We start from the raw sequence: 115,343 nt of genomic DNA on the forward strand, positions 1-115,343 counted from the left end.
TCGGTTTAAGGAAAGACGGAGAGTTCTTGCTTGTGAATCATCTGGGGATGTCAGGTGCCTGGTTTTATGTAGGCAGCCTGATGTCTATTCCGGAAGAGAAGTTCCGTAAACATGTGCATGTCGTTTTGACGTTAAATGATGGCAACCTACTGGCTTATTCGGATATCCGCCGTTTTGGTGAAATGAGAGTGCTGAATGAAGAAGGGGATTATCCGCCGCTGCTGCTGATGGCTCCTGAACCTTTTGACGAATCCGCCTTGCAGCATTTTCTGGAGATGTCAGAAAGTCCGAAATATCGAAACAAACCGATCAAAGAAGTGATTATGGATGGACAGGTTATTTCCGGAGCGGGCAATATTTATGCAACGGAAGCTCTGTTTCGGATGAAGATTCATCCGAACCGTGCTGCACACCGAATCAGCAGAAAACGCAGAACTGAACTTTTTAAAGCAGTAGTGGAAATACTTTTGGAAAGCATCGAAGCGGGAGGAAGCACTATTTCCGATTACCGGAACATCAACGGAGAATCGGGAGGTATGCAAAACCGCTTCGCTATGTATGGAAAAAAACAATGCATGACTTGCGGCAGTGTAACGAAAACCCTGAAAATCGGGGGACGCACTTCTGTTTACTGTCCATCATGCCAAAAATGAGGGCTTAAGATGATTATTGGATTGACGGGAAGTATAGCCAGCGGGAAAAGCACCGTGTCAAAAATGTTGGAAGACTTAGGGTATCCGATTATTGATGCGGATTTGGTTGCAAGACAAGTGGTAGAACCTGGCAGTGGAACGCTCACCGAAGTCGAAGCTCTATTCGGTCCGGAAGTAATCCGTGAAGACGGGTCGATGAACCGGGAAAAAGTAGGGGCGCTTATATTTTCAGATCCTGTAAAAAGAAAACAACTGAACGATATCGTCCATCCTGCAATCCGCGCGGAAATGCTTCGGCAAAGAAGCGCGTTTTTGGCTGGAGGGCACAGCACGATTGTAATGGACATCCCTTTGCTTTTTGAAAGCAAGCTGCAGCATTTTGTCGACAAGGTACTAGTCGTCAGCGTGACTGAAGAAAATCAGCTGACCAGACTAATGGAGCGAAATGGTTTAAGCGAAAAAGACGCAAGGGCACGGATCAGCTCCCAGTTGCCGATGTCTGTAAAAGAAGAAGGTGCCGATGCCGTCATTTATAATAATGGAACTATAGAAGAAACCGCCCATCAGCTGACACGGATTTTGGAGAAATGGGGAGAAAGTTCACAAAGCTGAAATATTCGTCCGGTTTTGAGGTTCTCGAATCGGGATAATGTGTTATACTATATAACGAATTAAAAATATAAGTATAACTTAATTAATGGAGGACTTTTAAATGACAGTTTCTATTGCGATTAATGGATTTGGCCGTATTGGCCGCATGGTGTTCAGACAGGCAATTTTAATGGATGATATAACTATTTCAGCGGTAAACGCTAGTTATCCTGCCGAAACTTTGGCTCATTTAATAAAGTATGACACAAATCACGGCACCTTTGACGGAGAAGTAAGCGCCGAAGAAGGAGCTTTAATTGTCAATGGAAAACGGGTTGAATTGGTAAGCGAAAGAGATCCTTTGAAACTCCCATGGAAATCAATGGGCGTAGATATCGTTATCGAAGCGACTGGCAAATTCAATTCACGTGACAAAGCAGCCCTTCACCTTGAAGCTGGAGCGAAAAAAGTCATTTTGACTGCACCTGGCAAAAATGAAGATATCATGATTGTCATGGGTGTTAATGAAGATAAATTGGATATCAGCAAGCACGATATCATCTCCAATGCCAGCTGCACAACGAACTGCTTGGCACCTGTCGCGAAAGTTCTCAACGATTCGTTTGGCATCGACAATGGTTTGATGACAACTGTACACGCTTACACGAACGACCAAAAAAATCTTGATAATCCTCACAAAGATCTTCGCCGTGCGCGCGCTTGTGCCCAGTCGATCATCCCGACTTCGACAGGAGCAGCAAAAGCCTTGTCGCAAGTTCTTCCTGATCTGGAAGGGAAAATGCACGGATTGGCATTGCGCGTTCCAACACCGAACGTTTCTTTAGTCGACCTGGTGGTTGATGTTAATCGTGATGTAACGATTGAAGAAGTCAATCAGGCATTCATCGATGCGGCTAACGGTCCGATGAAAGGGATTTTAAATTTCACAATGGAACCGCTTGTATCGAAAGATTTCAACACAACTACGGACTCAGCCATTGTAGATGGTCTGACGACAATGGTTATTGCAGACCGGAAAGTAAAAGTCCTTGCGTGGTACGACAATGAATGGGGCTATTCCGCTCGAGTGATCGACCTGACAAAACGCGTCGCTTCCGCGATGAGTGTAATTTAATGACACAAACCACTTTTTCAATTACTATGAAAAAGTGGTTTTTAGTTTGTGCGAAAAACTCACGAAAAAAAGAAATTTTTATCAGATTTATTTGTTGCATTTCCATGGAATACATCATATACTATGATTCGTAGCAAAAAAGCTACTTTCCTCTGGCCGATTCCAAAGCTCAATGAGGAATCTCAAGGAGAAATTTTATTCACATGACTGCTTAAAGGGTTAGGACCTCTTTGGACTAACTTTCCCCCGTGGTAGTCAACTTTGAATATTTTGAGCACGAAACCAAAATGATATCAAAGGGGGAAACGAACCATGGAAACAATGGGACGTCACGTAATTGCAGAACTTTGGCAGTGTGATTTTGACAAATTAAACGATATGGATTATATCGAACAAACTTTTGTTGATGCAGCACTCAAATCAGGGGCAGAAGTCCGCGAGGTCGCTTTTCACAAATTTGCGCCACAAGGCGTAAGCGGCGTAGTAATCATTTCTGAATCACATTTGACAATCCACAGCTTTCCTGAACACGGCTATGCGAGTGTAGATGTTTACACTTGTGGTGATCTTGATCCGACTATTGCAGCGGATTATATCGCTAAGGCACTTGGCTCACAATCGAGCGAAGTAACAGAATTGCCACGTGGAATGGGTCCAGTCGGTGCTGGAAAAACCAAAGTTACAGTAACTGCATAATCCATTTAAACCAAGACATTAAAGCAGGGGAGCTGATCCCCTGCTTTTTCTATTTGTGTAGATATGTTAATAAACATGTTTAATATGCCGCTTCGTCGCTATGGACAAGGCAAAGATTATGCTCCTGCGCACAGCTCGTCGCAAAGGTGACGCCAACTTCGTATGGCTCACCTTTGCTCCCGCAATAAGCCGAGAAGAGCACTCGTCTTATTGCTCCGCTCCGTCCAGACGCGCTCCTTCGCTGGAACTGCTTCTGGACTTGAAAGGTGTTTAAGAGGACTTAGGAATTAGAGTCGTGCTGTAAACGACTCGGGCGATGGCCCGAGTTGGCAAGGTGTTCTCTAATTGTTTTAGATATTTTATATAAGGGGCTCCGTCGCTTCGGACTCAGCTCCCGCAATAAGCCGAGAAGAGCACTCGTCTTATTGCTCCGCTCCGTCCAGACGCGCTCCTTCGCTGGAATCACTTCTGGAAATGATATGAAATTAAGTGGACTTATTAACAAGAGTTTGGCTGTTAGACACTCGGGCGATGGCCCGAGTTAACTAAACGATTATATTTGTTTTCTCTAAAAAATATAACAAAATAATTTACAATGTATGGACTGATTCGTTTCTTAAAGAAATTTCTAAAGATATGGAGCAAAACAACGAAGACTCCCAAGTGAGCAAGCGAAGTGCTGAGATCCACTCGGGCGAAGTGGAACGAGCTCGAGTTAGCTCAGTACAAGCCACTAGGAAAGCGGAGTTGTTTTGCGGAATATCGATTACTAAATGTAATTTGTTTATATATATAGCTTGATTCCAAAATCAAATATTATAAACGCTGAAATTTTGTTATACTTATACCACAAGAAAGAGAATTTGGGGAGATGTCAATATGAAATGTCCGGCTTGTCAGCATAACGGTACCCGTGTCGTGGATTCGCGGCCAGTAGATGAATTGAAATCGATCAGAAGAAGAAGGGAATGCGAAGAATGCGGCTATCGGTTCACCACTTTTGAGAAAGTGGAAGAGATGCCGCTGATTGTCGTGAAAAAAGATGGTTCCCGCGAAGAGTTCAGCCGGGAGAAAGTGCTGCGCGGCTTGATCCGGGCATGCGAGAAACGTCCGGTTCCGCTGGAAACACTGGAAGAGCTTGTCTTTACTATTGAAAAGAATCTTCGCAGAATCGGCAATGCCGAAGTGAAATCTGAACAAGTTGGTGAAATGGTGATGGACAAGCTGGCGGCAATCGATGAAGTGGCCTACGTCCGTTTCGCTTCCGTCTATCGTCAATTCAAAGACATTAATGTATTCATAGATGAACTGAAGGATTTATTGAATAAGAATCCGGATGACAAGATATCCGAGTAAGGCGGTGAAATATGACTGCGTTCTATAAGGAGTTGCAGGCGGCCGATGCTTTTAAGATCCGTCTGCCTTATCCATTTTCAAATTACGACCGCCAATTACTGACGCTTCTTTATCAGCCTATGGTCGGTGCTGAAGCGATTTCACTTTACCTGACGCTTTGGGCGGAAGGAGAAGCGGAAAGAAATGAAACACCGCATTACACGCTGATGAACACGTTGGGCATGCCGATTGCCAAAATTTTCGAATCACGGCTCCAATTGGAAGCTATCGGTTTGCTGAAAACATATAAAAAAGGAACAGAATCACGTACGTTCCTTTACGAATTATGTCCGCCGCTTGATCCGAAAGACTTTTTTACAGATCCTTTATTGTCGATGTTCCTGTTCAGCAAGATCGGTGATATCGCGTACCGCAGAGTCCGGGACCGATTTATCCTGCCTGCGGAAGATATGGATTCATATGAAGAAGTTTCACGGACATTCACGGATATTTTTCAGCCGGTCCATGCAAAAGCCGGTTATCCCAACGATTCGCAAAAAATGCAGCAGCGCGCCAGAAAAGGCTATAAAGCGGAATACGATTTTGACTTCAGTCTGCTCCACCAGGGTCTTTCTGAACAGCTGGTGCCAAAACGCGTATTGACTGCACCGATCAAAGACATTATCAGCAAACTTGCTTTCCTGTACGGCTGGGATCCGCTTGAAATGCAAAAGGTGATCCTATTGGCCATTGAAGATGATTATCGTCTTACTATAGAAGGAATTAAAAAATCCGCATCCGATTATTATAAGATGACGGTATCCACAACTGCGCCGAAATTGGAACCGGTACTGGCGAAAACGCCTGAACCGGAAGCTGAGCCGAAGAACCGTCAGGAAGAATTGATCCTGTACCTGGAATCCGCGTCACCGATTGATGTGCTCCGGGACATTGCCGGCGGGAAAGAGCCCTTGTCCGCCGATGTCCAGCTTGCCAATAATCTGGTGATGCAGCACGGCATGGAGCCGGCGGTGGTGAATGTACTGCTGCAGTATGTTCTTCTGCGGACAGATATGAAATTGACCAAAGGCTATGTGGAAAAAATCGCATCGCACTGGATCCGTAAAAATGTATCCACTGCTGCGGAAGCGATGGAACTCGCGCGCACTGAACATGCGCAGTATGTGAAATGGAAGTCGGAAGGATCACCTGCTGCAGCTTCGAAATCGTCGTCCCGTTCTAACGGCAAGCCTGTACGTGAAGAGAAGCTGCCGGAATGGTTCTATACGAAGGACGAGCCGCAGACAGCAGCTCCGCAGAAAAATGAAAGCCTGGAAGTCGAGAAACAAAAACTTCTGGCGAAACTTGCTTTGAAAAAAGGGAAGGGTGATTAAATGGAACCGATACGGGAAACCTTAAAACGGGTTGTCAATGCACCGGCTTTTTCAGAGCGTTACAATGATATGCGCAAGGAAGTGCTGGAGAACCCTGGTGTCCAGAATTTTCTTGAGGAACATGCATCTGAAATCGATAAAAGCATCGTCGACCGCGGCATGCACAAATTATATGAGTACATCGACCAATCGCATGATTGCAATAAATGCCCTAACCTGGATGGCTGCATCAATCATCTGAAAGGCTTTGAACCGAATCTGGTTTTGGAGCGCAATACGATCGGCATCGCTTATACGCCATGTAAGTCAAAAAATGCCTATGACAATAAACGCCGCGCAAGCTCTCTGATCCACAGCATGTACATGCCGAAAGAAGTTATGCAGGCGACACTGTCCGATTTCGAAGCGGACGACAGCCGGATGGAAGCATTCCGGGCAGTCGGCGCATTTCTGGATCAGGCAACAGGACCGGATAATCTGCCGGAAAAAGGTTTGTTTTTCCACGGCAAATTCGGAGTGGGAAAATCCTATCTTCTAAGTGCGGTAGCAAATGAGCTGGCGGAAATTAACGTCAAATCGGTTTTGGTATTCGTACCCGAATTCATGCGTGAAATGAAGCAGGCGATCGGCGACCAGACCCTGCAGGAAAAAGTGGACTATGTCAAAAAGGCGGATGTTCTGATGCTCGATGATATCGGAGCGGAAGCGATGTCGAGCTGGACGCGGGATGAAGTGCTGGGCACCATCCTTCATTACCGTATGGCAGAAAAGCTGCCGACATTCATGACTTCGAATTTCAGCTACTCTGAACTTCAGCATCACCTGACATATTCTCAGCGTGGTGAAAAAGAAGATTTAAAAGCGGCACGCGTTATGGAACGGATTCGTGCACTGACGAACCCTGTGAAAATGGACGGCCGCAATTGGCGGAATTAAACAATGTGTGAGCCCATTTTAAATGCATTTTATTTACAGTGATTGCATTTTAAATGCTTTCGGTTTATAGTAAATCTAATCGAAATATGATTTTAAATGCGACGACGAGGACAATAACGGATTGCACGACTTCCAGAGAGAGAAGCCCAGGCTGAAAGCTTCTTAAGAAACGGCAATCCATTTACCGCCTCCGAGCAGCAGTTGTGAACCTTTTGGAGTAGCAGCTGCCGGCAACCGGCCCGTTAGCCGATGCAGAGCTTCGTTCCATTCTTTTTATTGATTGGAACAGAAGAAGGGTGGAACCACGAACTAAGCTTCGTCCCTTTGGGATGGGGCTTTTTTGCGTTGAAAAGCGGAAAGAGCCGTTCTGCTTCGACAGGCATAAGACGATTTGGCGAAGCGGCATATTTTCAGCCGCACAGCCTCGAAAAGCGAAAGTGCCTGTTTAGCTCTGACAGGTATAAGACGAACCAGCGTAGTGGCGCTCTCTGCCGCGCAGCTGGTTTGACTTATATCCCGAAGAGCTAGGCACTGGAGACTGGACACGAAGTGGCTTATGTCCCGAGAAGCAGGCTCTTGGAGCTGGATCTAAAAAAGAGCGCCAGTTCAGACCCTGTGAAACTGGTAAACTAATAAAACATCAAAAGGAGAGATTGCTATGTCAGACATGATCAATTTAAAATTTCCGGATGGAGCCGTAAAGGAGTTTCCGCAAGGAACTTCCACTGAAGATGTGGCGGGGTCAATCAGCCCAGGTCTTCGCAAAAAAGCGTTGGCTGGAAAAATCGGTGACCGCCTTGTTGATTTGAAAGCACCACTGAACGAAGATGGAGACATTGCGATCATTACAGCGGAATCGGATGAAGCACTCGAAATTCTGCGCCACAGTACAGCGCATTTATTGGCACAGGCGGTTAAACGTATTTACCCGGATGCGAAACTTGGCGTTGGCCCAGTGATTGAAAATGGTTTCTACTATGATATCGATACAGAATCGGCAATCACTTCTGAAGACCTTCCGAAAATCGAGAAAGAAATGAAGAAGATCATTGGTGAAAACCTTGAAATCGTCTGTCAGAGTGTTTCCCGTGCAGAAGCACAGGACCGTTTTGCGGCAATTGAAGATCCGTATAAACTGGAACTTCTTGAAGCAATTCCGGAAGACGAACAGGTTACAATTTATGAACAAGGCGAATTTTTCGACCTTTGCCGCGGCATCCACGTTCCGGCAACAGGCAAGCTGAAAGAATTCAAATTGCTGAGTGTTGCCGGCGCATATTGGAGAGGCGACAGCGACAATAAAATGTTGCAGCGTATTTACGGTACTGCATTCTTCAAAAAAGAAGACCTGAAAGCGCATCTTGAAATGCTGGAAGAAGCAAAAGAACGCGATCACCGTAAAATCGGCAAGGAACTGAACTTGTTCATGAACTCACAAAAAGTCGGCCAGGGGCTGCCGATGTGGCTACCGAAAGGCGCGACAATCCGCCGCATCATCGAGCGTTACATCGTTGATAAAGAAGAACGTCTGGGCTATGACCACGTTTACACTCCGGTGCTGGGCAGCGTTGACCTTTATAAGACAAGCGGACACTGGGATCATTACCAGGACGATATGTTCCCGGTTATGAGTATGGACAATGAAGATTTGGTTCTTCGTCCGATGAACTGCCCGCATCACATGATGATTTTCAAACAGGGCATTCATTCCTACCGCCAGATGCCAGTCCGCATCGCGGAACTTGGCACAATGCACCGCTATGAAATGTCCGGCGCATTATCAGGCTTGCAGCGCGTCCGCGGCATGACTTTGAACGATGCACATCTATTCGTAAGACCAGATCAGATCAAAGACGAATTCAAACGCGTGGTCAATTTGGTGGTGGAAGTCTATAAAGATTTCGACATCAAGGATTATTCATTCCGCGTATCCTATCGTGATCCTGAAGACAAAGAAAAATACTTCGATGACGATGCCATGTGGGAACGCGCACAATCCATGCTGAAGGAAGCGATGGATGAAATGGGATTGGATTATGTGGAAGCGGAAGGGGAAGCGGCATTCTACGGCCCGAAATTGGATGTACAGGTGAAAACTGCGCTTGGTAAAGAAGAGACTCTTTCTACTGTACAGCTTGATTTCCTGTTGCCTGAGCGTTTCGACCTTTCCTATATCGGAGAAGACGGCAAACAGCATCGTCCGGTTGTCATCCACCGCGGAGTCGTTTCAACAATGGAACGTTTTGTCGCATTCCTGATCGAAGAATATAAAGGTGCTTTCCCGACATGGCTGGCGCCAGTCCAAGTGGAAATCATTCCGGTCTCGCTTGATGTCCACAGCGATTATGCCTATGAAGTGCAGGGAAAATTGCAATCGCATAAACTGCGTGTCGATATAGATGGACGCGATGAAAAATTGGGCTACAAGATCCGCGAAGCACAAATGCAAAAAGTTCCTTATATGCTCGTCCTTGGTGATAAAGAGCTGGAAGACGGCTCAGTGAATGTCCGTAAATACGGTGAGCAGAAGTCGGAAAGCATGCCGTTTGAAGACTTCCTGTCGATGATCCAAGGGGAACTTCGATAAGTTTGGATTAGAGAAATACCATATATACCGCGCCGGCGCTGAGAGAAACATCTAGAGATATGGAGCAAAACAGCGAAGACGCCTTGGGGAGTAAGCGAAGTGCTGAAATCCACTCGGGCGAAGTGCAACGAGACCGAGTTAGTTCAGCGCGAGCCCCCGGCAAGCGAAGCTGTTTTGCGGAATATCGACTACGTTGGCTTATTACTTTGAGTTATATCGATAAGTTGGTTGACACGTCTATATGCGCGTGGTATTATAAATAAGGTTATAGAATACTTATATGTGCAAGCAGGAGCACCCGCTTCTCACCTGATCGACCAAATGTTGGCAGGTAGACACGATTTGACTATTTCACGCTGAGGCGTGCTGTCATAAATTGCGGGTGGGCCGAACGAGGTCCATCCGCTTTTTCTTTGGATCGGAACCTGTAAGCCGACTTGGTCGGTTACGCATTTTAAGCTATTCGCAACACTATCCGGAGGTGGATTATTATTAGCAAAGACAGTAATGTAAACGAAGGCATTCGTGCACGGGAATTACGGGTTATTGATCAGAATGGTGAACAGCTCGGCATTAAAACGCGCAACGAAGCCCTAGAAATTGCAGGTCGTGTCAACTTGGATCTGGTTCTTGTGGCTCCTCAAGCTAAGCCGCCGGTTGCCCGCATCATGGACCATGGTAAGTTCAAGTTTGAGCAGCAGAAGAAGGAACGTGAGATTCGCAAGAATCAAAAAGTCATCGTAGTGAAAGAGGTTCGTTTGAGCCCTGGAATCGACGACCACGACTTCAACACGAAGCTTCGGAACGCAATCAAGTTCCTTGAAAAAGGCGACAAAGTCAAAGCTTCAATCCGTTTTAAAGGCCGTGCGATTACGCACAAGGAAATCGGACAGCGCGTACTTGAACGCTTCGCAGAAGCATGTAAAGAAGTCGCGACGGTTGAACAGCGCCCTAAAATGGACGGACGCAGCATGTTCTTGATGCTGGCTCCAGTCAACGAAAAAGAATAACAGTACAATTGTTTAGGAGGAACTCGAAATGCCGAAAATGAAAAGCCATAGCGGTGCGTCAAAACGTTTCAAGAAAACTGGAACTGGTAAAGTAAAACGCAATCGTTCACACACAAGCCACTTATTTGCAAACAAATCGACTAAGCAAAAGCGTAAACTCCGTAAAGGGAAACTCGTATCTTCAGGCGATTTGAAACGCATTAAATCTTTGATCTACAACATGAAATAAAAACGAAAAGCGAAAACGGCCGTTCAGCTCCGGCAGACTTAAGATGAACTTCCGAAGCGGCGTTTTTTGCCGCACAGGAAGGGCAGCTTAAGACCGAGGAGTTGGCCCGTTGGAGTCTGGACAAGACCGAACAAAAAATCGAATTTTTTATATTCAAGCAGGAGGTAATGTATTATGCCACGCGTAAAAGGTGGAACAGTGACGCGCCAGCGTCGTAAAAAGGTCATTAAATTAGCAAAAGGTTATTATGGTGCGAAGCACATCCTTTTCAAAGTAGCAAACCAACAGGTGATGAAGTCAGGTAACTATGCTTACCGTGACCGTCGCAACAAAAAACGTGACTTCCGTAGATTGTGGATCACTCGTATCAACGCAGCAGCTCGTTTGAACGACATCTCTTACAGCCGTCTAATGAACGGTTTGAAAGTTGCCGGCATCGACATCAACCGCAAAATGCTAGCTGAAATCGCTGTATCTGATGCAGCTGCATTCACAGCACTAGCTGACCAAGCTAAAAAAGCATTGAACAAATAAGATAATGCACAAAAAAGACTGGCGATCATTCGCCAGTCTTTTTTATTGGAGGAATAGTAAATGTTTATTGTGATTTCCGCTTATATCGCTATTATATCCCTGATGGCATTAATAATGATGAAAATCGATAAACGGCAGGCGCAGAAGCGGGGCCAGCGGATTCCAGAGAAAAATCTTTGGAGAGTCGCTTTGTTCGGCGGCGGCATCGGCGCCTATATCGGCATGATGGCGTTCCGCCACAAAACCAAGCACACGAATTTCCGGATCGGTTTCCTTATGCTGGCGTTGCTTCAGGCAGCCTTGCTTGTTTGGCTTTATACGGAAGTGGGACTTGGTTAAGCGCCGGTTTCGCTTTTCATCAATTGTTCAATCGGATTTTTCCAGTTGATTGTAGCATTAGGGTAGTTCATGTGAATTTCCTTTTCGAGAAAATGAAAATCCTCTTTCGTGAAACCTTGCAGCATCGCAGGATCTTCTGCCCAAACGAAAATTGAAACCACTTCAAACGCGTCGTCGGTCGTGCCCAGGTATTTTTCACCTTCAAAAATAGCACCGCGCAATGTAATGAAAAAGTTCTTGCGCACATTCTGGACATCGTCAAAAAAATAATAGGATTTACTTTCGACTGCAGCATCGAATTTTCGTTTCGGGTCGAATACATAGCGCAATAAACGATAGAATAGATATATAATTAATGCAATTACAATGAAACGGATAATGATGGCCATGCAAAATACCCCCTTGGAAAAGTGGCTGTCATGTATAATACGGACATAAAGAATTATGGTTTCAAGATTTATTGAAAAAAAGGAGGATTCTTATGAATTTAGAGAAATTATTCACTATGCAGGAAGAATTGGACCGTTATATCCAAACAAACAATTCGGTAGAGGGGGATCTGTTCGAGAAAAAAGGACTTGCACTCATCGTTGAACTTGCTGAATTGGCGAACGAAACCCGTGCCTTCAAATTCTGGAGCAGCAAAGGACCGTCGGATCGCGAAGTGATTCTGGAGGAATATGTGGATTCCATCCATTTTTTATTGTCGCTCGGAATTGAAAAGGATTTGAATATGATGAAGCAATGGCCGGATCCGTTAAGTGGAGAGGATCTGACCGCAATCTTTCTGAAAACGAATAAAAGCATACTGGAATTTCTCGAGAAGCATTCGATGTCGACTTACCAGACGGTGTGGAGCTGTTACGGTACGATTGCCGACATTCTGGGATTCAGCTACGAGGAAGTACTCGAAGCGTATATTGCGAAAAACCAAAAGAATTACGACCGCCAAAAGGATGGTTATTAATCTATTTAGATGAATTTTTTGAAAATAGGCGCAGGTTCATTTATAATGGAGAGGTGAGACTATTTAGGAGGTCGAAATAAATGGTAAAATTAGACGAAACGCTCCAAATGTTAAAAGACTTGACTGATGCAAACGGTATTCCAGGCAATGAACGCCAATCGCGCGAAGTCATGAAGAAATACATAGCGCCTTTTGCTGATTCAATTGAAACGGACGGGCTGGGAAGCCTGATCGCTAAAAAAGAAGGGCTGGCTGACGGACCGAAAATCATGGTTGCAGGCCACCTTGATGAAGTAGGCTTCATGATTTCCCAGGTTGACGATAAAGGATTCCTTAAATTCCAGACTGTCGGCGGATGGTGGAACCAGGTTATGCTGGCACAGCGCGTAACCATCACTACACGCAGCGGCAAGGAAATCACAGGCGTAATCGGTTCTAAACCACCGCATATCCTGTCACCTGAAGCACGTAAAAAACCTGTTGAAATCAAAGACATGTTCATCGATATCGGTGCGTCTTCACGCGACGAAGTAAAAGAGTGGGGCGTAACACCAGGCGATATGGTGACACCTTATTTCGAATTCCAGGCTATGACAAACGAAAAATTCCTATTGGCGAAAGCCTGGGACAACCGTATCGGCTGCGCAATTGCAATCGATGTATTGAAAGGCCTTAAAGGCCAAGACCATCCGAACGTCGTTTACGGCGTAGGAACAGTCCAGGAAGAAGTTGGACTTCGCGGCGCGAAAACAGCGACAGCGAAAATCCAGCCGGATATCGGATTTGCAGTGGACGTGGGCATCGCCGGCGACACTCCTGGCATCACAGCTCAGGAATCCAACAGCAAAATGGGCGACGGACCACAAATCCTGCTATTTGACGCTTCCATGGTATCTCACCGCGGCTTGCGTGAACTCGTTGTTGATACAGCGGAAGAAGCGGGCATCCCATACCAATTCGAAACGATTGCAGGCGGCGGAACTGACGCTGGCTCGATCCACTTGACGGCGAACGGCGTTCCAGCCCTGTCGATTGGCGTAGCAACTCGCTACATCCACTCACACGCAGGCATCCTTCACCGCGACGACTACGAGAACGCAGTAAAACTGATCATCGAAGTCATCAAGAAATTAGACAAAGACACAGTAGCGAAAATTACATTCGAATAAATATTGCGACCCTCTCGCTTCGGCGAGGGGGTTTTTGTTGTTTTTTTTGCGGGTTTTGGCGATGAGTGATCATAGAATCAAATAAGTGATCATAGAATCCTGTGAGTGATCATAGAATCAAATAAGTGATCATAGAACCTTGTGAGTGATCATAGAACCCCGATAAGTGATCATAGAAAATAAAACGAGCCGATCTTGTCGCTTTTCGCCTGCGAAAAGCATGCATTCAATGGTTTTGAAGTGAGAAAAATATATGAAATGAAGAAATTTGCCAAAAAGCAGTATAAAAACATGTATTCTCAGTTCTCAATACTAAATACTTATTGCTGCTCGGCGGGGGATAGCTCTTCTCCCTTTCAAAAAGCACAGGTAAAATAAATTAACTATTCAATCAGCCAAATGCTATAATTCGAGTAAACAGAAAGGGGAGAATCAAGATACTTACTAAAGTTGATATGTTAAGAAGAGCTATCCGGCGACTAAAGGAGAATACACCGGAACGCGAGTTATTAGAGAGGGAATTATTCCTTGCGGAAGCAGGCATCCGTGGAGAGAAGCGGCTTCAAAAAAAGTTTGTGGAATTTTATTCATCTGAACCTTTTGAAATTCTTTGGAATACTAGCCTCACTCTTGGCAACTGGCCAGTTCAGATCGACGGATTGCTGCTGACACAAAAAGTTGCGGTAATTCTCGAATCGAAAAACATCAGCGGTGAGTTGCATTTTGAAAATAGTACTGGCGAGTTCTTCCGTAATGATGCAAATGGTGTGAAAACAATTATGGATAACCCGGCAGTTCAAGTTGAAAAACATATGCGTTTTATAAGAATGTGGTTTGCTGAAAACAAAATCCCCCTCCCGGTAGACGGCATGCTCGTTTTTACTGCTTTAAAAGCTGAATTATGTTCACTTCCGCAAAATACTCGCACCTGCAGACACCACCACATGATTGAACTTCTTTTTAAAACCATCGAAGACTATCCATCCAGCACTCAACAAAACCGTCATGCCCTTAAAAAATACAGAAAAACCATTGAAAAACAACTTACACCATATATTCAAAAACCGATCGCAGTTCAGTATTCCGTGGATCCGCGTCTATTTAAACGTGGGATTTATTGTGAAGCATGCAAAACGTTTAATATTTCCCGAGAGCGTCGACGCTGGCAATGTGACGCATGCGAAAAAACTTCCTTAACTGCAGGTGAAGAAGCAGTGTTGGATTACTTTGCAATATTTGGTTTTCAGGCAAACAATGAAAAACTTCGGACCTTTTTAAATGTAGATGATCGACATATTGTGAAGCGTCTGTTGTCACAAGAAATTTTGACGAAAGACGGAAGCAGAAGACACAGCAAATACTCGTTGAATGAAGTAAAAACTTTGCAGGAGTGACATAAAATTTGCTGAATGATCATAGAATCAAATAAGTGATCATAGAACTTGCTGAATGATCATAGAATTAAATAAGTGATCATAGAATCCTGTGAGTGATCATAGAACTCCAAAAAGTGATCATAGAAATAAAACCGCACGATTTTTGTCGCTTTTCGCCCGCGAAAAGCATCAAATCAGTCGTTTTGAAGTGAGAGAAACATATGAAATGACGAATTTCAGCCGGAATCGGAAAGAAAAGTGGTTCCACACCTTAAAAATTGATATTCAAACGCCAAACCCAAACCCAAACCCAAACCCAAACCCAAACCCAAACCCAAACCCAAACCCAAACCCAAACCCAAACCAAAACCCAAACCCCAAAGGCATGCGCCAACCCCGCGCATGCCTTTTAATATGCTCGGATCGCTTTCAGCGCTCCAATAAAAAAAAGTTAATAATACTTTACTTAATGTTAAGTATAGTGTACATTATGTTATAAATACCGAACATCTTTAACGAAAGGATGACCAGGATGCTGAAAAATCGGGTGAAGGAAATGCGTGCCCGCCATAGCTTGACGCAAAGTGATTTAGGAAAGCAGGTTGATGTTACACGGCAAACTGTTGCGTTTATTGAAAAAGGGGAATTTTCGCCATCGATAACATTGGCGCTAAAGTTAGCTAAGGCGCTGCAAGTAGACGTCAATGAATTATTTTGGCTGGAAGGGGAGAAGGAAGATGAAAAGTGATTTTCGATTGACTTATCCGTTATGGATGATGGGGTTCATAGCTTTGCTGGGAGTTCTTGCATACGGCATCAATTCGCCAAAAACGGAATTTGTAGATAATGGTACAGAAGCAAGTCTTACAGTTCAAATTGGTCCATTTGAAGGTTTACTAATTTTCGGTGCGATACTCGTGTATTTGATTCTTTTAACTATTTTCCTTTCCAAAGTTAAACAGTACAACAAGAACAATCCACAACAGAAAATATCGATGTTTTCCATCCGCCCCCCTGAGTATTTGGAAGCGGATGAAGGGATGACCTATATAACGAGGCGAGCTGTCCAGAAAGTTTATACTTTCTATTCGCTCGCACTCCCGGCACTTGCGACGGTTGTGATTATTTTGCCGATTCCTAGACTGCTGATCATCTATGCGATTCTCGGCTTAGCATTCTTTCAATACTGGATCTACTACGCAGAAGTCCGCAAACATTTTAAGGAGGAGACCGAATGATTTACGAATATGCTCTGGTATTTATTGGAGCCGCCATTCCGTGGTTTGAAATCGCCTTGGTCATCCCGCTCGGAATCGTTTGGGGGCTGTCGCCGTTCTGGGTCATGCTGTTGGCGTTTGTCGGCAATATGGTGACGGTGCTGGCGCTGATCATCGGCTTCGACCGTTTCAAGGATTGGTACAATAAACGCCAGGAAGCGAAAGGCAAAACGCAAAATAAAAAAAGTGAACGCGCTAAACGGATCTGGAATAAATATGGATTGCCGGGACTGGCATTGCTTGGACCGATTTTAATTGGCACGCATATCGCCGCCTTCATCGGAATGACACTTGGTGCAACGAAAAAGAATACGACAATCTGGCTGACAATCAGCATTGCCGTTTGGACATTAACTTTTGGCATACTGACAGCACTTGGCTTTGATTTCTTCACACGGGAACTCTAAAGAAGCGGCAACGGTGTGCTATACTAAAGCTATTCTGACTTAAAGGCGTGAACAATTATGAAACGAATCGAATCACTTCAAAATTCATTAGTAAAGCATTGGAAAAAGCTTGGCACCACTCGCAAGGAGCGCGATAAATTTTCGGAATTTCTTGTGGAAGGATTTCATTTAACAGAAGAATCCTTGAAAAAGAAAGATCTTGTTAAAGGATTGATCGTCCGTGAAGGCGTGGATATTCCGGACGCTTGGGACATTGAAAACGTGCCGCTCTACTCAGTTACGGCTGCGGTAGCGAAGGAAATCTCGGAGACGGAGCATTCGCAGGGGATTTTTGCCCATTGCGCGCAGCCCGAGTTCACTGATGCGGATCAGCAGAACTGGACACGTCTGTTATTGATCGATGCAGTGCAGGATCCGGGCAATATCGGCACAATGATCCGGACAGCATCAGCTGCTGGTATCGACGCTGTCATTCTTGGCAAAGGCTGCGCAGATCCATTCAATCCGAAAACGGTCCGATCTGCACAAGGTTCACATTTTCAGATTCCAGTCGTCCGCGGAGAGCTGGGAGAATGGGTGCCGCAGCTGAAAAATGCGGGCATTCCAGTTTTCGGCACCGCTCTGCAAAGAGCCATTCCGGTACACGAAGCTGAAACGAAAGAGCAATTCGCGCTGATTGTCGGCAACGAAGGAAGCGGAGTTTCGCCAGAGTTGCTCGTACAGACGGAACAGAATCTGATGGTGCCGTTATACGGCAGCGCGGAGTCGCTGAATGTCGCAGTGGCGACAGGGATTTTATTGTACAGCCTCGTTCCGAAGAACTAAGGTTGATAATGCAGTGGAACTTTCGTATAATTAACAGGTAAATAAAACACAAAAGCGTTGACCGGGAAAAGTACGGAGCCCATTTGCATCAACAGGAAATTTGCGCCATGACTGAAAGCGCGGATATGCAAACGTTTCGGAAGTTCACCCCGCGAGCTGCCGCCGGGACCAGCATGTTGCTGTAAAGGTGGGCCGGTGAAGAGCCGTTACGTAAATGAGTGATTGCCTCCGGGCGATAACTAGGGTGGTACCGCGAATAATGCCTCGTCCCTTTTCAGGGACGGGGCTTTTTTATGTTTAGAGGAGGAGAAAAAATGGAAGCACAATTGAATGAGTTGAAAACACAGGCGCTGGAAAAGATTGCTGCGGCATCGGACGTAAAAGAACTGAACGCTGTTCGCGTTGCATATTTAGGGAAGAAAGGTCCGATTACGGATCTGCTTAAAGGCATGGGCAAACTGCCAGCTGAAGAACGTCCGAAGATGGGTGCGCTTGTCAACGTGGTAAGAGAAGAAGTGACGGCGCGTCTTGAAGAGCGCATGGCGATTCTTGAGGAACAGGCGATCAATGCAAAATTGCAAAGTGAAACAATCGACATTACGCTGCCAGGACGTCCGGTGAAATCGGGCAACGCCCATCCGTTGACGCGTGTTATCGAAGAAATTGAAGATCTTTTCATTTCCATGGGCTATGAAATTGAAGAAGGCCCGGAAGTGGAGAAAGATTACTATAATTTCGAAGCGTTGAATTTGCCGAAAGGCCATCCGGCGCGTGATATGCAGGATTCCTTCTATATATCTGAAGATATTCTTTTGCGCACGCATACATCACCTGTGCAGGCGCGTACGATGGAAGCGAAAGGCGGAGAGCCGATCAAAATCATCTGCCCGGGGAAAGTGTACCGCCGGGATAATGATGACGCGACGCATTCGCACCAGTTCACGCAAATTGAAGGCTTGGTCATCGGCGAAGATATACGTATGAGTGACCTGAAAGGGACGCTTTCTGTATTCGCTAAGAAAATGTTCGGAGAAGATCGTGAAATCCGTCTTCGCCCAAGTTTCTTCCCATTCACGGAACCATCTGTTGAAATGGATATCTCCTGCTTCAAATGCGGCGGTGAAGGCTGCAACGTCTGCAAGAAAACCGGCTGGATCGAAATTCTGGGAGCGGGTATGGTGCATCCGAACGTATTGGAGATGGCAGGCTATGATTCGAAGCGCCTGACTGGATTCGCTTTCGGTATGGGACCTGAACGTATTGCGATGCTGAAATATGGCATAGAAGACATCCGTCATTTCTATACAAACGACGTCCGCTTTTTATCCCAATTTCAACGCACGGAAGTTTAAGGAGGAAATGACATGTTAGTATCGATAAAATGGTTGAAGGATTATGTAAATACACAGGATTTGCCGCCGGCTGAACTTGGCGAAAAAATCACGCGTGCCGGAATTGAAGTGGACGCAGTGATCGACCGTTCGGAAGGTCTTTCGAATATCGTCGTCGGCTATGTGGAATCATGCGTAAAACATCCGGAAGCGGATAAATTAAATATATGCCAGGTGAACGTCGGGGAAGAAACGACTCAAATCATCTGCGGAGCATCGAATATCGCAGCTGGCCAGAACGTGATTGTTGCCCGTCCGGGTGCACGTTTGCCGGGTGGTATGAAAATCAAGAAAGCGAAACTGCGCGGCGAAGAATCGAATGGTATGATTTGTTCCCTGCAGGAGCTTGGCATCGAAGGCAAATTGGTTCCGAAAGCTTATGCTGAAGGAATTTATGTATTGCCGGAAAATGCGGAAGTTGGTTCAGACGTCATCACGAACTTTGATCTGGATGATACGGTATTAGAACTTGGCCTGACGCCAAACCGCGCAGATGCGATGAGCATGCTGGGAGTCGCTTACGAAGTCGGTGCGATTCTGGAAGAAGAAGTGAAGCTGCCGGAAATCACTTATAAAGAAGCGGAGGACAAAGCGTCGTCCATGCTGACATTGAACATCGATTCACCGGAAGCCAATCCTTTATACGTGGCAAAAGTGGTGCGGGGTATCGAAGTGAAGGAATCTCCGATGTGGCTTCAGCAGCGCTTGATGGCAGCGGGAGTCCGTCCGCATAATAACGTAGTGGATGTGACGAACTATGTCTTGATGGAATACGGCCAGCCGTTGCATGCATTCGACTATGACTTGCTGGAAACCGGCAACATCACGGTTCGCCATGCCAAGACAGATGAACTGATTACGACACTTGATGGCAATGAACGCAAGCTGTCCCTGAATAACCTGGTGATTACAAATGGTGAAAAACCAGTGGCCCTGGCAGGAGTAATGGGCGGGGCAAATTCAGAAGTAAGTAAAAATACGAAAACGGTCGTCATTGAATCGGCTTATTTTGAATCCGGCTCGATCCGCCAAACATCGAAAGAACATAACCTGCGCAGTGACGCGAGTTCACGTTATGAAAAAGGTGTGGATCCCAACCGCGTGATTCCAGCTGCAGAACGTGCAGCACAATTACTGTCGGAACTTGCAGGTGGAGAAGTCCTTGCCGGTTCGGTCATTTTCGACAAATTGCAGCGTGAAGAAAAAGTCGTACATGTGTCCCCGGATTTCATTAACAGCCGACTTGGCATGAAAATCCGTTTCGATGATATGCTGGACATTTTAAACCGCCTGCAATTCAAGACGGAAGCGATGAACAATCAATTGATGATTTCTGTGCCAACACGCAGACAGGACATCCAAATTGAAGAAGACATTGTAGAGGAAATCGCCCGCCTTTACGGCTACGACGAAATTCCATCGACATTGCCGGAAACAGCGACCACACCGGGAGGCTTGTCGCCGTATCAGCAGAAACGCCGCATTGTCCGTAATTATATGGAAGGTGCAGGTTTGCTGCAAGCGACAACGTATTCACTGACATCTGAGAAGTCAGCAACTCAATTTGCAATGAAACAAACAGAATTGACACGATTATTGATGCCAATGAGCGAAGAGCGCAGCACCATGCGCCAAAGCATTCTGCCGCATCTGCTTGAATCCGTTTCTTATAATACTGCAAGACGCATGGATTCAGTTGCACTTTATGAAACAGGATCTGTCTTCCTTAAAGGGCAGGATGAACTGTTGAATGAAGAAGAGCATTTGGCTGCTGCAATCACCGGTTTGTGGCTCGACAACAGCTGGCAAGGCGAGAAGAAAGCCGTTGATTTCTTTGTCTTGAAAGGAATCGTTGAAGGGTTGGCTGCGAAGCTCGATGTAGTATTGGAGTTTGAACGCGGGGAAATGGATGGCTTGCATCCAGGCAGAACTGCCTTTATCACACTTGATGGCCGCCGCATCGGCATCATCGGCCAATTGCATCCAAACGAGCAGAAGACACGTGACCTGAAAACGACAATTGTCATGGAATTGAACCTGGCAGAGCTGTTCAAAGAACAAACGGAGTCTTTGGTCTATACACAAGTGCCGCGTTATCCATCAATTACGCGTGACGTTGCGTTGGTACTCTCTAAAATCGTCGAAGCCGGCACGATTGAGAAACTGATTCGATCTGCAGGCGGTAAGCTATTGAAAGATGTTCGTGTATTCGACCTTTACGAAGGCGATAATCTGGAAGCCGGCAAAAAATCAGTGGCATTCTCACTGACTTATTTCGATCCGGAGAAGACACTGACAGATGAAGAAGTAACTGCTGTTCACGAGAAGGTAGTTGCAGCATTGAAAGAGTCAGGCGCTGAACTGCGCAGCTGATTAAATAACAAGCAAAAAACCGGAATCCTTGGATTCCGGTTTTTTGTTATTTCTTTCTTAAAGTTTGAAAAAATAAGTTTAAGAATGGATAGAAATGACTAGTAAAAAAGAAATGCTGTGGTAAAATTAATTTGATTAACATATAAAAAAGTTAAATAATGTAAATTAATTAAGGTATTCAGCTATGGAGGTAGAAGATGAAAAAGGCATTATTTAAAGAAAACGGCATGACTCTGGTGGAGTTGTTGGCTGCAATTGCTCTATTGGGGATAGTTTTATTTACTTTCATGTCTATTTTTACCCAGTCAGCTAAATTTTCAGCGCATAATCAGGAGACTTTGACGGCTGTTCAGGTAGCGGAAGATATTGTAGCAGAAGTAAGAACAGGTAATTATCCCATTTCTGAAGATTTCACAAGACATGGATACGATATAGAGATAGTTGTCTCAGAGGGACCAAAAAATTTGCAACTTGCAACTATTACTGTGAAATCTCCTGATGGTGCTGGCATTAACAATCCGAACTTTACAACTCAGATGTACTTTAAGGTAAGTTCTCCATGAAAAATGAAAAAGGAATTACTCTAATCGAATTGATTGCTGTTTTAGCAATTGCAGGTATTATAGTCGCTTTAATCGCAAGTATGCTTTCCAGTGGAACTAACGCTTCTCAAAGAACCAATCTTAACCAGCAACTGCAGCAAGAAGGCAATATAATAGTAGAAAAAATCCGTGCTCAATATTTATTGAATCAGAAAGAAGACGCAGTTTTTGATACATTTGAAATTGTTGTGGAGAATGAGAAATTAATATACAAGGATGATACAGGCGCAAATACGGTTATTTCAGAAGGATTTCAATATGATTTAGATCCAGCTTCAGCAGATGCTTCTTCACCGACAAAGAAAATAGTTGTTTTGGATAGGACACAAAAATCAGTATTCAATCTATTGATCCGTGGAAAAACCAATGGAAATTCGCCCGACCAGGAATATAAAATCAACACATCATTCAGCAAGTTAAATTAGGAGGATCACATGAAGACTTTCAAAAATGAAAAGGGATACGCATTGTTGATGGTGTTAATGCTGATTCTTCTATTTACCGTATTGGGCATGGGGCTAATGGCGACGAATATGAATTCGGCAAAACAGTTCAGTACGAAGGAAAATCAGGTGCAGGCTAGGCATCAGGCTGAGATGGGCGTGTTGCATTATGTAGCACAAGCTGAAGAGCTTTTAGAAGAAAGAAATCAGGCAATTGCTAATTCAACAGCAGACGTTACAATTGAGAATTTTAAATTTTGTTCTTCCCTTAATGAAACTGTAAAAAATACAGAAGAAATGTATCAAGTAAATATTATTAGTTCGTTAAGCGGTGACTGTCTTGATGGGGATATTCTAGAGATAAAAATAAATAGCGTTGGGAAAGCAGAACATGGGGGCTCGAATGCTGAACCGCTATTTAAAGAAGTCATAGCAGACTTAAAAATTAACAAACAAATTCCGGCGGAATCGGGTCAAGACTCTCCTTCAGATAATGAAAATGAAGAGGAACCAAACAATTCAGTAATTGATTATGAAATTATTACAGGTGGATCCTTTATTAAAAATAGTGATGACCTGACTTCAAAAAGAAGCTTACATTATAAAGAGTTTTTAATTACTGAAAACGGTAATAATAGTGACGGAGCTACGATAGTAATAAAAGAAAACTTAAAAGTAGACGGTAAATTTGAAATGGGGACAAAGGGTTGTTTAGCTGTAGGTAACGACTTGATTCTTGCGGAGGAGGATCCGGTTCCCCGGGTTAAAAATGATTTTTACATTTTTGTTTATGGAAATTTATATTCAAAAGTTCATTTGAATACCAATGGTAAAAAGCAAGTTTATGTTAATGGCAGTGTTTATATTAATGGTAATAAAATGGAAGATTCTGCTAAAACAGCCTACTATCCAACCTTTACAGAAGATATCTCTAATGGAAAGCAACATAGTGGTTGCGCACTACCTTGGTTTGAAAAACCAGATTACAGAGTTCCGCTATGGGATTTCGATGACGAAATAAATGCAATCTACAAATAATCAAGTTGAGAAAAGACTGCATCACAGGAAGAGAAACTCCTGTGATGTAGTCTTTTAGTTTTTAATTCAACTCCGTCTTTTCCCAGCCAATACCTTCGCCTTGCCAGTATTCGCAAAATGCCACTTCGTCAAACTCTTTAAATACTCCTCACCATGTTTTAAAATTATTTTCGCAGCCGCTTCATCCACAACCTTGCCGGCACCTTTTGGAAGCGTGACGCCGGCTTCCGCGCTCATGCGGTCCATTTCTTCAAGGAAAGCTACGCGTGCAATAATCGAAGCACACGCAACGGAAACATGGAGTCCTTCCGCTTTCGTCGAGAACAGGACGTTCTCGCGGATAATTTCTTTTTCGCCTTTAATATGATTATAGTAAATACCGCGCTCGGCAAACTGGTCAATGAGAATGGCATCCGGTTTCATCGGATTCATTTTCGCCAGTACATGTTTCAGCGCCTGGTTGTGGAGAAGGGCTTTTATTTTCCCTTGAGACCAGCCTTGTGCCTGAACTTTATTGTATTTTTCATTTTTCAAAGTGAGGACCTTGTGTACGAATGCCTCTCGCAGATCCGGCGCGATCTTGCGCATCCAATCATCATTCAGCAATTTCGAATCTTTGACGCCCAGCTCGTGGGCAAGGTCGACTTTGTCAGCCGGCACAAAACAAGCGGCAACTGTAATGGGCCCGAAAAAATCCCCTGTGCCGGTTTCATCCGATCCCAAAACAGAAAGCTTTGCAAAATTTTCAGGAAGCGTGTCGCCTTTAGCCCCCGAAACTTTCACTGGATTTTTATCTGCTTGACCCCATTTTCCGGCTTCGCGTTCAGCTCCAGCACCTTGGAACATGACTTTCCCTGAATTGTAGACAGTCACAACGGTATCTGTCAGCTTCGCGGTAAAACGGACATATTGCGCTTTGGCGGGCGTTTTTTTATTTTCATAATGCTTGATGATTTGGAGGAGACTTTCCTCTGGAAGTTTTAATACGACATTGGACATAGGACAGTCTCCTTTCTAATGATTCACAAGTTGCTTGTGTTCATGTTATGATTATGTACAGAAATATAATGCGTTGGCTGGAATTGGCCAATGCTGTTATGCCGAGGCATAATTGATTGGGGGATGGAACATTGTCGGATCAGCAAAGAATTCGCACATCAGTTGAGATCTACGGCCATACTTACAAGATGGTAGGCACTGAAACCTCTGGCCACATGCGTTTGGTGGCGTCTACAGTGGACGAGAAGATGCGTGAGATTCATGCGATGAATCCATCTCTCGACAGTTCGCGCCTTGCAGTTTTGACTGCTGTAAATGCGGTACATGATAATCTTAAACTGAAAGAGCGCATTGAACAATTGGAAACTGAATTGAAAAAACTGAAGGGCTGAAGTAGATGCTAGATATAATATTATTCCTGTTGCTAATTGCCGGCATCATTGTTGGTGCAAAACGGGGCCTTGTGGTCCAATTAATACATATGGTAGGGTTCATCATCGCGCTTGTCGTGGCATATCTCTATTATAAACCTTTATCCGAATACTTCGTCCTGTGGATTCCATATCCTGCAGTAACTGATGAATCCAGGTTTACGCTTGCGATCGAGCAATTGGATCTTGACCAGACCTTCTATCAATTATTCGCATTCGCACTTATTTTCTTTGTCGTTAAATTTGGTCTGCAGCTGATTGCATCCATGTTCGACTTCCTGAAATATTTGCCGGTTCTCGGATTCCTCAGCAAGATCCTCGGTGCAATCCTTGGATTTATCGAAATGTTGATCCTGCTATTTTTCTTCATCTATGTTTTCGCATTGCTGCCATTGGACATCATCCAGAACCAGCTCGAAAACTCTGGAATTGCCCAGGCAATCCTGGAAAACACGCCTTATTTCTCTGAGAAAGTGAAAGAATGGTGGTATATTTATATGTAAGCACTGACTTCTCTCATTGCGGGAGAAGTTTTTTTGGAGTTTAGGGTTTATTTTAATTGAAGTAATATATGAATTCAATAAGGGATATTCCGCAAAACAGTTTCGCTTTCCATAACCGTGCTCCTGCATCGCTGCGCTAGCTTCGTCGCAAAACCTTGCCCTTGCAGACAAGGGCAATTGATTGGCTCCCGCCCAATCCTCCTCGTTCGCTACGCTCCCTGCGGTGTATCGGTCGTGTCGCTAAGCCGCAGGAAAAGTTTGACCGAACATCATTCGGTCGAACTTTTGCGACGAAGCGCATAGCGCTGCAGGAGCAGTAAGGTTTTCTTCACTGTTTTGCTCCATATCTATAGAGTCATCTCTCAGTACTGTATAGTCGATAATAGGCATTTTTTAGTTTATTTTATATAGCTTGAGAATTTTTATATTGTGATTAAACCTAAAACTGAATGAAGCAATAGGCGGTGACTCCTGCGGGAATAGAGTGAGACTGAGACCCCGCAAGAGCGAAGCGATGAGGAGGCTCAGGCCACTCCCGCGGAAAGCGTCCGCCTATAGCGCAATGATAATAAAAATCGGTATTTTTTATTTACTTTCACTTACAGGAGGTCTCCCAATGAATAAAAAAGTCATCATCAGAACACTTGAAAAGATAGCTTTATATATGGAATTGAAAGGGGAAAACCCGTTTAAAGTGTCCGCTTTCCGTAAAGCGGCACAAGCACTCGAGCTCGATCAGCGTTCACTGTCGGAAATAGAAGACGTCACGAAGCTGAAAGGCATCGGCAAAGGTACAGGGGACGTTATACTCGAGTTGATGGACAGCGGTAAATCGACGGTTTTAGAAGAACTGCAGGAAGAAGTGCCGAAAGGACTCATTCCGCTTATGAAATTGCAGGGACTCGGCGGCAAGAAAATCGCCAAACTGTATAAGGAACTTGGGATTGATTCGGCTGAAGCTTTGAAACAGGCATGCATCGATCACAATATTCAGAAGTTGCCTGGCTTCGGTCCGAAATCAGAAGACAAGATTTTGAAGGAATTGATGGAGTTCGATTCGAAACCTGGCCGCCATCCGATCTGGAAAACGGCTGAAGCTGTAGCCACCATCAATGAGATATTGGAAGGTATTAAAGAAGTCAGCGAGTTTTCAGTTGCAGGAAGCTATCGGCGGACAAAGGAGACGAGCAAGGACTTGGATTTCATCGTAGCGACAGGGCAGCCTGCCGTCGTCAAAGAGCAATTGCTTGCAGCGCTGCCGGTGCAGGAAACGATTGCTTCCGGTGACACAAAAGTATCGGTGACGGTTGAATTCCAGGATCCGATTGACATCGATTTCCGTTTGGTTGCGCCGGAGGAATTTGTAACGGCTCTGCACCATTTCACTGGATCAAAAGACCATAATGTGAAGATGCGCCAGCTGGCAAAATCACAAAATAAGAAAATCAGTGAATACGGAGTCGAGCAGGAAGACGGTTCTATCCAAACCTTCAAATTGGAAGAAGACTTTTTCGCGCATTTCGGATTGCCTTTCATTCCGCCGTCTGTACGTGAAGACGGTCGCGAAACGGATCGCATTGAAGAATTGCCGGAGCTTGTCACTGTTGAGGACATCAAAAGCGACCTGCATATGCATACGGTCTGGTCTGACGGTGCGCATTCATTGAAAGAGATGATTGACGCCTGCCGAGGCCGCAATTACGAGTATATGGTCATCACGGACCATTCACAGTATTTGAAAGTGGCAAACGGATTGACGCCTGAGCGTTTATTGGAACAGAATGGCCAAATCCGTGAACTGAATAAAGAATACAGTGATATCGAAGTGCTGTCCGGAACAGAGATGGATATCCTGCCGGATGCGTCACTCGATTTTGATGATGAAGTATTGAAACAATTGGATTTCGTCATTGCAAGTATCCATTCCAGTTTCCAGCAGCCGCAGGAGCAGATCATGGAACGGATCCATACTGCGATGAAAAATCCGTATGTCCATATGATTGCCCATCCTACCGGCCGTATTGTCGGCCAGCGGAGCGGCTATGATCCAGATGTGGAACAGCTTCTGGACTGGGCAAGTGAGTATGGTAAAATCGTGGAATTGAACGCCAGTCCTTACCGGCTTGACTTGGCGGTGGAATTCCTTGAAATGGCTCAGGAAAAAGGTGTGCCGGTGGCCATCAATACAGATGCCCACGCTATTGACCAACTTGAAGTGATGGCAATTGGTGTTCGCCACGCACAAAAAGCCTGGCTGAAACGTGACAATGTGGTCAATACATGGCCGCTGAAGAAATTTAAAGCATATCTGAAAAAATAGGAGGTGTCGCGAATGATCGCGGAGCGCGCATTAAAGACACTCGAATTTTATAAAATCCGTGATGAAGTGGCGCGATATTGCACCTCTTCTCTCGGTAAAAATCATATAGATAAATTGGTGCCATCTGTAGAAATCCGGGAAGTGGAGCAGCTGCTTGCGGAAATGGATGAGGCGGCGCAAGTGCTGCGGGTTAAGAATAATGTGCCGATGGGCGGGATTTTTGACGTCCGGATGCATGCAAGAAGAGCGCAAATCGGGGGAGCGTTAAGTCCGGTCGAATTGATGGAAGTATCATCAACCATTCGCGCCAGCCGAATCCTGCGCCAATTTTTTGAAACGATCCGTGAAGAAGGGGATATTCAAATCCCTCTATTTCTTGAGAAAAAGGAATCGATGCCGATTCTGACGCAGCTTGAACACGACATCAATGCGTGCATCGATGACAACGGCGGCGTGCTGGATTCAGCCAGTCCTGCACTGCGCTCCATCCGCCAGCAGCTGCGTTCACAGGAGAGCCGTGTACGCGAGCGGCTTGAAAGTTTGGTACGCGGAAAGAATGCGTCGAAAATGCTGTCGGATTCCATCGTCACCATCCGCAATGACCGATTTGTTATTCCTGTAAAACAGGAATACCGCAGCCATTACGGCGGCATTATTCACGACCAGTCTTCATCCGGCCAGACGCTTTTCATCGAACCGGATGCGGTGGTGCAGGCAAATAATGAAGTACGCCGTCTGAAAATGAAAGAAAAAGAAGAAATCGACCGTATTCTTCAAATGCTTTCTGCTCAAGTGCAGGAAGTGGCACATGACATTTTCGTCATGGTCGAAGTGCTGGGTGAAATCGATATGATTTTCGCCAAAGCGAAATATGGTTCAGCCAATAAATGCTCAAAACCCGCTATGAATACAGAGGGCTATATTAATCTTAAAAAAGCCCGCCATCCTTTGATTCCAAAAGATGAAGTGGTCGCAAATGATATCGAATTCGGGCGTGATATTACGGCGATCGTCATCACCGGTCCCAATACGGGCGGTAAAACTGTTACGCTGAAAACGGTCGGCCTTTGCACCTTAATGGCGCAAGCTGGTTTGCCGGTTCCAGCGCTCGATGGTTCTGAACTTGCCGTATTCGACCAAATTTTCGCTGATATCGGTGATGAGCAATCCATTGAACAGAGTCTGAGTACGTTTTCTTCCCATATGGTCAACATCGTGGACATCCTGACGAAATTCGATGAAAATTCACTGGTCATCTTTGATGAACTGGGAGCAGGGACAGATCCGCAGGAAGGTGCCGCGCTCGCGATTTCATTGTTGGATGAAGTCCACGGCAGAGGTGCGCGCGTTATTGCGACGACACATTATCCTGAACTGAAAGCATACGGCTATAACCGTCCGGGAGTGGCGAATGCCAGTGTGGAATTCAATGTGGAAACATTGAGCCCGACATACCGTCTTCTGATCGGCGTACCCGGCCGAAGCAACGCATTTGAAATTTCGAAGCGTCTCGGGTTGCCGGAACATATCATTACACATGCCCAGAGCTTTACCGGTACCGACAGCCGCCAGGTAGATTCAATGATAGCGTCGCTGGAAAAAAGCCGCAGGGAATCCGAACAGGATGCCGAACGCTCGAGTGAAGTACTGAAGGAATCCGAGAAATTAAAAGAAGAACTGGCTGCCCAATTAAAGCAGTATGAACAGAAAAAAGAGCAGCTTGAAGAAAAAGCGCGTGAAAAAGCACGCAAGATTGTGGACCAGGCCCGTGCAGAAGCGGACGAAGTCATTTCCGACTTGCGGAAGATGCAGCTGAACCAGCAAGGATCCATCAAAGAACATCAATTGATCGAAGCGAAAAAACGTCTTGAAGGTGCCGCACCTGAAAATCGCATATTGAAGAAAGCGGCTAAAGACAAACAGCGCGAAGTGAAATTGAAACCGAATGATGAAGTCAAAGTGATTTCATTCGGACAAAAAGGTACATTGGTTGAAAAAGTTTCCGACAAGGAATGGATCGTCCAGATCGGCATCTTGAAAATGAAGCTGCCGGAATCCGATCTTTCTTATACAAAACCGGAGAAGGAAAAAGAGACGCGAACGATGGCTACCCTAAAAGACCGGGACAGCCATGTGAAGCTGGAGCTCGACTTGAGAGGTGAACGCTATGAAGATGCGTTGGCCCGTGTTGAAAAATACCTTGATGATGCGTTATTATCGAATTACCATCAAGTTTCCATTATCCATGGAAAAGGGACAGGCGCGCTTCGCCAAGGCGTCCAGCAATATCTAAAAAAACATCCGCGGGTGAAAAGCTATCGCTTTGGTGAAGCGGGTGAAGGCGGTTCTGGTGTGACTGTCGCAGAATTGAAGTAGGAGTATAGGGGAGAATGAGCAATGTCAGAGACTGGGTTTTGGACGCATCCGCTTGTCGAAACGGCGGGTTATTTCAGTGTAGTAGTTTTATGTTTGATCGTGGCGATGGTGATTTTCGAAGTCATCACCAAGTATAAAAACTGGGAAGAAATCAAAAGAGGCAACTTATCAGTGGCAATGGCGACTGGCGGGAAGATTTTTGGTGTAACGAATATTTTCCGTTATTCCATCGAACAGCACAATACGCTGCCGGAAATGATCGGCTGGGGCGTCTATGGATTTGGTCTCTTGATCTTCGCTTATATCCTGTTTGAATTTTTGACGCCAAAATTCAAAGTGGACGATGAAATTGAGAATGACAACCGTTCCGTCGGTTTGATTTCCATGATGATTTCGGTCGGACTGTCGTTTGTAATCGGTGCAAGTATTTCATAGGAGTTGTGACATTTGGAAAATCTTATAAAGATCCTGATCGTTTGCTGTGTGTTGTTCGTGCTCGTTGGGATTGTTTATCTTTTCATGATTTAAAAACAGGAACCGCCAGCGAAAACTGCTGGCGGTTTTTCTTATTGCTTATTTATGCGAAAATAAAGTTTGTAAGCGCTGACATATTTCTCTATAATTAAAAATAGGAATATTCACACGATTCTTATAATACAAAAGGAGGAAATTAGAATGACAGAAAAACCATGGCTCGCGCATTATCCGCCGGAAATTCCTCAGACACTGGATTATGAAAGCAAACCGGTGCAGGATTATTTGACGCATACGTATGAAACCTCTCCGGAAAAAACGGCGATTCATTTCATGGGCAAAGATATGAATTATAAGGAATTATATGATTCCGCCATGAAATTCGCCAGCTACCTTCAAGGCTTAGGCATCAAAAAAGGTGACCGTGTAGCGATTATGCTTCCGAACTCCCCGCAGGCTGTTATCGGATTTTACGGTATACTTTATGCCGGCGGTGTAGTGGTCATGACCAACCCATTGTATACAGAGCGTGAAATTGCGTATCAGATGAAGAATTCTGGTGCCAAAGCGATTTTGGCGATGGACATCCTCTATCCAAGAGTTTCGAAAGTATTAAAGGATACGGATCTTGAAAATGTTATTATTACAGGTATCAAGGAATATCTTCCGTTCCCGAAAAACGTGCTTTATCCTTTCGTACAGAAAAAACAATATGGCATTACCGTAAAAGTGGAGCATAGAGGATCGAATCATTTATTCTCTGAAATCATGAAAACCGCGTCAACCGATGTCGCAAAAACAGAGTTCGATTTTGAAAAAGATTTGGCTCTACTGCAATATACAGGAGGAACCACGGGATCTCCAAAAGGGGTCATGCTGTCCCATAAAAACCTGATTTCAAATGCGACAATGTGTGATTCATGGCTCTACAAGACTAAACATGGTGAAGAAACGGTTCTCGGCATCATCCCGTTATTCCACGTGTACGGCTTGACGACTGTGCTGATCCTATCCGTCATGCAGGGCAATAAAATGGTGCTTCTGCCGAAATTTGATCCTGAGACGGCTTTGAAGACGATCAATAAGCAGAAACCGACTTTATTCCCAGGAGCTCCTACGCTGTATATCGGATTAATGAACCACCCGGATATCAAGAAATACGACCTTTCTTCAATCAGTGCATGTTTGAGCGGTTCTGCTCCGCTGCCGGTAGAAGTTCAGGAGAAATTCGAGAACATCACGGGCGGACGTCTAGTAGAAGGCTACGGTTTGACTGAAACTTCACCGGTAACACACTCGAATCTGGTATGGGGAGACAGAGTCAAAGGCTCCATCGGATTGCCATATCCAGACACGGACTGCAAAGTGTTCCAGCCAGGAACGACTGAAGAAGTTCCACACGGTGAAATTGGTGAAATCGGCATCAAAGGGCCTCAGGTCATGCAAGGTTATTGGAATAACCCGGAAGCTACGGCTGCGACGATTGTTGATGGCTGGCTGATGACCGGGGACCTCGGATATATGGATGAAGATGGCCACTTCTTCGTAGTTGACCGCAAGAAAGATATGATCATTGCCGGTGGATTTAATATCTATCCACGTGAAATCGAAGAAATCCTTTATGAGAATGAAGCCATTCAGGAATGTGTTGTAGCTGGCATCCCGGATCCATACCGCGGCGAAACAGTGAAGGCATATATCGTCCTGAAAGAAGGCAAGTCGATTACAGAAGAAGAACTGGATGCTTATTGCAGAGAACATCTGGCGGCATTCAAAGTACCGCGCATCTATGAATTCCGGACTGAATTACCGAAAACGGCAGTCGGCAAGATTTTGAGACGCTCTCTCATTGATGAAGAGAAGCAAAAGCTCAGTGAAGCCGTTCCTTCATAAAGCTTGACACAATAAGCAGTAAACTATAATATGAAAATATGAATGAATCGCCATTCATATTTTCATATTTTTTTGGGTGGTGAGGAATTGGTTAAAAAAGATAAACCGAAATATAAGCAAATAATTGATGCGGCGGTCATCGTTATCGCCGAAAATGGCTACCATCAAGCCCAGGTTTCGAAAATCGCTAAACAAGCCGGGGTGGCGGATGGTACAATTTATTTGTATTTCAAAAACAAAGAAGACATTCTTATATCTGTCTTTCAGGAAAAGATGGCTGTTTTCGTGAGTAAATTGGAACAGATTCTTGAAAAAGATCATTCAGCTGCTGAAAAATTGAAGCATATGATTGAGAGCCATTTCAATCTATTGGCAAATGATATCCATTTAGCGATTGTCACCCAACTTGAACTCAGGCAGTCGAATACCGAGATCAGGCTGAAAATCAACAGCGTTCTTCGTGAGTATCTTCTGCTGTTGGACCAGATCCTGATCAGCGGCATGGAAACGAATGAGTTTGATAAGGATATGGATATCCGCCTTGCCAGACAGATGGTCTTCGGTACGATGGATGAAACCATAACGACCTGGGTCATGAATGAGCATAAATATGACTTGGTCGAATTGGCTCCGAAAGTCCATCATTTATTGATGAAGGGCATGCGTGCCTAAGAGAGGGGTTTATCAGAATGGAATTTATCAGTTATCGTGTAGAAGACGGGGTTGCGATTGCAACGATCAACCGTCCGCCGGCAAATGCTTTGTCGCGCGCTTTGATTATGGAAGTTGATGAATTGCTAAATGCAGTCCAAAACGATGACGCTGTCCGCGCAATCGTATTGCACGGAGAGGGCAGATTCTTCTCAGCCGGAGCGGACATCAAGGAATTCACGCAAGTCACTTCAGGTGAAGAATTCTCCAAACTGGCAGCCAGTGGACAAAAAGTTTTTGAACGGGTGGAAACATTCCATAAGCCTGTTATCGCCGCAATCCACGGAGCCGCTCTTGGAGGCGGTCTGGAGCTTGCGATGAGTTGTCAAATGCGTTTTGTTTCAGAAAATGCTAAGCTAGGATTGCCGGAACTTCAGCTTGGACTTATTCCTGGTTTTGCGGGAACACAAAGATTGCCGAGATATGTCGGCGTTGCGAAAGCAGCCGAAATGCTATTGACTTCCGACCCGATCAGCGGAACGGAAGCAGCGCAATTGGGACTTGCAAACAGAGCTTATCCGGAAGAAGAACTTCTTCCGCAAACGCTTTCAATCGCTAAGAAGATTGCGAGAAAGAGCCCGGTTTCAGTTAAAGCCGCGATTGATATGCTCCAGTATGCGAAGCATGCAGGTTATCATGAAGGTGTGGAAGCGGAAGCGAATTCTTTCGGCACCGTTTTTGTGTCCGAAGATGCAAAAGAAGGAATCCAGGCGTTTCTGGAAAAACGCGAAGCACAATTTAAAGGGAAATAATACTTGGGAGGTCTACGTTAATGAACATTTATGTATTAGTTAAACGTACATTCGACACAGAAGAGAAATTAGTCATTTCTGGCGGGAAGATTCAGGAAGACGGCGCAGAATTCATCATCAATCCTTACGATGAATACGCGATCGAAGAAGCGATCAATGTCCGCGATGAGCACGGCGGTGAAGTCACTGTCATCACTATGGGTGGAGAAGACGCTGAGAAGCAGCTTCGTACAGCACTTGCTATGGGTGCAGACAAAGCGGTTCTTATCAACACTGAAGACGATGTAGAAGAAATGGACCAATTCACTTCAGCTTACATATTGGCTGAATATCTGAAAGATAAAGAAGCTGACCTTATCCTTGCAGGCAACGTTGCAATCGACGGCGGTTCAGGACAAGTCGGACCACGCGTTGCAGACTTGTTGGACATCAACTATGTGACTACAATCACTAGCCTTAAAATCGAAGGCGAAAAAGTAACGATCGTCCGCGATATCGAAGGAGACGCAGAAGAGCTTGAAACTTCATTGCCATTGCTGGTAACTGCTCAGCAAGGTTTGAACGAGCCGCGCTATCCTTCACTTCCAGGAATCATGAAAGCGAAGAAAAAACCGCTTGAAGAACTTGAACTGGATGATCTTGATATCGACGAAGACGACGTTGAAGCGAAAACAGAAACAATCGAAATCTACTTGCCGCCAGCTAAAGCTGCTGGGCGCATTCTTGAAGGCGACATTTCAAACCAGGTAACTGAACTTGTCGGCTTGCTGAAGAATGAAGCGAAAGTAATATAAAACAGAAAAGAGACGGCGCCCGCTAAGCTCTGAAGGCATAAGACAGACCAGCGAAGACAGTTGGATTGCTACTGCAAGGGGTCAATATAAAACCATGCTCATGTCTCTGCATCGCTAGCGCTAGCTTCGAGACATGAAAGTGCGTTGCATCGCTTCGCTGCTTCGTCACAAAGACTTAGCCTTGCAAGCGTCGGCTAATGTCTTCGCAGCTAGGCGGACTTATGACCCGAAGTGCTGGGGCGCCGGAGTATGGACAAAGAAATGCGGAAACGGCCGTTGTGAAAACTGGCCATCCCATTTTGACCAGATAGAATGATTCGAGTTTTTACATCTACTTAGGAGGTAAACGGACTATGTCGAAAAAAGTACTAGTATTAGGCGAAACGCGCGAAGGCTCTTTGCGTAACGTTTCATTTGAAGCAATTGCTGCAGCTAAAAAAATCTCCGGCGGCGGAGAAGTAGTAAGTGTATTAATCGGTGATTCAGTTGCTGAATTCGGTGCTGAATTGGTGAACTATGGTGCTGACCGTGTCATCACTGTTGAACATCCGCACTTGAAATCTTATACTTCTGATGGCTACAGCCAGGCTATGATGGCTGTCATCGACCAGGAGCAGCCGGAAGCTTTGGTCTTCGGCCACACAGCTGTCGGTAAAGATCTGTCACCAAAAATCGCTTCTAAATTGCAAACCGGTTTGATCTCTGACGTTACAGATATCGAAGGAGAAGGCGATGATGCAGTATACATCCGTCCGATCTTTTCTGGTAAAGCATTCGAAAAAGTGAAAAATAAAGGCGGAATCGACTTCATCACAGTCCGTCCAAACAATATTGCGCCTCTTGAAAGAGAAGAGCGTTCTGGAGATGTCAGCTCATTATCAGTGGACATCACAAACTTGCGCACAATCATCCAAAACGTTGTCCGCAAATCTGCTGAAGGTGTTGACCTTTCAGAAGCGAAAGTCATCATTGCAGGCGGACGCGGCGTGAAGAGTGCAGACGGTTTCGGACCATTGCAGGAACTTGCTGACCTTCTTGGCGGAGCAGTTGGCGCATCCCGCGGTGCATGTGACGCGGATTACGTGGATTACTCACTTCAAATCGGCCAGACTGGTAAAGTCGTAACACCTGACCTTTACATCGCTGCTGGTATTTCCGGCGCGATCCAGCATTTGGCTGGTATGTCCAACTCTAAAGTGATCGTGGCGATCAACAAAGATCCAGAAGCGAACATTTTCAAAGTTGCTGACTACGGTATCGTGGGAGACTTGTTTGAAGTCATTCCGATGCTGACTGAAGAATTCAAGAAAATTATGTAATTTATCTATGGAAGGCCTGCAAATTGCAGGTCTTTTTCTTCTGTTTATTCAGCGTCTAACGGGGTAAAGCAGGAGTAGGCAAATAAATAGCTAGTGAAAAATACGCGTGCTATAATCGGTTTAGAGTTTGGTAAAACTAAGGAGGAATTATTCATGGCAATTGTACACGGAACAGATCAGAACTTTTCACAGGAAGTATCAGAAGGACTAGTACTTGTTGACTTTTGGGCAACTTGGTGCGGACCTTGTAAAATGATTGCTCCTGTATTGGAAGAGCTTGACGCTGAAATGAGCGACAAAGTGAAAATTGTAAAAGTGGACGTTGATGAAAACCAGGAAACAGCTGGACAATACGGCATCATGTCAATTCCGACCCTTCTATTGATGAAAGACGGAGAAACAGTTGATAAAGTTGTCGGCTTCCGACCAAAAGAAGCATTGGCTGATTTGGTTAACCAACACGCATAATTCTTAACCGGGTCCATGGCGGCCCGGTTTTTTAATAGGGTGAGAATATGGCAAACGAATTGATTCAACATAAATTGGCAGTACTGCCCGACCAGCCTGGCTGCTACCTCATGAAGGACCGTCAGGACACAATCATCTATGTGGGCAAAGCGAAGGTGCTGAAAAATCGTGTGCGTTCCTATTTTACAGGCAGCCACGATGCCAAGACGCAGCGCCTGGTCAATGAAATCGAGGATTTCGAATACATCGTGACGTCTTCGGACAAGGAAGCGCTGATTCTGGAATTAAACCTCATCAAAAAATACGATCCGAAATACAATATCATGCTGAAAGACGATAAATCCTATCCTTATTTGAAAATCACGGGTGAGCGTCATCCGAAACTGATCATTACAAGACAGGTGAAAAAAGATAAAGGGAAGTATTTCGGCCCTTATCCGAATGCCTACTCGGCGAGCGAAACGAAAAAATTGCTCGACCGTTTGTATCCGTTGCGGAAATGCCATCAGATGCCGGACCGTGCCTGCCTTTATTATCATATGGGCCAATGTTTGGCGCCGTGCATCAAACCGGTTGAAAAACAGACATATGCGGAAATGATCGACGAGATTTCGAAGTTCCTGAATGGCGGTTTCCGTGAAGTCAAACAGGACCTGGTCGAAAAAATGTCGGAGGCATCTGAAAACCTGGAGTTCGAACGGGCCAAGGAATACCGCGACCAGATCAGCCATATTGAAAACGTCATGGAAAAACAGAAAATGGCGATGAACGATTTTACCAATCGCGATGTTTTTGGCTATGCCGTCGACAAAGGCTGGATGTGTGTGCAGGTCTTTTTCGTGCGCCAAGGTAAACTGATCGAACGCGACGTCTCCCTGTTTCCGCTTTACCGCGACCCGCAGGAAGAATTCATGACCTATCTTGGGCAATTCTATGAGAAATCAAATCATGTGAAACCGAACGAGATTTTATTGCCGGAGGGTGAAGATGCGGAGCTGGTCAAGGATTGGCTCGGTGTTCGTACGCTTGTGCCGCAGCGTGGCAAGAAAAAAGATTTGGTGCTGCTGGCGAAGAAAAATGCTGAAATCTCGATTAAAGAGAAGTTCCAGCTGCTTGAACGTCAGGAAGAACGGACGATCGGTGCTTGCCAGGAACTTGGCGAGGCGATGAATATCGAGACGCCGCTTCGTATTGAAGCGTTCGATAACTCGCATATCCAAGGGGCGGATGCAGTATCGGCGATGATTACATTCATCGACGGCAAACCTTCTAAAAAGGATTACCGCAAGTACAAGACGCGCACGGGATCGAAACCCGATGATTATGCGGCAATGCGGGAAGTCATACGGCGCCGTTATTCACGCGTGCTGAAAGATGGATTGCCGCTGCCTGATTTGATTGTCATTGACGGTGGTAAAGGGCAGATGTCATCAGCCCGCGAAATTCTGGAAGATGAACTCGGATTGTCGATTCCGATTGCTGGCCTGGCGAAAGATGCCAAGCACCAGACATCGCAATTATTGTACGGTGATCCGGTTGAAGTCGTGCCGTTGAAGCGGACGAGCGAGGCATTTTATCTCATGCAGCGCATACAGGATGAAGTCCACCGATTCGTCATCACATTCCACCGCCAGCTGCGCGGCAAGAACTCAATCAGTTCTGCGCTCGACGGACTGGAAGGCGTTGGTCCGAAGCGCCGGCAGCAATTGCTCAAGCATTTTGGATCTGTCAAACGAATCAAAGAAGCGGACGCAGCTCAGTTGATGGAAGCGGGCATGCCAGAAAAATTGGCGGAATCCATTCATCTGCATTTTGCTGAACAAACATTGTCATCTGAATGAGTTCGTGTTATTGTAATAAGCATAAATTGAATCACTTGTAAAAGTGGTGATAGAGGCGCGGGCGTCAAAAGTAGCCATCCGGAGATTTGCAGAATCTGTGAAGGATGAGGAAAGGGACGACCGCCGAAGTGTGTGAAGGCTGCAGCCGAACATGCTGGTTCTGCATTTAAGAGATGCAGGGCTGTCAGAGTAATACTCTGGAGGGCTATCTCACATGGACGTTTTTCGTACATGATAAATGAGGTAGTTTGCCGGATCGACGGCAAGCTGCCTTTTTTTATGTCTGGTACTGGTGTCCACTCCAATGGACGCCTGCACTTTTCATGCTGAGGGCCACATACTGATGTGGGAGTGGATTAGATATGGAAACGGTAGTTATGAAATTTGGCGGGACGTCAGTGGCGACGCCAGAAAAGATTGTTGGCGTAGCGAAAAAGGTGATTGCCGAGAAAGAGAAAGGGAAGCGTGTCGTGATCGTCGTGTCGGCAATGGGCAAGACGACTGACACTTTGCTCGGACTGGCATCAGAAATTTCTGCCGAACCGCCGAAACGCGAGATGGACATGCTGCTTGCGACAGGCGAACAGGTAACGATTTCATTGCTTGCAATGGCCTTTAAACAACTTGGGCACGAAGCGGTATCATTCACCGGGTGGCAAGCGGGCATCGAAACCGAGTCAGTTCCGCGCAATGCGCGCATTGAACAGATTCATACGGAGCGGCTCGAAGCGGTTCTGGATAACGGATTTTTCGCTGTAGTGGCTGGCTTCCAGGGGGTCGACCGCATCGGCAACATCACGACGCTCGGCCGCGGCGGTTCCGACACAACTGCTGTCGCGCTGGCTGCTGCTTTGCAAGCTGAGAAATGCGATATCTATACGGATGTCGACGGCGTTTATACGTCGGATCCCCGTTTTGTGAACGGCGCGCGCAAGCTGGAGCAGATTTCCTACGATGAAATGCTTGAACTCGCCAATCTCGGTGCCGGCGTTTTACACCCGCGCGCTGTCGAATTCGCCAAAAACAATAACGTCCCTTTAACCGTCCGGGCGAGCTATTCCGACGAACCGGGAACTATCATACAAGAGGTGGTCACTGTGGAAAAAAATCTTATCGTCCGTGGCGTAGCATTCGAGCCCGGCATTGCCCGCGTAACCGTTGCATACAATAAACCCTTCAACGGTTCACTCGCAAACATTTTCATGACGCTGGCTGAAAACCATATCGATGTCGACATCATCGTCCAAAGTATTTCAGAAGAATTCCAGCCCTCCGTTTCATTTTCAATAAAAGAGGACAGCCTGGAAGAAGTGCGCCGTGTGCTCGATGACAATAAAGAAGCGATCGGCTTCAAATCGACAGACTTTGAAGTCGGCCTGGCAAAAGTCTCAATCGTCGGCTCCGGCATGGTATCCAATCCGGGTGTCGCGGCCCGCATGTTCGACATCCTGCGCATGTCAGAAATCCCGGTCAAAATGGTCAGCACTTCGGAGATCAAGATTTCTGTAGTTGTGCCAGGGGGCGACATGGAGAAATCTGCGAATACGCTGCATGAGGCGTATGGATTGGGATGAGTTTGGAATTGAATAAGTGATGTGTGGGCCCGGCGGTTGCCGGGTTTTTTGTGTTTTAAATGATAAAACCGACATTATTATGCCTAAGAGCAAGAGCGGATTTTTCGCCTTGGCGGAAAAATCCAATGTCTGAATGTCTGGAGGAAATCTTCGCCTGTGCGAAGATTTTTTCTAAATAGGTTCTATAGGGGTCAATATATTTTTTTAGTACAGTATTCAGGATTGTATAAATTTCATAATTCAGATAATTATAAAGGGGAGGCGGCGGTTGTCGGGTTTTTAATGGAATGAAAAAGTAATTACCCAGATAGAAAGTGCAAACCACGAAATTGTAAGTGAACTTCGAAAGGTGAACGCCTCAAACTTTTTGCTCCACCCTTAACCTAGTGATAAACCCATTATTACCCAAGATCGGGCGGGGCGGGCCCCGCCCACTGGGCAGTCCGCGGACGCGGACTGCTTTCAAATCAGGGTTTGAATTTTATATCGGGAAGTAGCAAAACGAAACATCTTTCTTCTATATAGTAGTGTTATAATTCAGATAACTTGATGGAGAGGCGGCGATTTGGATAGGGGAGGAACGGTTGGAGATATGGGAATGCGTGCGGCTGCTGATGGAGCGATTGCCGGACAGGCATCCCGAGCAGGAGTATTTGAAAAAGGAGTTTCATCGTTACGAAGCGGGTTGGCAAGGTGAGAAGCGTCTGCATGCAAAAATGGTCGAGTTTCATTGGCACGAACCATATGAACTCTTGTGGGATGTGGGTTTGCGGCTCGGTGACTGGAAAGTGCAGATTGACGGCCTGCTGATTACGCCGCGTTGCCTCATTGTTATCAGTTCAAAAAATATCAGCGGAAAAATCCATTTTAACGGGACGACAAGTGAATTTTACCGGTTCAACAACGAAGGTGAAAAATTGGTCCTGGACGACCCGTTGGTGCAGCTCGCCAAGCACACCGGTTTTCTCGAGCTATGGCTGGAAAAAAGAAAAGTAATGCACCCGCCGATTGATGGAGTAGTCGTTTTTACCCCGAGGCATTGCGAATTTATTGCGAAGCCGGTTGGGCCTAATATTTGCAAGACGTACCAGGCGGTTGAAATGGTTTATGGGATTCTTAAGAATCGTGCTGCATTGGCTGACTCCCCTAAGCCGAGCAGGATCAGGCGCCTTATTGAAGCAAACCTTTGCCCGTATGAGCGGCCGCCTTTATGTGAATATTACCGGATTGATCCGCGTGAGTTGAAGGTGGGTGTCAAATGCGTTGTGTGCCGGGAATGTACAATGGAGCGACTATATAAAATTTGGAATTGTAAAGCTTGCGGCCACCAAGATACAAATGCTCACGAGTTGGTATTACAGGAATATTTCGTTCTGGTCAGTCAGCAAATTGACAGTAGGGAATTTCGCCGGTTCAGTGGCATAGAGTCGAGACATGCAGTTTTTCGTATACTATCTGCCGCCAACCTTATAACGACAGGCGGTAAGAGAAATCGAAGATATCTCGTAAAAAAATAATCCTGTTCCCTAAAACATCTTCTTCGGAAGATGTTTTAGTTGTTAAAATAAGAGATTATTATTAAGTTGAGCACAAATGCTGTTCTCCCGCGCACAACGACGGCACTCCCGCGCACAACGACGGCACTCCCGCGCACAACCAGCCTTCTCCCGCCCACAAACCCCACCACCCCCAATCCAACCCACAAAAAAAACCGCCCCACACCCGTGAGACGGCCAAACTGCATCATATTCCACTCAAACTTGCTCTCGCAGATCCGTTTTGAGCGTAATCCGCACCGATTTCTTCTTCGGCAGCACTTCATCGTACGCTTCGGTCAAAAAGCCGCTGATTTTCTGCTGTTGCTGAGCCAGGAAGCCGGCTTCGAGCTTGAAGCAGCGGTTATCGAGTTTAAAAGGGCGCAAAACGAAGACGATTTCGTCTTTGCCGGATTTTTCTGTCACCAATTCGCCAAATCCTGCTTGCTCGAAAAAGTCGCCGGCTTCGTCCAAAGAGAAGAGAGGGAACTTCCGGGCGAGTGATTTGCCGGCCCAGTAGAGGACGTCGTTTTCGTGTTTGCCCAGTATATCGGATAATACATAGTCGCGAATAATTTCATAACCAAAATGCTCGTTGGTTTCAGGTTCTTTTGCAGTCATCGTAAACCCACTTTCAATATGTAGAAACCTTGCAGGGAATCTTCTGAATTAAGACAAGTTGCCTTGACGCTCCTAATAGAGCGGAGTACAATAAATATGTCATATTATTGTATCATGATGTTCCATGCAGTCAATGGATGCTTTCGTAAAATATCGATTGCGCCGTTAACTGCCTTATTAATGTTTTGAGGAGGGTAAAAGTTTTGGATAATCGTGAATTTTTATTGCGCAGGTTGCATTCATTGCTAGGAATCATTCCTATCGGTATATTCCTTACACAGCATTTGATCGTTAACCACTTCGCAACACAAGGTGTCGAGGCATTTAATACCGCATCCCACTTCCTTGCGAACCTTCCGTTCGTAATTTTCCTGGAGATTTTCGTTATTTATCTGCCAATTATGTATCATGCCTTCTATGGTGTATACATAGCATTCACTTCGAAGAACAATCCTGGCCACTACAGCTATTTGCGCAATCTTTTGTTTGTTGCTCAGCGATATACAGGAGTCTTCCTTGTAGTCTTCATCGCATGGCATGTATTTGAAACACGCTTCCAGGTAGCAATCGGAAATGCGGCAGAAGCTGATTTCAACATGATGGCCAACATCTTGGATAATCCTTGGATGTTTGCATTCTATGTTGTCGGTGTTCTGACAGCTGTTTTCCACTTAGCGAACGGCCTATGGTCTTTCCTAGTAACTTGGGGCATTACTCAATCAGAAAAAGCTCAGCGATATACGACATACTTCACACTTCTAGTGTTCGTAGTGCTGTCGACTATCGGTATCCGCGCTTTATTGGCATTCGTTTAATACGAATTCGATCATTGGTGAATTAAAAGAGGAGTGAATACCAAAATGGCGAAAGGCAAACTTATTATTGTCGGTGGCGGGCTTGCTGGTTTAATGGCGGCTGTAAAAGGCGCAGAAGCTGGCGCGGCAATCGATTTATTTTCAATCGTTCCGGTTAAACGATCTCACTCTGTGTGTGCGCAGGGCGGTATCAACGGAGCGGTAAATACAAAAGGTGAAGGCGATTCACCGGATATTCACTTTGACGACACGGTATACGGCGGGGATTTCCTTGCGAACCAGCGTCCAGTCAAAGCGATGACAGATGCGGCGCCAGCGATTATCCGCTTGCTTGACCGCATGGGCGTTATGTTCAACCGTACGCCTGAAGGTTTATTGGACTTCCGCCGTTTCGGTGGGACGATGCACCACAGAACAGCTTTTGCCGGCGCGACTACTGGCCAGCAATTGCTTTATGCACTTGATGAGCAAGTGCGCCGCCACGAAGTAAGCGGTCTTGTACAGAAATACGAAGGATGGGAATTCCTTGGTTTGATTCTTGATGAAAACGGCGTGAGCCGCGGAATCACTGCTCAGAACATGACGACTATGGAAATCAAAGCGTTCCGCGGAGATGCTGTCATCATGGCAACTGGCGGACCTGGAATCATCTTCGGAAAATCGACGAACTCTGTTATCAACACAGGTTCAGCGGCTTCCATCGTTTATCAGCAAGGCGCGTATTACGCAAACGGCGAATTTATCCAGATTCACCCGACTGCGATTCCGGGAGACGACAAGCTTCGCTTGATGTCTGAATCGGCACGTGGTGAAGGTGGCCGTATCTGGACTTATAAAGACGGAAAACCTTGGTATTTCCTCGAAGAAAAATATCCTGCTTACGGAAACTTGGTTCCTCGTGATATCGCTACACGCGAAATCTTCGATGTCTGCGTTAACCAGAAGCTGGGCATTAACGGTGAAAACATGGTTTACCTGGATCTTTCACACAAAGATCCGAAAGAATTGGATATCAAACTTGGCGGAATCATCGAGATCTATGAGAAATTCACAGGTGATGACCCACGCAAAGTTCCAATGAAAATCTTCCCGGCAGTCCATTATTCAATGGGCGGATTATGGGTCGATGATCACCAGATGACAAGCATCCCTGGCGTTTTAGCTGCGGGTGAATGTGATTACTCTCAGCACGGTGCAAACCGTTTGGGCGCAAACTCACTCCTGTCAGCTATCTACGGTGGTATGGTTGCAGGACCGAACGCACTTGATTACATCAAAGGCCTTGAGGTTCTTGCGGAAGACATGCCATCAGACATCTTTGACCAGGCAGTTGCTGAAGAGCAGCGCAAATGGGATGAGATTCTTTCACTTAATGGAACAGAGAACGCATATGTTCTTCACAAAGAGCTTGGCGAATGGATGACGGATAATGTAACAGTCGTTCGTTATAACGACCGTCTTCAGAAAACGGACGAGAAAATCCAGGAATTGCTTGAGCGTTTCAATAATATCAACATCACGGATACACAACTTTGGAGCAATCAAGGCGCAATGTTCACACGTCAGCTGAAAAATATGCTACATTTAGCACGAGTGATCACACTTGGAGCGTTGAACCGCAATGAGAGCCGCGGAGCTCACTACAAACCTGATTTCCCGGAACGTAACGATGAAGAATTCTTGAAAACGACTATGGCGAAATTCAATGGCTATGACGCACCAATCTTCCATTATGAAGATGTGGATACAGGATTGATTCCGCCGCGCAAGCGTGATTATTCAGCCAAAGCATAAGTTAACGAGTCAAAGAAGGGAGATAGAATTACTATGGGTGAAGCAGCAAAAACGGTAATTTTTGAAATCGAACGCCGTGATTCCACTGAAAAAGAATCCTATTTCGAGAAATTCGAATTACCATACCGCGCGAACATGAATGTCATTTCGGCATTGATGGAAATCCGCCGTAACCCTGTCAATATGGAAGGGAAGAAAACGACACCTGTAAACTGGGACATGAACTGCCTTGAGGAAGTTTGTGGAGCATGTTCAATGGTCATCAACGGTAAAGCACGCCAGTCGTGTACAGCTCTTGTCGATCAATTGGAACAGCCGATCCGTTTACAGCCGATGAAAACATTCCCTGTTGTCCGCGACCTTGTCGTTGACCGCAGCCGCATGTTCGATTCATTGAAAAAAGTCAAAGCTTGGGTTCCAATCGATGGAACTCATGATCTAGGCGAAGGTCCACGTATGCCTGAGCGTAAACGCCAATGGGCTTACGAACTTTCAAAATGTATGACTTGCGGTGTTTGCCTTGAGGCATGCCCGAACGTCAACGAAAAATCCGATTTCATCGGAGCTGCGCCACTTTCACAAGTTCGCTTGATGAACGCGCATCCAACTGGCGCTATGAACCGTGATGAGCGTTTGAACGCTATCATGGGCGAAGGCGGCCTTGCAAGCTGCGGTAACTCACAAAACTGTGTTGAATCTTGCCCTAAAGGTATTCCTTTGACAACTTCAATCGCAGCGTTGAACCGTGAAACTACAGTTCAAATGTTCCGCAACTTCTTCGGAAGCGACCACGCAGTCTGATTTACACAGAGAACCTTCACTTCGGTGAAGGTTTTTTTGTTTGGTTTCCATATCAAAAAAATAGCAAAATCGATCCTCCGGAAATGAAAATTGGAGCCTCACAAACTTGTTTTTGTTATACTGATAAAATAGTAAAGGAACTATTATTGGAGGCAATCAAATGAAAGCTAATTACATTACAGATTTTGAACAGTGGAAACAGGAATTCAGTTTTTCCGCGCCGGTGCAAGTCCGCTTTTCTGAAACGGATATGTTCGGCCATGTCAATAACACGGTGCCGATCGCTTATTTCGAATTTGCGCGCATCGAATACATGAAAGAACTTGGGCTGATGCAACGCTGGCTGAAAGGCAACGGTGATTTATTCCCAGTCATCGCGGATATGCAAGTCGATTACACACAACAGGTTTATTTTGATGAAATGCTCGACGTCTACGTCAAAATCGCTTCAATCGGCAGGTCTTCGATTGACGTCCATTACTGGGTGGTAAACGCAAAAGGGGAAACCTGCTTTACGGGCAGGGGCGCGATGGTTCAGATTTCGAAAGCCACTGGCAAAGGACATCCATGGACTGAAGAAGAAAAAGTGCTTTTTGAGAATAAGCAGTTAATTTCATCAGAAAATTAAGTCAGTTCTTGCTAAATTAGAAAAAAACCTTCACTATATATAGTAATAGTTGTATTCAAGGAGTGGACATGAATGATGAATGAAAACAAAAATGAAATTCCGCACGATAAAGAACGCGTCGCTTTTATGGAAAAAGAACTGCGTTATATCTCCGGAATCATCAAGCAGAAAGGCCGGGAAATCCTGAATTCCTATACGATTACACCGCCGCAGTTCATCGCTCTGCAATGGCTTTTCGAACATGGTGATATGACGATCGGCGATTTGTCGAATAAGATGTATCTCGCGTTCAGCACGACAACGGATTTGGTTGACCGCATGGAAAAGAATGAACTGGTCGTAAGGATTCGTGAGGAACAAGATCGCCGCGTTGTGCGTATCAAGCTTTTGAAAGAAGGCGAGCGCATCATCGAAGAAGTGATTGAGAAACGCCAGGATTATTTACAGAACGTCCTGACTGAATTCAGCGAAGAAGAAGTGGAGCAATTTTCATTCTTATTGGAGAAATTGCACACGAACATGAAATAGGGGCGGAAACATGCAAGCGAATGCGCCAATCGGAGTAATCGATTCAGGAGTCGGCGGCTTGACTGTCGCGAAAGAAATCATGCGGCTTTTGCCGAACGAGCAAGTGCTGTACATCGGAGACAATGCAAGGTGTCCGTATGGGCCTCGTCCACAAGCGGAAGTCAGAAAATATACTTGGCAAATGGCGCGTGCGCTAATGGATAAGAATATCAAGCTGCTGGTCATCGCGTGTAATACGGCGACCGCTGCAACGCTTGATTCGTTGCAGAAAAAATTGCCGATTCCGGTCATCGGTGTCATTTTTCCAGGTGCACGGGCAGCGATGAAAGTTTCGGCCACGAAAGAAATCGCTGTGCTTGGCACAATCGGCACAGTAAAAAGCGGCGCATACGAAAATGCTTTAAAATCGTTGATGTCGTCATGCCATATCGTCCAGCTGGCATGCCCTAAATTTGTGCCATTGGTGGAAAGTGATGAGTACGAAGGTGAATTTGCCAGAAAAATGGTAAGGGAGACGCTTGCACAATTGGACCGCAAGCATTTTGATACCGCCATACTGGGCTGCACGCATTATCCGCTTTTGCAGGAATTCATCCAGGAGAAGTTCGGACCATCTGTGACGGTATTGTCATCCGCTTCTGAAACCGCCAAGGATGTAGAAAATCACCTGCGTTTTCAGGGCATGCTGGCTCCAGCTGGTAAACGGCGAGTGCATAAATTCTACACATCAGGTTCCACTTCGATTTTTGAAACGATCATCAAAAAATGGCTGGAGATTGAAAAACCGGTCATTCACTCAATTAAATTCTCTCAAACCTGATGGCGCTGCTGTCAGGTTTTTGTCGGTCCCTATAAAATATGGTACGCTAATCGAGTAAATATAAGGAGGATATCCATGACAAGAGCAGATGAAAGAAAAGCGGATGAATTGCGTCCGGTCAATATGCAGGCAGAATATCTGATCCACCCGGAAGGATCCGTATTGATTACGGTGGGGCAGACGAAGGTGATCTGTACAGCGACAATAGAAGAAAAAGTTCCAGGTTTCCTGCGCGGGCAAGGGAAAGGCTGGATTACAGCTGAGTATGCCATGCTGCCGCGTGCGACAGGCAGCCGTAATCGCCGTGAAGCGTCAGCGGGTAAAATTGGCGGCCGTACGATGGAAATCCAACGTTTGATCGGCCGTGCATTGCGTGCTGTCGTGGATCTTGAAAAACTGGGCGAACGCACCTTGTGGCTTGATTGCGATGTCATTCAGGCAGACGGCGGCACGCGGACAGCTTCTATCACGGGAGCATACGTGGCGATGGTCATGGCCATCAGCAAACTTGATCTGACGGCTTTCCCTGTAACGGATTTTCTGGCAGCCACAAGTGTCGGCATCACAAAAGAGAATGGCGCTATCCTTGATTTGGATTACAGCGAAGATTCAACAGCAGAAGTTGATATGAACCTGGTAATGACCGGCAAAGGCCATTTTGTCGAGCTGCAGGGAACGGGTGAAGAATCCACCTTTACACGTGCTCAATTAAATGAAATGCTGGATCTCGGTGAAGCCGGAATCCGTCAATTAATTGAAAAGCAGAAAGAAATTTTAGGTGAAACCGCACTCCGGATCGGAGAAGAAACGAGGTCGGAATTATGAAAGAGATAATCATTGCGACGAAAAACAAGGGCAAGGCCAAGGATTTCGAACAATTGCTTGAACCAATGGGCTATAAAGTACTGACTTTGCATGATGTGGCTCCGCACATGGATGTCGAAGAAACCGGCGAGACCTTCGAAGCGAATGCTATCCTGAAAGCGGAAGCGATTGCCCAGGAACTGCAGGCGACCGTAATCGCTGATGACAGCGGTCTGGAAATCGATGCGCTTGACGGCGAACCGGGTGTCTATTCTGCCCGCTATTCAGGCGATGAAAGAAACGATGAATCCAATATTGATAAAGTTTTGCAGAAAATGGTCCAGGTACCGGATGACGAAAAGACAGCGCGTTTCCGCTGTGTTTTAGCTTTGGCATCCCCAGGCCAGGAAACTCTTCTTTTTGAAGGAACCTGTGAAGGTTTGATCATTGATGAGAGAAAAGGCGAAAACGGATTCGGGTATGATCCGATCTTTTATGTGCCTGCTCTTGAAAAAACGATGGCCGAAATGAAACCTTCTGAAAAAGCATCAGTTTCCCACCGTGGAAATGCTATTCGTGAACTAGGGAAAGCAATGCCTGGCTTGTCCGGCAACTGAGCTGCCATCGATTTTAACGATTTTGAAATGTTTTTTTAAAATAGCGTTGACATTTTCATAAAAGATTTCTATAATTAAAATTGTCTTTCGAAATAGAATGCAAAACAAGCTGTTCATCAGTTAAGTTTGCATTGAGCAGAAAGCCATGTCCCAGTAGCTCAGCTGGATAGAGCAACGCCCTTCTAAGGCGTCGGTCGGGCGTTCGAATCGCTCCTGGGACGTACAGTCTGATTATAGACATCCTAATGAAAAGGAAAAAAGCCCGAAATCGTTGAAGTCCAACGGTTTCGGGCTTTTTTCTGTTTGCGTCGAATCCCGGAGTGTAAATGGTTATAATGGTTAATAGATATCAATTTCAAATCAGTATATAAATTAATTAAAACTACTCAAGTAAATCTGTGAGGGGGCCAACCTTGAAAACTTTATCCTATACATTAGTGGACGTATTTACTGATATTCCTTTTGGCGGTAATCAACTGGCAGTGGTCGAGGGTAGAACCGATCTATCAACTGAAACGATGCAGAAGATTGCCAGGGAGCTGAATCTTTCCGAAACAGTTTTTATTTATCCGCCGCATAAAAGTACGAATACGAGAAAGTTGAGGATCTTCACGCCGCAAATGGAATTGCCAATGGCTGGCCACCCGACAATCGGAGCTGCTTATGTTTTAGCTTCTAATGGTCTAGTGCCGACTACAGACGGTTGGAATGAGTTTGTCTTTGAGGAAGAAGTCGGCGAAATACGGGTTGCGGTTCTGAAAGAGCAGGGGCGAGTCGTGAAAGTTGAAATGAAGCAGCCAATGCCTTCTTTCGATGAAAGTTTCGGCAATAGAGAACTGGCAGCTGACCTTCTTTCTTTAACTGATGCGGACCTCGTTTCAGATCTTCCTATACAAATGGTATCCTCAGGGGTCCCTTTTCTGTTTGTCCCGATCCGTTCTCTCGAAGCTATTCGCAGAATCCAATTCCGACTCGATGTTTGGGAGCAGCATTTCAAAGGCCAACCGAACTATCAGCATATCTTTGCTTTTAGTTCAGAAACGGAAAACAAAGAATCCTCGGTTCATGGAAGGATGTTCGCTCCGGCAATGGGGATTTCGGAAGATCCCGCCACCGGTGCTGCAAGTGGCCCAATGGGTGCTTATTTAGTTAAACATCGAGTTTTGCCGATTGCTGAAAATGGCATTTATACGATTACAAGTGAACAAGGATTTGAAATGGGGCGTCCAAGTTTCATCAATATCACTATCAATGGAACTGCGGAAGATATAGAAGAAGTGAAAATCGGCGGCAACTCGGTCACATTTGGCAAAGGCGAGCTGTTCATCTAAGAGCATAGGATTATCGTTAAATCTTAAGTTCATGGATATTTTGTGAAGCGGCTGAATAAAGTGAAAATATTTTCTACGAAACTCTTCCAATCGCACAGCCGGATTTGCTAAACTGTTCTGAGGTAATAGATGAATAACAGAAAGTAGGATGAACTGGAAATTGCTGACGAAACTGCCGGTTAAAATATTTTTTGCTGCTTTAGTATTGCTTGTTGGATTCAGCGGAACTGCCGCTTATGATATATGGACTTACGCACAAACTTCCGAGCTCGTGAAGGCGGACGCAGCCATCGTTTTGGGAACTGCAGTATGGGGAGATGAACCATCACCCGTGCTTCGTGAACGCATCAACCATTCCATTTGGCTGTATGAAAATGATTACGTCGATAAAATCATCTTTACCGGCGGCAAGACCAATGGTTCGGAACTCGCCGAGGCTGCCGTTTCAAAAAATTATGCGATAGCGCATGATATTCCTGAAGAAGATATTTATATAGAAGATCGTTCGATGGTGACGATTGAAAATTTCCGCTTCGTTTCTGAAATCGCCGAACTGCATGAGCTGTCGAATTTTCTGGTGGTGAGCGACCCGCTGCACATGAAACGCGCACTCCAGATGGCGGAAGATACCGGCTTCGAAGCTTTCACTTCACCGACTACGACTTCCGAATACAACTCGCTGACAACGATCGTGCCATTCTTCTTCCGTGAAGTCGGCGCTTACGTGGCCTACTCATTGTCTATCGGCGATTAATCGCAAAAGATCTCTTCCTTTCTGGAAGGGATTTTTATTTTATTCCATTCATAAATAGATAAAGTAAGTGGTATAGTAAAATAAATGCGGAAACCGCCGCACCATGCCTGATAAAGAAAAGGTTTAAGTTTCTTTAAATAGGAAATGTTCTAGGGTATAGACGATAATTGCGCGATGGAGGTGATAAGATGCGTAAAAAATACAGGGAATTGAAGCGTAAAGGCAATGTCGTCGTGTTTCCGACGACGATTGAACGGCTGCTGACAGAAGGAATGACATTGCTGAAGCAGGAGCGTTATGAGGAAGCGAGGGACGGCCTTTATCAGGTGCTGACCTATGAACCGGAGCATCCGGCTGCGCTCGGGGCTTATTCCTACTGCCTTTATGAGCTGGGAGATTACGAAGAAGCACTTGAAGTGTGTCGTGAATTACTGAAAGTGGGACCGATTCACTACCTTGAAACGATGGAATTATACATAAGCATATTAATGCAGGTGCGTGAATTTGAAGAGGCTGAGCGGGTAATCGAAGCGCTCATAGATGAAAAGGTTTTGCCGGAAGAGCGTTTGGAACAATTCCATTTGCTGCGGGACCTCAATGAACGGATTGCGTCGAAATCGATCGAGAAGATTGATGCCGACCAGTTTACGCCGGAAGTATTTCTGAAATTGAATCCTTACGAGCAGGAACGCAAAGTGATGGAATTGCCGCCGTCATCGTTCAAGCCGCTGAAAGACAAGATGGTTGCACTCGTTGAACATCCGGAGATTGATTTATTGGCGAAGACATACATATTATTCATCATGCACCAGGAAAAAATAATGGCTAAGGTCAACATACATAAGTTTCATTATATCGGCGAGTTCAATATCACAGACCTTACTGACCCTCAAGAAAGTCCGCGCGTCCATGAAATCAAAGCGATTTTCGCCGAACAATTGGCGAAAGATCCGACACGCCTCGAAATGGCGAATGAACTTTTTGAACGGCACGTCTATCTGTTCTATCCTTTCTTAATGGATGAGTATGACGCAAAAGAAGTGGCGGAAGCCTATATGTCCTATCTGGATTTATTGTTCACAGGGGAAGCGGACGAGACGAGTGATGAAGACCTGCAAAATCTTCTGATGCAGGCGGAAATGTGGTTTGAAATGCGCAATGGATAGAAATAGTTGAACCTCGTATCATGTGTGATATAATATTGAAGTTGTCAAAATTCGTATAAACGTATGAATGACTTTTGTAAAAAATGTTTGGAGGGCTTATATATGTCAGCAAAATGGGAAAAACAAGAAGGTAACACAGGAACACTTACAGTTGAAGTTCCAGCAGAAGAAGTAAATGCCGGACTGGACAAAGCGTTCAAGAAAGTCGTAAAAGAAATCAACGTACCAGGATTCCGCAAAGGGAAAATGCCGCGCCAAATGTTCGAGAAACGTTTCGGTGTAGAATCTCTTTACCAGGATGCTTTGGACTTCATCTTGCCGGATGCTTATGCAAACGCAGTTGAAGAAGCGGGAATCAACCCAGTTGACCGCCCTGAAATCGATATTGAAACAATCGAAAAAGGCCAGCCGCTTGTATTCACTGCCAAAGTGACGGTTAAACCGGAAGTTGAGCTTGGTGAATATAAAGGACTTGAAGTTTCAAAACCTGAAACTGAAGTGACTGACGAAGAAATCGAAGAAAAATTGAAAGAGAACCAAGAGCGTTTCGCTGAACTTGCTGTTAAAGAAGACGAAGCAATCGTTGAAGGCGATACTGCAGTTATCGATTTCGAAGGATTCGTTGACGGCGAAGCTTTTGAAGGCGGAGCAGGAAACGACTACTCTCTAGAAATCGGATCGAATTCATTCATCCCGGGCTTTGAAGAGCAATTGGTAGGCGTGAAATCAGGAGAAGAAAAAGAAGTTGAAGTGACTTTCCCTGAAGAATACCACGCTGCTGAACTTGCAGGAAAAGCTGCAACGTTCAAAGTGAAAGTGAATGAAGTGAAAGCTAAAGAGCTTCCAGAATTGAACGATGAGTTCGCTAAAGAAATCGATGCTGAAGTTTCAAGCCTTGATGAACTTCGCACAAAAATGAAAGAAGCGGCTGCAGCTGAAAAAGCTTCAAACGCTGATGCGTCTGTACGCGACGAATTGGTACAAAAAGCTGCTGAAAACGCAACAATCGATATCCCGCAAGCCATGATCGATTCAGAAATGGACCGCATGATGCAGGACTTCGAACAGCGCTTGACGCAACAAGGTATGAACCTTGAGCTTTACTTCCAGTTCTCTGGACAGGACGAAGCAGCTCTTCGCGAACAGATGAAAGGCGACGCAGAAACTCGCGTACGTGTATCATTGACGCTTGAAGCGATTGCAAAAGCTGAAAACATGGAAGTCACTTCTGAAGATATCGACAAAGAACTTGAGAAGATGTCTGGCCAGTTCAACATGGATATTGAGCAAATCAAAGCTGCACTAGGCGGCACTGAAATGCTTGAAAACGATATCCGCATGCAGAACACTGTTGAATTCCTTGTGGAAAACGCTAAAATCAACTAATATTGCATAACACATAAGTTTTAATAAGAACAAGGCGCGGAGACGCGCCTTGTTTTCTCTACATAGAAGATAATTGTTTGCACATAGGCTTTGCGCAGCGGCATGAATCTAATTAGTTGCTCAAAGCTATAGAATCTTGTAAGATTATGGCTTGAATAGGGGTGAATACATTGTTAAAATTTAATGACGAAAAAGACCATCTAAAATGTTCATTCTGTGGCAAACCACAAGAGCAGGTTCGTAAACTGGTTGCAGGACCGGGTGTATATATTTGTGACGAATGTATTGAGCTTTGTACGGAAATCGTAGAAGAAGAGCTTGGTACGGAAGAGGCAGTGGAATTCAAGGAAGTGCCTAAACCGAAGGAAATCATGGATATCCTCGGCGGCTATGTAATCGGCCAGGACAAAGCGAAAAAATCGCTTGCCGTCGCTGTTTACAACCACTACAAACGTGTCAATTCGCAAAGCAAGATCGATGATGTCGAGCTTTCCAAGTCGAACATCGTTTTGATCGGACCAACAGGAAGCGGTAAAACTTTATTGGCCCAAACTTTGGCCCGTATCCTGAATGTTCCTTTCGCTATTGCGGACGCAACATCTCTGACTGAAGCCGGCTATGTCGGTGAAGACGTCGAGAACATCCTGCTGAAACTGATCCAGGCAGCGGACTATGATGTCGAACGCGCTGAAAAAGGCATCATCTATATCGATGAAATCGATAAAGTGGCCCGTAAATCCGAGAACCCGTCGATTACACGCGATGTATCGGGTGAAGGTGTTCAGCAGGCATTGCTGAAAATTCTTGAAGGTACGACTGCAAGCGTTCCACCGCAAGGCGGACGCAAGCATCCTCATCAGGAATTTATCCAGATCGACACGACGAATGTATTGTTCATCGTGGGCGGAGCCTTTGACGGTGTAGATCAGATCATCAAACGCCGTCTTGGCAATAAAGTCATCGGTTTCGGTGCGGATCCAAACAAAGAAGAGCTTGACGACAAATCATTGCTCAGCCAATTGATTCCTGAAGACTTGCTTAAGTTTGGTCTGATTCCTGAGTTCATCGGCCGTCTGCCGGTATTGGCAAGCCTTGAACAATTGGATGAAAAAGCATTGGTGCAGATCTTGACTGAACCGAAAAATGCTTTGATCAAGCAATACCAGAAAATGATGGAGCTTGATGGCGTTGAATTGACGTTCGAAGACGAAGCACTGGTTGAAATCGCCAAACTTGCGATTGAACGCAAAACAGGTGCCCGCGGACTTCGTTCGATCATCGAGAACGTCATGCTTGATGTTATGTTCGACTTGCCTTCACGCGAAGACATCGTTGAATGTGTCATCACAAAAGAGACAATTACCGATAAAGTTCAGCCAAAACTCATCTTGGAAGATGGCTCTGAATACATTGCAGATAATAATGAGAAAACATCCGCATAATTTAGGATGATATGGGCTGACTCAGATTGTGCACATCCGCGCGGTCTGAGGCAGTCCATTTTTTTGGTTTTAATTTGGGTAGGGTTAATAACCGATATTCCGCAAAACAGCTTGCTTGCCTGGGGCTCGCGCTGAGCTAACTCGGTCTCTTTTCACTTCGCCCGAGTAGATCTCAGCACTTCGCTTGGTCCCCTGGGTGTCTGCGCTGTTTTGCTCCATATCTAAGTGACTTACTTTGAAATGAATGAGCGCAAGGCAGCGACTCCTGCGGGAAATAGAGCGTGTCCTGAGACCCCGCAGAGAGCGAAGCGAACGAGGAGGCTCAGGCCGCTCCCCGCGGAAAGCGTCTGCCTGAAGCGAATTCATCTGACCCACTCTTATTTATAATATTTTAGTTAGACAATCCCGGAGGTGGCTTATAGATGGCTAAGAAGAAAGTTACAAAACGAGTGCCTTTATTGCCGCTGCGCGGACTTCTTGTTTTCCCGACTATGGTTTTGCATATAGATGTCGGACGCGAGCGTTCGGTGGCTGCACTGGAACAGGCTTTATTGGAAGATAATATTGTATTCCTTGCGACACAAAAAGATATCAGTGTTGAGCAGCCTGAAAAAGAGGATCTGCAGAAAATCGGTACGTTGGCATATGTGAAACAGATGCTGAAATTGCCGAATGGCACAATCCGTGTGCTGGTTGAAGGACTGGAACGCGGTCAGTGGAAGTCTTATGAAGAAGAAGAAAACTTCGCAGTGGTGGAAGTGACTTCATTCCCTGATGAAACAGAGCGGGATGCTGAGCAGGACGCATTGATGCGTTTACTGGTTGAGCATTTCGAGAAGTACACGAAAGCGTCGAAAAAGGTAACGAATGAAACCTATAAAACAGTAGCGGATATTGAAGAGCCAGGCCGCCTGGCGGATATGGTTGCTTCACATCTGCCGCTGAAAATGGCCGGCAAGCAGGAAGTCCTTGAGACTTTTGATATCAGCAAGCGTCTAGAAATGCTGATTGGGCGTCTGCACAATGAGCACGAAGTCATCGATTTGGAGAAGCGCATCAATCAGCGCGTCAAAAAAGCGATGGAGCAGACGCAGAAAGAGTTTTATTTGCGCGAGCAGATGAAAGCAATTCAGCAGGAACTTGGCGATAAAGATGGCAAAACGGGTGAAATTTCCGACTTGAAAAAGCGGATTGACGCAGCCGGTATGCCGGAGTCGACGAAAAAGACGGCGCTTAAAGAGCTGGACCGTTATGAGAAATTGCCTTCTGCGGCAGCAGAAAGCGGAATCATCCGTAATTACATCGAATGGCTTGTGACGATTCCCTGGTCTGAGAAAACAGAAGACCGTCTGGATATCAAATACGCGGAAGAAGTTTTGAACCGTGACCACGACGGATTAGAGAGCGTCAAAGAACGCGTTCTCGAATATTTGGCTGTACAGCAGATGACGAAATCACTGCGCGGCCCGATTCTTTGTCTTGTCGGACCACCGGGTGTCGGTAAAACGTCATTGGCGAAATCGATCGCTGAATCGCTCGACCGGAAGTTCGTCCGCATTTCTTTAGGCGGCGTCCGCGACGAATCGGAAATCCGCGGCCATCGCCGTACGTATGTCGGCGCAATGCCAGGTCGGATTATCCAAGGAATGAAGAAAGCGGGTACGGTCAATCCGGTATTCCTGCTTGATGAAATCGAGAAAATGTCGAATGATTTCAGAGGAGATCCTTCTTCAGCAATGCTGGAAGTGTTGGATCCGGAACAGAATAATTCATTCAGTGACCATTATATTGAAGAGACGTATGATCTTTCGAATGTGCTTTTCATTGCGACAGCGAATGATCTCAGCTCAATCCCTGGACCGCTGCGCGACCGTATGGAAGTGATTTCGATTGCCGGCTATACGGAAGCGGAGAAAACAGAGATCGCGAAAAACCATTTAGCGCCGAAGCAATTGGAAGAGCATGGTTTGACTGCGGAACAATTGCAGTTTACAGACGAGGCTTTATTGTCCATCGTCCGTTATTACACGCGTGAAGCGGGAGTCCGTGGACTTGAACGCCAGCTGGCGGCGATTTGCCGTAAAGTAACGAAGCAGATTGTATCGAAAGAGAAAGAATCTGTGGAAGTTACGGATAAAGAGGTCGAAGAGTATCTTGGCAAACGTAAATTCCGTTATGGCATGGCTGAAACGGAAAACCAGATTGGTGTCGCAACAGGACTTGCCTATACGACGGTCGGCGGCGATACGCTGCAGATCGAAGTATCGCTGTCACCGGGTAAAGGGAAGTTGCAATTGACCGGTAAACTTGGCGATGTCATGAAAGAATCAGCACAGACAGCTCTGTCGTTTGTGCGTTCAAGAGCCGAATCGCTTGGCCTTGATCCGAATTTCCATGAATCCCAGGATATCCACATCCACGTTCCGGAAGGCGCTGTTCCAAAAGATGGCCCATCTGCGGGTGTGGCGATTGCGACTGCATTGGTGTCTTCATTGTCAAAACGTCCAATCCGTCGTGAAGTCGGGATGACAGGAGAAATCACATTGCGAGGCCGCGTCCTGCCAATCGGCGGCGTGAAGGAAAAAACATTGAGCGCACATCGTGCTGGACTCACTACTATCATTTTGCCGAAGGACAACGAACGTGACATCGAAGATATTCCGGAAACAGTCCGCGAACAATTGACGTTCAAATTTGTATCCGAGGCAGACGAAGCGCTTGAAATCGCTTTAGAAGGAGTAAACAAATGAAAGTTAATAACGTAGAACTTGTAATCAGTGCCGTCCGTCCGGATCAGTATCCGGAAGACGGCCTGCCGGAATTCGCTTTAGCGGGGCGTTCGAATGTCGGTAAATCTTCATTCATCAATAAAATGATCGGACGCAAAAGCATGGCGCGTATTTCCTCGAAACCCGGCAAGACGCAGACCCTGAATTTCTATAAGATAGAAGAAAAACTATTTTATGTGGATGTTCCCGGCTACGGCTATGCTAAAGTTTCAAAAGGCGAACGCGAAGCATGGGGCAAGATGATCGAACGCTATATCACGGACCGTGAACCACTTCGTGCTGTGATTCAGATTGTCGATCTTCGCCATCCGCCGAGCCGCGATGATATCGCGATGTATGATTTCATGAAGCATTATGATATCCCGTGCATTATCATCGCAACGAAAGCGGATAAGATTCCAAAAGGCAAATGGGACAAGCATAAGAAAATTGTCCGCGACACGCTGGAGATGGAAAAGACCGATCCGTTGATCGTCTTTTCTTCTGAGACAGGACTCGGCAAAGACGAAGCCTGGAAAGAAATCGAAAGCAGAATGTAAGAAGGGGAGCGCAGCTGAGGCTGCGCTTTTTTTTATGGAGAAAGATATGTAAGTAACCGATATTCCGCAAAACAGCTTCGAAGACATTAGCCGAAGCGTGCAAGGCTAAGTCTTTGCGACGAAGCAGCGCAGCGATGCAGGAGCACAATGGTTGTGCCTCGGGGCTTGCGCTGAGCTAACTCGTGCTCGTTGCACATCGCCCGAGTGGATCTTGCACTTCGTCGGCATTCGCCCGCTCACCTGGGAGTCTTCGCTGTTTTGTTGCATATCTCAGAATCTCTTTCAGTAATGAAAAAAGTGAAAAAACGGTTCCGTTGAAAAAACAGATACTCAGTTTTTCCAAAGATTTAAAATGTAGCAGCAGGCGGCGACTCCTGCAGGATGCAGAGCTAGTCCTGAGACCCCGCAGATAGCGCAAGCTATCGAGGAGGCTCAGGCAGCTCCCTGCGGAACGCGTCCGCCGGCAGCGAAATGATTGAAGTAAATGATGTTTCTCGACATAAAAAAAGAATGGCTAAGTTCGGGCGGGGTGCGCCCCGCCCACTGGGCAGTCCGCGGATGCGGACTGCTTTCAAATCTGTTTTCTTTTCTTTTGATGATAATGATTGTGGTGGATGAGCCGGCTGATCCGGTCAAATTTCGGCCGAGTGATCATAGAATCGTTTGAGTGATCATAGAATCGTCTGAGTGATCATAGAATCGTTTGAGTGATCATAGAATCAAATAAGTGATCATAGAACCCCAAAAAGTGCTCATAGAACCGGCGAACCCACCCACGCACCACTAAAAAACCGCCCCCAGCCCCATTTCAGCCCCTAAGTAAACTGACAAATTCGAATACGAGCGTTATCCTTGTCCTACAATATTCCCAATGCTAGAATTAGTTTATAATCATTATAAAGAGAAACTTCATTCTGTAAGAAGCTTGCTCTCCACTGAATGTTAGTTGATCCAATCGGGTATTTACGGTCAGTTGACTGCCACTCAGAGAGAGGGTAGGCATACTGACCGTTAATACGGGATAAATAAACATATCTTCATTGCTTGTTCACAATTTCAAAGGCTTAGATTCCTTTGTTGGTGGTATACTTATATATATGAAATATGGAACGTGAAAGGTGTTTTGAACCCATGCATACATTAGTAGTCGGGGTGAACTACCGATCTGCACCCGTGGAGATCCGGGAAAAACTGTCGTTTATCGAAAACGAACTTCCACAGGCGATGCAGGCCTTGAATAAACAAAAAAGCATATTGGAGAACGTCATCGTTTCAACGTGCAACCGCACGGAGATCTACGCGGTGGTCGACCAGCTCCATACGGGCAAATACTATGTGAAGCAATTCCTGGCGGATTATTTTGATATTCCGCAGGAGTCGTTTTCACAGTATTTATTTGTCCATGAAAAAGATGAGGCTGTCGAGCACCTTTTCCGTGTAACTGCGGGAATTGATTCGATGGTTCTTGGTGAAACGCAGATTCTTGGACAGGTGAAGGGAAGTTTCCTTGCCGGCCAGGAAATCGGCACGACGGGTACGGTTTTCAACCAATTATTCAAGCAGGCAGTGACGCTTGCTAAACGGGCGCATTCAGAAACGGCGATCGGCGAAAATGCCGTATCGGTTTCGTATGCGGCAGTTGAACTTGGCAAAAAGATTTTTGGCACGCTTAAAAATAAGCATGTTGTGATCCTAGGCGCCGGCAAAATGGGCGAACTGGCGATTAAAAATCTTCAGGGCAGCGGAGCGGACCGTATTACGGTCATCAACCGCACATTCGAAAAAGCGGAAGTTCTGGCTGACAAATTCGGCGGCAAAGCGAAGCCGCTTAATGAACTGCAATGTGCGCTATTGGATGCAGACATTTTGATTTCGTCTACAGGCGCGCAAGACTTCGTTATCGATTTAGAACTTATGCAATTCGTGGAGAAATTGCGCAAAGGCAAGCCTTTATTCCTAGTGGATATTGCAGTGCCGCGTGATATGGATCCACGCATCGGTGATTTGCCGAATGTATTCCTTTACGATATCGATGATATGCAAGGCATCGTCAACGCCAACTTGGCGGAGCGTGAACGTGCTGCGACACAGATCGTTTCCATGATTGATAAGGAAGCTCATCAATTCAATGACTGGTTGACGACTCTTGGCGTGGTTCCGGTGATTTCCGCATTGCGTGAAAAAGCACTTGGCATCCAGGCGGAAACGATGGCGAGCATCGAGAACAAGATGCCTGACCTGACAGACCGTGAGAAAAAAATCTTGAACAAACATACAAAATCAATCATCAATCAATTGCTGAAAGAGCCGATCCTTCAAGCGAAGGAAATGGCCGGTTCACCGAAATCACGCGAACAGCTTGATTTGTTCCAGCAGATTTTCGGAATTGAAGATGAAGTGCAAGGACAGATTGAGCAGCAGTCAAAAGCGGCAATGGTCAAAGCTGAAAGAGCTGCCGAAGATAAACAAAAGCAACAGCAAAAACAGGAATCACCCGGATATTCATTTTAATCGGTTGGAAAGAGGCGTTTTCGGATCTATATGTTAAAATGTAGAGACGAAGCGCCTTTAACTATGGAAATGAAGGGGAATGGGATGGCTGATATAACAATGGCAAGGCTGCACGAAGCTATGGTTATTCTATATGCTGTCAGCCTTGTTTTTTATTTTTTGGATTATGTATATAAAGAGAAGAAAGCGGCGAGGATCGCCATGTCGCTGCTTGGCGGGGTATGGCTGCTTCAGACGGTGTTCCTGATATTTTATATAATAGAAACACAAAGATTTCCGGTATTGACCCTTTTTGAAGGCATCTATTTCTATGCCTGGCTTCTGGTCACGCTATCGCTTGTACTCCGGATATTCTACCGCTTCGATTTTGCGGTTTTTCTGATCAACATCATCGGATTCATCTTCATGACAATCCACACATTCGCACCGGTCCAGATTGAGCGGTCGCCGGTCGGGGAATCATTGATCTCCGAGTTGCTGCTGATTCACATCAGTTTTGCGATTCTCTCCTATGCAGCGTTTTCACTGTCCTTTGTTTTTTCCCTGCTCAATGTCCTGCAATACCGGTTATTGAAGCGGAAAAAGTGGACAAAACAATGGAACAGCCTGCCATCGCTTGGCCAGACTGAAAACGGGATGTCGATTTCAATCGGCGTCGGTATTTCGCTGCTGTTCGTATCGCTGGTTCTCGGCCTGCAATGGGCGTACATAGCGCTCTTTGATTTCTCGATTTTCGATTTGAAAATCGTCGGTTCGTTTATACTCGTGGTCGTCTACAGTGTAATCCTGTGGCGCCACCAGAAAGGCACATTGAACGGCATGTCCTATTCAATGGCCCATATATACGCGTTTTTAGTGCTGCTGATTAATTTCTTCCTTGGCAGCCGTTTATCGGAATTTCATTTTTGGTATTAAGGAAAGGTAGGATTCATTTGAGAAAAATTATTGTAGGATCTAGAAGAAGCAAGCTTGCATTGACGCAGACAAATCAGTTCATCGATAAATTGAAGGCGGCAGGAGCTCCTTTTGAATTTGAAATAAAAGAAATCGTCACTAAAGGCGACCGCATTGTGGACGTAATGTTGTCAAAAGTCGGAGGCAAAGGCTTATTCGTAAAAGAAATCGAACAGGCGCTTTTTAACAAAGAAATCGATTTCGCTGTCCACAGCATGAAAGATATGCCTTCGGTTCTTCCTGAAGGATTCGTCATCGGCTGTGTGCCGGAACGTGAAGATCCACGCGACGCTTTTATTGCCAATGGACACGTGAAATTTATGGATCTGCCAGTCGGCGCTAAAGTGGGAACAAGCAGCCTGCGCCGCAGTTCGCAATTATTGTTGATGCGTCCGGACCTTGATATCCAGTGGATCCGCGGCAATATCGACACGCGTCTTGGAAAATTGGAATCAGGCGAATTCGACGCCATCATTTTGGCGGCTGCCGGCTTGAAACGCATGGGCTGGAAAGACGATATTGTTACTGAATTCCTTAGCATTGAAGAATGTCTGCCGGCGATCGGCCAAGGCGCTTTGGGGATCGAATGCCGTGAAGATGACGCGGAATTATTAGCTGAACTTGCGAAAATCAACGATGAAGAAACGATGCTAGCGGTTAACGCGGAACGTAAATTCCTGAAAGACATGAACGGCAGCTGCCAGGTTCCGATTGCGGGTTACGCGACTGTTGAAAATGGTGATGTCACGTTTACAGGACTGATTTCTTCTCCTGAAGCTGATCAAGTTTATAAAGAAACGGCAACAAGTAAAGATCCGGTTGAAGCAGGGCGCATCGTGGCTGAAAAAATCAGCGGACAAGGCGGCTATGACCTGATTCAGCGTGTGATTGCTGAGAGCAATGTGTAAAAACGAAAGATCGCTGGAAGGCAAAACAATCGTTTTTACAGGTTCAAACTTTCCTGAAGAAGCCGCAGAGAAAGTCGAAGAACTGGGCGGCGAGGCACTCTACCTGCCGCTTATTGAAACTTCGATCCGGCAAACGGAAAAACCTGATTTCACCGCATACGGCTGGCTCATTTTCACAAGCCGTACGAGCGCGGAAGCTTTCTGCCAGCTTCATGTAGACGAGACGCCGAATATTGCGGCTGTCGGTGAAAAGACGGCGGAAGTTCTCGCGAACAACGGCTATCGTGTTGATTTTATTCCGACTGTCTACAGTGCCGATCGATTTGTCGAGGAGTTTCCTGCTGTGGCGGAAGGCCAGAAATGCTTATTCATCAAAGGTGCATTGGCGAAGAATACGATTTCGACTATGCCGTTGCCTGTCGATGAATGGATTATCTATGACACGAATCTGAAGCTTGATAACGCAAAAGCTTTATCCCAAATGAAACACCAAACCATTATTTTTGCAAGCCCCTCAGCTGTTTCGGCTTACCGGAAAGCGGGAGGAGACTGGAAAGATATTGAGGTTGCGGCTATCGGCCATGTAACCGAAAAGGCGATCAAAGATGCAGGCGGGCATATTGATTTTATTCCCGCGAACTATACGTATTTGGACGTCGTCAATGAAATAGCGAAAGGAAGATGTAACGAATGAAAGACTTGAAATTCAACCGCCACCGGAGATTGCGCGGATCTGCAAATATTCGTGCCATGGTGCGTGAAACTGGACTTTATAAAGAAGATTTCATCTACCCGATTTTCGTCGTCGAAGGCGAAAACATCAAACAGGAGATTTCGTCCATGCCGGGCGTTTTCCATTTTTCAATGGACCGCCTTGGCGAAGAATTGGATGAAGTCGTCGATTTGGGGATTCCTTCAGTCATCTTGTTCGGCGTGCCGAATGACAAAGATGCTGTAGGTTCTGAAGCTTATCATGACCACGCCATCACACAGGAAGCGATCCGTTTCGCAAAAGAACGCCACCCGGAATTGGTTGTCATCGCTGACACATGCCTTTGCCAGTACACAGACCACGGCCATTGCGGCGTCATCGAAGACGGCGTCATTTTAAATGACGAGTCGCTCGATCTATTGGCGCGTACAGCTGTGTCACAGGCAAAAGCGGGAGCGGACATCATCGCGCCATCGAATATGATGGACGGTTTTGTTGCAGCGATCCGCTACGGACTTGACCAGGCTGGATTCCAGCACATTCCGATCATGAGCTATGCAGTGAAATACGCGTCTGCTTATTACGGCCCATTCCGCGAAGCTGCTCACTCAACACCGCAATTCGGTGACCGCAAAACCTACCAGATGGATCCTGCCAACCGCCTCGAAGCGCTTCGTGAAGCCGCTTCCGATGTGGAAGAAGGAGCCGATTACCTGATGGTCAAACCGGCATTATCGTATTTGGACGTTGTCCGCGAAGTGCGCGATAACTTCGACTTGCCGATCGTCGCCTATAACGTTTCCGGCGAATACGCCATGGTCAAAGCCGCGGCTTTGAACGGCTGGGTCGACGAAGAGAAGATTGTCCTTGAAACATTGCTCAGCATGAAGCGTGCTGGAGCGGATATTATCTTGACGTATCACGCGAAAGATGCGGTACGCTGGCTGGAGGGGAAATAAATGACATACGAAAAATCGACAGCAGCATTTGATGAAGCAAAAAAATTGATGCCAGGCGGCGTTAACTCACCGGTCCGCGCATTCAAATCCGTCAATATGGATCCGATTTTCATGGCTTCCGGAAGCGGCGCCACAATCACGGATATCGACGGCAACACATACATCGACTATGTCCTTTCTTGGGGACCGCTTATTTTGGGGCACGCACAACCGGACGTAGTTGCAGCGATCAAAGAAACGGCAGAACTCGGCACTTCATTTGGAGCTCCGACTGTCCTTGAAAATGAAATGGCGAAGCTTGTCATGGAACGTGTTCCTTCCATCGAAATGGTGCGCATGGTTTCTTCCGGTACGGAAGCGACGATGAGCGCATTGCGTGTGGCACGCGGATTTACTGGACGCAATAAAATCCTGAAATTCGAAGGATGCTATCACGGCCACGGCGACAGCCTATTGATCAAAGCAGGTTCCGGCGTTGCGACTCTGGGTCTTCCGGATTCACCGGGAGTGCCGGCGTCAATCGCGCAGAATACGATCACTGTTCCTTATAACGATCTGGAAAGTGTACGCCACGCATTCAAGGAATTCGGCGAAGATCTTGCAGCGGTAATCGTTGAACCGGTTGCCGGCAATATGGGCGTTGTTCCACCAAATGAAGGCTTCCTTCAGGAACTTCGCAACCTGACGACTGAAAATGGTACGGTTCTTATCTTTGATGAAGTCATGAGTGGTTTCCGTGTCGGCTATAACAGTGCACAGGGCTATTACGGCGTGACGCCTGACATGACGTGCCTCGGCAAAGTCATCGGCGGCGGACTTCCAGTCGGCGCATTCGGCGGACGCCGTGAAATCATGCAGCAAGTCGCACCAAGCGGTTCCATCTACCAGGCAGGGACGCTGTCTGGTAACCCGCTTGCGATGCGCGCAGGCTACGAAACATTGTCGCGTCTGTCGGAAGACAGCTACACGACATTCATCGAACGCGGCGACCAGCTTGAAAAAGGTTTCCGCGAAGCCGCAGAAAAATACAATATTCCGCACACAGTAAACCGTGCGGGTTCGATGATCGGTTTCTTCTTCACGAACGAAGATGTGGTCGATTTCGACTCAGCGAAAACGTCCGATCTGGACCTGTTCGCGGATTATTATAAATTGATGGCGGAAGAAGGCATCTTCCTGCCGCCGTCCCAGTTTGAAGGCATGTTCCTGTCGACAGCTCATACCGAAGAGCATATCGCTAAAACAGTGGAAGCGTTCCACACCGTCTTTGCTAAACTGGCACGCTAATAAAGATGAGAGACAGCCGGAGAACGTTTTCCGGCTGTTTTTTGATTGGGAAAAGATTTGGAGGGAGCAGCCGGTGGATCTGGCTGCTCTTTTTAATGAATTGGGGAGAAAAAAGTCGCGAATGATCATAGAATCGTTTGAATGATCATAGAATCGTTTGAGTGATCATAGAATCATCTGAATGATCATAGAATCGTTTGAGTGATCATAGAATCGTTTGAGTGATCATAGAATCCCCAAAACCGCTGATAAAATATTTCGAAGCGATTTTTAAGTCTGCACTTTCGCTTTTCGCTTGCGAAAAGCATGCAATCAGGGTTTTCAACTGCGGGTGAAGGGGAGATGAGATTGCTCCGGGGAAGATAATGATGGATATGCAGCCGAAACAGCCCGGCTGCACTTTAAAACTTTAGAAATGGACGAAGGGCGTCCATTTCCGCTGGCATTGGAGTTGAAAGGAAGCACATTATTGAGAATTTCGATTTATACCCATGTTTGAGATGGATATGCCTAACTTGTTATAGTGCACATCTTAAAGCCGACCCAGCGCACATTTTCTGATACGATAGATTACATAGATTCATATGAGAAGAAAGTTGGGACCGTTTTGAAATTATTACGCACTGCGCTGGTCGCGATTGCGGCCGGCTTTATTTTTCAGCAGATCGGCATGTTTTTGCCGTGGCTTCTTGGGCCAATGCTGGCACTTTTACTGCTCAGGCAGTTTACAGAAATTGAGTTTTATTGGCCGCGTATCTTTCGTACAATCGGCCTCATCCTCCTTGGTGTCATGATCGGCGCATCGTTTACGCGTGAGTCGGTGCTGCTGATGTGGGTGGATTTGCCGTACATGCTATTTATGACGGTGTCGGTTATCATCGCCGCATTATTATTCGGGCTCCTGTTCAGCAAGATGGCCAACGAATCGCTGCAGACGAGTCTGCTCGGGTCGATGCCGGGTGGCTTGTCACAGATGGTGCTGATTTCGGAAGAAGTCAATAACGCTAATGTCACCGTTGTGTCAGTGATGCAGACGTTCCGGATTTTCCTGGTGGTGACGATTGTGCCACTGCTGACAACATTCTTTGTCGGCAGGGAAACGACAACCGCAGCCACTCAGGCAAACAATTTCTCATTTTCGCCGCTGGCATTTTTACCGGCAATCGCACTTGGCATTTTCATTTACCTGCTCATGAAAAAGTTTTCATTCCCGGCGAAGGAATTACTGGCACCCGTACTTGTCATGGCGATTGTGCAATCGTTCACCGGCAACACGCTCATCGAAATGCCGCCGCTTCTCACTATCCTAGCCCAGCTGCTCGTCGGCGCGCATCTCGGCCTGCAGATGGAGAAACTGCGGGAGAATATGAGCATGCGGCTGGCGTTTGCGATTGTGGTCAACAACGTTTTGCTCATCGCGTTCACAGTATTGATTGCTTTTATTCTGGCCGATTGGCTCCCGGAATACCTGTTTCTCGATTTCTTCCTGAGCGCGGCACCCGGCGGCATGGCCGAAATGGGGATTACGGCGCTCGCTTCGGGTGCGGACGTTGCGCTCATCACGAGTTTCCATCTGTTCCGACTGTTCTTTATTTTATTGCTTGCGGCGCCTGCAGTGGCGTATGTGCTGAAAAAACTTGACGCTAAAACAGGAAATTGAGTACAATGGATTTAATCAGATACTGATGCGTTGAAGAGGATAGTAGAATGTGCGTGCATTTCAGAGAGGAAACCGAGTGGTGAGAGGTTTTCATGGACCAGCATTTGAATGTCACCTCCGAGCAGATTCCGTGAACACGAGTAGCGGAACCCGGATGCGAATCCGTTATCGAACTTGAGAGCCAGGCTTTTTTTCGCCTGTGTATAAAGGTGGTACCGCGAAAACTCCTTCGTCCTTTAAGTAGAGACGACAGGAGTTTTTTTGTACCCTTTTTTAAGCTCAGGAAGATGCTTCAACCCATCAAAACCAAGCGCTATGGGAAAAAAGAGAAACTTCATTCAGTGGGGTTCTTGCCCACTGAATGTTAGTTGATCCATTCGGGTTTTTATGGTCAGTTGATCTCCCGTTCGAAGAACTGGGAGTCATACTGACCGTTAAAACGGGATAAAACCCGCAGCGACTAGACGAGGAGGAATCTCTATGACAGAACAGATGTCGACCAAGTATGATCCGCAATCGATTGAAAAAGGGCGTTATGATTGGTGGATCGACAACAAGTATTTCGAAGCTAAACCCGAAAGCGGCAAGACGCCGTATACCATCGTGATTCCGCCGCCGAACGTAACAGGCAAGCTGCACCTGGGCCACGCCTGGGATACGACGCTGCAGGATATTCTGACGCGTATGAAGCGTATGCAGGGATACGACGCGCTATGGCTGCCGGGCATGGACCACGCCGGCATCGCGACGCAGGCGAAAGTTGAAGGCAAGCTGAAGGAAGAAGGCAAGTCTCGCTATGACCTTGGACGCGCAGCTTTCCTTGAAGAATCATGGAAATGGAAAGAGGAATATGCAGGGCATATCCGCCAGCAATGGTCGAAACTGGGCCTTGGACTCGATTACTCACGTGAGCGCTTTACACTGGATGAAGGCTTGTCGAAAGCGGTTCGTGAAGTATTTGTTAAGCTATACGAGAAAAAATTGATCTACCGCGGTAAATACATCATCAACTGGGATCCGGCGACGAAAACCGCGATTTCGGATATTGAAGTTATCTACAAAGATGTGCAAGGCGCGTTCTATCATATGCGTTACCCGTTGACAGACGGCAGCGGCCACATCGAAATCGCAACGACGCGTCCGGAGACGATGCTCGGCGATACAGCGGTTGCGGTTCACCCGAAAGATGAGCGCTACAAGCACTTGATCGGTAAAACTGTGACGCTTCCAATTATTGGACGTGAAATGGAAATTGTAGCGGATGATTATGTCGACATGGAATTCGGAAGCGGTGCGGTGAAGATCACGCCGGCGCATGACCCGAATGACTTTGAAATCGGCAATCGCCATAACCTCGAACGTGTATTGATCATGCACGAAGACGGCACAATGAATGAAAATGCGGGCAAATACGAAGGCATGGACCGCTTCGAATGCCGCAAGCAGATTGTCAAAGACCTGCAGGACATGGATGTTTTATTCAAAATTGAAGAGCATCTGCATTCCGTTGGTCGTTCAGAACGCAGCGGGGCAGTAGTTGAGCCTTATCTGTCGACGCAATGGTTCGTCGATATGAAGCCATTGGCGCAAAAATCGGTGGATCTGCAGAAAGGCGAAAACGGCGTCAATTTCGTGCCGGAACGTTTTGAGAAAACCTACCTTCACTGGATGGAAAACATCCGCGACTGGTGTATTTCACGCCAATTATGGTGGGGCCATCAGATTCCTGCCTGGTATCATAACGAAACGAACGAAATATACGTAGGGCACGAGGCGCCGGCAGACGCTGAAAACTGGACGCAGGACGAAGACGTACTGGATACGTGGTTCTCGTCAGCATTGTGGCCGTTCTCGACGCTTGGCTGGCCGGAAGACAGCGATGAGCTGAAGAAATACTATCCGACTGACGTGCTGGTAACAGGCTATGACATCATCAACTTCTGGGTATCGCGCATGATTTTCCAAGCGCTGGAATTCACGGAAGAAAAACCGTTTGATGATGTATTGATCCACGGCCTTGTCCGTGATGCGGAAGGGCGCAAGATGTCGAAATCGCTCGGCAACGGCGTTGACCCGATGGATGTTATCGAGCAATACGGCGCCGATTCGCTGCGCTATTTCCTGGCAACCGCTTCATCGCCAGGCCAGGACCTTCGCTTCTCGATGGAAAAAGTGGAGAGCGTTTGGAACTTCGCCAATAAAATCTGGAATGCTTCCCGTTTTGCGTTGATGAACATGGAAGGCATGACGTATGAGGAAATCGATCTCAGCGGCAAGAAATCTGTAGCTGATTCATGGATCTTGACACGTCTCAATGAAACAATTGAACAAGTGACGTCGCTTGCTGAACGCTATGAATTTGGTGAAGTGGGCCGCCTGCTTTATAACTTCATCTGGGATGATTTCTGCGACTGGTACATCGAGATGGCGAAACTGCCATTATACGGGGAAGACGAAGATGCGAAGCGGATGACGCGTTCGGTTCTTGCTTACGTACTCGACAACACGATGCGTTTATTGCATCCGTTAATGCCGTTCATCACTGAAGAAATCTGGCAGAACCTGCCGACAAAAGGCGAGTCAATCACGATTGCCGAGTGGCCGAAAGTGGACCCGGCATTGACGGACCAAAGCCAGTCGTCGAGCATGAAGCTGTTGGTGGACGTGATCAAATCTGTACGGACGATCCGCGCGGAAGTTCAGTCGCCGATGAGCAAGAAAGTGCCGTTGACGATTTCGGCGAAAGACGCTGAAACGCACGCCGTGCTGGAAGCGAACTCCGCTTACATCGAACGTTTCTGCAACCCGGAAACGCTGACGATCGGACAGAATATCGAAGCGCCTGAAAAGTCGATGTCGGCAGTAGTATCCGGCGCGGAATTGTTCATGCCGTTGGAAGGCTTGATCGATATTGATGCAGAGCTTGCACGTTTGAATAAAGAGCTGGAGAAATGGGCGAAGGAAGTTAAGCTTGTTCAAGGGAAACTGTCGAACGAACGGTTTGTTTCAAAAGCGCCGGAAGCAGTTGTTGCAGAGGAACGCGCGAAAGAAGCGGACTATCTGGAAAAACACGCGACGGTTGAGAAGCGCATTGAGGAATTGAAGAATCTCTAAGATTTTTGGAAACAGATATTCCGCAAAACAGCTTGCTTTCGGGCCCACAGGAAGTGGGTGTCATGCAGTCGGCGCGACAGGACGTCGCGGTACCGACTGCCGGCTGCTCCCCAAGGCGTCTTCGCTGTTTTGCTCCATATCTTTGGGGATTTCTTTTTACTAAAATGATGCAATAAAAATAACCCCGATCAACTTCTATTTATCTAGAAGTTAATCGGGGTTTTCTTATAGGAATAAAATTTGAGAGAATATTAGATTGGAGAGTTAGTTCAGTGAATTTGCTAGCTGGAAATATTAACTAAAATTAATTGTAATTTCAATAGCGGCCAAATTAGAAAGTATTTCAGGCAAATTGGAAAGTATTTGAGGCAAAATGGAAAGTAAATTAGGTGAATTGGAAAGTAAGTCCAAATATTGGAAATTCAGTTTTAGAAAATGGCTCAAATTAGCGAATATGACTGCTCATTTTTACAAACTTTCCACTCAAAAAACGTAATGGACAGTAAAAGATGCTTAATGGACAGTAACCATGCTCTAACGGACAGTATTCAGCTGATAATGGACAGTAAACACACTCTAATGGACAGTATATCCAATTAACTGGAAATAACACTCGTATCTTACAATCCCAAACGACCCAATCAAACACAATACAAGGAAAAACCCGATCGGATCGGATGGTTTCCGCGCAGCGGGAACCATCCCAGGAACATTCGCCACGGCGAATGTTTTTCAAACCAAGCTCTTCACGCTCCAAGAAAGAAGAGTGATATTAGTCATACTTCTTCACTATATGCCTAACCAGCAATTCAGCAATATTCTCATCATGCGTCTGGTAGAAGGAGCGGGCGCCGACGGGGTCTTCGATTTCATTGAAGAGATGGCGTCCGTCTTCCAGCAGCAGAAAGTCGATGCCGATATAGTCGGCTTTTATAGCACGAGCTATTTTCAATATATGCAGTTCCTGAATAGAGTCTAATATGTATCGTTCAACTTGAGCACCCAGCGAAAAGTTTTTCTTGAAAGAAGTGTCCGAACTGCGTTTAACGGCACCAACCACTCTATCCTCAATGACATAAGCGCGTACGTCAGCTAGATGCGGGACGAGCGGTTGAAAGATAACGTCAGAAGCAAAAGCAGGTAATGATTCAGACGATTTCACAAACTCAACTTCCTGGCCACCGTGGCCGTCGACAGTCTTAGCGACACACGGAAATTCCTGCGGCTCACGGAAAGTGGGAATCGCAGGGACCCCGAGCATCTGAAACAGCTGATAAGACAGCCACTTATTATTGGCGATTCGGTTTGCTTCCGCGCGGTTCACAAGACGCGCGCCGCGGTCTTCCAGAAAACGCGCGGCTTCCGGGCGGCGGCAGCGAAACAGAACTGTTTGGGTTTTCAATTTCCCAACCAGGACATCCAATCCTTCTTCATCCCAATTGTCCCAGCAAAGCAATTCGAAATCAGCAAATCGCTGCAATTCCAGGATAAATGCTTCATTGCGCTTAGCGTCCGCGGTTTCGTACAATAGGATCATCGAACGTCCTCCAGTATATAAGCGATCATGGCGTCAGCGACATTGATGCCTGTGACATTAAGAATATTGCGGATATGGGCGGCGGCATTCACTTCACAGACAAGTGGCTGTTCATCGATATCGAACAGCAGATCCACTCCGGCGAATATAGCGCCTGTCGCACGAGCGGCCGTAATGGCGATGACTTTTTGCTCTTCTGTCAGTTCGATGGGGGAAGCTTCACCGCCGTTTGTGATGTTGGCGCGGAAATCGGTTTTGGATTCCCGGTACATGGCCGCTACGATTTCACCGCCTACGATGTTGACGCGGATATCGCGTCCACGACTCGATTCGACGAATTCCTGAAAGACGAAATCGATGCCGCGGAGCGCTTCCACTTTTTCGTAGAATTGATCTTCCGTTTCAATCAGATAGACTTTCATACCGAACGACCCGTGTCCTTCTTTGATGATCATCGGAAGGCCGAAACGTTCGAGCACTTTCTCGAAATAACCCGATTCCCGGATGGAGAAGGCGGAATAGACTTTCGGGGCAATAATGGTGGCAGGCATAGGCAGTCCCGCAGCTGCAAGCGCTATGTATTGCTTGGCTTTATTGTCACAGAGGTCGATGATTGCAGGATCGTTATAGACGGGAACGCCGCGGCTTTTCAGAAAATAGCCGAGGAGAATATCCTTGTCGAGCATGACTGCGAAGTCAGGCAGATCAACCTCAGTCGACAGATCCATCACGACATCATTATTTTTCATGACGCGGGTTTTGACACCCGCTCTTTCGGCGGCTTCCGCAACCAATTCCGCCTGGTCGATAAACTTTTCGGAGATTAAACTTCCATTATAAATGATCCAACATACGGCCATTTCCATTCCACCTTCATGCTATACTTATAGAAAAATTGTATCACGTTTACGGCTGGAAAAGAGGGGTTCAATGATTACAGGGCTGGATCATTATAAAAATAAATGGAATATTGCGTCTGATGCATCCATCAAACCTGGTTTGGATGCAATAAAACAGGCGCTTCAGGAACTGGGCAATCCACAGGACAATCAGAATTTCATACATATCGCCGGCACCAACGGCAAAGGTTCAACAGCGGCGTTCATCGCCGCTATACTTATGCAGCACGGAAAGTCAGTGGGGAATTTCTTTTCACCCGCCATTGAAAATGTGCACGATCAGATTCAAATCGACCGGGAGCCGGCAACTGAAGAGGATTTTGACAAAGCATTTGAACAGCTGTCGAAGATACAGACGCCATTAACCGATTTTGAACTGCTGACGGCGGCGGCTTTTCTTATATTTAATAGAAGAAAGCCGGATTTTGTCATCATTGAAGCTGGCATGGGTGGGCGATTTGACAGTACAAATGTCATCGATCCGCTGATTTCCGTCATACCGAGTATTTCGTTGGAACACACGAACTTCCTGGGCGGCACAATCGAGGAAATTGCCTGGCATAAAGCGGGAATCATCAAAAAAGGGAAACCGATAGCCATTGGCAGCTTGCCGGAAGAAGCTGAAAAGGTAATCAGCACCATAGCAGAAGAACTGGACTCGGAGATTATCAAGTCTAAAGACCTATTTCAAGGCGAATTAAAACTAAAAGGTGAGCATCAAAAAGCTAATGCCAATTTAGGGTTGATCACAACGAGGAAAATACTTAAAAACCAATTTAAAGAACATATGGGAATATTAGGGTTGGCGAATGCGGCACTTCCTTTCCGATTTGAAGAAGTGTTTCCAGATGTAATTTTTGATGGTGCCCATAACGAGGCAAGTGTAGAAGCGTTGGTCGAAACGGCGAGGAAAATCTATTCGGACCGCGAAATACATATAGTTATGGGGTTATTAAAGGATAAAGACCATGAAGTGATCCTGCGGAAACTGGAAACCATCAGTGACCATTTCACCTTCCTGGAGTTTGATAATGAGCGGGCTCTAGCTGCACAGATTTTATTTGCAAAAAGTAGTAGTAAAATAAAGACAATTCGAAATGATTATGATATATTACCTGTATCTAATAAAAATGAAGTGACAATAGTCACGGGTTCGCTTTACCTTTTAGCAATCCTGAGAAAACGAAATTATTCGATGTTTGAACATTACAGACCCGATTAATCAAAATTTCTTTGGCAATAGAGAGAACCTAGTAGGGGAGAAGTTGCTATGGATAATGTACAGAAAAGAAAAGTTGTTCTGTGGACGCTCTGGGCTCTCATTGTGCCGCCGGGACTCTACCTGATTTATCAATACTTCCCACCGCCCTCCATATCTCTGGTTGATGCCGCCGCTTATCTTGCATTCTTCATCTTAGCCTGTCTCCTGCCGATGAATATCAACGGGGTGCCGACTTATCTGGTGCAATGGCTGACAGTCGCCGTATTCCTGAAGTATGGACTTTTCGCTGAAGTAATTCTTTCGCAGATCACCATGCTGATCGTCATCTTGCGGCTGCGCACTTCCGAAAGCCTGAGCATCCGGATTCCTTTCAACTCCATGATGTTCTTTGCGATTTCCAGTTTGGCCGGTTTGTCATTCATCTTTGCGGGCGGCGAAATCGGATCGTTGGATCTTGGACATATCCTATTATATGGACTGCTGTTCCAAATGGTTTCAGTTATTTCGAATCAGATGATCCTCTATGTGTATGTCAGAATCCTCGGGGAGCATAAAGATTTCTTCTCGACTGATACCATTTGGGATTTCTCCATCACATTGCTGGTGTTCCCACTCGCTATCGCGTTATACATTTCCGAAACTTATATCGGTCTGACAGCGCTTTTGCTCCTCGGAATTCCGTTCTTCACGATGACCGCCATTATGCGCATGTATAATAACTCGGAAAAAGTGAACAGCGACTTGAAAAAAGCGGGCGAAATCGGCCATCAGCTGGCAGCGCGTCTGTCACCGGAAGAAGTGCTCGATCAGTTCGTCATTCAAGTAAACGATTTATTCCAGGCGGATTACGCCTATGTCATTGATTACCGGGACGGCAAGCTCTTGATGCTGCGGATGTTCGAAGACAATAAATTCCAATCTTTGGACGTCGAACCTGTTAAATACAATGAAGGCATTGCCGGCAACGCAATCGTCAACAATACATCTTATATCTATGACAATAAAGCGCAGTGGAAAGGAATCGCTAGCGGTTATATGCCAGCCGACACAGAAAGCCTGATGGCAACGCCGATTTCACGGAACAACCGAATCGAAGGCGTATTGGTTCTGGGGTCCAGAAGTAAACACGCATTTGTGCATCACCAATTGCAGATCCTGGATATCCTGAGTACGTACTTCGCGGTATCACTTGAAAAAGCGGGGCTGATCCAAAAAGCCATCGCGAAGAGCGAACGCTGCGGCCTGACGAAATTGTACAATTACCGCTATCTTGATGAAGCTCTTGAAAAGAGCATGGTCAAAGTCAATAACGGCGAACTGCGCAATCTGTCAGTGGTCATGATGGACATCGACCGTTTCAAAGGCATCAATGATAAGTACGGCCACCAAAGCGGCAATGAAATTCTAATTGCGCTTGCGAATCTGCTGACAGACATTGTCGGGAATGAGGGAACCGTCGCCCGTTACGGCGGAGAAGAGTTTGTAGTACTCCTTCCTAACTACAGTAAAGAACTCGCATTATTATTTGCGGAAAACATCCGTAAAGAAATTGAGAAGCGCGAATTCATGATCCAAAGCGATCTGGATGAAGACCGCAGCACGATTCCGATTAAGATCACCATGAGTATCGGAGTTTCTTCCGCACCCGACGACAGCGATGATGGAATGGCAATGATCCGCAACGCTGACCGTGCTCTCTATATCGGAGCCAAGCAGGCGGGAAGAAATAAAGTAGCAGCTTACACTAAATAAGACTGAAAGCCGGAGAGACGCCGGTTTTCAGTCTTTTTTACTATTCAAGAAAAATATTTGGTAAATATCTAAGAAATAAAGCAGAAAAATATGCAAAAAAATAGTGCAAGAAAAGAATTTAAGTGTAATAATGTTAGTAATTAGGATTTACATCATATGGTAGGCTTAATTTCCAATATTAGTATATTAACGATTAAATAGTCCATGGGGGGTTGGGAATGAGGAAATGCTCAGGCAACAATGAAAAAGGATTAACTCTGGTCGAAGTTCTGGCAGCGCTGGTTATTCTGGGTATCTTGTTTGTCGGCATCATGACGATTTTCCCGCAGATGACACTGTTTAATGAAAAGACGGAAGCGAAGTTGGACACCATGAACCTGGCGAGGCAGGAGATGGCTAAGATCAGTGATGGTTCCCTCTGGAAGAGGGAATATGACTCTTCTCTTGGAGAATTGCCAGAATTTTTATCTGAAATTCGTATTGAAAACGAAATGGCCAATTTAAATTATTTGGTAAATGCCAGTGATTTAGGGACTTCGGATTATAGACGTTTCTATAACAATAGCGGCGGTGATTATCTTTATATTGCTGATATATATACGATTTGCGAACCGTTTCAAAATCCTAATCCTGCCACACCACCTCCAAGCAGCACCAGTTGCGCGGAAGCGGACAAAATTAAATTATACAAAACCCATTTACAGGTGATGATTGAGACTCAACCGGGAAGTGGGACATATCGAGTCAGCAGTGAGACTTACTCATATATTCCATACAAGGAGACTGATATCAATTAGAGGGCTGGTGTAAGTTTATGAGCTTAAATCAAAAAGGTATAACGCTCGTTGAATTGATTGCAGCACTTGCACTGGTATCCATTATTGCAGTTGCTGCATGGACGACATTGAACATTGGCATGCAACACGGTGCAGCCGAAACGAGCAAAACAATGTTGCAGCAGGATGCAAATCTTATTGTCACTTCCCTATCAGCAGAACACAGAAAGAATGATGGGTACTTTCTTCGATTTATGAGTGGTCATTTGGAAATTAGTTCTTGTAAAGAAAATGATTTAACTGGCGCTTTAGATTGCGAATCTTTTAAAAGCATTACGAATAATTCTTATCAGTATTCCGGCAGTATCAACGGAACCGATTTTTCGGCCTGGAGCAGTACAACTTTGATCGAACCAAAAAAACAACATGTAGACTTCATCTTGAAAGTAGCAGATCCTATAAAAACTGCAAGGTCAGTTGAGTTAAAAACTACTTTTACCAGAATAATTACCGATTAATTATTTGAAGGGAGCAAAAAAGATGAAGTCTATAAAGAATCAGAGTGGTTATGCGTTATTGGTAGTCCTATTGATGGTCGTGTTGTTCATGGGGCTCGCTGCTACTTTTATGGCCGGGTCGTTAAGTAATGCAAAACAAGAGCAGACGATAGATACATCAAATCAGGCAGTAGCTTCTGCAGAAATGGGAGTTAAGTATTTCTCTACTGATTTCCAACATGAGATTGGAATTATAAAATCTCAAATAATTGAACTTACTCAAAATCGAATTAAAATTATTGTGGATTGTTTTAATGATGGTCTAGAGTCATGTGATGAGCAATCTGAACTGACAGCTTTAGAAGATCAAATTGATTTAGACATGAGAAATGAATATATAACAATGGTATTGGCTAAAGTTACCGATTTAGAAACTCTAATAGACATTCAGACAAAACCTTTTCCGAGTGAAGACGCACAATATGCTATCTCTGGAACGACTATAATAAAGCAGAATGCAGCAGAAGAAGATGTAGATCTAGCAAGTACTACAGATAAATTCATTAAATCATTGAGGGTGGAATTGGAACTGTCAGGAGAATCGAAAGGAACGAAAAAGTATCTAAAAGGAATTTTTACTGTCGAAGTACCTGTAACGTTCTTGTCAACAAGTGAAAGTCTGACGATTGAAACTCAAACAGTAGAAAATGCAGAATTAGACTATGAAGATATGTTCTTCGAATCTTGGCCAACGCAAACATGTGCTGCTTTAATGGCGGAAATGACTGCAAATCCATTAACAGTTGTAACAGAATGTCTTTTGGGACCAAATGACAAAGCTTCTGATTTTGTAGACTATCTTTTGGATAATGACCTTGATCCAAAAGACTTTAAAATTTTTACTAATAATTTTGAAGGCAATGTCTGTGAAAACAGTTGTAACAACATGTCATTAAGCGGAATCACTGTTGTAGTTGATTCATCAGCTTCTGGTCTCGTCAAAAACAGTGGAAATCTTAACTCTTTTTCAAGTATTAATTTAATAGTTGATGGCCATCTAGATCCTAAAAATATGAACAGTCTTGGTAAACATGGAGATTCTCAAACGATGGTATTTAGAGAATTGACTGTAACTGGAAATATTGAAGGTGGCGGTTTGACTAATGCAAACTTACTCATACTAGGTAATGAATATACGGAAGCTGAACTTGCTGCTACTGATTTCGAAGGGGATTCCAGAATGGATTTCCAAGGGAATTTAACTATCGGTGATAATGGAAGAATTTGTTTTGACTTAGACAGAATAGATCCTGATCATGTTAGCAAACTAGCTAGAATAGCAACATTTGCTCATGATAATACAACCGGCCAAATTATCTATTACACTTCGGATTTGACAGAAAATCGTTTCTTTTTAACAAATAGCACAGGCACAGTCGAAGATGTGGAAAGAACACAGAAGTATGTGAGTGGTTTTGATAAATACACGAGTTTCTTAAGCAGCTGTGGAATCGATGTTACGAATACGACTACCGAAATTACAGACGTGCCCTATCCATATATACTAGATCCTGGATTTGGACTTGACGTCGAATACTAAACAGAAAAAGCACCACCAACAAAGGGGGATTCACATATGATCCAAATTTTCATCACCATCATAGCAGCGGCGCTCATCCTGCCGCTTGCTTACTTCCAGTTTAAAGAGACTCCTCTTCCGAAGAGAATGCTGATTGCCGGCTCAATCGTCGCAGCAGCATTCGTTTCGGCTTTTCTTCAATTGCTCGAGTTCGCGTTCTATATCCCGTTATTGGCGATTGTCGCGATTTCCATGATCGGAGCAATCGTTTACGCGAAAATCGATGAAATGGAAAAAGCGGAGAAACGCCGCATCGCGGACGAGCGAAAAGAGAAACGCCAAAAGACCGTTCAGGTGGAAACAGGTTCTATAGAAGAAACTGCGCCTGCAGCGAAAACAGAACGCTCACTATACGATGAACCAGTACAAGAGAAGAAATCATTTGCCATGCAGACAATCGGTGTGGGCGGGGAGGAGCGTTAAGTTGGATAATCAAGTATTTGGAAAGACCTTATTGACGATCACTTCTTCCGCTCTTCTTGTGTTCGGTGTTGCCAACGCCGGCTCGTTTGCTGCAGATAAATGGCTGTTCCCGGCTCAGGAGTTCGGGAGCAATACATATATCGGTACAACGGATGTTTCGAACATGGAATTGACTGATGCCCGTCTCCTATTCACAGGGAAGGTGGAATCCTGGCGCTCAACTGCTGAATTGATGGTCACTTATCAGGATGTTACAGCATCTTATCCATTGGATAATGCAAAGATTTTATTAGACGAAACGGTTGCCAGCGCACAGACCGGCGCGCAGAATGATTTCGTCTTCGAGCTGTCGGAAGATTCAACGCGTACATTCCTGGAAAGACAATTTCCGGTAGCGGTTTTTTCAGCGGCCGATATTACAGCGATCAATGAAAAACTGGAAATCGCCTTGCAATCAGGCCAGGCGATGAGCCGTGTGACCATCAGTGATGACACTTTAGGCGTCAGCTATGAAACGGTCTCTGAAACTTCGTGGAGCCATTCCTTCACAAGCTCAGGTGCACAGGAAGTCGTCAAAGCTTTGAGCGATTACAAAATTGAAGCGGGCACCCAATTTTCTTTCCTTGATTTTATCACTGAAATGCAGCCGGCTGATGTTACGGACGAAGACCTTACAAAAATCGCTTCTGTAATTTACGCATCCGTATTAAAAACCAATTTCCTGGTCGACGAACGCAGCATTGGAGCGGCCGTGCCAACATCAATTCCGCTAGGGCAGGAAGCTGCCATCAACCGTACGCTTGGAATCGATTTGGTATTTACGAATGTGAATGCCAGTGCATTCAATCTGCAATTATCGGCAGATGGCACACGTTTAACATCTAAAATCGCAGGCATGCCGTTTGTGAATACGTATGAACTTCTTACAGGCAGTGCGCAGGAACTCGAGCCGCGCTTGATCCGCCAGTTCAGTGCATTTGTTAGTTCCGGCAGAGTAGTGGAAGAAGAAGGCCGTGATGGTGTGATTGTGGAAGTATCCCGCGCAGTCAAATCGGACGGCAAAGAACTGGAAGTGGAAGTCGTTTCTACAGATTTCTATCCGCCAGTCCATCGCATCGAAGTGTATCCGCTGACGAAAGCGGAAGCTCCAGCTCCAGTTGCGAATCCGGATGGAACGATCACGAATCCTGACGGAACGATCACACATCCTGATGGCACTATAAAAAATCCGGACGGCACAATCGTCATTCCGACACCAACGCCGACTACGCCGCCATCAACGGCTCCGGTTATCGACAGCGATCTGGACGGCATACCGGATGATGAAGAGAAAGATCCAGAATATGATAAAGGTGGAAATCAGATTGATCCTTAACCGTTATGAAGGGGGTGGGACTTTGGCAGTCAGAAGAAAGAAACTTGGCGATTTATTGATCGAACAAGGCCTATTGACCGAAGAAGAATTACTCAGCGTACTTGAGGGCAAGCAAAGCGACCAGAAAATCGGGGATGCTCTTTTGCAAAGAGGAATCATCACCGAACAGCAATTGATCGAAACACTGGAAGTGCAGCTTGGGATCCCACACGTTACGCTTTACCGTTATCCATTTGACCCAAAATTATTTAATATGGTGCCAAAAGAAGTCGCCAAGCGGAAAATGCTTGTTCCGCTGAAACGTGAAAACGACAAATTATATATCGCAATGACCGATCCGATGGATATCATCACTATCGATGATTTACGTCTTACGACTGGTTTCAACATCGAGCCGGCAATTGCGTCAAAAGACGATATTATGAAAACCATTGCGAAATACTATGATGAAGAATCCTACGATGACCTCTTAGACGAATTGCCGGAAGTGACGAAGGAGCAGCAGGAAGAACTGAATGACCTCGATGCACCAATCGTGCGTCTCGTGAACCAAATTCTTTCGAACGCCGTATCGCAAAAAGCAAGTGATGTCCATTTCGATCCACAGGAGAATAAAGTCTTAGTGCGCTATCGTATTGATGGGTCGCTCCGCACGGAACGCACTTTGCCGAAAACGATGCAGCAAATGGTCACAGCACGGATAAAGATTTTAGCGAACCTCGATATTACTGAAAACCGCATACCTCAAGATGGCCGGATCAAGACGAACGTCGACTTCCGACCTATAGATCTCCGTGTATCGTCGTTGCCGACCGTGTTCGGTGAAAAAATCGTTATGCGGATTCTGGATCTCAGTGCCAACTTGACTGATATCTCAAAGCTTGGCTTTAACGATACGAACATGGAACGCTTTATGCGGGAAATCGAAAAGCCGAACGGCATCGTATTGATCTCCGGCCCGACCGGTTCCGGTAAATCTTCGACGCTTTACGCGGCATTAAATAAACTCAATAGCGAAGAAGTGAATATCATCACCGTAGAAGATCCGGTTGAATATCAACTTGAAGGCATCAACCAGATCCAGGTGAACTCGAATGTCGGTCTGACATTTGCGGCAGGTCTTCGTTCCATCCTTCGTCAAGATCCCGACATCGTCATGGTAGGGGAAATCCGGGACAAGGAAACAGCGGATATTTCCATCCGTGCCTCGCTAACGGGCCACTTGGTTCTCAGCACGATTCACACGAACGATTCGATTGCTTCGATTACGCGTCTGATGGACATGGGCATCGAGCCATTCCTGGTAACAGCGTCACTCAATGCAGTAGTCGCACAGCGTCTGATTCGTAAAGTATGTCGGGATTGCCGCGCCATTGAACCAGCGACGGTGCGTGAGCAGGAGATTTTCGCCAAACGCGGCTTAACGATTGACGTAGTTGCACGCGGCAAAGGCTGTCCGCAATGCAATATGACCGGTTACCGTGGCCGGATGGCAATCCATGAAGTGCTGGTAGTTGATGAAGATATGAAGAACATCATCAACAGAAACGGTTCAGCTGCAGAAATCCGTGAAATTGCCGTGAAAAATAAAACCATCTTCCTGATCGACGACGGCTTATTAAAAGTGAAGGAGGGCATGACCAGCACGGAAGAAGTTCTCCGCGTTGCGATTGCAGAATAGACTATGCTGACTACAACTACGTTTATCGATAAAGTTTTAACTGCAGCCAAAGAATTGAATGTTTCCGATATCCATTTGACGACCGGCATCCCTCCGGTTTTCCGGATGCACGGCACATTGCGCCGTTACGGAGAAGAAATTATTACACCAGATCATTCAGAAGCAATCGGCAGAGCAATCATGCCAGAATCATTATGGGACACGTTCCTTGAAAAAGGGGAGATGGATTACTCCTACGCGATATCTGGAATCGGCCGTTATCGAGTGAACACTTTCCATCAACGTGGTTCGATTTCACACGCATTTCGTGCGATTCCAACAGTGGTGCCAACAGTCGATGATTTGAAAATGCCACAGATATTAAAGAAACTGGCTGAAATTCACCAAGGATTAATTTTGGTGACGGGTCCGACGGGTTCTGGTAAATCAACAACGCTTGCCGCTATGATTCGCCATATCAATGAAGAAATGACGAAGCATATCATTACACTGGAAGATCCGATTGAGTACCTGCACAGACATGGTACGTCCATCATCGACCAGCGCGAAGTCGGATTTGATACGAACAGTTTCGCAAACGGTTTGCGCGCAGCACTCCGTCAAGATCCTGACGTAATCCTGGTCGGTGAGATGCGTGACTTGGAAACCATCATGACTGCCATCACTGCCGCTGAAACAGGTCACTTGGTAATGGGCACACTGCATACATCGAGTGCCGCCACTACGATCGAGCGGATTATTGACGTGTTCCCGCCTGAACAGCAATCACAAGTTCGGACACAGCTTGGCGGTATTTTGAAAGCTGTTGTCGCTCAGCGATTATTGCCTACAGCCGATGGCAAGGGCCGAGTTGCCGCAACGGAGATCATGATATCTAATCCGGCCGTAGCCAACTTGATCCGTACCGAAAAAGTGCACCAGATTCCAAACGTCATCCTGACGAACCGTGCCGCTGGCATGCACATGATGTCAACATCAGTGCAAGAACTTTTGGCACAAGGCAAGATAACAAGACAAATCGCTCAACCTTTCCTGGAAGGAGAGGAGTAAGATGGCGCGTTTTAAATATGAAGGACGAGATAGAAAACGTGTTCGCGCGGGTGTAGTAGTTGCTGGCAACAGACGCGAAGCAGTAGAAAAATTGCGGGATGACGGAGTTCGAGTCATCGAAATTCGCGAAATTGCTGAAACGGCATTACAAAAAGATATTGTTTTAGGAAACCCGGTCAAACGTGATCAGTTCATCATGTTCCTTCGCCAGTTTTCAACTTTGATGCGAGCGGGTGTAACGATTGTCGACTCGGTAAAGATCCTTTCCCAGCAAGTAGAGTCAAAAGCGTTGCGTAAGACCTTAGTCAATATTGACGAAGATTTACGTAAGGGGAATTCGCTGTCGGATTCGCTCCGAAAGCATCCAAAGATTTTCGAACCGCTGACAATCAACTTGATTAAAGCGGGAGAATTATCGGGGAATATTGATGAGTCGTTGGATCGTCTTGCTACCTATTACGATAAGGCATATCAAACGAGGCAGAAAGTTAAATCTGCGATGTCTTATCCGTTGGTAGTTGGAGTACTAGCAATTGGCGTAGTTATTTTCCTCCTATCTTCTATTGTTCCGATGTTTGCTGAAATGTTTGAAGGCTTTGGCGGTGAATTGCCGATGCTGACGCAGATGGTTATGGCTGCCAGTGATTTGACAATTAAGTATTGGTATCTATTAGTAATGATTGGCTTGGGAATTGCAATGGCAATTTGGATGATGAAGCGAAACGCACAAGGAAAGATGATGCTTGATACATTATTGCTTCGTATGCCAATATTCGGCCGCATCATGAAAAAGTCTGCGTTAGCCCGATTAACTAGAACGTTGAGTTCTTTATTCTCCAGCTCAGTTCCGATTCTTCAGGCATTAACGATGGTCGAAAAAGTTGTGGGAAATGCAGTAATGTCGAAAGTTATATTGGCATCACGTGATAATTTGGAAAGAGGCGGATCTTTGACAGATCCAATGAAAAATCATTGGGCTTTTCCACCTTTGATTCCACACATGATTTTAATCGGGGAGCAGACGGGCTCACTGGACCATATGCTGGATAAAGTAGCCGATTTCTACGAAAAAGAAGTGGAAGCGGAGACAGATCGCCTTAAAGCTTTAATAGAACCGCTGATGATTGTCGTATTGGCAGCGTTAGTAGGGACTATTGTCATGTCTATTATGCTACCTATGTTTGAAATGTTTCAAAATATTGACAACATGTAGTTTAATTTTGACTATATTATTTAAAAATAATGTAAAAATATCTGAAAAATTTGTTGCGTATTTCATAAGTATTGATATACTAAAGATGTACTCATAAAGTACCAAAAAATTAGGTCAAAGGGAGGAAATGAAATGAAGAAATTTTTGAAAAAGAAATTGGGCAATGAAAAAGGTATGACGCTGATCGAGCTTTTGGCAGTAATCGTGATCTTGGCGATTATCGCAGCAATCGCTATTCCGGCGATTGGAAATATTATTGAGAATAGTCGTTATAATGCGGTGAAAAGCGATGCTTTAAATATTTTGAGTGCAGCTAACATATATGCTGCTGAGAGTGATGTAACTGGAGCTATTTCAAAAGCTGATTTAGATCCTTACTTAGAGACACAAGGTCAATTTGAAACTTTAACATCATACAGTATTGGTAGAAATGGTGACGGTGATCTAGCATTAACAGCAACTGCTGTGCCTACTGGCAACGGAACTCAAACTATCGGTTTTAAAGATGCTTCTGTAAAAACTATCAACGCTGACAGTCAAAAAGGTAGTACTGCAACACTTACAACTATAACCGGTACTGCTGTATCACCTTAATATCGATTAAAAAAGATTTCTAGGAGCTGATCAAATGGCCTTATCGTTTTTATCGAGAAAAACGCGCGTTGCGACCATTACAATAGAAGAAGATGCAATTCGCCATGTCGATTTGAAATCGGTCGATCCGCTTCAATTGAGCCTTGCCGAGGAGTATCCACTCCCTGCAGGTATCATTGAAGACGGCAAGATCACCAATTTCGAAGAGCTCGGCTCGGTACTCGATAAGGCTGTCAATCAGTGGGGTCTCACCAAAAAGTCAGTCCGATTCCTCGCCCCTGACGAATTTGTTATTATCCGCAAAGTACCCTACCCCGAAGACGTTGCACCCGATGAATTGAAAGGTCATTTCTTCATTGAAATCGGCTCGACGCTTTATCTACCTTTTGAAGATCCCGTTTTCGATGTGGTGCCATACCACCCGGAGTCGGAAAATCCCGAAGCGATCATCATCGCATCGAAAGAATCGGTCGTCCATGATTTTGAGCGAGCGTTCAGCGAATCAAAACTGGTGCCGGTTGTCGCGGATATTACGCCGCTTGCGTTATACCGTTTGGCTTATCTGCAGCATGACATCACTGAAGATGACCATATTATGATCATCGATGTGCAAGGTTCCAAAATGACAGTCTCCATCTTCCATGAACATTTTCCTTTATTCATGCGGCCGGTTGACCTGTCGGAATACAGCTCGTTTGCAGGTGATGCTTCCGCATTGATGGATGTCATCATTTCCGAGACTGAAAAACTTTCGAACTTTTATCGCTATAATATGAATGAAGGCGAAAGCGGCATCACGAAAATCATCTGTAATGGTGAATTTGAAGAATGGTATACATTCCAGGCCCGTTTTGAAGGGCGCTTTTCAATTCCGGTATCACCGATTGTTTTGAAACCCATCACTACCGAACATGGCGACGACGTCCCGGGACGTTTCAACCGTGCCATCGGTCTGGCGCTGAAAGAGGTGTGACCATATGTTAGTTGATATTAATCTATTGCCGCAGAAGGAGCGGGACCGTCCCGCCTTCCTCATTGCGGCGCTTTCTATTTTACTTCTTGGTCTGGTCGTATTCGCAGCGCTGTTCTTTATGGCAAAATCGGAGAATACCGAACAGGCGGTTCTGGCGGCGCAAAGCGCTGAACTTGCTACACAGCAAGCCGAAATTCGGGCACAGCTTGAAGCAACTGCCGGCATGAATGAAGAGCAGCAGCTGAAAGCGACTGTCGATTGGGCGGAAAGCTATCAATACGATACGATTCCTTTATTGGAAGAACTGGCAGCATTGCTTCCGGCGCGTGGCTTCTTTGATCAGATCACGTTTGCTGAACCGAATACAGCCACACTGGTTGTTCAATTCGATGCAACACGTGACGCGGCCTATTACCTGGCACAATTAAAAGGATCAGAACTTCTAGATTTCGCTTCATTGGATTCTGTTGAAAGCGAAGACAGTCTATTGACTGAAGACGAAGAAGGCGCAGTGAAAGACGAAGATGAACCGATTGAAACGCCGAGATATCTCGCTACATACACATTGGTATTTGTAGATGACCGTCTGCCGGTGCTTGACGCGGAAGGCAATATCATCGAAGAGCCGGTGGAAGAACCGCCAGCTGCTGAAACGGAAGAAAATGTGGAAGCGGATGTAGATGTGGAAGTCGAAGTTATCGAAGAAACCGAAACCACTCCAGAAGAAACGGAGGGGGATACAAATGAGTAGTTTGACGAAGAAACAGAAAGAAAATGGCTTGATTGCGATTGCCGTTTTATTCCTTTTAGCCATTTCAGCTTATGCCTATTTCATGGTTTATTCACCGGCTAAAGAAGCACGGATGATGGCGGAACAGACTTTCAAATCCGAACGCGAAGTCTTGATGGCCTTGCAGGAGCAAGTAAAAGCATTGCCGGAAGAAGAGCGCGTTTCAACTGCCGAACTGCAGCAGCGCGTATCGGTCGAGCCGTTATCGGAACTGATCGTACTTCAATTGGAGCAAGCGGAGTTGTTGTCGCGTTCCCAAGTAAAATCACTTCAGATCGCAGAATCGCCGCTTGAGTTATTGACGCCTGTTGAAGGCATTGAAAACGTACAAAAAATCCAGACGACCGTTGCTTTTGAAACGGACGACTATGCTGGAATTACGAAATTCATCAAAGAAATCGAGTCGATGAAACGCATCCTGATCATCGATGCCATCGACTTTGCTTCAAATGGTGAAGTGACAACTGTCGAAGCGGAAGATGATATACTGGAAGTGACATTGAGCTTTTCAGCATTCTACCGTCCGGACTTGATCGCTTTGGCAGATACATTGCCAAAAGTGGATGCACCGCCGCCAGCCAATAAAGTCGATCCGCTGCCGAAGAACGACGGCGTCGATTTGGCGAAGGCTGAAGACAAAGATGCTGATGTGGAAGTGGATGTCGATGTTACAGTCGATGGTGAAGCTTCAGCACAAACAAACGACCAGGTGGCTGGCACTCAGACCGCCAAAACGCATAAAGTGGTCAAAGGAGATACGCTGTTCAGCGTTTCCGAGAAATATTATGGAGACCGCAGCGGAGTCGAATTGATTAGAACAGCGAACAAAATGACTAATTATATTGTAAAAACCGGGACGACATTAATCATCCCTGAAAAACCTTGAAAGGAGAAATCAACATGATTTCTCCTTTTTCTAAATTTATAAAGTGATGAGGGTTATTATGACAATTACGTATACAGCATTCTTCTATTTATTCGGTCTTGTTTTCGGCTCATTTTTTAACGTTGTCGGGTTGCGTGTACCGAAAAAGGAATCGATTGCGTTTCCGCCTTCCCATTGCACATCGTGCGACCGTCGACTCACGGCGCTGGACTTGGTTCCTGTTTTTTCTTTCCTATTCTTGAAAGGGAAATGCCGCGGATGCGGTGAGAAAATCCATTGGGTGTATCCGTTAATGGAATTTATTGCGGCTGGCTTGTTCGCTCTATCGTTTTGGCATTTTGGCTTTACGCCTGAACTGATCATCGCAATTTTATTCGTATCGATGCTTGTCATCATTACGGTGTCGGACATCGCTTATATGCTTATCCCGGATAAGGTGCTTCTGCCGTTTGGTATTGCTTTGCTCGCCTTGCGGTTCTTTATTCCGCTCGATCCATGTTGGGACAGTTTGCTCGGTGCGGCAACTGGTTTCTTGATTCTTTTGCTCATTTCGATTGTATCGAAAGGCGGAATGGGTGGCGGTGACATCAAATTATTCTTCGTCATCGGGCTGGTTCTCGGCACTGGCGGAACATTGATGACGCTGTTCTTCGCTTCATTGATCGGAGCGATTGTCGGCATCATCGTCTTGCGCGTCACTAAGCAGGGACGCAAAACACCGATTCCGTTCGGCCCATCGATTGCGGCCGGAGCTGTGATAGTTTATTTTTACGGAGAACCGCTTCTTAGTTGGTATATGAATTTATGGACGTAATGAAGCACCCTGGAGAAAATCTCCAGGGTGCTTTTGTAGTTTATGAGATGAAAAGAAATGGGAGCCAATACAGATGGAGGACGAGAATCATGGAGTAGAGCACATTGGCGAAAATAAATGTATAGCGCCAGAATGTTTTTCTGATGTCTGCAAATGTTGTGAACAACAGGGCGAACAGACAAACGGACAAGAACAATTTAATGCCAAGAATTGTGAAAGGAGCGAACGAACTCAATAAGGGGTTGGCTTCGGTGACGAGTCCGCGTGTCAAACCGAAGTAAGTCAGGATGCCATCAAGACCGTTCAATATGATCAGCAGCCAAATGTATTTTTTTAAGGGAGTGCTGTTATCAGGGATTGTCATGTCATGCACCTCGTTTCGTGGAGCAGGGTTAGTTTTGCTCGTGATATATATTTGTCTAAATGACTCTTTTTTGCTCTTGTAACTGACATACCCGTACCAGAAAGATAATAGACATGAAAAATTATCCATAAAAAATTTTAAGATTGGTTCTGATTTATTTTTAATGAAAACCAATTTAGATATGGAGCAAAACAACGAAGACTCCTGCGGCTTAGCGATACGACCGATACACCGCAGGGAGCGCAGCGGACGAGGAGGATTGGGCGGGAGCCCGCTGGAACGCGAAGTTGTTTTGCGCAATATCGTCTCTAAAAACCCCACAAAAAAGCCAACCCAGAAATATCTGAGTCGGCTCTATTCATATCCTTAATTATTGTAATGCAACGGTGAACCAGGCCCGAGGTCGAGACCAAGCATCATCCAGACGATCAGCATGATCGACCATACAATCATGAAGACGATTGAGTACGGGAACATGACTGAGATCAATGTGCCGATTCCCATCTTCTTATCGTATTTCTGAGCAAAGGCAATGATGATCGCAAAATACGTCATCAGCGGTGAAATGATGTTCGTCGTTGAATCGGCGATGCGGTATGCCATTTGCGTTAGCTCCGGCGAATAGCCGAGCTGCATCATGATCGGTACGAATACCGGTGCCATCATCGCCCATTTGGCAGAAGCTGAACCGATGAACAAGTTGATGACGCCTGTAATCAAGATAAAGCCCAGGATCAACGGGATGCCTGTCAAGTTCGCGCTTTCCAGGAATTCTGCCCCGTAGACGCCGATGACCATGCCCATATTTGATTCAGCGAAGTAGGCTACGAACTGTCCGGCAGTGAATGCCAGAACGATGAACATGCCCATCGACGCCATCGTGTCGGTCAAGTGGCTGGCAACATCTTTATCGCTCTTGATGTTCTTCGTGGCGATTCCGTAGAACAAACCAGGGATGAAGAACAGAATTGTGATGATCGGAACCAGTGACGACATGAACGGTGATTGGACGATGCCGCCGTCTTCAGCTCGCAGCGCTCCGTTTTCCGGAATGATCAGCATTGCGAATGCAGCTGCAGCGATAAGGAATGAAATCGCAGCCCACAGCATGCCTTTCTTTTCTTCAGCGCTAAGGCCAGTCAATTTTTCCCGGTACTCGCCTTTGTATTCCCCTAGGCGCGGTTCGACGATTTTTTCAGTAACGAATGCACCGGCAAGTGTAAGTACAAATACGGAAACGATGATGAAGTAATAGTTCATCGCGATGTTCATGCCTTCCGCATAAGCCGGGTCGATGATCGACGCAGCGGCAATCGTCAATTCCCCGAGCATCGGGTCAGTCGCCGACAGCAGCAAGTTCGCGCTGAATCCACCGGATACACCGGCAAACGCAGCGGCAAGACCAGCTAGCGGATGTCGGCCAAGCGCAGCGAATATTACTGCGCCAAGCGGAGGCAGGACAACGTAACCTGCGTCAGATGCCACACTCGACATGATACCGGCGAAAACTAGTCCAGCTGTAATCAGGAAGCGGGGAACGGACAATACGAATCCGCGCAGCATCGCGCTGATCAGTCCTGTGCGTTCCGCGATTCCGATTCCGAGCATTGTCGCCAGAACGACGCCGAGCGGTGCGAAGCCGATGAAGTTATCAACCATGCTGGTGAAGATATATTGAATGCCTTCAGCGTTCAACAGGTTTTTGACTTCGACCATTTCGCCTTCCTGTCCGGGATGTTCAACCGAGATGCCGAAGCTTGAAATGATGGCTGACAGCACCAGCACGAGCAGGGCAAGCAAGGCGAATAGAGTCACCGGATGCGGCAATTTATTGCCTGCAAATTCGATTCCATCCAGAAACTTCTGGAAGAACCCTTTTCGCTTTTTTTCCATTTAATCTACCTCTTTTCCAAATTAAAAACTTCCTATTCATTATTTCGAAATAGGAAATTTCAGAATTTAAAATCCGTTACCATTGTATAGGTTTATTTTCGAGGAATAAAGGTTTTTAAAGAAGTAGTAATAATGGCAAAATTGAATAATGTTTTATTGTTTTGACAATAGAGGGGAAATGGGAATTTCGTAAACGTTTGAAAAGGTTGTTGCAACCGACATAATTGCTAAATTTCATGAACGATATCAATACTGCCGCCGGATATTTTATTTGTATACCGCAAATCTCATTTTTGAATCGTTCATAGCCTGCAAAATCCGTTTTTCGCTGTTTGAAGTGGCTATCCGGGAGGTGTATTCTTAAAGAAAGAAAAAGGAGGCGTTTTTATGTATTTCAAAGCCCAACAACCGATGATCCTGGCATCGCAGTCGCCGAGAAGACGTGAACTGCTCGAGCTGCTCGGATTTGATTTCCGTGTGATTCCAAGCAAAAAGGAAGAACTGAAACCGGAACAGTTCCAGAATGCGTTGAATTATGTCATTAATTGTGCGGAAGTGAAAGCGGCGGATATCGCGAAGAAGAATCCGGAGGCAGTGGTGATCGGCTCGGATACCATCGTTGTGTGCGACGGTGAAATCCTGTTAAAGCCTGAAGACAAGAAGCAGGCGATGGCAACTTTGCGAAAACTTTCCGGCCGCAGCCATGAAGTGATTACGGCGGTGGCAATAAAGTCCGGAAACAGCGAGATGCAATTTCACGAGACGACTGAAGTGACATTTTTCGAGTTGCCGGAAAGCTGGATCGAAGCCTACACGAATACGGACGATCCTTATGACAAAGCGGGAGCTTATGGCATCCAGACGCTGTCGGGTTTATTTGTGGAGAGGATCAATGGTGATTACAATACGGTTGTCGGCTTGCCGATTGCCCGATTGGCGCGGAAACTTTCAGACGCAGGTTGGATCAGCTTGTCGGGGAGCCGTGTCGAATGCTGAAGGAACAGTCTTTGATGATCCGTGATGTCCACACAGCAGACCGGCCGCGCGAACGGCTGGTCAATCAGGGAGCGACAAGCCTGTCGAATCAGGAATTGATCGCCATCATGCTGCGCACCGGCACAAGGCAGGAGTCCGTCCTGCATCTGGCGAACCGGGTGCTGCATCATTTTGAACAGATCCAGCAGCTCAAAGACGCCAGCATCGAAGAACTCACATCCATCAACGGCATCGGCCAGGCGAAGGCGGTTCAATTATTGGCCGCTGTCGAACTGGGCCGGCGCCTGTCCTCCAAACAGACGGATGCGAAATTCACCATCCGTTCCCCAAAAGACGCCGCTTCATTTCTGATGGCGGATATGACTTCACTCAAACAGGAACATTTCGTCGTTTTATTTTTGAATATAAAGAACCAGGTTTTACATAGACAGACAATATTTGTCGGAAGTTTGAACGCCAGTATTGTCCATCCACGAGAAATTTTCAGGGAAGCGGTTCGCAGATCGGCGGCCTCGATAGTATGCGCACATAATCATCCGTCCGGAAATCCCGCGCCATCGCCCGAAGATATCGCTGTGACAAAACGCCTGATGGAAGCGGGAAGCATCGTCGGCATTGAGCTTTTGGACCATATCATCATAGGTGACCATCAATTCATCTCATTAAATGAAAAGGGATATATGTAGCACTGTTACTTTCTTTACTTTTCAGCTATAATGAGTAGTATTGTGTAAACTCTATGGCTTATTGGCATATAAAGAAGGGAAGAATTCACGTGTTTGGAATGGGATCAAAAGATGTAGGAATCGACTTAGGAACTGCTAACACACTAGTATTTATTAAAAATAAAGGGATTGTTCTCAGAGAACCATCCGTTGTCGCGAAAAATACGCAAACTGGCGAGATCGTCGCTGTCGGTAACGACGCGCGCAACATGATCGGCCGTACACCGGGATCCATCGTGGCAATCCGCCCGATGCGCGACGGCGTTATCGCTGATTACGATACAACAACTGCTATGATTCAATATTATATGAAGGAAGCAATGAAAAAAGTCGGAGGATCAATGAAGAAGCCGAACGTCATGATCTGTGTTCCTTTTGGAATCACTTCAGTCGAACAGCGCGCTATCATTGATGCTTCACGTCAGGCAGGCGCTCGTGAAGCGTTCACAATCGAAGAGCCTTTTGCAGCTGCAATCGGTGCAAATCTTCCGGTTTGGGAACCAATGGGCTCAATGGTCGTCGATATTGGTGGAGGAACTACGGAAGTTGCGGTCATTTCACTTGGCGGCATCGTAACGAGCGAATCCATCCGTGTTGCCGGGGATGCGATGGACCAGGCAATCACGCAATATATCCGTAAAACTTATAACCTGACGATCGGGGAACGTACAGCTGAAGCCATCAAGATGGAAATCGGCGCAGCGCGTGTCACTACACCGGAAGAAAAAGCGGTTAAGATGGACATCCGCGGTCGTGACTTGTTGACAGGCTTGCCGAAAACGATTGAAATTTCTTCGGAAGAAATCGCTGAAGCGTTGAAGGAATCTGTTCTTTCAATCATTGAAGGCGTGAAGAAAACGCTTGAAACGACACCACCGGAACTTTCGGCTGATGTTATGGAACGCGGAATCGTCCTTACCGGAGGCGGCGCTCTCTTGAAAAATCTCGACAAAGTCATTTCGGATGAAACTCAAATGCCAGTCCTTATTGCAGAAAACCCGCTGGATTGCGTGGCTATCGGCACAGGCAAAGCACTTGATAATATTGATCAAATCCGTCGCATGCAATCAACTAAATAAGGAGGATTGCTGCCATGTCTAGGTTCTTTTCGAACAAGCGGCTAATTCTGTTAATGCTCGGGGTCATTCTTCTCGTAGCATTAATTTCCTATTCCTTGCGGGATCGCGACAATGTATCCTTTCCGGAACAGATCATCAAAGACACTGTAGGCGCCGGACAATCCCTATTTTCCGGCCCAGCGCATTTTGTCACAGGCATATTCGATAACGTTGATTCACTCTTGAATACATATAAGGAAAATCAGCATTTGAAAGGCCGCCTGGAAGAATTTGCGGCAGTGCAGGCGGAAGTGACCGACCTGCGTTCTGAGAACGATCAATTGAAGGAAATCGTCGGCAAAGAAGCCGATTTGCGGGATTATAACCCGATCCAGGCGACCGTCATTGCACGGAACCCGGATCAATGGGAAGAAAAAGTTATTTTGAATAAAGGTGAATCGGACGGCGTCAAACAAAACATGGCGGTCATGACGGCCCAAGGGTTGATCGGTAAAGTCACTTTGGTGACTAAGACTACATCCACGGTCGAATTGATATCAACGCAAAATCCGAACTACCGGGTTTCTTCAATGGTCATCGGCGGTGAAGAAGGCGTCTTCGGTTTAATCGAGGGCTATGACGCTGAACGCCGCGAACTCCTATTGAAGCGCATCGATGCCCAAATCGAACTTGAAGTCGGCCAGCAGGTCGTTTCAAGCGGACTCGGCGGGATCTTCCCGAAAGGTCTGATCATCGGTGAGATTACAGAAATCACCATCGATGAATTCGGTCTGACGAAACTTGCATATGTTAAACCGGCAGCTGATTTCACATTGCTGAACCATGTAATGATTGCCGACCGCGACATGCCTGAAACGAATGGTGAAGATGAGGGCGTGGCTACGGAGGAAGAAGGATCATGATCCGTTTTCTCCTGCCGCTGATCGCCCTCGTCCTGTTTTTCCTGGAACCCGTCTTTGGATTATTTTCCCCGTTGCAGCTTGACGGGGTTTATTATTATATTGTGCCTCGTTTTTTATTGATGTTCCTGATTTTCGTAACGGTCTATTATGATGCCAAACATGCAATGTTCTATGGTTTATTTTTCGGCCTCTTGTACGATGTCTTTTTCATTGATATTATTGGACTATATTCATTTTTGTACCCGATGATGTGTTTGATCGCGGGTTACATCGTCAAGTCGGTGCACCGTAATTTAATCGTTGCCACTCTCCTGACACTTGTCCTGACAGCACTTTTCGAGTTTGTGCTGTATTTATTCTTCTCATTTATTTCACTGGTTTCAATGCCGGTGGACATTTTCCTGACTTCGCGTCTATTGCCGACAATGATCGCCAATTCCTTATTCCTAGTCATGCTTGGCTGGGCATTTAAATCGTTGATTGTCGCCCGATTGATCGAACGGGAAAACAGTAAAGTTTAAGCTGGAATGAAAAGCGGGACCCTTAATGATTTTGATGCTTTCTCAATGGAAAAAAGACTATACTCAGGTATTTAATTTGAAAGCGCAGGTGACGTATTTTTGAAGAATCTTGTCTATATAAGAGGAACGAAAGAAGGTCTTGTGCTGCAGCTCGATGATCAGTGCGCCTACATGGACATGCTGAACGAACTGAAAGCCAAGGTTTCGGACCCTGCGCTTGATGGCAGCGCCGAAGTGCAGCTCCATCTGGGCTATCGCTATTGCACCGAAGCCCAATATAAGGAAGTCGTCGCGACCATTCAGAACAACTCGCATCTGCGGGTGTCGAAGATGCGCAGCGAAGTGATTTCCGTCGAAGAAAGCAATAAACGGATCCAGGAACGCCAGTCCGAGACATATGTCGGCATCGTGCGTTCCGGGCAGGTAGTGAAAGCTGAAGGGGACCTCGTCGTAGTCGGCGACGTCAACCCGAACGGCCGTGTTGTGGCCGGCGGCAATATCTACGTGCTGGGCCGTCTGAAAGGAATCGCCCATGCAGGCGCGAACGGCAACCGCGAGGCTGTCATTGCCGCGTCCTGGCTTGAGGCGACTCATTTAATGATCGACGATTCCATCGAGACGATGACCGACGAATTGTCGGTGCTGTCCGAACAGCCGGAAATGGAATGCGCTTATTTACATAGCAACGGCCAGAACATCGTCATCGACCGTCTGCAGGAATTGCGGTTCATCCGGCCGCAAATTTCAACGTTTAAAGGAGGAAGCTAGTGTGGGAGAAGCAATCGTCATAACATCAGGCAAGGGAGGCGTCGGTAAAACGACAACAACCGCCAATCTCGGCACTGCATTGGCTCTTCAAGGGAAAAAGGTTTGCCTGATCGATACCGATATCGGTCTGCGCAATCTTGATGTTATCTTAGGTCTCGAAAACCGCATCATCTATGACCTTGTCGATGTTCTCGAAGGCCGCTGCAAAGTGCACCAGGCCCTCGTCAAAGACAAGCGCTTTGAAGATATGCTGTATTTATTGCCAGCCGCCCAGACGACTGACAAGAACGCCATCAATCCCGAACAGATGAAGGAACTCGTAACCGAACTCAAAAAAGATTACGATTTTGTCATCATTGACTGTCCGGCCGGCATCGAGCAGGGCTATAAAAATGCCGTTGCCGGTGCAGACCGCGCCATCGTCGTCACTACGCCTGAAATTTCAGCCGTGCGCGACGCCGACCGCATCATCGGCCTGCTCGAGCTCGAAGAAAACATCGAGCCGCCAAAACTCATTATCAACCGCATCCGCCAGCATCTCATGAAAGCCGGCGAAGCACTCGATATCAACGAAATCACAACGCACCTGTCCATCGACCTCCTCGGCATCGTAGCCGATGACGAAAGCGTCATCTCCAGCTCGAACCGCGGCGAACCCGTCGTCATGAATCCAGCCAACCCGGCCGCCATGGGCTACCGCAACATCGCGCGCCGCCTGCTCGGCGAATCCGTGCCGCTGATGACGATGGATAAACAGAGCACAGGCATGTTTTCGAAGATTAAAGCGATTTTTGCTAAATAAAATTTGTTGAGACTTTTGAAGATAAATTAAAAGTTTCACTTGAAACTTTTGAGAATTAAAGAGATAAAATTCTACTTGAGACCCCTGCAGAAGATTGCGGGGGTTTTTGTGGATTTTAGGAAAGAGTCAAATTGGCAATATAAAATTTATCTATTGTTCTTATAGAAGAGAAGTGGATCCAAGGAATATTTTATTGAATAAATACTTAAGGCAAGAATTATGAAAAGGGGTGCGGGTTGGACGTTCATATGCTGAAGGGGATGGTTTTATTTGATAGATTGCCGGCGAGGCATGCGGCAAAAGATAAAGTGTTCGGAGAGGTGAAGAGGTCGTTGGCGGGAGCGGCGGGTGAGAAGCGGACAGTTGAATTGCTGGAGCGGGAATTGGATCTCGTGGAGAAGGCGAAGATTTTCCGCGGCGTGTGGCTTCCTTATATGGATGGCTTCGCCCAAGTGGATGTTCTCGTGCTGCACGCAAATTTTGTCTGCGCGCTCGAAGTGAAAAACATGGTGGGCGAGTTCTATTTCGATTCGGTCAATTTTCAATTCTATCGAATAGTCGATGGGCGAAAGGAAGGCATGCGCAACCCTGAAGCGCAGCTGCACCGCGCGGTTAGAGCCACCGAGAAATACTTCGGCTGCAAAGTACAGGGCACCATCGTCATGTCCAGTCGCTCAGGAAGAGTCGCTGTACCCCCGAAACTTTATGAGGCAATCGCGCTCGATTATTTGCCGTTTCATATCGAGAAAATGGTAGACACTCGTGTATCCTTTGACGTTGAAGGTCTTGAGGGTTTAGTGCGGCGGAGCCGCGGGCAATTCAATGGTCCTGATCTTTTGAAGAAGCATAAGCTGACGAGGGATTGTTTGGAGGTGGGGGTGAGGTGTTTGGGTTGTCGTCAAAAGATGGAGTGGTTACGTCTTCGATGGCGTTGCGGTAAATGTGGGATCGTGTCAGCCGATGCACACGAATTTGCTTTACAGGAATATGCTGTTTTATGTGGAAATGAAATCACTACTGAGTTTGCATATACATGGCTTGGTATAAAAGATAAGTATGTATTGTATCGGATGCTGGAAAATACAACCATAAAAATTAATAATCGGGGTAGACGAATGATTATTGAAAAAAACGAGCTGTTAATTGCTTATTATGAGACGATTTATTCCTAGCCGCACCCCAAACGGTTTAACCCGCACCCCAAAGTGGTCAAGCCGCACCCCAACTCGTTCAAGCCGCACCTCAGAGCAATCAAGCCGCACCCCAGAAATAAATATGTATAATATTTCCTGGCGAAAAGATCACTTTTTAAGAACTTCTCCACAGATTCAACCAATTTACTGCTCGACAAGTCCATTTGAACATATATCTAACTCAATACCGCCCAAACCAGACTCATTTCCACCCAAAGCAATCCAATTCCCAACCTAACTAATAAAATCTCAACCCATTCCCACCCAATCCAACAATATCTATTGACGCCACTAGCTCCGGCGTGATATTATTTTAATGTTATGTTTGTAGCGCACCTGTGCTACAACCGCTCGAACCGGGTCAGCAAGCATTCGCAGCAATGTGGATCACCTGGATAGGCGAGTCTTAGTCTAAGAGGAGGTGCAAGGATATGTACGCAATTATTGAAACTGGTGGTAAACAAATCAAAGTTGAAGCGGGTCAGGAGATCTACGTTGAGAAATTGAACGGAGAAGCTGGTGACACGATCACATTTGACAAAGTTCTATTTGTAGGTGGAGATGACACTAAAGTGGGTGTTCCTTTTGTTAAAGGAGCTACTGTTACAGCTAAAGTTGAAAAACACGGCAAACAGAAAAAAATCACTGTCTTCAAATACAAAGCTAAAAAGAACTACCGTAAAAAGCAAGGTCACCGTCAACCATACACAAAATTGACTGTTGACGCGATCAACCTGTAAGGATGATCAAAGTTAAAATTAAAGAGACGTCAGGTCGCATTTCGTCATTTGAAATGTCAGGACATGCGGACTTCGCTGAACATGGGCAAGACTTGGTATGTGCCGGCGCATCTGCTGTTTCATTTGGAGCAGTGAACGCCATTATGGAACTTACCGGAATTGAACCGGAAATCACGCAGTCGGAAAGCGGCTATTTAAAAGTCGGTTTCGCGGATGACCTTGACGGGAAAACAGATGAAAAGGTGCAATTGCTCCTTCGCAGCATGATTGTTTCGTTAAAAACGATTGAACAAGACTATGAAGAATATATTAAAATAACCTTCACAGCTTAGGAGGTGGGACAGAATGTTAAGATTAGATCTTCAGTTTTTCGCATCCAAAAAAGGTGTAGGTTCAACGAGAAACGGACGTGACTCAGAATCTAAACGCCTTGGCGCTAAACGTGCAGACGGCCAAGAAGTTACTGGTGGTTCAATTTTATACCGTCAACGCGGTACTAAAATTTATCCAGGAGAAAACGTTGGACGTGGCGGAGACGATACACTTTTCGCTAAAATCGACGGCGTTGTGCGCTTTGAGCGTTACGGCCGCGACAAGAAAAAAGTGAGCGTATATCCAGTAGTTGCACAAGAAGCTTAATAAAAACGAAAAGGGCTGCTTTCGCAGCCCTTTTTCTTTTTCAATGAATAAGATTAAGAGCTAAACGGGCGCCTACGCTTTTCCTAAGAAATCTGCAGATAAAATTGGTATACTGAAAAAAGAAGAAAGTTTAGGACGTGAGTGTAATGGATAACTCGATTACGGTGGCACAAGCGCTTCGGCATGCGCGCCACGATTTCTTGAATGAGCTTCAATTGATTCAGATGAAACTTGATCTTGGACGTGGGCAGGACGTGAAATCGATTATTCGATCGCGTGCCGAAGCGGCTGTGCAGCTGAACAGGCTGACAGCGCTTAAGATGCCGGCAACCGAAAATTGGCTGCTGACGGCGGAATGGCGTTTTCCGGAATTTCGTTTCCATTTGGAATGCCTTGCGGAAGCAGGGATGGCCACAAAAGATGCAGCATTCGCCGACTGGCTGGAACAGTTTTTCAACAGCCTGAAAAAACAGGCGGAACTTGCATCGGACATCATTTGCCGAACGACGTTGAAAGAACATCAATCCGGCTTCCAGATCGGATTGGAAATGGACGGAAACTTGCCGGATGCATTAGAGCTTCCGGAAGTTCCGGGTATATTGATACAGAAAGACATTGCAGCGGACAATACAAAAATTATTGTCAGCGCAAAGATGGAGGGATAATATGTTTGTCGATCACGTAAAAGTTTATGTAAGAGGTGGCGACGGCGGGGATGGCATGGTAGCATTCCGCCGCGAGAAATATGTACCGAACGGCGGACCAGCCGGCGGTGACGGTGGTAAAGGCGCAAACGTCGTCTTTATCGTACAGGAAGGTTTGCGTACGCTGATGGATTTCCGCTACAAACGGATATTCAAAGCGGACCGCGGAACACATGGCATGAGCGCCAATAAACACGGCGCGAAAGCGGAAGACTTAATCATCGAAGTTCCACCGGGCACAGTCGTAAAAGATGCTGATACCGGTGAAACAATCGCTGACCTGGTTGAACACGGCCAAACGGCGGTTATCGCAAAAGGCGGACGCGGAGGACGCGGGAACTCGCGCTTTGCGACACCTGCCAATCCTGCACCGGAACTATCTGAAAAAGGTGAACCAGGATTTGAACGCAACGTTATTTTGGAATTGAAAGTTCTTGCGGATGCAGGACTTGTTGGATTCCCGAGTGTCGGGAAATCGACCCTATTGTCAGTCGTATCGGCTGCTAAACCGAAAATTGCTGAATATCATTTCACGACAATCGTACCGAACCTCGGCATGGTTGAAACGGAAGATCAGCGCAGTTTCGTTATGGCCGATTTACCGGGATTGATCGAAGGCGCGCACGAAGGAATCGGCCTTGGCCATCAATTCCTGCGCCATATCGAACGGACACGCGTCATTGTCCATGTCATCGATATGTCCGGCATGGAAGGCCGCGATCCGTACGAAGATTATGTGACAATCAATGAAGAATTAAAACAATACAATATGCGTTTGACAGAGCGTCCGCAATTGATCGTTGCGAATAAAATGGACATGCCGGATGCGGAAGATAATCTGGAAGAATTCCGCAAGAAATTGCCGGAAGATGCACGGATTTTCCCGATATCTGCACTTAGCCGCCAAGGCTTGAGCAATCTTTTATTCGCCATTGCGGATCTTCTGGAAGTAACGCCGGAATTCCCGATGATCGAAGAAGAGACGGACGAATCGGAAAGCTCTGTACTTTACCGCCACGAATCGGAAAGCGATGGTTTCACAATCACACGCGATCCGGACGGCGCTTATGTAATCAGCGGCTATGCAATTGAGCGTCTGTTCAAGATGACCGACTTCTCGCGTGAAGATTCAATCCGCCGTTTTGCCCGCCAGATGCGCGGCATGGGAATTGATGATGCGTTGCGTGAACGCGGTGCTGAAGACGGCGACACAGTTCGTTTGCTTGAGTTTGAATTCGAATTTACTGAGTAAATCTGGAGGGGACATGGATGAAGGATATTTCAGAACAGCGGTATTATTTGGTGCGCGAGGATGTTCTGACCGAAGCGATGCAAAAAACGCTTGAGGTCAAGAAGATGCTGCAGCGTGATAACATCTCCATATTGGATGCCGTGGAAAAGACCGGCTTGTCCCGATCCGCTTTCTATAAATACCGGGACGCTGTTTTTCCTTTTCATTCCATTGTCAAAGAACGAATCCTGACGATTTTCCTTCAGTTGGAGGACCGGACGGGCACGCTGGCGACATTGCTCGAAGCCGTTGCCGAATCCGGGTGCAATATTTTAACGATCCATCAGACGATTCCCATCCAGGGGCGCGCCAATGTGACGCTGTCCCTGGATGTGACGGCGATGGAGCAAGATCTCGACAGCTTTTTGCATCAGCTGAAAAAACTCGATTTCGTCGAGTCGGCAGATGTGGTTTCAAGCGGATCATTATAATTTAGGAGTGGTTTGATGGCTGAGCAGCAGACGAAAAAACGAATTTCCTTTTTGGGGCCGGACGCTTCGTTCACCCATTTGGCGGCGTTGAAGGCATTTCCGGACAGCGAATTGATCGCTTATACAACGATTCCGGAATGCATCGAAGCCGTTGCGGACAATGAAGTTGAATACGCGGTTGTGCCGCTGGAGAATGCGCTGGAAGGCTCAGTTCCGCTGACGATCGATTATCTGTTCCATGAAGTGCAGCTTTATGTGACGGCAGAAGTGCTGTCACCGATTGAACAGCATTTGATGGTCCATCCGGATAACGTGAAGTCGGACTCCTTCGAAGCGATCTATTCGCATCCGCACGCTTTGGCACAATGCCATAAATTCCTATACTATACGTTTAAAAATACGCCGCTTGAACAATACAGTTCGACTTCGGCAGCGGCCAAAATGGTCAGCGAGCTGCCGGAGCGGAATATTGCAGCGATTGGCAATGAATTCTCGGCTCAAAAATATGGCCTGACCATTGTCCACCGGGAAATCCATGATTTCCATTTCAACCACACACGATTTTTCGTTTTGTCGAAGACGAACCATCAACTGGACAATCCTGCTCATAATGAGGAAGTGAAAACCACATTGATGATTTCGCCGCCGAAAGACGACCGTTCGGGCGTCCTTCATCAAGTGCTTTCCGTATTCGCCTGGCGCCAGCTCAACTTGAGTAAAATCGAGTCGCGGCCGCTGAAAACGGGTCTCGGAAATTATTTCTTCATTGCTGACGTGATGGATGACGAAATATCGCCGATGATGCAAGGCGCCTTCTTGGAACTGGCGGCTCTTGGCTGCACGGTGAAAACGCTTGGTTCGTATTATACCTATGAATAAATCAGAAAAGCTCCGCTGCCGGATTGGCTGCGGAGCTTTTTCTTTACTCTGATTTTTATTCACTTTCCTCCAATAAATACCCAGCTGCTCTCATATCATTCATCGCCTGTTCCAAAATGGCGACATTCGGAGCAGTAATCGTGTGCAGATGCAATCCGCCGGTCAGCTCCAATAAATAGCTGGCGCCGGTTTCACGGACGCGCTGCATGAACATGTCGACTTCACGTCTCGATGATACGTGGATGCCGGCTGTCAGTTCGCCGTAAACGGGATGTTCAATCGATACATCTTTGACGGTGACACCCGCATCAACGAGTACATACAATTCATCTTGCGTATCTTCAGGTTTATGGAAACACGCCAGCACGCGGTATAGATCGTCATCCGCAGTTTCGCGCATATACAGATAGCCCTGGCTGGTGGCGATGATCGGTTCGCCTTTTGCTTTCAATAAAGTCATATCACCGACAATGACCTGGCGCGATACACCCATAAGTGAGGCGAGCTCGCCGCCTTTCAGCGGATCGGCTGTCTCTTTTAATTTGTCCAGCAGCAATTGCCGGCGCTGTTCTCCCAGAATTTTCTTCATTGAGATCCCTCGCTTTAATTCGTCATAAATCCATTTTACCACGGGGCGACTTTGGGCGGGTTTATTTCGTCTAAAGGGCTCGGATATGCTATAATCATAGAGTTGAATTGAAGGGGAGAAATGATATGTACGATTACATAAAAGGGCGGGTTACGCGAGTGACGCCTGAATATTTAGTGATAGAACAGCAGGGGATCGGATGGCAGATTTTTGCGCCGAATCCGTATTCGTTCGGTTCGGATGAGCTGCAGGTATTCCTGCACCACCACGTCCGCGAAGACGCCCAATTATTATTCGGTTTTCCGACGCTGGAGCAGCGCGAACTTTTTCGCAAGCTGATATCGGTATCGGGCATCGGACCAAAAGGCGCGTTGGCGATTTTGGCTAGCGGTCAGCCGCAGCACGTCATCGAAGCGATCGAGCGGGAAGATGAGTCGTATCTCGTCAAATTCCCGGGCGTCGGCAAGAAGACGGCGCGCCAGATGATTTTGGATTTGAAAGGCAAACTGGCGGAATTCTTCGGCGATCCGTTTGAGGATAATGAAGAGACGGGTGGTTTGCTGTCGGTTGAAGACAACGAACTTGAGGAAGCGATGCTGGCGCTTGGCGCGCTTGGTTATTCTGAACGCGAAATTAATAAAGTCAAACCGAAGCTTAAGGATCTCGACCTGAACACGGAAGCTTATATGAAGAAGGCTTTACAGTTATTGCTGAAGCAGAATTGATATAAAATAAATTATAATTTTTTAATCCGATATTTCGCAAAACAGCTTCGCTTGCCGGGGGCTCGCACTGAGCTAACTCGGGCTAGTTCCACGTCGCCCGAGTGGATCTCAATACTTCGCTGATCCCCAAGGCGTCTTCGCTATTTTGCTCCATATCTAAGAAAATCCTTTAGTGCTGAAGTGGTTACCGTAAGCTAACTCGGACCTTCGTCCGAGTGGGTGCTCAACGTTACGCTGAAACTTAAGAGAGTCTTTGCTGCTTCACCTGAAATCCAGAAGTGGACCCCAGCAAAGGCGCGGCTCCGGACTGGCCGGAGCAATAAGACGAGTGGTCTTCTCGGCTTATTGCGGGAGGCTTGTCCATAGCGCCGAAGCGGTATTTTATAGCAGTTTTATTTTACAAATAACAAATAATAAGGAGGTGCAGACCATGGAAGAACGGGTGATAGGAAGCGAAATTTCCGAATTTGATGAGCGTTTTGAGCAATCGTTGCGTCCGCAATATCTGTCCCAGTACATCGGGCAGCAGAAAGTGAAACATAATCTTGAAATCTTCATCGAAGCGGCAAAAATGCGCGAAGAAAGCCTGGACCATGTGCTGCTCTACGGGCCTCCGGGTCTCGGCAAGACGACGCTGGCATCGGTCATCGCCAATGAAATGCAAGTTGGCGTCAAAATGACGAGTGGTCCGGCGATCGAACGTCCGGGTGATCTGGCGGCGATTGTTTCTTCTTTGGAACCGGGAGATGTTTTATTCATCGATGAGATTCACCGTCTGAACCGCTCAATCGAAGAAGTGCTGTATCCGGCAATGGAAGATTTTTGCCTGGATATCGTAGTTGGCAAAGGCCCGACGGCGCGTTCTGTGCGCCTCGATTTGCCGCCTTTCACATTGATCGGTGCCACGACGCGGGCAGGGGCTTTATCCGCGCCGCTCCGTGACCGATTCGGCGTGCTGGCGCGCCTCGATTATTATGACACAGAAGCGTTGACTGAAATTGTTGTCCGCAGTTCGAAACTGTTTGAAGCGGATATCGATCCGAATGCTGCTGTTGAAATTGCTCGCCGCTCTCGCGGAACCCCGCGTATTGCGAACCGTCTATTGAAGCGGGTTCGCGATTATGCGATGGTGCGCGGGACCGGCTCGATTACAATGGACATGGCGGATCAGGCTTTGGAGATGCTGCAGGTCGATCCGCTTGGCCTGGATCACATCGACCATAAACTGATCACCGGAATGATTTCCCGTTTCCGCGGCGGACCGGTCGGACTGGATACCATTGCGGCAAGCATTGGAGAAGAGTCGACGACGATTGAAGACGTCTATGAACCGTATTTATTGCAGATTGGATTTATCCAGCGTACCCCGAGAGGCCGAACTGTCACAGCCACAGCCTACGAACATTTTAAATTGGAGATGCCTGAATGACGAAAACTACACAACAACCCAATACACTTAACGTAAATGATTTTGATTTTGAGCTTCCTGAAGAATTGATTGCCCAAACGCCGCTTCTTGACCGTACATCAAGCCGGCTGTTAGTCATGAATAAAGAAAGCGGCAAGACCGAGCATAAGCATTTCCGCGACATTATCGATTATCTGCACGAAGGCGACACGCTCGTGTTGAACGACACACGCGTTCTTCCGGCGCGCCTCATGGGCGTCAAGGAAGATACAGGCGCGAATATCGAAGTTCTTCTATTGAAACAGATAGAAGACGATGTGTGGGAAACGCTTGTGAAACCGGCGAAGAAAGTGAAAGTCGGAACTGTCGTAAGCTTCGGTGAAGGATTGCTGCGTGCAGAATGCACAGGCATCCTTGACCACGGCGGCCGCCATTTCAAGATGATCTATGACGGGATTTTCTATGAGATCCTGGATCAGCTTGGTGAAATGCCGCTGCCGCCGTATATCCGCGAGAAACTGGAAGACCAGGACCGTTACCAGACGGTGTTCGCAAAAGAACGCGGCAGTGCTGCGGCACCGACTGCAGGCCTTCATTTTACCGAGGAATTATTGGAGGAAATCGATGCGAAGGGCGTCAATATTGCCTTTATTACTTTGCATGTTGGCCTTGGCACATTCCGTCCAGTATCGGTCGAATCGATTGAAGACCACGAGATGCATGCTGAATTCTACCGCATCACCAAAGAAACGGCAGAACTCATCAATAACACGAAAGTACAGGGCGGCCGCGTCATTTCGGTCGGCACGACGTCTACCCGTACGCTGGAATCCGTAGCCAATAAATTCGGCGGCGAGCTCCAGGAAGACAGTGGCTGGACGGATATTTTCATCTTCCCTGGCTACGACTTCAAGGCTATCGACGGACTTATCACGAATTTCCATTTGCCGAAATCGACGCTGGTGATGCTTGTCAGTGCCTTATCGAACAGAGACAATATTTTGAACGCATATAACGAAGCAGTAAATGAACGCTACCGTTTCTTCAGTTTTGGAGATGCGATGTTCATTGAACCACAGAAAAAGGAGACTCACCATGACTGAAGCAGTCCGTTATGAACATATCAAAACTTGTAAACAAACCGGTGCGCGCTTAGGAATCGTCCATACGCCGCACGGTTCATTCGAAACACCTGCCTTCATGCCGGTCGGCACACAGGCAACTGTTAAGACGATGTCACCGGAAGAATTGAAAGCGATGAATGCGGGGATTATCCTTAGCAACACGTACCACTTGTGGCTGCGTCCTGGTAATGACGTCATCAAAGAAGCGGGCGGCCTTCATAAATTCATGAACTGGGACCGTCCAATTCTGACGGATTCCGGCGGCTTCCAGGTATTTTCTTTGAGCGAATTCCGCAATATCAAAGAAGAAGGCGTCCATTTCCGCAACCATATGAATGGCGACAAATTATTCTTGAGCCCGGAAAAAGCGATGGAAATCCAGAACGATCTTGGATCGGACATCATGATGGCTTTCGACGAATGCCCGCCTTATCCGGCGAGCCATGAATACATGAAATCATCTGTTGAGCGTACATCACGCTGGGCAGAACGCTGCCTGGAAGCGCATGCCCGAAAAGATGTACAAGGTCTTTTCGGCATCATCCAAGGCGGCGAGTACGAAGATCTTCGCAAACAAAGCGCTCAGGATCTTGTGTCACTTGATTTCCCAGGGTACGCAATCGGCGGCTTGTCTGTCGGCGAACCGAAAGATGTCATGAACCGTGCGCTTGAATTCACGACACCATTGATGCCGACGAATAAACCGCGTTACCTGATGGGCGTCGGATCTCCTGATTCGTTGATCGATGGAGCAATCCGCGGCATTGATATGTTCGATTGTGTCTTGCCGACACGCATTGCCCGCAATGGTACATTGATGACGAGCACTGGCCGATTGAACATCAAAAACGCAGCGTTCAAGCGTGATTTCAACCCAATCGATGAAAAATGCGATTGCTATACGTGCAAAAATTATACACGCGCATATGTCCATCATTTAATTCGTGCAGATGAAACGTTCGGAATTCGACTTACCAGTTATCATAATCTGCAATTTCTGTTAAACTTAATGGAACAGGTGCGCCAAGCGATTCGTGAGGACCGCCTGGGAGATTTCCGCGAAGAATTTTTTGAGGCTTATGGCTTCAATAAACCTAACGCAAAGAATTTCTAAGACACAGATAGAGAGTGAAAGGGGGAATATGAATAATGGAAACTTTAGTTGCTTTATCACCTTTACTTCTAATGTTCGTTTTGATGTGGTTCTTTATTATCCGCCCAGCGCAGAAGCGCCAGAAGGCTACGGCCAACATGCAGTCTGAATTGAGACGTGGCGATCGTATCGTTACGATCGGGGGACTTCACGGCACGATTGATGCTGTGGATGATGCGACGATCTACATCACAGTTGCAGACGGCACTCGTATGCAATTCGAACGCCAGGCAATCGCCCGCGTTGTGGATCAGGCAAAAACGACAGTCTAAGAAATCTTCGCCTTCGAACTGAAGGCGATTTTTTTTAGAGATAATTCACGGATTGTTCAAATAAATTAAATATAATTAAATTGAAAACTTTAATAAACGATATTACGTAAAACAGCTCGCTTTCCTGGCTGCTTGCGCCGAGCTAACTCGGACTCGTTTCACTTCGCCCGGGTGGATCTCGTCACTTCGCTTGGTCGCCTGGGAGTCTTCGCTGTTTTGCTCCATATCTTTAGAAATTTCTCTAGCGCAGGCGCGCCGCAGGACTGGCCGGAGCAATAAGACGAGTGATCTTCTCGGCTTATTGCGGGAGGCTTGTCCAAAGCGACAAGCGGTGTGTAAATTTTATTTCTTTATTCAACTGATAAATGAGGGAAAAAACCATGCCGAAATATACCGAGCAATATGATGTCGTATTGCCATTCTTAGAAAGTAAATGTGAGGAATTCCAGTTTTCCGATTACGATACATTTACACCGGAAGATATTTGGCAATACCTGATTAAGAAGAAATGGCGCAAGAAAGATATCGGCGATATGCCGCTGCATGAGATGGTCAATGAAATCATGGAAATGCGGGCTTCGGAATTTGTGGCGTATCATCAGATCGAAGGCTTCAAGGGAGACAACTGGTTTTCAGGAGAAAATTCCGATGATCTGGAACAGCTGCTTCGGCCCAACCAGAAAAAACCAAAATGAATTTGACACGCTTTGATGCGTGTTTCATAATGAAGTTGCTGTGTTTTAGATAATGAGGAGGAACTATACATATGAAAGCAAGAGGTCGTATAATAGCCTTTTTCTTACTGGTCATTGTACTGTTAGGAATGATTGGCACCACAAGCTTACCGATAGCTAAAGACATTAAATTGGGATTGGATCTTCAAGGTGGTTTTGAAGTCCTCTATGAAGTTAAATCGTTGGAGGGCGGACCTGAAATTACAAACGAGATCCTGTCTGATACGACTGACGCTTTGATGAATCGGATCAACGTTCTCGGTGTCAGTGAGCCGGTCATCCAAATTGAAGGCGAAGACCGGATTCGTGTCCAACTGGCAGGTATCGAAGACCAGTCGCAAGCCCGCGAATTATTATCAACGGAAGCGAATCTGACTTTCCGTGATGCTGATGATAATGTCGTGCTGGATGGTTCTGATCTTAAAGAGGGCGGAGCATCAGGGACATTTGGTGAAAACGGCCAGCCGATCGTATCGCTGGAATTAAAAGATCCGGGCCAATTCGCTGAAATCACCGGTGAAATTTCTCAGCGCCCACCAGGTGAAAATGTACTGGTTATCTGGCTTGATTTTGAGGAAGGCGTAGATTCGTACGAGGAAGAGGTCATGAAAGCCGATCCGAAATTCGTTTCTGCTCCAAGAGTAAGTCAACGGATCAACAGCCCAAGTGTTCAAATCGAAGGTTCTTTCACCGTTGAAGAAACACAGAACCTTGCGGGTATCCTGAATGCTGGAGCGTTGCCTGTTGAATTAACGGAAATCTACTCGACTTCAGTAGGCGCCCAGTTCGGTGAAGAAGCTTTGGATAAAACGACATTTGCCGCTGCAATCGGTATCGGACTCGTCCTATTGTTCATGCTTATCTTCTATCGTTTCCCGGGAGTCATTGCATTCATTACCTTATCGGTATATGTCTATCTGATCCTATTGATCTTTGTATGGATCGGCGGGGTGCTCACTTTGCCGGGTATCGCAGCGATCATGCTCGGTGTCGGTATGGCGGTCGACGCCAATATCATCACATACGAGCGGATCCGTGAAGAAATGCGGACTGGTAAATCTGTTAAAGATTCATTCCGCATCGGCGCGCGTTCGTCGTTCTCGGCTATCATCGATGCCAACGTAACGACGCTTCTTGCGGCAGCTGTATTGTTCTATTTCGGTACAAGTTCTGTTAAAGGATTTGCGACATTGTTGATCATTTCAATTCTTGCCAGCTTCATTACAGCGGTTTGGGGATCGCGTCTATTGCTTGGACTTTGGGTCCACAGCGGATTCCTCGACAGCAAGTTCAGCTGGTTCGGTTTGAAACCCGATAAGATCCATAAACCTTCGGAAGAGAAAGATATTACGGATTTGACTACACCGTTCGACCGTCAAGACTTTGCCGGCAACCGCAATCAATTCTTTGCCGCTTCACTGGCATTGATCGCAGCTGGGGCAATTGTGCTGGGCATCTTCCAGTTGAATCTTGGAATTGACTTCTCCGGAGGTACACGGGTTGAAGTAACGTCTGATTCGACGCTTACGCAACAGGAAGTTGAAGAGTTCCTTGAGGAAACGGGTTATCCTTCAGATGACGTAGTTATCTCTGGAGATCAATCCAATATCGGTGTTGCCCGTTACACGGATGATTTCTCACAGGGGCAAATCGACGAAATAACACAGGCAGCCAATGAAACATACGGCCAGGATCCAAACGTTTCCACTGTTTCGAATCAGGTTGCCATCGAGCTTGCGCAAAATGCCTTGTACGCATTGGCCATTGCCGCTCTTGGCATTATCATCTATGTAGCGTTCCGTTTCGAATGGCGCATGGGTGTTGCTTCCATCGTGGCATTGATTCACGATACGTTCTTCATCGTAGCGGTATTCAGCCTTTTGCGCCTGGAAGTGGATCTCACATTCATCGCTGCAGTGCTGACCATTGTCGGGTATTCGATAAACGATACAATCGTTACGTTTGACCGGATCCGTGAAAACATGAAACGAATGAAGAAAATCGAGACAGTCGAGCAATTGGAGAACGTTGTCAACGTTTCCTTGCGCCAGACGCTCGTCCGTTCAGTCAATACTGTTATGACGGTTGTGCTGGTAGTTCTTGCGCTTCTGATTTTCGGTGCACCTTCCATCACGAACTTCTCGATCGCTCTATTGATCGGTTTGATCGCCGGAACCTATTCATCCATCTTCATCGCAGCCCAGTTGTGGCTCGTGCTTAAGAAGAAGGAATTGAATAAAAAAGGTCCGATCGATGTTGAGAAGAAAGAGCAGGAATCTAAATGGGGTTCTGATGAGCCTGTCGTGTAAAAGTTTATAAAGGAAATGGAACAGGGTATAGTAAAAATGACCTTGTTCCATTTTTTTATTTTCAGAAAGGAGTTGTCGGTATGAAAATACAATGGCTATTATTGATCGCACTTATTTTCGCAGTTATCATCGCAGCTTTCGCAGTCGTTAATGTCGATGCTGTACCAGTCAATTATATTTTCGGAGAAGCGGAATTTCCGCTGATCCTGGTCATTCTGGCTTCTGCGCTGCTCGGCTTCCTGTTGAGCGGAGTAGTGGCTCTCGCGCGAGGCTATCAGCTTCAGCGAAAAGTAAAAGCGCTTCAGAAAGAAATGGCAGTCAAAGAATCATTGATCGCCACGCAGCAAAATGAAATCGCCGAGTACCAGAAAGCCGGCGTCAATCCGGAAGCACAGGTTGTCACGAGCGACGAAGTGACGCGTGATGACCGGGTGGATAATTACGAAGAAAAACAACGCGACACATATTAAACAAGAAACCTTTCGGCAATTGCGCCGAAAGGTTTTTGTCTGCAGTTTTTTCTTGTATAATGAATCAGTGAGGAAGTGACTGATATGATAGAATCCAAAAAAAGATGGCGTTTGACAGAGCCCGATGCGCAGGCAGTACGGGACATCCAACAGGAATTATCCCTTTCTTCTGTGCTGGCGAAAATCCTCGTGACCCGGGGAATACGTACGGCGGAAGAAGCGCGAGCGTTTATGGCGACGGACGTTTCGGCCATACATAATCCTTATTTGATGAAAGATATGGACGTCGCAGTGGAGCGGATCCGCCGAGCTGTCGATAACCAGGAAAAAATAATCGTCTACGGTGACTATGACGCCGATGGTGTAACGAGCACCGCCGTCATGATGACCGTTTTGCAGGATTTGGGAGCTGATGTTTCATTCATGATCCCAAATCGTTTTAAACATGGCTACGGCCCGAATAAAGAATTGTTCCAGCAGGCATATGACAACGGCGCGAAATTGATCGTCACGGTCGATAACGGAATTTCAGGCATTGAACAAGTCGACTTTGCGGCCGGACTCGGGATGGATGTAATCATCAGCGACCACCACGATATCGGTGAAACGATGCCGAATGCTTTAGCCATCGTCCACCCGCGCCATCCGGAAGGAAATTATCCATTCGGCGAATTGGCTGGTGTCGGTGTAGCATTCAAAATAGCGCATGCATTATATGAAGAAATGCCGGACCATCTGCTTGAGCTTGTGGCGATTGGAACCATCGCTGACCTCGTGCCGATGCACGGGGAGAACCGTATTTTCGTCAAAGAAGGTTTGCAGGCGTTGCGTGATACACCGCGTCCGGCGATTGAAGCGTTGGCGGAAGTCGCTGGCGTCAAGCAGGAAGAAATCAATGAAGAAACAATCGGCTTCATGTTCGGTCCCCGCATCAACGCGATCGGCCGTCTGCAGGACGCCGACCCGGCAGTGGACATGCTGCTGACGGAAGACGCTGCTCAGGCGCGTTCGCTGGCGGACGGGCTGGATGTCTTGAATAAAGAACGGCAGGCTATCGTCAAGCAAATTGCGGATGAAGCAACAGCCCAAGTGGAGTCGCAATATCCGGACGGTCCCCCGCATGTCATTATCGTCGAACAGGAAGGCTGGAATCCGGGTGTTGTCGGAATTGTAGCGTCTAAACTGGTTGAGAAATATTACCGTCCGACCATCGTTCTTTCATTGGATCCGGAGACGGGCAAAGCGAAAGGTTCGGCGCGCAGCATCGAAGGTTTCCACCTTTATAACGAATTGGCTGAGAACCGCGATATCCTGCCAGCATTCGGGGGACACCCGATGGCAGCGGGTATGACGCTAGAAGCTGCAAATGTCGCAGAGCTCCGCAGCCGTTTAAACAAACAGGCGGAAGCTTGTCTGACAGCTGAAGACCTTGTGCCGGTGGTCGATATCGATATTCCGGTGCAGCTGGAGGAAATCGATACCGATACAATCGAATCCATGCGTTATCTAGCACCATTCGGCATGGGCTTTGCCAAACCGAAATTTTATATCAAAGGCGTTAAAGTGGCGTCCATCCGCAAAATCGGTGCCGCGCAGAACCATTTGAAAGTGGAGCTTGCTTCCGGTAGTTCAACTCTTGACGCTGTTGGCTTCGGCATTGGCGAAATCGGCGACCAATTGACGCCGGATGTGTTAATTGATGTAATCGGCGATCTTCAAATCAATGAATGGAACGGACGCAAAAAAGCCCAGATGCTGATCGAAGATATCCGCACCGACCAATGGCAGCTTTTTGATATCCGCGGCATCCGTCAGGTATCCCGCTGGTCGAAGCTGATTCCGGACAAAGATCAGGTTTATCTGGCATTCAATTCTGAAACTGTGGCGGTTTTCAAAACTTTAATCCCGCATCCGATCCACTCGGTTGATTCGATTGAAGAGCTGACAGGGGACAAGCATCACCTTGTGCTGCTGGACTTGCCTGAATCGGAAGAGCAATTGGAAGAAGTGCTCAAGAACTTGAATCCAAAGCGGATTTACGCGCATTTCTATGCGAAGGAATCGCAGTATTTTGAACAGATTCCAACGCGTGATCAGTTTAAATGGTTGTTTGCTTTCATTAAAAAACGGGGAACTTTCGACTTCAAAAAGCATTGTGATGAACTGGCGAAACATAAAGGATGGACTCGTGATTCGTTATTTTTCATGTTGCAGGTGTTTTTTGAACTCGGTTTTGTTACACTTAACAATGGACTTACTGAGATCGCAGAATCTCCAGGCAAACGTGACTTGGCCGAAGCGCCGAGCTACAAGAAGCGTGAACAGCAGATCGCCCTGGAACAAAAGCTTCTGTACGCATCTTATCGAGACTTAAAAGAGTGGTTCGACGCGAAAGTGTCTGCCAAGGAGGAACAGGTATGGATTTAAAAGAGTATATTACAATTGTTGAAGACTGGCCGAAACCGGGTATCCGTTTCAAAGATATCACTTCTTTGATGGATAACGGTGATGCTTATAAATACGCAACTGACCAGATCGTCGAGTATGCGAAACAAGTGGAAGCGGATATCATCGTTGGGCCGGAAGCACGCGGATTCATCATCGGCTGCCCGGTAGCTTATGCGCTTGGACTCGGATTTGCCCCTGTCCGTAAAGAAGGCAAATTGCCGCGTGAAGTGATTCGTGCGGAATACGGCCTTGAATACGGTAAAGATGTTCTGACAATGCACAAAGATGCCATCAAACCAGGACAGCGCGTCCTGATCACAGATGACCTTTTGGCTACAGGCGGAACAATCGAAGCGACGATCAACCTTGTCGAACAGCTTGGCGGAATCGTTGCCGGCTGTGCATTCCTGATCGAATTGACGTACCTTGACGGCCGCGACAAACTAGAAGGCTACGAAGTCTGTACCTTATTGCAATACTAATAAAAGATGGAGACAGCCCGGAACGCGTAATGCGTTTTGGGCTGTTTTTTTGTTTTTAGGTATATAAATCAGATCGTATTGTCTGGAAATATTTTCTTCATTTTTTCTAAAGTATTACCAAGTCAGCAGCCTTAAGAATTTATGCGCGGTATTGGACTGTTTGTGCGCGGAAAACAGGATTTATGCTCGGCAAATTACACTTTATGCGCGGAAAAACATACTTTATGCTCAACTTACTAATAATCTGATGTTTTAATAAATGGATTTATGAAAATAAAACATGTGATTTTATTTATGTAAAATATTTCTGGAGCAAGTTAAGGAATTTATTTAAAATAAACTTACAAAACCCCCACATGATTTTTTTATTCCCAAGCGGGTATGGAAGGAAAAAGCGATTAACAAAGAGGTGCTACCATGCTGAAATGGGATGAAAATCATTATCCATCAAATAATGCGCGGCTGATTGACATGCTGCTGGAAACAGAAGATGAGCCGTTAAAAAAAATAACCGAAGAAACACAGCAACTGTTCAACCAAATCTATCAGCCGGTAAAGCCGCAAACAAGCAAGCGGAAAAAAACGGTCCAGGAAAAATTCTGGTCATTGATTTCGACCGACTTCACAGTCGATGACGAAAAAGAAATCGGCTTTCAAGTAGAGGAAAAGAAAATCCATCCTTTTTGGAAAAAGGAACTGGACCGCCAATATGACCGCCTGCAGAAAGTGACAGGCAATTACATATCAGTAACTGAATTCGGCGCGCGCGGAGACGGCGAGACCGACTCGACCGCCGCGTTCAAAAAAGCGTTCGGCAATGGAAGCAAGAAGATTTTCGTGCCGGAAGGAGTATATATAGTAAGAGGATTGAAGCTGCCTTCCTGGACGCAATTAATCGGGGGCGGAAAAGGCAAGACGGTGATTCGCCTGCACGACGATGCACCGAGACGCAGAACGCTGCTCGCAAATAAAAATCCGATCAGCGGCAACCGCAATATTTCAGTCGAGGGGCTGACGCTGGACTGGAATATCGAGCGCTTAAAGCCTGGTCAAAAATCTGCTGCCGGCAATAATTTCTCGAGCTGCCTGAAGTTCGCAAATGTCCAGAACGGCTGGGTGAAAAATGTCGAAGCCATTAATCCTGGACTTCATTGTTTTGACATTTCCTCTTCTTTCTACAGTTATGCGGGGGACGGAACCAGGGCGAAAGGCGGCAGCAAATATGTATGGCTAGACAAGGTCACCGGTTACGGTTTCGGGGATGACGGCGTGACGACGCATCACAGTGATTACATCTTCATTTCAAACAGCCATTTCCGCGATCCAGGTGGACGTTCACATAAA

The 115,343-nt window shown here is 46.2% G+C and carries 110 protein-coding genes, 1 tRNA gene, 1 riboswitch and 3 other annotated features (2 of these 115 cut by a window edge); of the genes, 103 read left to right on the forward strand and 8 right to left on the reverse strand.

All coding sequences use genetic code 11. The features are described 5' to 3' along the window. The 12 genes from mutM to AC2Q9J_RS07235 all read left to right on the forward strand — a co-directional run. Nucleotides 1-653, forward strand: the 3' portion of a protein-coding gene (gene mutM, locus AC2Q9J_RS07180; protein ID WP_499038471.1) for a bifunctional DNA-formamidopyrimidine glycosylase/DNA-(apurinic or apyrimidinic site) lyase. 217 nt of this gene lie to the left of the window's left edge; the window shows 653 of its 870 coding nt (coding positions 218-870); the start codon falls outside the window, past its left edge; the stop codon is at nucleotides 651-653. 9 nt (nucleotides 654-662) lie between these two features. Next, on the forward strand, nucleotides 663-1,265 hold the full coding sequence (gene coaE / locus AC2Q9J_RS07185; protein WP_499038474.1) for a dephospho-CoA kinase: 603 nt from the start codon (nucleotides 663-665) through the stop codon (nucleotides 1,263-1,265). Nucleotides 1,266-1,365: 100 nt separating this feature from the next. After that, complete coding sequence (locus AC2Q9J_RS07190; protein ID WP_499038476.1) at nucleotides 1,366-2,379, forward strand: glyceraldehyde-3-phosphate dehydrogenase; 1,014 nt, start codon at nucleotides 1,366-1,368, stop codon at nucleotides 2,377-2,379. 312 nt (nucleotides 2,380-2,691) lie between these two features. Beyond that, on the forward strand, nucleotides 2,692-3,075 hold the full coding sequence (gene speD / locus AC2Q9J_RS07195; protein ID WP_499038478.1) for an adenosylmethionine decarboxylase: 384 nt from the start codon (nucleotides 2,692-2,694) through the stop codon (nucleotides 3,073-3,075). A gap of 879 nt (nucleotides 3,076-3,954) precedes the next feature. Then, complete coding sequence (gene nrdR / locus AC2Q9J_RS07200; RefSeq protein WP_084246445.1) at nucleotides 3,955-4,431, forward strand: transcriptional regulator NrdR; 477 nt, start codon at nucleotides 3,955-3,957, stop codon at nucleotides 4,429-4,431. An 11-nt stretch (nucleotides 4,432-4,442) separates the two neighbouring features. Continuing rightward, nucleotides 4,443-5,804 carry a replication initiation and membrane attachment family protein gene (locus tag AC2Q9J_RS07205; protein ID WP_499038482.1) on the forward strand — a complete coding sequence of 454 codons (1,362 nt, stop codon included), beginning with the start codon at nucleotides 4,443-4,445 and terminating at the stop codon, nucleotides 5,802-5,804. Then, nucleotides 5,805-6,740 (forward strand): primosomal protein DnaI, encoded by a 936-nt coding sequence (dnaI, locus tag AC2Q9J_RS07210; RefSeq protein WP_499038484.1) that lies wholly within the window; start codon nucleotides 5,805-5,807, stop codon nucleotides 6,738-6,740. Between the two features lie 658 nt (nucleotides 6,741-7,398). Then, nucleotides 7,399-9,327: a threonine--tRNA ligase gene (gene thrS / locus AC2Q9J_RS07215; RefSeq protein WP_499038486.1), complete on the forward strand. Its 1,929-nt coding sequence runs from the start codon at nucleotides 7,399-7,401 to the stop codon at nucleotides 9,325-9,327. Nucleotides 9,328-9,815: 488 nt separating this feature from the next. Then, nucleotides 9,816-10,337 (forward strand): translation initiation factor IF-3, encoded by a 522-nt coding sequence (gene infC / locus AC2Q9J_RS07220; protein WP_218673378.1) that lies wholly within the window; start codon nucleotides 9,816-9,818, stop codon nucleotides 10,335-10,337. A 28-nt stretch (nucleotides 10,338-10,365) separates the two neighbouring features. After that, on the forward strand, nucleotides 10,366-10,566 hold the full coding sequence (gene rpmI, locus AC2Q9J_RS07225; protein WP_084246435.1) for a 50S ribosomal protein L35: 201 nt from the start codon (nucleotides 10,366-10,368) through the stop codon (nucleotides 10,564-10,566). Nucleotides 10,567-10,740: 174 nt separating this feature from the next. After that, nucleotides 10,741-11,100 carry a 50S ribosomal protein L20 gene (rplT, locus tag AC2Q9J_RS07230; RefSeq protein ID WP_084246433.1) on the forward strand — a complete coding sequence of 120 codons (360 nt, stop codon included), beginning with the start codon at nucleotides 10,741-10,743 and terminating at the stop codon, nucleotides 11,098-11,100. A gap of 60 nt (nucleotides 11,101-11,160) precedes the next feature. Further along, entirely contained in the window at nucleotides 11,161-11,439 is a 279-nt protein-coding gene (locus AC2Q9J_RS07235) for a DUF1294 domain-containing protein (RefSeq protein WP_499038489.1), read from the forward strand. Here AC2Q9J_RS07235 and AC2Q9J_RS07240 read toward each other — a convergent pair. Next, on the reverse strand, nucleotides 11,436-11,828 hold the full coding sequence (locus AC2Q9J_RS07240) for a sigma-w pathway protein ysdB (protein ID WP_499038492.1): 393 nt from the start codon (nucleotides 11,826-11,828) through the stop codon (nucleotides 11,436-11,438). The two genes, AC2Q9J_RS07235 and AC2Q9J_RS07240, sit on opposite strands and share 4 nt — an antisense overlap. Before the next feature lie 92 nt (nucleotides 11,829-11,920). Between AC2Q9J_RS07240 and AC2Q9J_RS07245 the strand changes: the two genes are divergently transcribed. The 12 genes from AC2Q9J_RS07245 (at nucleotide 11,921) to AC2Q9J_RS07300 (ending at nucleotide 23,307) form a co-directional block, all read left to right on the forward strand. Next, a complete protein-coding gene (locus AC2Q9J_RS07245; protein ID WP_499038494.1) occupies nucleotides 11,921-12,406 on the forward strand; it encodes a dUTP diphosphatase in 486 nt (161 codons plus the stop codon). A gap of 80 nt (nucleotides 12,407-12,486) precedes the next feature. Continuing rightward, entirely contained in the window at nucleotides 12,487-13,575 is a 1,089-nt protein-coding gene (locus AC2Q9J_RS07250) for a M42 family metallopeptidase (protein WP_499038496.1), read from the forward strand. A 455-nt stretch (nucleotides 13,576-14,030) separates the two neighbouring features. Further along, nucleotides 14,031-14,969 carry a nuclease-related domain-containing protein gene (locus AC2Q9J_RS07255; protein WP_499038499.1) on the forward strand — a complete coding sequence of 313 codons (939 nt, stop codon included), beginning with the start codon at nucleotides 14,031-14,033 and terminating at the stop codon, nucleotides 14,967-14,969. A gap of 514 nt (nucleotides 14,970-15,483) precedes the next feature. After that, nucleotides 15,484-15,699 carry a helix-turn-helix transcriptional regulator gene (locus AC2Q9J_RS07260; protein ID WP_499038501.1) on the forward strand — a complete coding sequence of 72 codons (216 nt, stop codon included), beginning with the start codon at nucleotides 15,484-15,486 and terminating at the stop codon, nucleotides 15,697-15,699. Further along, nucleotides 15,689-16,189, forward strand: a complete 501-nt coding sequence (locus tag AC2Q9J_RS07265) for a hypothetical protein (RefSeq protein WP_499038504.1) — start codon at nucleotides 15,689-15,691, stop codon at nucleotides 16,187-16,189. Before AC2Q9J_RS07260 ends, AC2Q9J_RS07265 begins: the two co-directional genes overlap by 11 nt. Beyond that, a complete protein-coding gene (locus tag AC2Q9J_RS07270) occupies nucleotides 16,186-16,635 on the forward strand; it encodes a small multi-drug export protein (RefSeq protein ID WP_499038506.1) in 450 nt (149 codons plus the stop codon). Before AC2Q9J_RS07265 ends, AC2Q9J_RS07270 begins: the two co-directional genes overlap by 4 nt. Before the next feature lie 57 nt (nucleotides 16,636-16,692). After that, on the forward strand, nucleotides 16,693-17,460 hold the full coding sequence (locus tag AC2Q9J_RS07275; protein WP_499038508.1) for a TrmH family RNA methyltransferase: 768 nt from the start codon (nucleotides 16,693-16,695) through the stop codon (nucleotides 17,458-17,460). Between the two features lie 48 nt (nucleotides 17,461-17,508). Continuing rightward, nucleotides 17,509-17,735 (forward strand) — a binding site (T-box leader). A 39-nt stretch (nucleotides 17,736-17,774) separates the two neighbouring features. Continuing rightward, nucleotides 17,775-18,812, forward strand: a complete 1,038-nt coding sequence (pheS, locus tag AC2Q9J_RS07280; protein ID WP_499038510.1) for a phenylalanine--tRNA ligase subunit alpha — start codon at nucleotides 17,775-17,777, stop codon at nucleotides 18,810-18,812. 12 nt (nucleotides 18,813-18,824) lie between these two features. Continuing rightward, nucleotides 18,825-21,224 (forward strand): phenylalanine--tRNA ligase subunit beta, encoded by a 2,400-nt coding sequence (pheT, locus tag AC2Q9J_RS07285; protein ID WP_499038512.1) that lies wholly within the window; start codon nucleotides 18,825-18,827, stop codon nucleotides 21,222-21,224. Nucleotides 21,225-21,421: 197 nt separating this feature from the next. Then, nucleotides 21,422-21,787 (forward strand): type IV pilus modification PilV family protein, encoded by a 366-nt coding sequence (locus tag AC2Q9J_RS07290; protein ID WP_499038515.1) that lies wholly within the window; start codon nucleotides 21,422-21,424, stop codon nucleotides 21,785-21,787. Then, entirely contained in the window at nucleotides 21,784-22,251 is a 468-nt protein-coding gene (locus AC2Q9J_RS07295; protein WP_499038517.1) for a prepilin-type N-terminal cleavage/methylation domain-containing protein, read from the forward strand. The genes AC2Q9J_RS07290 and AC2Q9J_RS07295 overlap by 4 nt, the downstream gene beginning before the upstream one ends. 9 nt (nucleotides 22,252-22,260) lie before the next feature. Then, on the forward strand, nucleotides 22,261-23,307 hold the full coding sequence (locus AC2Q9J_RS07300; RefSeq protein WP_499038519.1) for a hypothetical protein: 1,047 nt from the start codon (nucleotides 22,261-22,263) through the stop codon (nucleotides 23,305-23,307). 66 nt (nucleotides 23,308-23,373) lie between these two features. On the opposite strand, the gene rnhC is transcribed toward AC2Q9J_RS07300, so the two are convergent. After that, complete coding sequence (gene rnhC / locus AC2Q9J_RS07305; protein WP_499038521.1) at nucleotides 23,374-24,306, reverse strand: ribonuclease HIII; 933 nt, start codon at nucleotides 24,304-24,306, stop codon at nucleotides 23,374-23,376. Between the two features lie 131 nt (nucleotides 24,307-24,437). Between rnhC and zapA the strand changes: the two genes are divergently transcribed. From zapA to AC2Q9J_RS07375, 14 genes are all read left to right on the forward strand, one after another. Beyond that, complete coding sequence (gene zapA, locus AC2Q9J_RS07310; protein WP_084246401.1) at nucleotides 24,438-24,698, forward strand: cell division protein ZapA; 261 nt, start codon at nucleotides 24,438-24,440, stop codon at nucleotides 24,696-24,698. Between the two features lie 5 nt (nucleotides 24,699-24,703). Continuing rightward, on the forward strand, nucleotides 24,704-25,240 hold the full coding sequence (locus AC2Q9J_RS07315) for a CvpA family protein (protein WP_499038524.1): 537 nt from the start codon (nucleotides 24,704-24,706) through the stop codon (nucleotides 25,238-25,240). Between the two features lie 616 nt (nucleotides 25,241-25,856). Further along, on the forward strand, nucleotides 25,857-27,560 hold the full coding sequence (gene polX, locus AC2Q9J_RS07320) for a DNA polymerase/3'-5' exonuclease PolX (protein ID WP_499038527.1): 1,704 nt from the start codon (nucleotides 25,857-25,859) through the stop codon (nucleotides 27,558-27,560). Between the two features lie 12 nt (nucleotides 27,561-27,572). Then, nucleotides 27,573-29,936, forward strand: a complete 2,364-nt coding sequence (locus AC2Q9J_RS07325) for an endonuclease MutS2 (protein WP_499038529.1) — start codon at nucleotides 27,573-27,575, stop codon at nucleotides 29,934-29,936. A gap of 21 nt (nucleotides 29,937-29,957) precedes the next feature. After that, nucleotides 29,958-30,371 (forward strand): DUF350 domain-containing protein, encoded by a 414-nt coding sequence (locus AC2Q9J_RS07330; RefSeq protein ID WP_499038532.1) that lies wholly within the window; start codon nucleotides 29,958-29,960, stop codon nucleotides 30,369-30,371. Nucleotides 30,372-30,611: 240 nt separating this feature from the next. Further along, nucleotides 30,612-32,303: an AMP-binding protein gene (locus tag AC2Q9J_RS07335; RefSeq protein WP_499038534.1), complete on the forward strand. Its 1,692-nt coding sequence runs from the start codon at nucleotides 30,612-30,614 to the stop codon at nucleotides 32,301-32,303. 42 nt (nucleotides 32,304-32,345) lie between these two features. Next, complete coding sequence (fadR, locus tag AC2Q9J_RS07340; protein WP_499038538.1) at nucleotides 32,346-32,975, forward strand: fatty acid metabolism transcriptional regulator FadR; 630 nt, start codon at nucleotides 32,346-32,348, stop codon at nucleotides 32,973-32,975. Between the two features lie 17 nt (nucleotides 32,976-32,992). Continuing rightward, a complete protein-coding gene (locus AC2Q9J_RS07345) occupies nucleotides 32,993-33,766 on the forward strand; it encodes an enoyl-CoA hydratase (RefSeq protein WP_499038541.1) in 774 nt (257 codons plus the stop codon). A gap of 20 nt (nucleotides 33,767-33,786) precedes the next feature. Then, nucleotides 33,787-34,560 (forward strand): electron transfer flavoprotein subunit beta/FixA family protein, encoded by a 774-nt coding sequence (locus AC2Q9J_RS07350; RefSeq protein ID WP_112224694.1) that lies wholly within the window; start codon nucleotides 33,787-33,789, stop codon nucleotides 34,558-34,560. A 353-nt stretch (nucleotides 34,561-34,913) separates the two neighbouring features. Next, the gene (locus AC2Q9J_RS07355; protein ID WP_499038544.1) at nucleotides 34,914-35,879 is read left to right on the forward strand and encodes an electron transfer flavoprotein subunit alpha/FixB family protein; all 966 of its coding nucleotides are present in this window, start codon (nucleotides 34,914-34,916) and stop codon (nucleotides 35,877-35,879) included. 153 nt (nucleotides 35,880-36,032) lie between these two features. Continuing rightward, nucleotides 36,033-36,347, forward strand: coding sequence for a thioredoxin (trxA, locus tag AC2Q9J_RS07360; protein WP_084246381.1), 315 nt, complete (start codon nucleotides 36,033-36,035; stop codon nucleotides 36,345-36,347). A 47-nt stretch (nucleotides 36,348-36,394) separates the two neighbouring features. Beyond that, the gene (uvrC, locus tag AC2Q9J_RS07365; protein WP_499038547.1) at nucleotides 36,395-38,188 is read left to right on the forward strand and encodes an excinuclease ABC subunit UvrC; all 1,794 of its coding nucleotides are present in this window, start codon (nucleotides 36,395-36,397) and stop codon (nucleotides 38,186-38,188) included. Nucleotides 38,189-38,230: 42 nt separating this feature from the next. Further along, nucleotides 38,231-38,404: riboswitch (Lysine riboswitch) on the forward strand. Between the two features lie 146 nt (nucleotides 38,405-38,550). Beyond that, nucleotides 38,551-39,762, forward strand: a complete 1,212-nt coding sequence (locus tag AC2Q9J_RS07370; protein ID WP_499038549.1) for an aspartate kinase — start codon at nucleotides 38,551-38,553, stop codon at nucleotides 39,760-39,762. A gap of 584 nt (nucleotides 39,763-40,346) precedes the next feature. Then, nucleotides 40,347-41,279 (forward strand): nuclease-related domain-containing protein, encoded by a 933-nt coding sequence (locus AC2Q9J_RS07375; protein WP_499038551.1) that lies wholly within the window; start codon nucleotides 40,347-40,349, stop codon nucleotides 41,277-41,279. 237 nt (nucleotides 41,280-41,516) lie between these two features. On the opposite strand, the gene AC2Q9J_RS07380 is transcribed toward AC2Q9J_RS07375, so the two are convergent. Next, nucleotides 41,517-41,918 carry a YslB family protein gene (locus AC2Q9J_RS07380; protein WP_499038553.1) on the reverse strand — a complete coding sequence of 134 codons (402 nt, stop codon included), beginning with the start codon at nucleotides 41,916-41,918 and terminating at the stop codon, nucleotides 41,517-41,519. A gap of 203 nt (nucleotides 41,919-42,121) precedes the next feature. Between AC2Q9J_RS07380 and AC2Q9J_RS07385 the strand changes: the two genes are divergently transcribed. The 24 genes from AC2Q9J_RS07385 to AC2Q9J_RS07500 all read left to right on the forward strand — a co-directional run bounded on the left by AC2Q9J_RS07385 (nucleotide 42,122) and on the right by AC2Q9J_RS07500 (nucleotide 70,237). After that, complete coding sequence (locus AC2Q9J_RS07385) at nucleotides 42,122-42,733, forward strand: succinate dehydrogenase cytochrome b558 subunit (protein WP_499038555.1); 612 nt, start codon at nucleotides 42,122-42,124, stop codon at nucleotides 42,731-42,733. Between the two features lie 45 nt (nucleotides 42,734-42,778). Next, nucleotides 42,779-44,527, forward strand: a complete 1,749-nt coding sequence (gene sdhA / locus AC2Q9J_RS07390; RefSeq protein WP_499038557.1) for a succinate dehydrogenase flavoprotein subunit — start codon at nucleotides 42,779-42,781, stop codon at nucleotides 44,525-44,527. 33 nt (nucleotides 44,528-44,560) lie between these two features. Next, nucleotides 44,561-45,328 carry a succinate dehydrogenase iron-sulfur subunit gene (gene sdhB, locus AC2Q9J_RS07395; RefSeq protein WP_499038559.1) on the forward strand — a complete coding sequence of 256 codons (768 nt, stop codon included), beginning with the start codon at nucleotides 44,561-44,563 and terminating at the stop codon, nucleotides 45,326-45,328. Nucleotides 45,329-45,488: 160 nt separating this feature from the next. Next, the gene (locus tag AC2Q9J_RS07400) at nucleotides 45,489-45,956 is read left to right on the forward strand and encodes an acyl-CoA thioesterase (RefSeq protein ID WP_499038561.1); all 468 of its coding nucleotides are present in this window, start codon (nucleotides 45,489-45,491) and stop codon (nucleotides 45,954-45,956) included. A 75-nt stretch (nucleotides 45,957-46,031) separates the two neighbouring features. Beyond that, nucleotides 46,032-46,484: a MarR family winged helix-turn-helix transcriptional regulator gene (locus AC2Q9J_RS07405; RefSeq protein ID WP_499039119.1), complete on the forward strand. Its 453-nt coding sequence runs from the start codon at nucleotides 46,032-46,034 to the stop codon at nucleotides 46,482-46,484. Nucleotides 46,485-46,494: 10 nt separating this feature from the next. Continuing rightward, nucleotides 46,495-47,304 carry a glutamate racemase gene (gene racE, locus AC2Q9J_RS07410; protein ID WP_499038563.1) on the forward strand — a complete coding sequence of 270 codons (810 nt, stop codon included), beginning with the start codon at nucleotides 46,495-46,497 and terminating at the stop codon, nucleotides 47,302-47,304. Nucleotides 47,305-47,379: 75 nt separating this feature from the next. Next, nucleotides 47,380-48,129, forward strand: a complete 750-nt coding sequence (gene rph / locus AC2Q9J_RS07415; RefSeq protein ID WP_499038565.1) for a ribonuclease PH — start codon at nucleotides 47,380-47,382, stop codon at nucleotides 48,127-48,129. Next, nucleotides 48,126-48,725, forward strand: coding sequence for an XTP/dITP diphosphatase (locus AC2Q9J_RS07420; protein ID WP_499038568.1), 600 nt, complete (start codon nucleotides 48,126-48,128; stop codon nucleotides 48,723-48,725). Before rph ends, AC2Q9J_RS07420 begins: the two co-directional genes overlap by 4 nt. 147 nt (nucleotides 48,726-48,872) lie before the next feature. Next, nucleotides 48,873-48,946, forward strand: a tRNA-Arg gene (locus AC2Q9J_RS07425). Between the two features lie 192 nt (nucleotides 48,947-49,138). Next, nucleotides 49,139-50,056 carry a PhzF family phenazine biosynthesis protein gene (locus AC2Q9J_RS07430; protein WP_499038571.1) on the forward strand — a complete coding sequence of 306 codons (918 nt, stop codon included), beginning with the start codon at nucleotides 49,139-49,141 and terminating at the stop codon, nucleotides 50,054-50,056. Between the two features lie 148 nt (nucleotides 50,057-50,204). Further along, nucleotides 50,205-50,810: a YdcF family protein gene (locus AC2Q9J_RS07435; RefSeq protein WP_499038573.1), complete on the forward strand. Its 606-nt coding sequence runs from the start codon at nucleotides 50,205-50,207 to the stop codon at nucleotides 50,808-50,810. Between the two features lie 188 nt (nucleotides 50,811-50,998). After that, entirely contained in the window at nucleotides 50,999-51,976 is a 978-nt protein-coding gene (locus AC2Q9J_RS07440; RefSeq protein WP_499038575.1) for a tetratricopeptide repeat protein, read from the forward strand. Nucleotides 51,977-52,078: 102 nt separating this feature from the next. Next, nucleotides 52,079-53,362: a trigger factor gene (gene tig / locus AC2Q9J_RS07445; protein WP_499038578.1), complete on the forward strand. Its 1,284-nt coding sequence runs from the start codon at nucleotides 52,079-52,081 to the stop codon at nucleotides 53,360-53,362. A 170-nt stretch (nucleotides 53,363-53,532) separates the two neighbouring features. After that, on the forward strand, nucleotides 53,533-54,804 hold the full coding sequence (gene clpX, locus AC2Q9J_RS07450; protein ID WP_499038580.1) for an ATP-dependent protease ATP-binding subunit ClpX: 1,272 nt from the start codon (nucleotides 53,533-53,535) through the stop codon (nucleotides 54,802-54,804). 422 nt (nucleotides 54,805-55,226) lie between these two features. Continuing rightward, on the forward strand, nucleotides 55,227-57,554 hold the full coding sequence (lon, locus tag AC2Q9J_RS07455; RefSeq protein WP_499038582.1) for an endopeptidase La: 2,328 nt from the start codon (nucleotides 55,227-55,229) through the stop codon (nucleotides 57,552-57,554). After that, on the forward strand, nucleotides 57,551-58,132 hold the full coding sequence (gene yihA, locus AC2Q9J_RS07460; RefSeq protein WP_499038584.1) for a ribosome biogenesis GTP-binding protein YihA/YsxC: 582 nt from the start codon (nucleotides 57,551-57,553) through the stop codon (nucleotides 58,130-58,132). Before lon ends, yihA begins: the two co-directional genes overlap by 4 nt. A 1,131-nt stretch (nucleotides 58,133-59,263) precedes the next feature. Further along, on the forward strand, nucleotides 59,264-60,643 hold the full coding sequence (gene hemA / locus AC2Q9J_RS07465) for a glutamyl-tRNA reductase (RefSeq protein ID WP_499038586.1): 1,380 nt from the start codon (nucleotides 59,264-59,266) through the stop codon (nucleotides 60,641-60,643). 84 nt (nucleotides 60,644-60,727) lie between these two features. Next, nucleotides 60,728-61,558, forward strand: a complete 831-nt coding sequence (locus tag AC2Q9J_RS07470; protein WP_499038588.1) for a cytochrome C assembly family protein — start codon at nucleotides 60,728-60,730, stop codon at nucleotides 61,556-61,558. A 17-nt stretch (nucleotides 61,559-61,575) separates the two neighbouring features. Continuing rightward, nucleotides 61,576-62,505 (forward strand): hydroxymethylbilane synthase, encoded by a 930-nt coding sequence (hemC, locus tag AC2Q9J_RS07475; protein ID WP_499038590.1) that lies wholly within the window; start codon nucleotides 61,576-61,578, stop codon nucleotides 62,503-62,505. After that, nucleotides 62,498-63,199 (forward strand): uroporphyrinogen-III synthase, encoded by a 702-nt coding sequence (locus AC2Q9J_RS07480; RefSeq protein ID WP_499038592.1) that lies wholly within the window; start codon nucleotides 62,498-62,500, stop codon nucleotides 63,197-63,199. The genes hemC and AC2Q9J_RS07480 overlap by 8 nt, the downstream gene beginning before the upstream one ends. Next, nucleotides 63,196-64,176, forward strand: coding sequence for a porphobilinogen synthase (gene hemB / locus AC2Q9J_RS07485; RefSeq protein ID WP_499038595.1), 981 nt, complete (start codon nucleotides 63,196-63,198; stop codon nucleotides 64,174-64,176). Before AC2Q9J_RS07480 ends, hemB begins: the two co-directional genes overlap by 4 nt. After that, nucleotides 64,177-65,463, forward strand: a complete 1,287-nt coding sequence (hemL, locus tag AC2Q9J_RS07490; RefSeq protein ID WP_499038600.1) for a glutamate-1-semialdehyde 2,1-aminomutase — start codon at nucleotides 64,177-64,179, stop codon at nucleotides 65,461-65,463. A 607-nt stretch (nucleotides 65,464-66,070) separates the two neighbouring features. Further along, a complete protein-coding gene (locus AC2Q9J_RS07495; RefSeq protein ID WP_499038603.1) occupies nucleotides 66,071-67,123 on the forward strand; it encodes an AbrB family transcriptional regulator in 1,053 nt (350 codons plus the stop codon). 21 nt (nucleotides 67,124-67,144) lie between these two features. Further along, nucleotides 67,145-67,363: a binding site (T-box leader), on the forward strand. A 240-nt stretch (nucleotides 67,364-67,603) separates the two neighbouring features. Further along, entirely contained in the window at nucleotides 67,604-70,237 is a 2,634-nt protein-coding gene (locus AC2Q9J_RS07500) for a valine--tRNA ligase (RefSeq protein WP_499038605.1), read from the forward strand. A 772-nt stretch (nucleotides 70,238-71,009) separates the two neighbouring features. On the opposite strand, the gene AC2Q9J_RS07505 is transcribed toward AC2Q9J_RS07500, so the two are convergent. Both AC2Q9J_RS07505 and AC2Q9J_RS07510 read right to left on the reverse strand, forming a co-directional pair. Further along, a complete protein-coding gene (locus AC2Q9J_RS07505) occupies nucleotides 71,010-71,774 on the reverse strand; it encodes an ATP-grasp domain-containing protein (RefSeq protein ID WP_499038607.1) in 765 nt (254 codons plus the stop codon). Next, a complete protein-coding gene (locus tag AC2Q9J_RS07510; RefSeq protein ID WP_499038609.1) occupies nucleotides 71,771-72,634 on the reverse strand; it encodes an ATP-grasp domain-containing protein in 864 nt (287 codons plus the stop codon). The genes AC2Q9J_RS07505 and AC2Q9J_RS07510 overlap by 4 nt, the downstream gene beginning before the upstream one ends. A gap of 70 nt (nucleotides 72,635-72,704) precedes the next feature. Here AC2Q9J_RS07510 and AC2Q9J_RS07515 point away from each other — a divergent pair, with 70 nt between their 5' ends. The 15 genes from AC2Q9J_RS07515 to AC2Q9J_RS07585 all read left to right on the forward strand — a co-directional run bounded on the left by AC2Q9J_RS07515 (nucleotide 72,705) and on the right by AC2Q9J_RS07585 (nucleotide 88,358). After that, nucleotides 72,705-73,895, forward strand: a complete 1,191-nt coding sequence (locus tag AC2Q9J_RS07515) for a bifunctional folylpolyglutamate synthase/dihydrofolate synthase (RefSeq protein WP_499038610.1) — start codon at nucleotides 72,705-72,707, stop codon at nucleotides 73,893-73,895. 48 nt (nucleotides 73,896-73,943) lie between these two features. Further along, nucleotides 73,944-75,647, forward strand: a complete 1,704-nt coding sequence (locus AC2Q9J_RS07520) for a sensor domain-containing diguanylate cyclase (RefSeq protein WP_499038612.1) — start codon at nucleotides 73,944-73,946, stop codon at nucleotides 75,645-75,647. A 218-nt stretch (nucleotides 75,648-75,865) separates the two neighbouring features. Further along, the gene (locus tag AC2Q9J_RS07525) at nucleotides 75,866-76,444 is read left to right on the forward strand and encodes a PulJ/GspJ family protein (RefSeq protein ID WP_499038614.1); all 579 of its coding nucleotides are present in this window, start codon (nucleotides 75,866-75,868) and stop codon (nucleotides 76,442-76,444) included. Between the two features lie 17 nt (nucleotides 76,445-76,461). Then, nucleotides 76,462-76,941 (forward strand): PulJ/GspJ family protein, encoded by a 480-nt coding sequence (locus AC2Q9J_RS07530; protein WP_499038616.1) that lies wholly within the window; start codon nucleotides 76,462-76,464, stop codon nucleotides 76,939-76,941. Between the two features lie 22 nt (nucleotides 76,942-76,963). After that, nucleotides 76,964-78,520, forward strand: coding sequence for a hypothetical protein (locus AC2Q9J_RS07535; protein ID WP_499038617.1), 1,557 nt, complete (start codon nucleotides 76,964-76,966; stop codon nucleotides 78,518-78,520). A 36-nt stretch (nucleotides 78,521-78,556) separates the two neighbouring features. Further along, the gene (locus AC2Q9J_RS07540) at nucleotides 78,557-78,982 is read left to right on the forward strand and encodes a hypothetical protein (protein WP_499038619.1); all 426 of its coding nucleotides are present in this window, start codon (nucleotides 78,557-78,559) and stop codon (nucleotides 78,980-78,982) included. A 1-nt stretch (nucleotide 78,983) separates the two neighbouring features. Beyond that, nucleotides 78,984-80,357, forward strand: coding sequence for a hypothetical protein (locus tag AC2Q9J_RS07545; protein WP_499038621.1), 1,374 nt, complete (start codon nucleotides 78,984-78,986; stop codon nucleotides 80,355-80,357). A gap of 22 nt (nucleotides 80,358-80,379) precedes the next feature. Continuing rightward, entirely contained in the window at nucleotides 80,380-82,038 is a 1,659-nt protein-coding gene (locus tag AC2Q9J_RS07550) for a GspE/PulE family protein (protein ID WP_281864495.1), read from the forward strand. Between the two features lie 3 nt (nucleotides 82,039-82,041). Further along, nucleotides 82,042-83,088, forward strand: coding sequence for a type IV pilus twitching motility protein PilT (locus AC2Q9J_RS07555; protein ID WP_499038624.1), 1,047 nt, complete (start codon nucleotides 82,042-82,044; stop codon nucleotides 83,086-83,088). 1 nt (nucleotide 83,089) lies between these two features. Further along, nucleotides 83,090-84,301: a type II secretion system F family protein gene (locus tag AC2Q9J_RS07560; RefSeq protein WP_499038626.1), complete on the forward strand. Its 1,212-nt coding sequence runs from the start codon at nucleotides 83,090-83,092 to the stop codon at nucleotides 84,299-84,301. Between the two features lie 132 nt (nucleotides 84,302-84,433). Further along, the gene (locus AC2Q9J_RS07565) at nucleotides 84,434-84,895 is read left to right on the forward strand and encodes a prepilin-type N-terminal cleavage/methylation domain-containing protein (RefSeq protein WP_499038629.1); all 462 of its coding nucleotides are present in this window, start codon (nucleotides 84,434-84,436) and stop codon (nucleotides 84,893-84,895) included. 34 nt (nucleotides 84,896-84,929) lie between these two features. Then, the gene (gene pilM, locus AC2Q9J_RS07570; protein ID WP_499038631.1) at nucleotides 84,930-85,868 is read left to right on the forward strand and encodes a type IV pilus biogenesis protein PilM; all 939 of its coding nucleotides are present in this window, start codon (nucleotides 84,930-84,932) and stop codon (nucleotides 85,866-85,868) included. A 4-nt stretch (nucleotides 85,869-85,872) separates the two neighbouring features. Further along, complete coding sequence (locus AC2Q9J_RS07575; protein ID WP_499038633.1) at nucleotides 85,873-86,619, forward strand: PilN domain-containing protein; 747 nt, start codon at nucleotides 85,873-85,875, stop codon at nucleotides 86,617-86,619. Continuing rightward, nucleotides 86,612-87,544 carry a LysM peptidoglycan-binding domain-containing protein gene (locus AC2Q9J_RS07580; protein WP_499038635.1) on the forward strand — a complete coding sequence of 311 codons (933 nt, stop codon included), beginning with the start codon at nucleotides 86,612-86,614 and terminating at the stop codon, nucleotides 87,542-87,544. Before AC2Q9J_RS07575 ends, AC2Q9J_RS07580 begins: the two co-directional genes overlap by 8 nt. A 58-nt stretch (nucleotides 87,545-87,602) precedes the next feature. Then, nucleotides 87,603-88,358 (forward strand): prepilin peptidase, encoded by a 756-nt coding sequence (locus AC2Q9J_RS07585; RefSeq protein WP_499038638.1) that lies wholly within the window; start codon nucleotides 87,603-87,605, stop codon nucleotides 88,356-88,358. 40 nt (nucleotides 88,359-88,398) lie between these two features. On the opposite strand, the gene AC2Q9J_RS07590 is transcribed toward AC2Q9J_RS07585, so the two are convergent. Together AC2Q9J_RS07590 and AC2Q9J_RS07595 are read right to left on the reverse strand one after the other, a co-directional pair. Beyond that, nucleotides 88,399-88,722 carry a DUF5658 family protein gene (locus AC2Q9J_RS07590; RefSeq protein WP_499038640.1) on the reverse strand — a complete coding sequence of 108 codons (324 nt, stop codon included), beginning with the start codon at nucleotides 88,720-88,722 and terminating at the stop codon, nucleotides 88,399-88,401. A gap of 366 nt (nucleotides 88,723-89,088) precedes the next feature. Next, a complete protein-coding gene (locus tag AC2Q9J_RS07595) occupies nucleotides 89,089-90,615 on the reverse strand; it encodes an AbgT family transporter (RefSeq protein ID WP_499038642.1) in 1,527 nt (508 codons plus the stop codon). Nucleotides 90,616-91,002: 387 nt separating this feature from the next. On the opposite strand from AC2Q9J_RS07595, the gene AC2Q9J_RS07600 reads away from it, so the two are divergent. The 15 genes from AC2Q9J_RS07600 to pheA all read left to right on the forward strand — a co-directional run bounded on the left by AC2Q9J_RS07600 (nucleotide 91,003) and on the right by pheA (nucleotide 102,285). Beyond that, nucleotides 91,003-91,611, forward strand: a complete 609-nt coding sequence (locus tag AC2Q9J_RS07600; protein ID WP_499038643.1) for a Maf family protein — start codon at nucleotides 91,003-91,005, stop codon at nucleotides 91,609-91,611. Continuing rightward, the gene (radC, locus tag AC2Q9J_RS07605) at nucleotides 91,605-92,297 is read left to right on the forward strand and encodes a RadC family protein (RefSeq protein ID WP_499038646.1); all 693 of its coding nucleotides are present in this window, start codon (nucleotides 91,605-91,607) and stop codon (nucleotides 92,295-92,297) included. The genes AC2Q9J_RS07600 and radC overlap by 7 nt, the downstream gene beginning before the upstream one ends. 89 nt (nucleotides 92,298-92,386) lie before the next feature. Beyond that, nucleotides 92,387-93,415 carry a rod shape-determining protein gene (locus tag AC2Q9J_RS07610; RefSeq protein WP_499038649.1) on the forward strand — a complete coding sequence of 343 codons (1,029 nt, stop codon included), beginning with the start codon at nucleotides 92,387-92,389 and terminating at the stop codon, nucleotides 93,413-93,415. A 14-nt stretch (nucleotides 93,416-93,429) separates the two neighbouring features. Further along, the gene (gene mreC, locus AC2Q9J_RS07615; RefSeq protein WP_499038651.1) at nucleotides 93,430-94,317 is read left to right on the forward strand and encodes a rod shape-determining protein MreC; all 888 of its coding nucleotides are present in this window, start codon (nucleotides 93,430-93,432) and stop codon (nucleotides 94,315-94,317) included. Continuing rightward, nucleotides 94,314-94,838, forward strand: coding sequence for a rod shape-determining protein MreD (gene mreD, locus AC2Q9J_RS07620; protein ID WP_499038653.1), 525 nt, complete (start codon nucleotides 94,314-94,316; stop codon nucleotides 94,836-94,838). Before mreC ends, mreD begins: the two co-directional genes overlap by 4 nt. Before the next feature lie 99 nt (nucleotides 94,839-94,937). After that, on the forward strand, nucleotides 94,938-95,606 hold the full coding sequence (gene minC / locus AC2Q9J_RS07625) for a septum site-determining protein MinC (protein WP_472484349.1): 669 nt from the start codon (nucleotides 94,938-94,940) through the stop codon (nucleotides 95,604-95,606). A gap of 1 nt (nucleotide 95,607) precedes the next feature. Then, nucleotides 95,608-96,408, forward strand: coding sequence for a septum site-determining protein MinD (minD, locus tag AC2Q9J_RS07630; RefSeq protein WP_499038655.1), 801 nt, complete (start codon nucleotides 95,608-95,610; stop codon nucleotides 96,406-96,408). A 236-nt stretch (nucleotides 96,409-96,644) separates the two neighbouring features. Next, complete coding sequence (locus AC2Q9J_RS07635; protein WP_499038657.1) at nucleotides 96,645-97,580, forward strand: nuclease-related domain-containing protein; 936 nt, start codon at nucleotides 96,645-96,647, stop codon at nucleotides 97,578-97,580. Between the two features lie 356 nt (nucleotides 97,581-97,936). After that, nucleotides 97,937-98,018: a sequence feature (ribosomal protein L21 leader region), on the forward strand. A gap of 14 nt (nucleotides 98,019-98,032) precedes the next feature. Further along, nucleotides 98,033-98,341, forward strand: coding sequence for a 50S ribosomal protein L21 (gene rplU / locus AC2Q9J_RS07640; RefSeq protein ID WP_499038659.1), 309 nt, complete (start codon nucleotides 98,033-98,035; stop codon nucleotides 98,339-98,341). A 2-nt stretch (nucleotides 98,342-98,343) separates the two neighbouring features. After that, the gene (locus AC2Q9J_RS07645; RefSeq protein WP_084246271.1) at nucleotides 98,344-98,673 is read left to right on the forward strand and encodes a ribosomal-processing cysteine protease Prp; all 330 of its coding nucleotides are present in this window, start codon (nucleotides 98,344-98,346) and stop codon (nucleotides 98,671-98,673) included. A 13-nt stretch (nucleotides 98,674-98,686) separates the two neighbouring features. Further along, nucleotides 98,687-98,980: a 50S ribosomal protein L27 gene (gene rpmA / locus AC2Q9J_RS07650; RefSeq protein ID WP_084246269.1), complete on the forward strand. Its 294-nt coding sequence runs from the start codon at nucleotides 98,687-98,689 to the stop codon at nucleotides 98,978-98,980. A gap of 146 nt (nucleotides 98,981-99,126) precedes the next feature. Next, nucleotides 99,127-99,645: a Spo0B domain-containing protein gene (locus tag AC2Q9J_RS07655; protein WP_499038662.1), complete on the forward strand. Its 519-nt coding sequence runs from the start codon at nucleotides 99,127-99,129 to the stop codon at nucleotides 99,643-99,645. Between the two features lies 1 nt (nucleotide 99,646). Further along, complete coding sequence (gene obgE / locus AC2Q9J_RS07660) at nucleotides 99,647-100,936, forward strand: GTPase ObgE (RefSeq protein ID WP_499038663.1); 1,290 nt, start codon at nucleotides 99,647-99,649, stop codon at nucleotides 100,934-100,936. A gap of 17 nt (nucleotides 100,937-100,953) precedes the next feature. Continuing rightward, the gene (locus AC2Q9J_RS07665) at nucleotides 100,954-101,406 is read left to right on the forward strand and encodes an ACT domain-containing protein (protein ID WP_499038664.1); all 453 of its coding nucleotides are present in this window, start codon (nucleotides 100,954-100,956) and stop codon (nucleotides 101,404-101,406) included. Nucleotides 101,407-101,421: 15 nt separating this feature from the next. Beyond that, nucleotides 101,422-102,285 carry a prephenate dehydratase gene (gene pheA, locus AC2Q9J_RS07670; RefSeq protein WP_499038666.1) on the forward strand — a complete coding sequence of 288 codons (864 nt, stop codon included), beginning with the start codon at nucleotides 101,422-101,424 and terminating at the stop codon, nucleotides 102,283-102,285. A gap of 55 nt (nucleotides 102,286-102,340) precedes the next feature. Here pheA and AC2Q9J_RS07675 read toward each other — a convergent pair whose 3' ends face one another. Continuing rightward, on the reverse strand, nucleotides 102,341-102,874 hold the full coding sequence (locus AC2Q9J_RS07675; RefSeq protein ID WP_499038668.1) for a transcription repressor NadR: 534 nt from the start codon (nucleotides 102,872-102,874) through the stop codon (nucleotides 102,341-102,343). Nucleotides 102,875-102,999: 125 nt separating this feature from the next. Between AC2Q9J_RS07675 and ruvA the strand changes: the two genes are divergently transcribed. The 11 genes from ruvA to AC2Q9J_RS07730 form a co-directional block, all read left to right on the forward strand. Next, nucleotides 103,000-103,599, forward strand: coding sequence for a Holliday junction branch migration protein RuvA (gene ruvA / locus AC2Q9J_RS07680; RefSeq protein WP_499038669.1), 600 nt, complete (start codon nucleotides 103,000-103,002; stop codon nucleotides 103,597-103,599). A 430-nt stretch (nucleotides 103,600-104,029) separates the two neighbouring features. Beyond that, nucleotides 104,030-105,028, forward strand: coding sequence for a Holliday junction branch migration DNA helicase RuvB (gene ruvB, locus AC2Q9J_RS07685; protein ID WP_499038671.1), 999 nt, complete (start codon nucleotides 104,030-104,032; stop codon nucleotides 105,026-105,028). Then, the gene (gene queA / locus AC2Q9J_RS07690) at nucleotides 105,025-106,110 is read left to right on the forward strand and encodes a tRNA preQ1(34) S-adenosylmethionine ribosyltransferase-isomerase QueA (protein ID WP_499038673.1); all 1,086 of its coding nucleotides are present in this window, start codon (nucleotides 105,025-105,027) and stop codon (nucleotides 106,108-106,110) included. Before ruvB ends, queA begins: the two co-directional genes overlap by 4 nt. Continuing rightward, nucleotides 106,103-107,245 (forward strand): tRNA guanosine(34) transglycosylase Tgt, encoded by a 1,143-nt coding sequence (gene tgt / locus AC2Q9J_RS07695; protein WP_084246253.1) that lies wholly within the window; start codon nucleotides 106,103-106,105, stop codon nucleotides 107,243-107,245. The genes queA and tgt overlap by 8 nt, the downstream gene beginning before the upstream one ends. 35 nt (nucleotides 107,246-107,280) lie before the next feature. Continuing rightward, nucleotides 107,281-107,556, forward strand: a complete 276-nt coding sequence (yajC, locus tag AC2Q9J_RS07700; RefSeq protein ID WP_084246252.1) for a preprotein translocase subunit YajC — start codon at nucleotides 107,281-107,283, stop codon at nucleotides 107,554-107,556. 380 nt (nucleotides 107,557-107,936) lie between these two features. Next, nucleotides 107,937-108,251: a post-transcriptional regulator gene (locus AC2Q9J_RS07705; protein ID WP_499038676.1), complete on the forward strand. Its 315-nt coding sequence runs from the start codon at nucleotides 107,937-107,939 to the stop codon at nucleotides 108,249-108,251. 71 nt (nucleotides 108,252-108,322) lie between these two features. After that, on the forward strand, nucleotides 108,323-110,599 hold the full coding sequence (secDF, locus tag AC2Q9J_RS07710) for a protein translocase subunit SecDF (RefSeq protein WP_499038678.1): 2,277 nt from the start codon (nucleotides 108,323-108,325) through the stop codon (nucleotides 110,597-110,599). Nucleotides 110,600-110,679: 80 nt separating this feature from the next. After that, nucleotides 110,680-111,069 (forward strand): LapA family protein, encoded by a 390-nt coding sequence (locus AC2Q9J_RS07715; protein WP_499038680.1) that lies wholly within the window; start codon nucleotides 110,680-110,682, stop codon nucleotides 111,067-111,069. A gap of 84 nt (nucleotides 111,070-111,153) precedes the next feature. After that, on the forward strand, nucleotides 111,154-113,496 hold the full coding sequence (recJ, locus tag AC2Q9J_RS07720) for a single-stranded-DNA-specific exonuclease RecJ (protein WP_499038682.1): 2,343 nt from the start codon (nucleotides 111,154-111,156) through the stop codon (nucleotides 113,494-113,496). Further along, nucleotides 113,487-113,999 (forward strand): adenine phosphoribosyltransferase, encoded by a 513-nt coding sequence (locus tag AC2Q9J_RS07725; RefSeq protein ID WP_084246247.1) that lies wholly within the window; start codon nucleotides 113,487-113,489, stop codon nucleotides 113,997-113,999. The genes recJ and AC2Q9J_RS07725 overlap by 10 nt, the downstream gene beginning before the upstream one ends. A 417-nt stretch (nucleotides 114,000-114,416) precedes the next feature. Further along, nucleotides 114,417-115,343, forward strand: the 5' portion of a protein-coding gene (locus AC2Q9J_RS07730) for a glycosyl hydrolase family 28-related protein (RefSeq protein WP_499038686.1). 621 nt of this gene lie beyond the right edge of the window; only the first 927 of its 1,548 coding nucleotides appear in the window; its start codon is at nucleotides 114,417-114,419; its stop codon lies beyond the right edge, outside the window.

It is taken from the genome of Planococcus sp. RAB007_Raresut, assembly GCF_057369535.1.

Bases quoted from the DNA above. Each gene is read 5' to 3' on its own strand.
- coaE (WP_499038474.1), top strand. From the start codon at position 663: ATGATTATTGGATTGACGGGAAGTATAGCCAGCGGGAAAAGCACCGTG.
- AC2Q9J_RS07190 (WP_499038476.1), top strand. From the start codon at position 1,366: ATGACAGTTTCTATTGCGATTAATGGATTTGGCCGTATTGGCCGCATG.
- speD (WP_499038478.1), top strand. From the start codon at position 2,692: ATGGAAACAATGGGACGTCACGTAATTGCAGAACTTTGGCAGTGTGAT.
- nrdR (WP_084246445.1), top strand. From the start codon at position 3,955: ATGAAATGTCCGGCTTGTCAGCATAACGGTACCCGTGTCGTGGATTCG.
- AC2Q9J_RS07205 (WP_499038482.1), top strand. From the start codon at position 4,443: ATGACTGCGTTCTATAAGGAGTTGCAGGCGGCCGATGCTTTTAAGATC.
- dnaI (WP_499038484.1), top strand. From the start codon at position 5,805: ATGGAACCGATACGGGAAACCTTAAAACGGGTTGTCAATGCACCGGCT.
- thrS (WP_499038486.1), top strand. From the start codon at position 7,399: ATGTCAGACATGATCAATTTAAAATTTCCGGATGGAGCCGTAAAGGAG.
- rpmI (WP_084246435.1), top strand. From the start codon at position 10,366: ATGCCGAAAATGAAAAGCCATAGCGGTGCGTCAAAACGTTTCAAGAAA.
- rplT (WP_084246433.1), top strand. From the start codon at position 10,741: ATGCCACGCGTAAAAGGTGGAACAGTGACGCGCCAGCGTCGTAAAAAG.
- AC2Q9J_RS07235 (WP_499038489.1), top strand. From the start codon at position 11,161: ATGTTTATTGTGATTTCCGCTTATATCGCTATTATATCCCTGATGGCA.
- AC2Q9J_RS07240 (WP_499038492.1), bottom strand. From the start codon at position 11,828: ATGGCCATCATTATCCGTTTCATTGTAATTGCATTAATTATATATCTA.
- AC2Q9J_RS07245 (WP_499038494.1), top strand. From the start codon at position 11,921: ATGAATTTAGAGAAATTATTCACTATGCAGGAAGAATTGGACCGTTAT.
- AC2Q9J_RS07250 (WP_499038496.1), top strand. From the start codon at position 12,487: ATGGTAAAATTAGACGAAACGCTCCAAATGTTAAAAGACTTGACTGAT.
- AC2Q9J_RS07255 (WP_499038499.1), top strand. From the start codon at position 14,031: ATGTTAAGAAGAGCTATCCGGCGACTAAAGGAGAATACACCGGAACGC.
- AC2Q9J_RS07260 (WP_499038501.1), top strand. From the start codon at position 15,484: ATGCTGAAAAATCGGGTGAAGGAAATGCGTGCCCGCCATAGCTTGACG.
- AC2Q9J_RS07265 (WP_499038504.1), top strand. From the start codon at position 15,689: ATGAAAAGTGATTTTCGATTGACTTATCCGTTATGGATGATGGGGTTC.
- AC2Q9J_RS07270 (WP_499038506.1), top strand. From the start codon at position 16,186: ATGATTTACGAATATGCTCTGGTATTTATTGGAGCCGCCATTCCGTGG.
- AC2Q9J_RS07275 (WP_499038508.1), top strand. From the start codon at position 16,693: ATGAAACGAATCGAATCACTTCAAAATTCATTAGTAAAGCATTGGAAA.
- pheS (WP_499038510.1), top strand. From the start codon at position 17,775: ATGGAAGCACAATTGAATGAGTTGAAAACACAGGCGCTGGAAAAGATT.
- pheT (WP_499038512.1), top strand. From the start codon at position 18,825: ATGTTAGTATCGATAAAATGGTTGAAGGATTATGTAAATACACAGGAT.
- AC2Q9J_RS07290 (WP_499038515.1), top strand. From the start codon at position 21,422: ATGAAAAAGGCATTATTTAAAGAAAACGGCATGACTCTGGTGGAGTTG.
- AC2Q9J_RS07295 (WP_499038517.1), top strand. From the start codon at position 21,784: ATGAAAAATGAAAAAGGAATTACTCTAATCGAATTGATTGCTGTTTTA.
- AC2Q9J_RS07300 (WP_499038519.1), top strand. From the start codon at position 22,261: ATGAAGACTTTCAAAAATGAAAAGGGATACGCATTGTTGATGGTGTTA.
- rnhC (WP_499038521.1), bottom strand. From the start codon at position 24,306: ATGTCCAATGTCGTATTAAAACTTCCAGAGGAAAGTCTCCTCCAAATC.
- AC2Q9J_RS07315 (WP_499038524.1), top strand. From the start codon at position 24,704: ATGCTAGATATAATATTATTCCTGTTGCTAATTGCCGGCATCATTGTT.
- polX (WP_499038527.1), top strand. From the start codon at position 25,857: ATGAATAAAAAAGTCATCATCAGAACACTTGAAAAGATAGCTTTATAT.
- AC2Q9J_RS07325 (WP_499038529.1), top strand. From the start codon at position 27,573: ATGATCGCGGAGCGCGCATTAAAGACACTCGAATTTTATAAAATCCGT.
- AC2Q9J_RS07330 (WP_499038532.1), top strand. From the start codon at position 29,958: ATGTCAGAGACTGGGTTTTGGACGCATCCGCTTGTCGAAACGGCGGGT.
- AC2Q9J_RS07335 (WP_499038534.1), top strand. From the start codon at position 30,612: ATGACAGAAAAACCATGGCTCGCGCATTATCCGCCGGAAATTCCTCAG.
- fadR (WP_499038538.1), top strand. From the start codon at position 32,346: ATGAATCGCCATTCATATTTTCATATTTTTTTGGGTGGTGAGGAATTG.
- AC2Q9J_RS07345 (WP_499038541.1), top strand. From the start codon at position 32,993: ATGGAATTTATCAGTTATCGTGTAGAAGACGGGGTTGCGATTGCAACG.
- AC2Q9J_RS07350 (WP_112224694.1), top strand. From the start codon at position 33,787: ATGAACATTTATGTATTAGTTAAACGTACATTCGACACAGAAGAGAAA.
- AC2Q9J_RS07355 (WP_499038544.1), top strand. From the start codon at position 34,914: ATGTCGAAAAAAGTACTAGTATTAGGCGAAACGCGCGAAGGCTCTTTG.
- trxA (WP_084246381.1), top strand. From the start codon at position 36,033: ATGGCAATTGTACACGGAACAGATCAGAACTTTTCACAGGAAGTATCA.
- uvrC (WP_499038547.1), top strand. From the start codon at position 36,395: ATGGCAAACGAATTGATTCAACATAAATTGGCAGTACTGCCCGACCAG.
- AC2Q9J_RS07370 (WP_499038549.1), top strand. From the start codon at position 38,551: ATGGAAACGGTAGTTATGAAATTTGGCGGGACGTCAGTGGCGACGCCA.
- AC2Q9J_RS07380 (WP_499038553.1), bottom strand. From the start codon at position 41,918: ATGACTGCAAAAGAACCTGAAACCAACGAGCATTTTGGTTATGAAATT.
- sdhA (WP_499038557.1), top strand. From the start codon at position 42,779: ATGGCGAAAGGCAAACTTATTATTGTCGGTGGCGGGCTTGCTGGTTTA.
- sdhB (WP_499038559.1), top strand. From the start codon at position 44,561: ATGGGTGAAGCAGCAAAAACGGTAATTTTTGAAATCGAACGCCGTGAT.
- AC2Q9J_RS07400 (WP_499038561.1), top strand. From the start codon at position 45,489: ATGAAAGCTAATTACATTACAGATTTTGAACAGTGGAAACAGGAATTC.
- AC2Q9J_RS07405 (WP_499039119.1), top strand. From the start codon at position 46,032: ATGAATGAAAACAAAAATGAAATTCCGCACGATAAAGAACGCGTCGCT.
- racE (WP_499038563.1), top strand. From the start codon at position 46,495: ATGCAAGCGAATGCGCCAATCGGAGTAATCGATTCAGGAGTCGGCGGC.
- rph (WP_499038565.1), top strand. From the start codon at position 47,380: ATGACAAGAGCAGATGAAAGAAAAGCGGATGAATTGCGTCCGGTCAAT.
- AC2Q9J_RS07420 (WP_499038568.1), top strand. From the start codon at position 48,126: ATGAAAGAGATAATCATTGCGACGAAAAACAAGGGCAAGGCCAAGGAT.
- AC2Q9J_RS07435 (WP_499038573.1), top strand. From the start codon at position 50,205: ATGAACTGGAAATTGCTGACGAAACTGCCGGTTAAAATATTTTTTGCT.
- AC2Q9J_RS07440 (WP_499038575.1), top strand. From the start codon at position 50,999: ATGCGTAAAAAATACAGGGAATTGAAGCGTAAAGGCAATGTCGTCGTG.
- tig (WP_499038578.1), top strand. From the start codon at position 52,079: ATGTCAGCAAAATGGGAAAAACAAGAAGGTAACACAGGAACACTTACA.
- lon (WP_499038582.1), top strand. From the start codon at position 55,227: ATGGCTAAGAAGAAAGTTACAAAACGAGTGCCTTTATTGCCGCTGCGC.
- yihA (WP_499038584.1), top strand. From the start codon at position 57,551: ATGAAAGTTAATAACGTAGAACTTGTAATCAGTGCCGTCCGTCCGGAT.
- hemA (WP_499038586.1), top strand. From the start codon at position 59,264: ATGCATACATTAGTAGTCGGGGTGAACTACCGATCTGCACCCGTGGAG.
- AC2Q9J_RS07470 (WP_499038588.1), top strand. From the start codon at position 60,728: ATGGCTGATATAACAATGGCAAGGCTGCACGAAGCTATGGTTATTCTA.
- AC2Q9J_RS07480 (WP_499038592.1), top strand. From the start codon at position 62,498: ATGTGTAAAAACGAAAGATCGCTGGAAGGCAAAACAATCGTTTTTACA.
- hemB (WP_499038595.1), top strand. From the start codon at position 63,196: ATGAAAGACTTGAAATTCAACCGCCACCGGAGATTGCGCGGATCTGCA.
- hemL (WP_499038600.1), top strand. From the start codon at position 64,177: ATGACATACGAAAAATCGACAGCAGCATTTGATGAAGCAAAAAAATTG.
- AC2Q9J_RS07500 (WP_499038605.1), top strand. From the start codon at position 67,604: ATGACAGAACAGATGTCGACCAAGTATGATCCGCAATCGATTGAAAAA.
- AC2Q9J_RS07505 (WP_499038607.1), bottom strand. From the start codon at position 71,774: ATGATCCTATTGTACGAAACCGCGGACGCTAAGCGCAATGAAGCATTT.
- AC2Q9J_RS07510 (WP_499038609.1), bottom strand. From the start codon at position 72,634: ATGGCCGTATGTTGGATCATTTATAATGGAAGTTTAATCTCCGAAAAG.
- AC2Q9J_RS07515 (WP_499038610.1), top strand. From the start codon at position 72,705: ATGATTACAGGGCTGGATCATTATAAAAATAAATGGAATATTGCGTCT.
- AC2Q9J_RS07520 (WP_499038612.1), top strand. From the start codon at position 73,944: ATGGATAATGTACAGAAAAGAAAAGTTGTTCTGTGGACGCTCTGGGCT.
- AC2Q9J_RS07525 (WP_499038614.1), top strand. From the start codon at position 75,866: ATGAGGAAATGCTCAGGCAACAATGAAAAAGGATTAACTCTGGTCGAA.
- AC2Q9J_RS07530 (WP_499038616.1), top strand. From the start codon at position 76,462: ATGAGCTTAAATCAAAAAGGTATAACGCTCGTTGAATTGATTGCAGCA.
- AC2Q9J_RS07535 (WP_499038617.1), top strand. From the start codon at position 76,964: ATGAAGTCTATAAAGAATCAGAGTGGTTATGCGTTATTGGTAGTCCTA.
- AC2Q9J_RS07540 (WP_499038619.1), top strand. From the start codon at position 78,557: ATGATCCAAATTTTCATCACCATCATAGCAGCGGCGCTCATCCTGCCG.
- AC2Q9J_RS07555 (WP_499038624.1), top strand. From the start codon at position 82,042: ATGCTGACTACAACTACGTTTATCGATAAAGTTTTAACTGCAGCCAAA.
- AC2Q9J_RS07560 (WP_499038626.1), top strand. From the start codon at position 83,090: ATGGCGCGTTTTAAATATGAAGGACGAGATAGAAAACGTGTTCGCGCG.
- AC2Q9J_RS07565 (WP_499038629.1), top strand. From the start codon at position 84,434: ATGAAGAAATTTTTGAAAAAGAAATTGGGCAATGAAAAAGGTATGACG.
- pilM (WP_499038631.1), top strand. From the start codon at position 84,930: ATGGCCTTATCGTTTTTATCGAGAAAAACGCGCGTTGCGACCATTACA.
- AC2Q9J_RS07575 (WP_499038633.1), top strand. From the start codon at position 85,873: ATGTTAGTTGATATTAATCTATTGCCGCAGAAGGAGCGGGACCGTCCC.
- AC2Q9J_RS07580 (WP_499038635.1), top strand. From the start codon at position 86,612: ATGAGTAGTTTGACGAAGAAACAGAAAGAAAATGGCTTGATTGCGATT.
- AC2Q9J_RS07585 (WP_499038638.1), top strand. From the start codon at position 87,603: ATGACAATTACGTATACAGCATTCTTCTATTTATTCGGTCTTGTTTTC.
- AC2Q9J_RS07590 (WP_499038640.1), bottom strand. From the start codon at position 88,722: ATGACAATCCCTGATAACAGCACTCCCTTAAAAAAATACATTTGGCTG.
- AC2Q9J_RS07595 (WP_499038642.1), bottom strand. From the start codon at position 90,615: ATGGAAAAAAAGCGAAAAGGGTTCTTCCAGAAGTTTCTGGATGGAATC.
- AC2Q9J_RS07600 (WP_499038643.1), top strand. From the start codon at position 91,003: ATGTATTTCAAAGCCCAACAACCGATGATCCTGGCATCGCAGTCGCCG.
- radC (WP_499038646.1), top strand. From the start codon at position 91,605: ATGCTGAAGGAACAGTCTTTGATGATCCGTGATGTCCACACAGCAGAC.
- mreC (WP_499038651.1), top strand. From the start codon at position 93,430: ATGTCTAGGTTCTTTTCGAACAAGCGGCTAATTCTGTTAATGCTCGGG.
- mreD (WP_499038653.1), top strand. From the start codon at position 94,314: ATGATCCGTTTTCTCCTGCCGCTGATCGCCCTCGTCCTGTTTTTCCTG.
- rplU (WP_499038659.1), top strand. From the start codon at position 98,033: ATGTACGCAATTATTGAAACTGGTGGTAAACAAATCAAAGTTGAAGCG.
- AC2Q9J_RS07645 (WP_084246271.1), top strand. From the start codon at position 98,344: ATGATCAAAGTTAAAATTAAAGAGACGTCAGGTCGCATTTCGTCATTT.
- rpmA (WP_084246269.1), top strand. From the start codon at position 98,687: ATGTTAAGATTAGATCTTCAGTTTTTCGCATCCAAAAAAGGTGTAGGT.
- AC2Q9J_RS07655 (WP_499038662.1), top strand. From the start codon at position 99,127: ATGGATAACTCGATTACGGTGGCACAAGCGCTTCGGCATGCGCGCCAC.
- obgE (WP_499038663.1), top strand. From the start codon at position 99,647: ATGTTTGTCGATCACGTAAAAGTTTATGTAAGAGGTGGCGACGGCGGG.
- AC2Q9J_RS07665 (WP_499038664.1), top strand. From the start codon at position 100,954: ATGAAGGATATTTCAGAACAGCGGTATTATTTGGTGCGCGAGGATGTT.
- pheA (WP_499038666.1), top strand. From the start codon at position 101,422: ATGGCTGAGCAGCAGACGAAAAAACGAATTTCCTTTTTGGGGCCGGAC.
- AC2Q9J_RS07675 (WP_499038668.1), bottom strand. From the start codon at position 102,874: ATGAAGAAAATTCTGGGAGAACAGCGCCGGCAATTGCTGCTGGACAAA.
- ruvA (WP_499038669.1), top strand. From the start codon at position 103,000: ATGTACGATTACATAAAAGGGCGGGTTACGCGAGTGACGCCTGAATAT.
- ruvB (WP_499038671.1), top strand. From the start codon at position 104,030: ATGGAAGAACGGGTGATAGGAAGCGAAATTTCCGAATTTGATGAGCGT.
- queA (WP_499038673.1), top strand. From the start codon at position 105,025: ATGACGAAAACTACACAACAACCCAATACACTTAACGTAAATGATTTT.
- tgt (WP_084246253.1), top strand. From the start codon at position 106,103: ATGACTGAAGCAGTCCGTTATGAACATATCAAAACTTGTAAACAAACC.
- yajC (WP_084246252.1), top strand. From the start codon at position 107,281: ATGGAAACTTTAGTTGCTTTATCACCTTTACTTCTAATGTTCGTTTTG.
- AC2Q9J_RS07705 (WP_499038676.1), top strand. From the start codon at position 107,937: ATGCCGAAATATACCGAGCAATATGATGTCGTATTGCCATTCTTAGAA.
- secDF (WP_499038678.1), top strand. From the start codon at position 108,323: ATGAAAGCAAGAGGTCGTATAATAGCCTTTTTCTTACTGGTCATTGTA.
- AC2Q9J_RS07715 (WP_499038680.1), top strand. From the start codon at position 110,680: ATGAAAATACAATGGCTATTATTGATCGCACTTATTTTCGCAGTTATC.
- recJ (WP_499038682.1), top strand. From the start codon at position 111,154: ATGATAGAATCCAAAAAAAGATGGCGTTTGACAGAGCCCGATGCGCAG.
- AC2Q9J_RS07725 (WP_084246247.1), top strand. From the start codon at position 113,487: ATGGATTTAAAAGAGTATATTACAATTGTTGAAGACTGGCCGAAACCG.